The 115,343-nt window shown below is 60.5% G+C and carries 102 protein-coding genes and 1 pseudogene (2 of these 103 running past the window's edge); 52 read left to right on the top strand and 51 right to left on the bottom strand.

Annotated elements, in window-relative coordinates; genetic code table 11:
• From algG to yaaA, 7 genes are all read right to left on the bottom strand, one after another.
• On the bottom strand, nt 1-1,381 hold the 5' portion of the coding sequence (gene algG / locus AB9N64_RS23245) for a mannuronan 5-epimerase AlgG (protein ID WP_014717005.1). 188 nt of this gene lie to the left of the window's left edge; the window shows 1,381 of its 1,569 coding nt (coding positions 1-1,381); the start codon lies at nt 1,379-1,381; its stop codon lies beyond the left edge, outside the window.
• A complete protein-coding gene (locus tag AB9N64_RS23250) occupies nt 1,381-2,871 on the bottom strand; it encodes an alginate export family protein (RefSeq protein WP_038448984.1) in 1,491 nt (496 codons plus the stop codon). The genes algG and AB9N64_RS23250 overlap by 1 nt, the downstream gene beginning before the upstream one ends.
• Nucleotides 2,868-4,289, bottom strand: a complete 1,422-nt coding sequence (algK, locus tag AB9N64_RS23255) for an alginate biosynthesis TPR repeat lipoprotein AlgK (protein WP_371360397.1) — start codon at nt 4,287-4,289, stop codon at nt 2,868-2,870. The genes AB9N64_RS23250 and algK overlap by 4 nt, the downstream gene beginning before the upstream one ends.
• 110 nt (nt 4,290-4,399) lie before the next feature.
• Nucleotides 4,400-5,566, bottom strand: a complete 1,167-nt coding sequence (locus AB9N64_RS23260; RefSeq protein ID WP_014717008.1) for an alginate biosynthesis protein Alg44 — start codon at nt 5,564-5,566, stop codon at nt 4,400-4,402.
• Between the two features lie 37 nt (nt 5,567-5,603).
• Nucleotides 5,604-7,085 carry a mannuronan synthase gene (gene alg8 / locus AB9N64_RS23265; protein ID WP_003188740.1) on the bottom strand — a complete coding sequence of 494 codons (1,482 nt, stop codon included), beginning with the start codon at nt 7,083-7,085 and terminating at the stop codon, nt 5,604-5,606.
• A gap of 83 nt (nt 7,086-7,168) precedes the next feature.
• Nucleotides 7,169-8,485, bottom strand: coding sequence for a nucleotide sugar dehydrogenase (locus AB9N64_RS23270; RefSeq protein ID WP_014717010.1), 1,317 nt, complete (start codon nt 8,483-8,485; stop codon nt 7,169-7,171).
• A gap of 878 nt (nt 8,486-9,363) precedes the next feature.
• Entirely contained in the window at nt 9,364-10,143 is a 780-nt protein-coding gene (gene yaaA, locus AB9N64_RS23275; protein WP_019817626.1) for a peroxide stress protein YaaA, read from the bottom strand.
• Nucleotides 10,144-10,263: 120 nt separating this feature from the next.
• On the opposite strand from yaaA, the gene AB9N64_RS23280 reads away from it, so the two are divergent.
• The 6 genes from AB9N64_RS23280 (at nt 10,264) to moaE (ending at nt 18,421) form a co-directional block, all read left to right on the top strand.
• A complete protein-coding gene (locus AB9N64_RS23280) occupies nt 10,264-11,388 on the top strand; it encodes a polysaccharide deacetylase family protein (protein WP_014717012.1) in 1,125 nt (374 codons plus the stop codon).
• A gap of 340 nt (nt 11,389-11,728) precedes the next feature.
• Complete coding sequence (locus AB9N64_RS23285) at nt 11,729-13,123, top strand: PhoH family protein (protein ID WP_003188745.1); 1,395 nt, start codon at nt 11,729-11,731, stop codon at nt 13,121-13,123.
• Nucleotides 13,124-13,418: 295 nt separating this feature from the next.
• Complete coding sequence (locus AB9N64_RS23290) at nt 13,419-17,147, top strand: autotransporter domain-containing protein (protein WP_371359683.1); 3,729 nt, start codon at nt 13,419-13,421, stop codon at nt 17,145-17,147.
• A gap of 109 nt (nt 17,148-17,256) precedes the next feature.
• The gene (moaC, locus tag AB9N64_RS23295; protein WP_014717015.1) at nt 17,257-17,730 is read left to right on the top strand and encodes a cyclic pyranopterin monophosphate synthase MoaC; all 474 of its coding nucleotides are present in this window, start codon (nt 17,257-17,259) and stop codon (nt 17,728-17,730) included.
• Nucleotides 17,727-17,969: a molybdopterin converting factor subunit 1 gene (gene moaD / locus AB9N64_RS23300; protein WP_014717016.1), complete on the top strand. Its 243-nt coding sequence runs from the start codon at nt 17,727-17,729 to the stop codon at nt 17,967-17,969. The genes moaC and moaD overlap by 4 nt, the downstream gene beginning before the upstream one ends.
• Nucleotides 17,970-17,971: 2 nt before the next feature.
• On the top strand, nt 17,972-18,421 hold the full coding sequence (moaE, locus tag AB9N64_RS23305; protein ID WP_014717017.1) for a molybdopterin synthase catalytic subunit MoaE: 450 nt from the start codon (nt 17,972-17,974) through the stop codon (nt 18,419-18,421).
• A gap of 128 nt (nt 18,422-18,549) precedes the next feature.
• Here the strand turns inward: moaE and rhlB are convergent, their stop codons facing one another.
• Together rhlB and AB9N64_RS23315 are read right to left on the bottom strand one after the other, a co-directional pair.
• Nucleotides 18,550-20,016 (bottom strand): ATP-dependent RNA helicase RhlB, encoded by a 1,467-nt coding sequence (gene rhlB, locus AB9N64_RS23310; RefSeq protein ID WP_014717018.1) that lies wholly within the window; start codon nt 20,014-20,016, stop codon nt 18,550-18,552.
• A 95-nt stretch (nt 20,017-20,111) separates the two neighbouring features.
• A complete protein-coding gene (locus AB9N64_RS23315; protein WP_014717019.1) occupies nt 20,112-20,768 on the bottom strand; it encodes an alpha/beta hydrolase in 657 nt (218 codons plus the stop codon).
• Nucleotides 20,769-21,114: 346 nt separating this feature from the next.
• On the opposite strand from AB9N64_RS23315, the gene AB9N64_RS23320 reads away from it, so the two are divergent.
• The 4 genes from AB9N64_RS23320 to AB9N64_RS23335 all read left to right on the top strand — a co-directional run bounded on the left by AB9N64_RS23320 (nt 21,115) and on the right by AB9N64_RS23335 (nt 25,284).
• Nucleotides 21,115-22,146 (top strand): amino acid ABC transporter substrate-binding protein, encoded by a 1,032-nt coding sequence (locus tag AB9N64_RS23320; RefSeq protein WP_014717020.1) that lies wholly within the window; start codon nt 21,115-21,117, stop codon nt 22,144-22,146.
• A gap of 72 nt (nt 22,147-22,218) precedes the next feature.
• Nucleotides 22,219-23,400 carry an amino acid ABC transporter permease gene (locus AB9N64_RS23325; protein ID WP_106111012.1) on the top strand — a complete coding sequence of 394 codons (1,182 nt, stop codon included), beginning with the start codon at nt 22,219-22,221 and terminating at the stop codon, nt 23,398-23,400.
• Between the two features lie 10 nt (nt 23,401-23,410).
• Complete coding sequence (locus AB9N64_RS23330) at nt 23,411-24,508, top strand: amino acid ABC transporter permease (protein ID WP_191949116.1); 1,098 nt, start codon at nt 23,411-23,413, stop codon at nt 24,506-24,508.
• 11 nt (nt 24,509-24,519) lie between these two features.
• A complete protein-coding gene (locus AB9N64_RS23335; RefSeq protein WP_003188759.1) occupies nt 24,520-25,284 on the top strand; it encodes an amino acid ABC transporter ATP-binding protein in 765 nt (254 codons plus the stop codon).
• A gap of 53 nt (nt 25,285-25,337) precedes the next feature.
• Here AB9N64_RS23335 and AB9N64_RS23340 read toward each other — a convergent pair whose 3' ends face one another.
• Nucleotides 25,338-25,820 carry a type II toxin-antitoxin system MqsA family antitoxin gene (locus AB9N64_RS23340; protein WP_014717023.1) on the bottom strand — a complete coding sequence of 161 codons (483 nt, stop codon included), beginning with the start codon at nt 25,818-25,820 and terminating at the stop codon, nt 25,338-25,340.
• Nucleotides 25,817-26,128, bottom strand: a complete 312-nt coding sequence (locus AB9N64_RS23345; protein ID WP_019817631.1) for a type II toxin-antitoxin system MqsR family toxin — start codon at nt 26,126-26,128, stop codon at nt 25,817-25,819. The genes AB9N64_RS23340 and AB9N64_RS23345 overlap by 4 nt, the downstream gene beginning before the upstream one ends.
• A 159-nt stretch (nt 26,129-26,287) precedes the next feature.
• Between AB9N64_RS23345 and AB9N64_RS23350 the strand changes: the two genes are divergently transcribed.
• Both AB9N64_RS23350 and AB9N64_RS23355 read left to right on the top strand, forming a co-directional pair.
• Entirely contained in the window at nt 26,288-26,947 is a 660-nt protein-coding gene (locus AB9N64_RS23350) for a FadR/GntR family transcriptional regulator (protein WP_019817632.1), read from the top strand.
• Nucleotides 26,937-28,202, top strand: a complete 1,266-nt coding sequence (locus tag AB9N64_RS23355) for a CynX/NimT family MFS transporter (protein ID WP_014717026.1) — start codon at nt 26,937-26,939, stop codon at nt 28,200-28,202. Before AB9N64_RS23350 ends, AB9N64_RS23355 begins: the two co-directional genes overlap by 11 nt.
• Here the strand turns inward: AB9N64_RS23355 and AB9N64_RS23360 are convergent.
• The 9 genes and pseudogenes from AB9N64_RS23360 to AB9N64_RS23400 all read right to left on the bottom strand — a co-directional run bounded on the left by AB9N64_RS23360 (nt 28,199) and on the right by AB9N64_RS23400 (nt 36,027).
• A complete protein-coding gene (locus tag AB9N64_RS23360; protein WP_020301231.1) occupies nt 28,199-28,840 on the bottom strand; it encodes a DUF1120 domain-containing protein in 642 nt (213 codons plus the stop codon). The two genes, AB9N64_RS23355 and AB9N64_RS23360, sit on opposite strands and share 4 nt — an antisense overlap.
• An 11-nt stretch (nt 28,841-28,851) precedes the next feature.
• Nucleotides 28,852-29,991, bottom strand: a complete 1,140-nt coding sequence (locus AB9N64_RS23365; RefSeq protein WP_371359684.1) for a DUF1120 domain-containing protein — start codon at nt 29,989-29,991, stop codon at nt 28,852-28,854.
• Nucleotides 29,992-30,002: 11 nt separating this feature from the next.
• Nucleotides 30,003-32,427, bottom strand: a pseudogene (locus tag AB9N64_RS23370) (fimbria/pilus outer membrane usher protein).
• Between the two features lie 131 nt (nt 32,428-32,558).
• Complete coding sequence (locus AB9N64_RS23375; RefSeq protein WP_014717030.1) at nt 32,559-33,263, bottom strand: fimbria/pilus chaperone family protein; 705 nt, start codon at nt 33,261-33,263, stop codon at nt 32,559-32,561.
• A 28-nt stretch (nt 33,264-33,291) separates the two neighbouring features.
• Complete coding sequence (locus AB9N64_RS23380) at nt 33,292-33,975, bottom strand: DUF1120 domain-containing protein (RefSeq protein WP_032903334.1); 684 nt, start codon at nt 33,973-33,975, stop codon at nt 33,292-33,294.
• A gap of 3 nt (nt 33,976-33,978) precedes the next feature.
• On the bottom strand, nt 33,979-34,599 hold the full coding sequence (locus AB9N64_RS23385) for a DUF1120 domain-containing protein (protein ID WP_102666711.1): 621 nt from the start codon (nt 34,597-34,599) through the stop codon (nt 33,979-33,981).
• A gap of 12 nt (nt 34,600-34,611) precedes the next feature.
• Nucleotides 34,612-35,226, bottom strand: coding sequence for a DUF1120 domain-containing protein (locus AB9N64_RS23390; protein ID WP_032903332.1), 615 nt, complete (start codon nt 35,224-35,226; stop codon nt 34,612-34,614).
• Between the two features lie 45 nt (nt 35,227-35,271).
• Nucleotides 35,272-35,394 carry a hypothetical protein gene (locus AB9N64_RS23395; RefSeq protein ID WP_268938955.1) on the bottom strand — a complete coding sequence of 41 codons (123 nt, stop codon included), beginning with the start codon at nt 35,392-35,394 and terminating at the stop codon, nt 35,272-35,274.
• Nucleotides 35,395-35,406: 12 nt separating this feature from the next.
• Nucleotides 35,407-36,027 (bottom strand): DUF1120 domain-containing protein, encoded by a 621-nt coding sequence (locus AB9N64_RS23400; RefSeq protein ID WP_201915604.1) that lies wholly within the window; start codon nt 36,025-36,027, stop codon nt 35,407-35,409.
• Between the two features lie 389 nt (nt 36,028-36,416).
• Between AB9N64_RS23400 and AB9N64_RS23405 the strand changes: the two genes are divergently transcribed.
• The 7 genes from AB9N64_RS23405 (at nt 36,417) to dacB (ending at nt 44,006) form a co-directional block, all read left to right on the top strand.
• On the top strand, nt 36,417-37,235 hold the full coding sequence (locus AB9N64_RS23405; RefSeq protein ID WP_236466066.1) for a response regulator: 819 nt from the start codon (nt 36,417-36,419) through the stop codon (nt 37,233-37,235).
• A 199-nt stretch (nt 37,236-37,434) separates the two neighbouring features.
• Nucleotides 37,435-38,070 carry a response regulator transcription factor gene (locus AB9N64_RS23410; protein ID WP_014717036.1) on the top strand — a complete coding sequence of 212 codons (636 nt, stop codon included), beginning with the start codon at nt 37,435-37,437 and terminating at the stop codon, nt 38,068-38,070.
• Nucleotides 38,071-38,302: 232 nt separating this feature from the next.
• A complete protein-coding gene (locus AB9N64_RS23415) occupies nt 38,303-38,947 on the top strand; it encodes a DUF1120 domain-containing protein (protein ID WP_371359685.1) in 645 nt (214 codons plus the stop codon).
• Between the two features lie 99 nt (nt 38,948-39,046).
• Nucleotides 39,047-39,517: a nuclear transport factor 2 family protein gene (locus AB9N64_RS23420; RefSeq protein ID WP_020301224.1), complete on the top strand. Its 471-nt coding sequence runs from the start codon at nt 39,047-39,049 to the stop codon at nt 39,515-39,517.
• Between the two features lie 37 nt (nt 39,518-39,554).
• The gene (locus tag AB9N64_RS23425) at nt 39,555-39,836 is read left to right on the top strand and encodes a GIY-YIG nuclease family protein (RefSeq protein ID WP_102666713.1); all 282 of its coding nucleotides are present in this window, start codon (nt 39,555-39,557) and stop codon (nt 39,834-39,836) included.
• 128 nt (nt 39,837-39,964) lie between these two features.
• Complete coding sequence (locus AB9N64_RS23430; protein ID WP_371359686.1) at nt 39,965-42,379, top strand: TonB-dependent siderophore receptor; 2,415 nt, start codon at nt 39,965-39,967, stop codon at nt 42,377-42,379.
• A 169-nt stretch (nt 42,380-42,548) separates the two neighbouring features.
• Nucleotides 42,549-44,006 (top strand): D-alanyl-D-alanine carboxypeptidase/D-alanyl-D-alanine-endopeptidase, encoded by a 1,458-nt coding sequence (gene dacB / locus AB9N64_RS23435; protein ID WP_371359687.1) that lies wholly within the window; start codon nt 42,549-42,551, stop codon nt 44,004-44,006.
• A 1-nt stretch (nt 44,007) separates the two neighbouring features.
• On the opposite strand, the gene AB9N64_RS23440 is transcribed toward dacB, so the two are convergent.
• Nucleotides 44,008-44,787, bottom strand: coding sequence for an IclR family transcriptional regulator (locus AB9N64_RS23440; protein WP_014717042.1), 780 nt, complete (start codon nt 44,785-44,787; stop codon nt 44,008-44,010).
• 120 nt (nt 44,788-44,907) lie between these two features.
• Between AB9N64_RS23440 and hmgA the strand changes: the two genes are divergently transcribed.
• The 4 genes from hmgA (at nt 44,908) to AB9N64_RS23460 (ending at nt 49,714) form a co-directional block, all read left to right on the top strand.
• Nucleotides 44,908-46,191 carry a homogentisate 1,2-dioxygenase gene (hmgA, locus tag AB9N64_RS23445; protein ID WP_020301221.1) on the top strand — a complete coding sequence of 428 codons (1,284 nt, stop codon included), beginning with the start codon at nt 44,908-44,910 and terminating at the stop codon, nt 46,189-46,191.
• Between the two features lie 3 nt (nt 46,192-46,194).
• Nucleotides 46,195-47,481 carry a fumarylacetoacetase gene (fahA, locus tag AB9N64_RS23450; protein WP_019817645.1) on the top strand — a complete coding sequence of 429 codons (1,287 nt, stop codon included), beginning with the start codon at nt 46,195-46,197 and terminating at the stop codon, nt 47,479-47,481.
• A gap of 12 nt (nt 47,482-47,493) precedes the next feature.
• A complete protein-coding gene (maiA, locus tag AB9N64_RS23455) occupies nt 47,494-48,129 on the top strand; it encodes a maleylacetoacetate isomerase (protein ID WP_032903326.1) in 636 nt (211 codons plus the stop codon).
• A gap of 253 nt (nt 48,130-48,382) precedes the next feature.
• A complete protein-coding gene (locus AB9N64_RS23460) occupies nt 48,383-49,714 on the top strand; it encodes an aromatic acid/H+ symport family MFS transporter (protein ID WP_236466062.1) in 1,332 nt (443 codons plus the stop codon).
• Here the strand turns inward: AB9N64_RS23460 and AB9N64_RS23465 are convergent.
• Nucleotides 49,700-50,503, bottom strand: a complete 804-nt coding sequence (locus AB9N64_RS23465) for a SirB1 family protein (RefSeq protein ID WP_020301219.1) — start codon at nt 50,501-50,503, stop codon at nt 49,700-49,702. The two genes, AB9N64_RS23460 and AB9N64_RS23465, sit on opposite strands and share 15 nt — an antisense overlap.
• 187 nt (nt 50,504-50,690) lie before the next feature.
• Here AB9N64_RS23465 and AB9N64_RS23470 point away from each other — a divergent pair, with 187 nt between their 5' ends.
• Nucleotides 50,691-51,710, top strand: coding sequence for a Glu/Leu/Phe/Val dehydrogenase dimerization domain-containing protein (locus AB9N64_RS23470; RefSeq protein ID WP_014717048.1), 1,020 nt, complete (start codon nt 50,691-50,693; stop codon nt 51,708-51,710).
• Nucleotides 51,711-51,765: 55 nt separating this feature from the next.
• On the opposite strand, the gene AB9N64_RS23475 is transcribed toward AB9N64_RS23470, so the two are convergent.
• On the bottom strand, nt 51,766-52,026 hold the full coding sequence (locus tag AB9N64_RS23475; protein WP_003188807.1) for a YebG family protein: 261 nt from the start codon (nt 52,024-52,026) through the stop codon (nt 51,766-51,768).
• 420 nt (nt 52,027-52,446) lie between these two features.
• Here AB9N64_RS23475 and AB9N64_RS23480 point away from each other — a divergent pair, with 420 nt between their 5' ends.
• From AB9N64_RS23480 to AB9N64_RS23495, 4 genes are all read left to right on the top strand, one after another.
• Nucleotides 52,447-52,692 carry a DUF6124 family protein gene (locus AB9N64_RS23480; protein WP_014717049.1) on the top strand — a complete coding sequence of 82 codons (246 nt, stop codon included), beginning with the start codon at nt 52,447-52,449 and terminating at the stop codon, nt 52,690-52,692.
• 151 nt (nt 52,693-52,843) lie between these two features.
• Nucleotides 52,844-53,032 (top strand): hypothetical protein, encoded by a 189-nt coding sequence (locus AB9N64_RS23485; protein WP_014717050.1) that lies wholly within the window; start codon nt 52,844-52,846, stop codon nt 53,030-53,032.
• Nucleotides 53,022-53,291, top strand: a complete 270-nt coding sequence (locus AB9N64_RS23490; protein WP_014717051.1) for a type II toxin-antitoxin system RelE/ParE family toxin — start codon at nt 53,022-53,024, stop codon at nt 53,289-53,291. Before AB9N64_RS23485 ends, AB9N64_RS23490 begins: the two co-directional genes overlap by 11 nt.
• 169 nt (nt 53,292-53,460) lie before the next feature.
• A complete protein-coding gene (locus AB9N64_RS23495) occupies nt 53,461-53,949 on the top strand; it encodes a phosphate-starvation-inducible protein PsiE (protein ID WP_014717052.1) in 489 nt (162 codons plus the stop codon).
• On the opposite strand, the gene AB9N64_RS23500 is transcribed toward AB9N64_RS23495, so the two are convergent.
• The 3 genes from AB9N64_RS23500 to AB9N64_RS23510 all read right to left on the bottom strand — a co-directional run bounded on the left by AB9N64_RS23500 (nt 53,946) and on the right by AB9N64_RS23510 (nt 57,256).
• The gene (locus tag AB9N64_RS23500; protein ID WP_014717053.1) at nt 53,946-54,263 is read right to left on the bottom strand and encodes a DUF3509 domain-containing protein; all 318 of its coding nucleotides are present in this window, start codon (nt 54,261-54,263) and stop codon (nt 53,946-53,948) included. The two genes, AB9N64_RS23495 and AB9N64_RS23500, sit on opposite strands and share 4 nt — an antisense overlap.
• Before the next feature lie 265 nt (nt 54,264-54,528).
• Nucleotides 54,529-55,818 (bottom strand): serine/threonine transporter, encoded by a 1,290-nt coding sequence (locus AB9N64_RS23505; protein ID WP_014717054.1) that lies wholly within the window; start codon nt 55,816-55,818, stop codon nt 54,529-54,531.
• Nucleotides 55,819-55,879: 61 nt separating this feature from the next.
• Complete coding sequence (locus AB9N64_RS23510; RefSeq protein ID WP_019817648.1) at nt 55,880-57,256, bottom strand: L-serine ammonia-lyase; 1,377 nt, start codon at nt 57,254-57,256, stop codon at nt 55,880-55,882.
• Nucleotides 57,257-57,393: 137 nt separating this feature from the next.
• Between AB9N64_RS23510 and AB9N64_RS23515 the strand changes: the two genes are divergently transcribed.
• Nucleotides 57,394-58,341 (top strand): LysR substrate-binding domain-containing protein, encoded by a 948-nt coding sequence (locus AB9N64_RS23515; RefSeq protein WP_014717056.1) that lies wholly within the window; start codon nt 57,394-57,396, stop codon nt 58,339-58,341.
• Nucleotides 58,342-58,554: 213 nt separating this feature from the next.
• Complete coding sequence (locus AB9N64_RS23520) at nt 58,555-58,965, top strand: HPF/RaiA family ribosome-associated protein (protein ID WP_003188815.1); 411 nt, start codon at nt 58,555-58,557, stop codon at nt 58,963-58,965.
• Nucleotides 58,966-59,022: 57 nt separating this feature from the next.
• On the opposite strand, the gene AB9N64_RS23525 is transcribed toward AB9N64_RS23520, so the two are convergent.
• The gene (locus tag AB9N64_RS23525; RefSeq protein WP_371359688.1) at nt 59,023-60,534 is read right to left on the bottom strand and encodes an MFS transporter; all 1,512 of its coding nucleotides are present in this window, start codon (nt 60,532-60,534) and stop codon (nt 59,023-59,025) included.
• 104 nt (nt 60,535-60,638) lie between these two features.
• Between AB9N64_RS23525 and AB9N64_RS23530 the strand changes: the two genes are divergently transcribed.
• Nucleotides 60,639-61,511 carry a LysR family transcriptional regulator gene (locus tag AB9N64_RS23530; protein WP_371359689.1) on the top strand — a complete coding sequence of 291 codons (873 nt, stop codon included), beginning with the start codon at nt 60,639-60,641 and terminating at the stop codon, nt 61,509-61,511.
• A gap of 64 nt (nt 61,512-61,575) precedes the next feature.
• On the opposite strand, the gene fecA is transcribed toward AB9N64_RS23530, so the two are convergent.
• From fecA to AB9N64_RS23545, 3 genes are all read right to left on the bottom strand, one after another.
• Nucleotides 61,576-63,912: a TonB-dependent Fe(3+) dicitrate receptor FecA gene (gene fecA / locus AB9N64_RS23535; protein ID WP_371359690.1), complete on the bottom strand. Its 2,337-nt coding sequence runs from the start codon at nt 63,910-63,912 to the stop codon at nt 61,576-61,578.
• A 91-nt stretch (nt 63,913-64,003) separates the two neighbouring features.
• A complete protein-coding gene (locus AB9N64_RS23540; protein ID WP_371359691.1) occupies nt 64,004-64,945 on the bottom strand; it encodes a FecR domain-containing protein in 942 nt (313 codons plus the stop codon).
• Entirely contained in the window at nt 64,942-65,430 is a 489-nt protein-coding gene (locus AB9N64_RS23545) for a sigma-70 family RNA polymerase sigma factor (protein ID WP_014717061.1), read from the bottom strand. Before AB9N64_RS23545 ends, AB9N64_RS23540 begins: the two co-directional genes overlap by 4 nt.
• Nucleotides 65,431-65,601: 171 nt before the next feature.
• Here AB9N64_RS23545 and AB9N64_RS23550 point away from each other — a divergent pair, with 171 nt between their 5' ends.
• From AB9N64_RS23550 to AB9N64_RS23575, 6 genes are all read left to right on the top strand, one after another.
• The gene (locus AB9N64_RS23550) at nt 65,602-65,904 is read left to right on the top strand and encodes a DUF3649 domain-containing protein (protein WP_014717062.1); all 303 of its coding nucleotides are present in this window, start codon (nt 65,602-65,604) and stop codon (nt 65,902-65,904) included.
• Entirely contained in the window at nt 65,901-67,475 is a 1,575-nt protein-coding gene (locus tag AB9N64_RS23555) for a PepSY domain-containing protein (protein WP_014717063.1), read from the top strand. The genes AB9N64_RS23550 and AB9N64_RS23555 overlap by 4 nt, the downstream gene beginning before the upstream one ends.
• Nucleotides 67,475-67,801: a DUF3325 domain-containing protein gene (locus AB9N64_RS23560; protein ID WP_019817655.1), complete on the top strand. Its 327-nt coding sequence runs from the start codon at nt 67,475-67,477 to the stop codon at nt 67,799-67,801. The genes AB9N64_RS23555 and AB9N64_RS23560 overlap by 1 nt, the downstream gene beginning before the upstream one ends.
• A 7-nt stretch (nt 67,802-67,808) precedes the next feature.
• Nucleotides 67,809-68,387 (top strand): RNA polymerase sigma factor, encoded by a 579-nt coding sequence (locus tag AB9N64_RS23565; RefSeq protein WP_014717065.1) that lies wholly within the window; start codon nt 67,809-67,811, stop codon nt 68,385-68,387.
• On the top strand, nt 68,384-69,361 hold the full coding sequence (locus AB9N64_RS23570; protein WP_014717066.1) for a FecR family protein: 978 nt from the start codon (nt 68,384-68,386) through the stop codon (nt 69,359-69,361). The genes AB9N64_RS23565 and AB9N64_RS23570 overlap by 4 nt, the downstream gene beginning before the upstream one ends.
• Nucleotides 69,362-69,516: 155 nt before the next feature.
• The gene (locus tag AB9N64_RS23575; RefSeq protein WP_343077561.1) at nt 69,517-71,757 is read left to right on the top strand and encodes a TonB-dependent receptor; all 2,241 of its coding nucleotides are present in this window, start codon (nt 69,517-69,519) and stop codon (nt 71,755-71,757) included.
• 136 nt (nt 71,758-71,893) lie between these two features.
• Here AB9N64_RS23575 and AB9N64_RS23580 read toward each other — a convergent pair whose 3' ends face one another.
• On the bottom strand, nt 71,894-72,244 hold the full coding sequence (locus AB9N64_RS23580; RefSeq protein WP_014717068.1) for a glutaredoxin family protein: 351 nt from the start codon (nt 72,242-72,244) through the stop codon (nt 71,894-71,896).
• On the bottom strand, nt 72,244-73,248 hold the full coding sequence (gene yejK / locus AB9N64_RS23585) for a nucleoid-associated protein YejK (protein WP_014717069.1): 1,005 nt from the start codon (nt 73,246-73,248) through the stop codon (nt 72,244-72,246). The genes AB9N64_RS23580 and yejK overlap by 1 nt, the downstream gene beginning before the upstream one ends.
• A gap of 397 nt (nt 73,249-73,645) precedes the next feature.
• Here yejK and AB9N64_RS23590 point away from each other — a divergent pair, with 397 nt between their 5' ends.
• On the top strand, nt 73,646-73,927 hold the full coding sequence (locus AB9N64_RS23590) for an HU family DNA-binding protein (protein ID WP_003188840.1): 282 nt from the start codon (nt 73,646-73,648) through the stop codon (nt 73,925-73,927).
• A gap of 77 nt (nt 73,928-74,004) precedes the next feature.
• Here the strand turns inward: AB9N64_RS23590 and rlmF are convergent, their stop codons facing one another.
• The 7 genes from rlmF to AB9N64_RS23625 form a co-directional block, all read right to left on the bottom strand.
• The gene (gene rlmF / locus AB9N64_RS23595; protein ID WP_047712663.1) at nt 74,005-75,021 is read right to left on the bottom strand and encodes a 23S rRNA (adenine(1618)-N(6))-methyltransferase RlmF; all 1,017 of its coding nucleotides are present in this window, start codon (nt 75,019-75,021) and stop codon (nt 74,005-74,007) included.
• A 178-nt stretch (nt 75,022-75,199) separates the two neighbouring features.
• Entirely contained in the window at nt 75,200-76,036 is an 837-nt protein-coding gene (locus tag AB9N64_RS23600; protein WP_044483177.1) for an IS3 family transposase, read from the bottom strand.
• Complete coding sequence (locus AB9N64_RS23605; RefSeq protein ID WP_014717988.1) at nt 76,033-76,335, bottom strand: transposase; 303 nt, start codon at nt 76,333-76,335, stop codon at nt 76,033-76,035. The genes AB9N64_RS23600 and AB9N64_RS23605 overlap by 4 nt, the downstream gene beginning before the upstream one ends.
• A 170-nt stretch (nt 76,336-76,505) precedes the next feature.
• Nucleotides 76,506-79,352, bottom strand: coding sequence for a valine--tRNA ligase (locus AB9N64_RS23610; protein ID WP_005785134.1), 2,847 nt, complete (start codon nt 79,350-79,352; stop codon nt 76,506-76,508).
• A 210-nt stretch (nt 79,353-79,562) separates the two neighbouring features.
• Nucleotides 79,563-79,937 (bottom strand): hypothetical protein, encoded by a 375-nt coding sequence (locus tag AB9N64_RS23615; protein ID WP_003188844.1) that lies wholly within the window; start codon nt 79,935-79,937, stop codon nt 79,563-79,565.
• A gap of 7 nt (nt 79,938-79,944) precedes the next feature.
• Nucleotides 79,945-80,373 carry a DNA polymerase III subunit chi gene (locus tag AB9N64_RS23620; protein WP_014717072.1) on the bottom strand — a complete coding sequence of 143 codons (429 nt, stop codon included), beginning with the start codon at nt 80,371-80,373 and terminating at the stop codon, nt 79,945-79,947.
• Nucleotides 80,374-80,447: 74 nt separating this feature from the next.
• The gene (locus AB9N64_RS23625) at nt 80,448-81,938 is read right to left on the bottom strand and encodes a leucyl aminopeptidase (RefSeq protein ID WP_014717073.1); all 1,491 of its coding nucleotides are present in this window, start codon (nt 81,936-81,938) and stop codon (nt 80,448-80,450) included.
• 284 nt (nt 81,939-82,222) lie between these two features.
• Between AB9N64_RS23625 and lptF the strand changes: the two genes are divergently transcribed.
• The 10 genes from lptF (at nt 82,223) to tadA (ending at nt 92,765) form a co-directional block, all read left to right on the top strand.
• Entirely contained in the window at nt 82,223-83,341 is a 1,119-nt protein-coding gene (gene lptF, locus AB9N64_RS23630; protein WP_003188848.1) for an LPS export ABC transporter permease LptF, read from the top strand.
• Nucleotides 83,334-84,413 (top strand): LPS export ABC transporter permease LptG, encoded by a 1,080-nt coding sequence (gene lptG, locus AB9N64_RS23635; RefSeq protein ID WP_003188851.1) that lies wholly within the window; start codon nt 83,334-83,336, stop codon nt 84,411-84,413. The genes lptF and lptG overlap by 8 nt, the downstream gene beginning before the upstream one ends.
• A 222-nt stretch (nt 84,414-84,635) precedes the next feature.
• On the top strand, nt 84,636-86,435 hold the full coding sequence (gene lepA / locus AB9N64_RS23640; RefSeq protein WP_003188853.1) for a translation elongation factor 4: 1,800 nt from the start codon (nt 84,636-84,638) through the stop codon (nt 86,433-86,435).
• Between the two features lie 5 nt (nt 86,436-86,440).
• On the top strand, nt 86,441-87,295 hold the full coding sequence (gene lepB / locus AB9N64_RS23645; RefSeq protein ID WP_003188855.1) for a signal peptidase I: 855 nt from the start codon (nt 86,441-86,443) through the stop codon (nt 87,293-87,295).
• A 144-nt stretch (nt 87,296-87,439) separates the two neighbouring features.
• Nucleotides 87,440-88,129 (top strand): ribonuclease III, encoded by a 690-nt coding sequence (rnc, locus tag AB9N64_RS23650; protein WP_003188856.1) that lies wholly within the window; start codon nt 87,440-87,442, stop codon nt 88,127-88,129.
• Nucleotides 88,122-89,024, top strand: coding sequence for a GTPase Era (era, locus tag AB9N64_RS23655; protein ID WP_005785147.1), 903 nt, complete (start codon nt 88,122-88,124; stop codon nt 89,022-89,024). Before rnc ends, era begins: the two co-directional genes overlap by 8 nt.
• 154 nt (nt 89,025-89,178) lie before the next feature.
• On the top strand, nt 89,179-89,865 hold the full coding sequence (recO, locus tag AB9N64_RS23660) for a DNA repair protein RecO (RefSeq protein ID WP_019817662.1): 687 nt from the start codon (nt 89,179-89,181) through the stop codon (nt 89,863-89,865).
• A gap of 51 nt (nt 89,866-89,916) precedes the next feature.
• Nucleotides 89,917-90,660: a pyridoxine 5'-phosphate synthase gene (gene pdxJ / locus AB9N64_RS23665; protein WP_003188860.1), complete on the top strand. Its 744-nt coding sequence runs from the start codon at nt 89,917-89,919 to the stop codon at nt 90,658-90,660.
• Nucleotides 90,661-90,885: 225 nt separating this feature from the next.
• Complete coding sequence (locus AB9N64_RS23670) at nt 90,886-92,268, top strand: multicopper oxidase family protein (protein WP_060766954.1); 1,383 nt, start codon at nt 90,886-90,888, stop codon at nt 92,266-92,268.
• Entirely contained in the window at nt 92,268-92,765 is a 498-nt protein-coding gene (tadA, locus tag AB9N64_RS23675) for a tRNA adenosine(34) deaminase TadA (protein WP_019817664.1), read from the top strand. Before AB9N64_RS23670 ends, tadA begins: the two co-directional genes overlap by 1 nt.
• A gap of 141 nt (nt 92,766-92,906) precedes the next feature.
• Here the strand turns inward: tadA and cmoB are convergent, their stop codons facing one another.
• From cmoB to AB9N64_RS23705, 6 genes are all read right to left on the bottom strand, one after another.
• A complete protein-coding gene (gene cmoB / locus AB9N64_RS23680) occupies nt 92,907-93,863 on the bottom strand; it encodes a tRNA 5-methoxyuridine(34)/uridine 5-oxyacetic acid(34) synthase CmoB (RefSeq protein WP_020301206.1) in 957 nt (318 codons plus the stop codon).
• Nucleotides 93,860-94,603 carry a carboxy-S-adenosyl-L-methionine synthase CmoA gene (gene cmoA, locus AB9N64_RS23685; protein ID WP_014717080.1) on the bottom strand — a complete coding sequence of 248 codons (744 nt, stop codon included), beginning with the start codon at nt 94,601-94,603 and terminating at the stop codon, nt 93,860-93,862. Before cmoA ends, cmoB begins: the two co-directional genes overlap by 4 nt.
• 36 nt (nt 94,604-94,639) lie before the next feature.
• Nucleotides 94,640-95,296 carry a lysoplasmalogenase gene (locus tag AB9N64_RS23690; RefSeq protein ID WP_014717081.1) on the bottom strand — a complete coding sequence of 219 codons (657 nt, stop codon included), beginning with the start codon at nt 95,294-95,296 and terminating at the stop codon, nt 94,640-94,642.
• A 1-nt stretch (nt 95,297) separates the two neighbouring features.
• Nucleotides 95,298-95,687, bottom strand: a complete 390-nt coding sequence (locus tag AB9N64_RS23695; RefSeq protein WP_371359692.1) for a protease inhibitor I42 family protein — start codon at nt 95,685-95,687, stop codon at nt 95,298-95,300.
• A 199-nt stretch (nt 95,688-95,886) separates the two neighbouring features.
• Nucleotides 95,887-98,307, bottom strand: coding sequence for an endopeptidase La (gene lon, locus AB9N64_RS23700; RefSeq protein ID WP_014717083.1), 2,421 nt, complete (start codon nt 98,305-98,307; stop codon nt 95,887-95,889).
• Between the two features lie 173 nt (nt 98,308-98,480).
• Nucleotides 98,481-102,023 (bottom strand): YncE family protein, encoded by a 3,543-nt coding sequence (locus AB9N64_RS23705; protein ID WP_106111028.1) that lies wholly within the window; start codon nt 102,021-102,023, stop codon nt 98,481-98,483.
• A gap of 350 nt (nt 102,024-102,373) precedes the next feature.
• On the opposite strand from AB9N64_RS23705, the gene AB9N64_RS23710 reads away from it, so the two are divergent.
• The gene (locus tag AB9N64_RS23710) at nt 102,374-104,710 is read left to right on the top strand and encodes a putative bifunctional diguanylate cyclase/phosphodiesterase (protein ID WP_371359693.1); all 2,337 of its coding nucleotides are present in this window, start codon (nt 102,374-102,376) and stop codon (nt 104,708-104,710) included.
• A 124-nt stretch (nt 104,711-104,834) separates the two neighbouring features.
• On the opposite strand, the gene AB9N64_RS23715 is transcribed toward AB9N64_RS23710, so the two are convergent.
• The 4 genes from AB9N64_RS23715 to AB9N64_RS23730 all read right to left on the bottom strand — a co-directional run bounded on the left by AB9N64_RS23715 (nt 104,835) and on the right by AB9N64_RS23730 (nt 112,209).
• Complete coding sequence (locus AB9N64_RS23715; RefSeq protein ID WP_371359694.1) at nt 104,835-106,244, bottom strand: aspartate aminotransferase family protein; 1,410 nt, start codon at nt 106,242-106,244, stop codon at nt 104,835-104,837.
• 34 nt (nt 106,245-106,278) lie between these two features.
• The gene (locus AB9N64_RS23720) at nt 106,279-107,124 is read right to left on the bottom strand and encodes a 2OG-Fe(II) oxygenase (protein ID WP_038449041.1); all 846 of its coding nucleotides are present in this window, start codon (nt 107,122-107,124) and stop codon (nt 106,279-106,281) included.
• 167 nt (nt 107,125-107,291) lie between these two features.
• Nucleotides 107,292-109,709 (bottom strand): glucose/quinate/shikimate family membrane-bound PQQ-dependent dehydrogenase, encoded by a 2,418-nt coding sequence (locus tag AB9N64_RS23725; RefSeq protein ID WP_371359695.1) that lies wholly within the window; start codon nt 109,707-109,709, stop codon nt 107,292-107,294.
• A gap of 481 nt (nt 109,710-110,190) precedes the next feature.
• Complete coding sequence (locus tag AB9N64_RS23730) at nt 110,191-112,209, bottom strand: TonB-dependent receptor (RefSeq protein ID WP_137270382.1); 2,019 nt, start codon at nt 112,207-112,209, stop codon at nt 110,191-110,193.
• A 170-nt stretch (nt 112,210-112,379) separates the two neighbouring features.
• Here AB9N64_RS23730 and AB9N64_RS23735 point away from each other — a divergent pair, with 170 nt between their 5' ends.
• A complete protein-coding gene (locus AB9N64_RS23735; protein ID WP_003188882.1) occupies nt 112,380-112,613 on the top strand; it encodes a VF530 family DNA-binding protein in 234 nt (77 codons plus the stop codon).
• Nucleotides 112,614-112,617: 4 nt separating this feature from the next.
• Nucleotides 112,618-113,244, top strand: coding sequence for a Pr6Pr family membrane protein (locus tag AB9N64_RS23740; RefSeq protein WP_014717090.1), 627 nt, complete (start codon nt 112,618-112,620; stop codon nt 113,242-113,244).
• 106 nt (nt 113,245-113,350) lie between these two features.
• Here the strand turns inward: AB9N64_RS23740 and AB9N64_RS23745 are convergent, their stop codons facing one another.
• Complete coding sequence (locus AB9N64_RS23745; RefSeq protein WP_371359696.1) at nt 113,351-114,118, bottom strand: siderophore-interacting protein; 768 nt, start codon at nt 114,116-114,118, stop codon at nt 113,351-113,353.
• A complete protein-coding gene (locus tag AB9N64_RS23750) occupies nt 114,115-114,624 on the bottom strand; it encodes a PadR family transcriptional regulator (protein WP_014717092.1) in 510 nt (169 codons plus the stop codon). Before AB9N64_RS23750 ends, AB9N64_RS23745 begins: the two co-directional genes overlap by 4 nt.
• Nucleotides 114,625-115,115: 491 nt before the next feature.
• On the opposite strand from AB9N64_RS23750, the gene AB9N64_RS23755 reads away from it, so the two are divergent.
• Nucleotides 115,116-115,343, top strand: the 5' portion of a protein-coding gene (locus AB9N64_RS23755) for a CS1 type fimbrial major subunit (protein WP_172832672.1). Its footprint extends 270 nt past the window's final position; the window shows 228 of its 498 coding nt (coding positions 1-228); the start codon lies at nt 115,116-115,118; its stop codon lies beyond the right edge, outside the window.

The following is a 115,343-nucleotide window of genomic DNA, read 5'->3' on the forward strand; positions in this document are numbered from 1 at the left end:
GCGGCCCGCTGCCGTTACCCGCCAGTTCACCGCCGACCACGATCAGCGAGACCTTGGCGTCGAACGGGTCGAGGGCGATGTCGCGGTCGGTGTCGGTCAAGTCCTTGATGTGGCCGTACACGCCGGTCAGCCCGTTGGCCATCGAGGTGTTTTCGTAGAGCTTGATGTTCACGCTGTTACGCACGCGGATCCCGTGGCGACGGTTGCTGATCACCTTGTTGCCCCACAGCAGGTTGTCGCCGCTCTCATAGAGGGTGATGCCGTCGGTGTGGTTGCGGTAGATCTCGTTGTCGGCGATCAGGTTGTTCACGCTGTTACGGTCGATCACCAGGCCCGAAAGCTTGTTGTCATAGCTGCGGTTGTTGAAGATAAAGCTGTCGTTCACTTCCCGGGAAATGATGATGCCGTGCTTCTTCTTGGTGCCGTACACGGTGTTGTCCGCGATGATCAGGCCGTGAGAACGGTCATGGGGGTCAATGCCGTAGACGATGTTGTCTTTGTAGGTATTGCCCTTGATCACAAAGCCCGTGGTCTCATAGCAGTAGAAGCCGTACCACATGTCCGAGAACTCGGAGTCGATGATCCAACCGGTCGGCTCGGGGCGCTTGAGCACCTTGGCCATGTTCGGCGTGTACTGGGAAATACTCACCCCGTATGACTTACTGTTGGCATAGCCGAAGCTGGCCATCTTGGTTTTGGAGATGTAGGTCTCGGTGCCGCCCCAGGCCAGCAGGAACGGGCGGAATTCCTTGGCCGACTTGAACAGCGCCGGGCCGTTGGTTTTTTCATCCCAGCCGGTGACCTTGGTGTCACGCACGAACAGCTGGCCGTCGTTGATCAAAAACGCGCCGGCTTGTTGGGACAGGCGCAGTTCCTGGGTGTTCTTGTCGATATCGAGGATGCCTTTACGGCCCACCACGATCGGCAACTTGGCCAGGAACACACCCGGCGACGTTTCGCTGAAGTACTGCTTAGGCACCTTGCCCAGCAGGTCCTTGAGGTTCATGTAGCCGTCATCGACGAAGATCGCCTGGGGAATGCCATGCTGGCGCACCACCCATTCGGCCATCTTGTTATCGCCGCCGATAAAGTCCTTGAGCGCGTCTTCCTGCATCATGCGGCGGATGCTGATTTTGCCCGCCTTGGTCTTGACGATTTTCTTTTCCATCGCCTGCGCGGTGTAGCCCGACAGGTCGGGCAGCGCCGGCTTGGCCATTTCCAGCGGCGCGGTGGGCGGGCTGGAGATGGTGTAGGTTTTGGCCTGTTGCAGTTCCTTGGCGATGATCGGCGCCTTGGCCGCCGTATCGGCAAACGCTGTGGCGCTGGCCATCAGCATTGCCGCGACGAGTAGGCTTTGAGCATTCATGGCGCAGGCTCCCATCAGAATTTCCAGACCACGTCGACAAACGCGCGGTGCATGTAGGAGTCGACCTGGCTGCCATAGGCATCGCCGGGCTTGAACACGCCGGCACGCAAACGCACCAGGGCTGAAGGCTCGTCGATCGACTGGCTCAGCGCCGCTGGCAGCAAGCCTTTCTTGAAGTACTTGGTGACCACCAGGTCCATTTCTTGGCCGAGGTCTTTCTTGCCGTCTTCCAACGGCAGGGAGGTGCTGGAGAGGATCGCGCCGGTGACGTCATCGGTGTTGTTCTGCACCGCGTCGATGCCGTTGCTGCCCACCGGCTTGTTGCCGTCCACGCGCCAGAACTTGTGGTACACCAGGCTGGCGTCATAGTCCTCGCGCAGCTGCCAGGAACCGAACAGGCTCATGGACTGCATGTTGTTCATTTCGCCGCGAAACGCTTCACCAAAGCGATGCACACGGGACTGGGTGCCGGTCCAATTCGAACGGTTGCTTTGCAGGCCGTTCTGTTCGTACTCGGCACTGGCGCGCGAGTACGCGGCACCCACTTGCCACTGCGGATCCAGGCGCAGGCGTACGCCGATATCGGTGGCCCAGCCGCTGGCGTCATCGCTGCGTTTGGCGGAGGTGGGGCGGCTGCCGTCGGCGTTCAAGGCGTTGACCTTGTCGCGGTCGCCTTTCATGCCGGTGATGCTCGCCCAGTAGTTGACGGTGTTGGTGTTGCGCCAGTTGTAGGCGTCGCTATTGGCTTCGATGCCCAGCCAGGTGAGGTCGCCGTTTTCGCGCTTGTCCAGCGGGTCGCTGGCCACACCCGGTTCGGCGTAGTCGAGCTTGCCGTCGTCGTGGGTGTGGTGGCCGCGCAGGCCGATCCACTGGCCCGGTGTCCACTGGTAGGCGGCGTCGGCGTAGAAGTGCTGGCGGTCCTTGTCGACCGGCGACAATTCCTTAAGGTCGGTGCGGTATTCGCTGAAGCGTTCGGCGGCGCCGACATTGGCCTTGAGCAAGGTGGTGTCGAAGGTCCAGTTCAACGCTTCGATGTTGGTGTCGCGCCACTGGCCGTCGTCATTGCGCAGGCGCTGGCGGCCGAACTTGAGGATCTCGCCGGGGTAGGGCGTGAAGCCGCTGTAGCCGACCCAGAACTCACGCAGGGCCAGGTAGTTTTTCTTGGCCTTGCGGTCGTCGTTGCTCGACTGCTGCTCGGTGGTGTCATCGGCCGACTGTTGCAGGGTGTCGGTCTCGATGATGTCGCTGGACACCACTGCCTGGCCCATGGCGTAGGCGCTCCACGCGCCGCTTTCGCCGTAGATCCAGGGGCGCAGGTCGAGGCCGATGCCGTTGACGTCGCCGCCTTTCTGGGTGCCCAGGTCGCGGTCGTCTTCAGACTGCGCGGTGGCTTTGACTTCCAGGCCGAAGTTCTTCGCTTCGGTGAGCGCGGCCAGGGTCGGGCACGACCACAGCAGGGCGAAGGACAGGCCGATACCGGCCTTGACGAATGGGTTGAGCTTCATAGGGATTCCTCGCCGTCTTCTTCTTGCAGGGCGTGCAGTTGCAGCGTGCTTTGGGCCAGGGTGCCGCGGGCGGCCAGTTCCTGTTGCACCAGGCGTTGGCCTTCGGCGCGTTGCGCAGGCGTCAGCGGCGCTTCGAGCTGGGTGGCCAGGTCATTGGCTTCTGGCGTGTCCTGGGCCTTGGCCAACTGGCTGAAGACATAGGCGTTCAATGGGTCGGGCTTGGTGCCCTTGCCTTGGGAAAACAGTTGGGCAATGGCGAAGTCGGCGCTGTTCTGGCCGTTGCGCGCTGCGGTCAGCAGGTGGTCCAAGGCTTTTTGCGGGTATACCTTGCCCAGGTAGCCACGGCGGTAGATCTGGCCGAGGTAGTAATCTGCGGCCACTTCACGGCCCACGGCTTTTTCGAAATGCGCCTCGGCGGCCTTGGCATCGGCGGGCACCCACTTACCTTCGTAGTAGAGCTTGCCCAGCAGCAATTCGGCGCGTGGCTGGTCGGCGGCGCGGCCGTTGTCCAAGTACTTCATCATCTGCTCGACATCGCCCAGTTCGGGGAAGTCGTAGAGCAGTTGCGCCAGGCTGACCCAGGACGCCGGGTAGCCGGGGGCGATTTTTTCCAGCAACGCCTGGGCGGTTTTCTCGTCCGGGGTACCGAGGGTGGCATCGCCGAGTACGCGGGCGACGCTGTCGACGCGCTGGGCGGTGACGGTGCCACGGCTTACGCCTGCTTCCATTTGCTTGAGCAGTTCGGCCTGTTGTTCCGGCTGCTGTTTTTTCTGATAGACCGTGGCCAGTTCGACGTAGCAGATATCGGTGGTGTTCAGCGCGGCTTTGCAGATGCGCTCCACATCATCCAGATGCTGGTCGTAGGTACCCTGGGTGCGATACAGCAGCACCTGGGCCAGGCCGGCCTCCGGGTAACCCGCCGCCTGCCATTGGCTGATCTGCTGTTGGGCATTCACATTGGGGAAGCTGTGGGGGTATTGCAGGTACAGCATCGCCAGCGGGATCAAGGTGTTGCCTTCGCCATTGGCAAAGGCTTTTTTCAGCAGGCTTTCGGCTTCATGGTGCTCGGCCTCAGTGGCGCCCGGCTTGGCCGCCAACAGGCGACCCAGGCGTGCCTGGGCGCGGGGCGAGGTGTCTGCCGCCGCACGGTAGGTGGCTTCGGCCTGCTTGATTTGCGCTGGGTCGCGGGTGCCGACCTGGATATCGGCCAGGCCCACCTGGGCGTCGCTGTAGCCCAGTTCCGCCAGTTGCTGGTAATTCTGCTGGGCGGTGACGGTGTCGCCGCGCTTGAGGGCTTCGTTGGCCAGGCGCTGGTCGGGCAGGCCGGCGCAACCGGCCAGGCTTACGGCCAGTGCCAGCGCGCAGTACGCAGAGGCCAGGTGAAATTTGCTCTGTGTGGGAGCTGGCTTGCCTGCGATGGCATCGCTGCGGTGCAACTGATGCACCGAGTCGCCTGCATCGCGGGCAAGCCCGGCTCCCACAGAGGTCAGCGGTGTTGTTGGAATAGAGTTCACAGGCATGTCCTCGCTTACAGACCGTGAGCCATGGCTTTGTCGATCAGCCAGTTCAGCGATGGGCCACGGTCACTGGTGACTTCCACCGGGCGGCCGGCGTAGGTGCTGTCCAGCGGTGCGTCGGGCTTGATCTGCACACGGATGTCAGAGGACAGGTCGGCGCTGTTCAGGCTGGTGCTGCTGACGATGGTGCCGGTGCGAACCTGTTCTTCGTCGGCGACCTGGAAGCTCACCGGGGTACCTGGGCGCACATCACCGAACTGGCGATAGCTGAAGCGCGCTTCCACATTGGCCTGGCTGCCGCGTGGCACCAGTTGGAAGATCACATCGCCCTTGCTGGCGTACTGGCCGTCGGCGACCAGTTGCTGGGCGACCACGCAGTCGCACGGCGAAGTCAGGGTGCCGGTCATTTGCTTGCCGAACAGCTCTTCAACCTTGGCCGGTTGCAGTTGGTCTTCGTCCAGGTGGCCCTTGAGTACGTCGAGCATACTGGTGCTGAACGTCGCCAGTGGCGCGCCCTTGGCCGCAACCGAATCACCTTTGAGCAGGCTCTGCACGGTGCCGTCACGGGGCATGGTCACGTTCATGCCCGGTACGCTGACGAGGCCGGCCTGGGCGTGGCTGACGAAGTACATGCCGTAGAGCGACTTGACCACAAAGCCGAAGGCTGCCAGGCCGACCAAAAAGATCGCCAGGCTGAATGTCACGGCGCGCAGGCGACCGAACGCAGTCATGCCGCTGCCGCCGTCCTTGACCTTGCGTGCCTTGGTGAAGTTGTCGCGTTGCAGGGTCGCGAGTACGTCGCCCATGGTCACGATGTCGCCGGACAGGTGCGAAGTGATCAGGTGACGCAGGGTAGAAATATCCTGGGCATCGAGGTTCTGGAACTGGCAGCCGGTGCGGCCGGTCTGGCGGTCGTAGGAGCGGATCTGCAGCTCCACGTCCATGGCCAGGCCGAGGTTGTCGATCACGAACTGCAGGCGGCCCTTGTGCACTTGGCCGATGGTGAGCGGCTGGGTGGCGGTGAAGGCCAGGCCGCCGGCGGACAGGTCGATAACCTTTGCTTCGGTCGGCGTGCGGTCACTGTTGAAGAAGCGCAGCTTGGCCGGGATTTTCACCCGGGCGTGTTGGCGCTGGGCTTCGGATTCGTGGACAACGTTGGCGTTTACTTGGCTGTTCATAGTATTCGATTTCCTAGTTAATTCAGGCTTGGCAGGGTCAGACCATCATCAGCAACACGGCAACGAAGATGCTGCCGGCGGAGAAGGTCATGGTCCGAGACGACCAGGTGTTGAACCAACGTTGAAAGCTGGCCAAATCGCGGGTCAGTTTGGTGTCCTGGCGGGTCCAGGACTGTTGATCAAGGCGGAAGAACACGTAGATCTTCACCAACGCGCCCATGATCTGGTTGTAATAGAGAATCAGCGGGTAGGCCGGGCCGATCTTGTGGCCGGAGCACGACAGCAGCAGGGTGAGGATCAGGCGGGTGATGCCGATCCACAGCAGGTAGGCGAGGATGAAGGCGCCGCCGTACTTGAAAGTGGCAATCATCGCTACGGTCAGGCCGAGCAGGGAGGTCCACATCGACACGCGCTGGTCGAACAGCACCACGCTGGTGAACAGGCCCAGGCGACGCACGCCCAGGCCGAGGGCACGGGAGTTCTGGCGCAAGTTGTTGCCGTACCAGCGGAACATCAGTTTGCGGCTGGCCTTGATAAAGCTCTTTTCCGGCGGGTGTTCCACGGTGTTGATGGCGGCGTCCGGCACGTAGAAGGTGTCGTAGCCCAGGCGCATCAGGCTGAACCAGCTGGACTTGTCATCGCCGGTGAGGAACTTGAAGCGGCCCAGGCGCCAGTGTTGCAGCGAGTCGCTTTCCACGTCGGCGATAAAGCCCGGGTCAGTCACTACGCTGGCGCGGAATACCGACATGCGCCCGGTCATGGTCAGCACGCGCTTGGACAGGGCCATGGAGCACATGTTGATGTGGCGTTGGGCAAAGCGCAGCTTGTGCCACTCGCTCATGATGTAGCCGCCGCGCACTTCGCAGAATTCGTTGGTGGTCAGGCCACCGACATTGCCGAACAGCTGGAACCACGGCACGGTCTTGCGCACTACGCCTTCGGCGAGCACGGTGTCGCCATCGATCACGGCCACCACGGCGCGATCGTCCGGCAGGTGGCGGGAGATGGCGCGGAAACCAAACGCCAGGCCGTCGCGTTTGCCGGTACCGGCGATGCGCACGAAGTCGAGCTTGACGTGAGCCGGCGGGTTGAGCTTTTCCCAGAGGCTCTTGACCAGCAGCTCATCGGACATTTCCACCAGCGAGCACACCACGGTGGTGGGAAAGCCGCAGTCGATGGCTTCACGAATCACCGAGCTGTAGACCTGGGCGGTGGTCAGCGCGTCGATACGGAAACTGGTGACCATCAGGAACACATGGGACGGGTCGGCGGCCTTGCCCAGCTTGCGCACTTTGCGGCGCAGGTGCGGGTACACCACGTACAGGAACAGCATGCCGCGAAAGAAATGCGTCGCACCCATCGAGTAGCGCCAGATACCCACAGCGCCAATCAGGAAAATAAAATTCTTCGATTGCGAATCGAAGGTACTCGCCGGCAACAGCAGGGCGAGACCCATCAGCAGGCTGAGAAAGAACAGCCAGCCGGCCGATTGCAGAAATACATGTTTTAACTTGGACATAAGCGTCATCCGCAAGGTGAGGAGGCTTCAGGCTGCAAGCGCTGGGGATAAAGCCACTGGCAGCCTGAAACTTGCCGTTGCTGTTACCAGCAAATACCTTCGGTACGGCCGCTCACGCTGGTGGCCTTGGACATGAAGCCCACCAGGTCGACCACTTGCTTGCCTTCCGGAGCGTTATGCGCCAGGGCACGGAACTTCTCGTCACGGTTACCGAGGATGATCACGTCGGAGTTGTTGATCACATCATCGAAATCCGAGTTGAGCAGGGACGACACGTGCGGGATCTTGCCTTCGATGTAGTCCTTGTTCGCGCCGTGCACGCGGGCGTATTCGACGTTGCTGTCGTAGATGCTCAGGTCGTAGCCCTTGCCGATCAGCATTTCCGCCAGTTCTACCAATGGGCTTTCACGCAGGTCATCGGTGCCGGCCTTGAAGCTCAGGCCCAGCAGCGCAACTTTGCGTTTGTCGTGGCTGGAGACGATGTCGAAGGCGTTCTGTACCTGGGACTCGTTGCTGCGCATCAGCGAGTTGAGCAGCGGTGCTTCCACGTCCAGGGAGCCGGCGCGGTAGGTGAGGGCACGCACGTCTTTGGGCAGGCACGAACCGCCGAAAGCGAAACCTGGGCGCATGTAGTACTGGGACAGGTTGAGGGTCTTGTCCTGGCAGACCACTTCCATCACTTCACGACCGTCAACGCCGACGGCCTTGGCGATGTTGCCGATCTCGTTGGCGAAGGTGACTTTGGTGGCGTGCCATACGTTGCAGGTGTACTTGATCATTTCGGCAACGGCGATGTCCTTGCGGATGATCGGCGCGTCGAGTTCTTCGTACAGCGATTGCAGCACATCGCCGGAGGCTTTATCAAACTCGCCGATAACGGTCATCGGTGGCAGGTCGTAGTCGGCGATGGCAGTGGATTCACGCAGGAATTCGGGGTTGACCGCAACGCCGAAGTCGACGCCGGCTTTCTTGCCGGAGCAGTCTTCCAGGATCGGGATTACCACGTTGGCGACAGTGCCCGGCAGTACGGTGCTGCGCACCACGATGGTGTGGCGGGTGGTCTTGTCACGCAGCACAAAACCGATCTCGCGGCATACCGACTCGATGTAGTTCAGTTCCAGGTCACCGTTCTTCTTGCTTGGCGTGCCGACGCAAATCATCGACAGGTCGGTATCGCGAATCGCCTCGGCGAAGTTGGTAGTGCCACGCAGTCGGCCCGTCTGGATACCCTGGCTCAACAGCTCGCCCAGACCCGGTTCAACAATCGGCGACTTACCGGCATTGATCAGGTCGATCTTTTCCTTGGAAATGTCTACGCCGACCACTTCGTGGCCACGGGCAGACAGGCAACCGGCACACACTGCGCCAACGTAACCCAAACCAAATATGCTGATGCGCATCGCAATTACCTCTTTGTTTAATTCATGCCATTAAATGGCCGGAGTTCATGTTTGCAAGCGTCACTGATGCCGCGAAAGTTAGGCGAATAGACGCCGACTTACCGCGTGCAGGCATGTTGAATAACGAGTGACTAACTATTGCACTCAAGTTGTGCGCAACGAGGCCTTATTATTGGGGCTTGCCCTGAAATGCAGCCGTGCTTCCTTGGAGGAAGGCTCCGGCGCCGGTGCGGCAAGGTTTTGATGCAGGCAAAATGCCTTTTTTATCAATGCCTTGTGTGTTTGCACGGGCTCATTTAGGTCAGCGCTGCCTTGGCCTGCAGGGGATAGCAATGCGTACTTATCGCCACCCTTAACTCGATCAGTTGATGTTATGACCATAGAACCAAAGTGCTTTATGACAACTTGGCTACTTCCGTTGGTCGCTATGTAAGTCATCTCTTACGTAAGCAGAGAATTTCGTTACCGGTGGTATGAGCGGTGCTTCAGGACGAAGTTCCGGGCCACTCATCCCCTTTCCCGAAATTTTTTGAAATATTAGAAAAGATGGCACTGGTACTATATTGATAGCACTTGCTATTTAGGCCAGTAGTTATGGGGAGTTGGTGCGAGGGGATAGTTTTGTGCCACTACCGTTTAAAAAAAGTGGTGCCACTACGAAAAAAACCGACGGGTGTCGAGTGAAGAAATCGTTAGGGTTGTGTCTGGATGTTTTTCTGGCGCCAAATAAATGACGATTGATGGGGTGGAATGCAGGCAAAAAATGTGGGAGCTGGCTTGCCTGCGATAGCGGTGTATCAGCGACATGTGAGTCGGCTGACCCTCCGCTATAGCAGGCAAGCCAGCTCCCCCAGTTGATGTTGGTGGCTGTACAGGCCTTATTCCGGTGCGTGATCGCGCAAAAACACTAGGTTATCCGGCTTGGATTGCTCCGCATTGAAGCGATAACCCTGCACATCGAACTGCTTGAGCTTGGCCGGGTCGTTGATGCGTTCTTCAATCACAAAACGGCTCATCATGCCTCGGGCCTTTTTGGCGTAGAAGCTGATGATCTTGTACTGACCGTTCTTCAGGTCCTTGAACTCGGTATTGATGATCCGCGCGTTCAAGGCCGTGCGCTTGACTGCCGAGAAGTACTCATTGGAGGCCAGGTTAAGCAGCACATCGTCGCCTTGTTCGGCCAGGGCCTCATTCAACCATTCGCTGATGCGTGTGCCCCAGAACGCGTAAAGGTCCTTGCCGCGGGCGTTGGCCAGCTTGGTGCCCATCTCCAGGCGATACGGCATCATCAGGTCCAGCGGACGCAGCAGGCCGTACAGGCCCGAGAGCATACGCAGATGGTCCTGGGCATAGCTGAAATCGGCCTCGCTGAAAGTCTCGGCATTCAGGCCGGTATACACATCGCCCTTGAACGCCAGCAGCGCCTGCTTGGCGTTGGCCGGAGTGAAGGCCGGCGTCCAGCTGCCGAAGCGCGCGGCGTTGAGGCCACCGATCTTGTCGGAGACGTGCATCAGCTCACTGATTTGCGCCGGGCTCAGTTCGCGCAGTTGCTCGATCAGTTCCTGGGAGTGGTCCAGGTACTGCGGCTGGGTGAAGCGCGCAGTGACCGGCTTGGACTCGAAGTCGAGGGTTTTGGCGGGGGAAATCACCATCAGCATGAAGTTGGCTCCTGGAATCGTGGGCGAGATTCTAGGGGTTGGGGCGTTTTGACTCCACCTATGATGGCGATAGATGCGATCCGCTATGATGGGCGGTAACTCTGTAGAGGGAGACCCCGTGTGCGATTAGCGCTTTTATTGTCCGCTTGCCTGCTGTGCCTGAATGCCCAGGCCGCGCCGGTGGATGTCGCCAGCCTGGACCGTGGTACCTGGCCGGAAAAACTCGCCAGCCCGGCGCTGTTCGATGTGGCTTCGCGGGCGGAGATCCTGATGTTCGCCCACGGCCTGCTCGCCAGCGAAGCCCTGGACGACGCGGCGCTCAAGCAACGGCTGGGTCTGAAGATCATCAACCTGGCCGCCATCGATGACCTGCGTCGCCAGCTCTGGCAACGGCTGTTGGAGAACTACACATTCGCCCAGCAGAGCTGCGAAGCAGATGCCTCGTTCTGCTACCTGGTGGAAAACATGGACGATCTGCGCGAGCAGGCCGGCAAGTTCGAGGTCAGTGACAACTCTTTCTATATAGGCTGGGCTGCCCCCAGTCGGCACTTTCATGAGCGCTATCTGGATGAGCTGCTGCGCAAGGCTGCGCTGTTTCCGCAGATCAGCAGTGAAGTGGCGCGCTTTGGCGATCATGAGCGCAATGGCGACGAGCTCAACGATCGCATGTTCCTGCTGACCTTCGACGGTGGCCCGGCGTTGATGGGCGGTAATACCGATTGGCTGACCGACTACCTGCGCAAGCAAAAGATGAACGCCGCGTTCTTCGCCCTTGGCAGCAGTTTGCAAAGCCGTGTGGAGCGCAGTTCTGTCTCGGATGTGCAGGCGCTGTATCAGGGGCAGTGCGTGGGTATCCAGGGGTGGCAATACCGTTCCCATAGCCATTGGGTTGACTGGCAAAGCTCCATCACCCGCAGCGCAGCGCTGGTGCAGAATCTGCTGCCGGAAAACTATGTGCCGCTGTTCCGTCCGCCCTATGGGCAGCGCCGTGCGGACAGCCAGGGCTTCTTCCAGCAACAGGGTTTGCAGGTGGCGTTATGGGACATCGATTCCCAGGACGAGCCGGGCAAGCTCAAGGCCGATGAGTCGGCGCAACGGGTGCTGACGTTGATGCTGCTATGGCGCAAAGGCGTGATCGTGTTTCATGACACCCAGGACAAGGCGCGGGTGGCATTGCCGATGGTATTGCAGGCAACGACGCAGAGTGGCTTGGGTTGGCAGGAGTGTCGCGAGGCATTTCGATGAAGTGCCCGGCTTTGCTGGCGATGGGGTCTTTTCGGGGTGATTTGCTACGACATTTCGATGCAGGCGGACTTCCGACTTTAACGGGGTACATGGCACTCGGCTAGTGCTATTCGTCATCCTGAAAAATAAACTTCAAAAAAACGTCAAAGTGCTTTTTCCTGTCATGGGTTTTGCGGTATTACGAAGTCAGATCGCCGAAACCTGCAGCACAGGTGGCGTCTTCCAAGACTCCTCCTGTGGGCACTGCACTTGACCTTGTTCAAGGTGCAATCGGTGGTCGAATCGAGGCGCAGCACCGCCCAGGTATTGCGTCGAATGGCTCCCACAAAGGTGACCGAGTATGGATGATCATGGACGTAACCCTTCTTCCGACCAGCCAATCCTTTATGTGCTTGATACCAACGTATTGATCCACGATCCAAACGCACTGCTGAACTTCGAAGAACACCACGTCGCCATCCCGATGATCGTGCTTGAGGAACTCGACAAACTCAAAAGCGGCCACCACAGCGTTGCCGCCGAATGCCGCCAGGCCATCCGCCTGATCGACAAGACCCTGGGTGAAGCCTCGCCCGAGGACGTTGAAGTCGGCGTACCGATCCAGCGTGGCAAGGGCGGCCCGAAGGGCTTGCTGTCGATCCTGATGAGCAAGCGCAGCGAGCCCAACAGCCTGCTGCCGGAAAACCTGAACGACAACAAAATCATCAACCAATTGATCGACCTGCACGCCCGCGACAAGGATCTGCGCGTGGTGCTGGTGACCAAAGACATCAATATGCGCCTCAAGGCACGAGCGTGTGGGATCGCTGCCGAGGACTACAGTACCGACCAACTGGTCGACGATGTGTCGATGCTCTCGCGTGGTTATCACATGATGACCGGCTCGTTCTGGGACCGTGTCAGCAAGGTCGAAACCCGTCAGGACCACGGCCGCACCTGGCATCAGGTACAGCTGATCGACAACCTGCCGGCCGTGCATATCAATGAGTTTATCGTCGATGAACAGGGCTTCGTGGGCTGGATCAAAGAGATCCAGGTCGACAAGCTGCTGATCCTCGACCTGCATCAGGAACCCCTGTTGCACCAGGAAGCCTGGGGCCTGAAACCGCGTGATATCTACCAGAGCCTGGCGCTGTATGCGCTGCTCGATCCAGACATTCACCTGGTCAACCTGACCGGCGCCGCAGGTTCGGGCAAAACCATCCTGGCCCTGGCCGCCGCCATCGAACAGACCATGGTCACCAAACGCTATCGCCGCATCATCGCCACCCGCAGCGTGCAGGGCCTGGACCAGGAAATCGGCTTTCTGCCCGGTACCGAGGCGGAAAAAATGGAGCCGTGGCTGGGGGCGATTACCGACAACCTCGAAGCCTTGCACATGGATGACGAAAACACCCATGGCAGCGTCGACTACATCCTCAGCAAAGTGCCGTTGCAGTTCAAATCCCTCAACTACATCCGAGGTCGCAGCTTCCAGCAGAGCCTGATTCTGATCGATGAATGCCAGAACCTCACACCGCACCAGATGAAAACCATCATCACCCGTGCCGGCGCCGGTTCCAAAGTGGTGTGCCTGGGCAACCTGGCGCAGATCGACACCCCTTACCTGTCCGCGACCAGCTCCGGGCTGACTTACCTGACGGAACGCTTCAAGGACTTCCCGAACGGCGTGCACATTGCGCTGCAAGGGGTACCGCGTTCGATCCTGGCTGAATACGCCGAGTCCCATCTATAACTACGCTGAACCCGCTGCGAAAAGCCCTGGATTTTTCACGAAATCCGGGGTTTTTGTTATGTGCGACATTTGCCTGCGTTAACGCGTCCTGGGTGCTTGTGGTTTCTGTAATTATTTTGTTACATTTTTTCTGCGGTAAAAACAATAAGAACACTGCTTGACCCCGTCGGAACGCCACCTCCTTGATTCGACGAACGCTTGGAAAACCTGTCCAGGGTTTTCACCGTGACCCTGCCTATTACAAAAGCCCGAAACACCGCTCATTGATGACGCACATATCCAAAGGGAAAGGAAAATGGACGTAGCAGGTAATGGCTTCACTGTGTCGCAACGCAATCGTACCCCCCGTTTCAAGACCATCCCCCTCACACCCATAGCACTCGGCCTGGCGTTATGGCTGGGCCACGGTTCCATGGCCAGGGCAGACGATAACCCTTACACCCCGCAGGTATTGGAGTCGGCGTTCAGGACAGCCGTCGCCTCATTCGGCCCTGAGACTGCCGTGTACAAAAACCTCAGGTTTGCCTACGCGGATATCGTCGATCTCGCGGCCAAGGATTTCGCCGCCCAGTCCGGTAAGTTCGATTCGGCCCTCAAGCAAAACTACGAGCTACAACCCGAAAACTTGACCATCGGCGCCATGCTCGGCGACACCCGGCGGCCACTGGACTATGCCTCGCGCCTGGATTACTACCGCAGCCGGCTGTTCAGCAACAGCGGCCGTTACACCACTAATATCCTCGACTTTTCCAAAGCCATTATCGCCAACCTGCCGGCCGCCAAGCCTTACACTTACGTCGAGCCGGGCGTTAGCAGCAACCTCAGCGGGCAGTTGAACGCAGGCCAGTCCTGGGCTGGGGCAACCCGTGACTGGAGCGCCAACGCGCAAACCTGGAAGACCCCGGAAGCCCAGGTCAACTCCGGCCTGGACCGCACCAACGCGTATTACGCCTATGCCCTGGGCATCACTGGCAAGGGGGTCAATGTTGGCGTGCTGGACTCGGGCATCCTCACCGAACACTCCGAGTTCCAGGGCAAGAACGCTCAGGGCCAGGACCGGGTGCAGGCGGTGACCTCCACGGGCGAGTACTACGCCACCCACCCGCGCTACCGCCTTGAAGTGCCCAGCGGCGAGTTCAAGCAGGGCGAACATTTCAGCATCCCAGGGGAATACGACCCCGCGTTCAACGACGGGCATGGCACAGAAATGTCCGGGGTGCTGGCCGCCAACCGCGACGGCACCGGTATGCACGGCATTGCCTTCGACGCCAATCTGTTTGTCGCTAACACCGGCGGCAGCGACAACGACCGCTACCAAGGCTCCAACGACCTCGACTACAACGCATTCATGGCCAGCTACAACGCCCTGGCGGCGAAGAACGTGGCGATCGTCAACCAGAGCTGGGGGCAGAGCTCGCGTAATGACGTGGAGAACCACTTCGGCAACGTCGGCGACAGCGCCGCGCAGAACCTGCGCGACATGACCGCCGCCTATCGCCCGTTCTGGGACAAAGCCCACGCCGGGCAGAAAACCTGGATGGACGCCATGGCCGATGCGGCCCGGCAAAACACGTTCATCCAGATCATCTCTGCGGGCAACGACAGCCACGGTGCCAACCCGGACACCAATGCGAACCTGCCGTTTTTCAAGCCGGATATCGAAGCTAAGTTCCTCTCCATCACCGGCTACGACGAGACCAGCGCCCAGGTCTACAACCGTTGCGGTACCTCCAAGTGGTGGTGCGTGATGGGCGTGTCGGGCGTCCCGTCCGCCGGCCCCGAGGGCGAAATTATCCCGAATGCCAACGGCACCTCGGCCGCCGCGCCGAGCGTTTCCGGAGCCCTGGCGTTGGTGATGCAGCGCTTCCCCTATATGACGTCCAGCCAGGCGCGGGACGTGTTGCTGACCACCTCCAGCCTGCAGGCGCCGGATGGCCCGGACACGCCGGTTGGCGAGCTGACCGGAGGCCGCACCTATGACAACCTGCAACCGGTGCATGATGCCGCGCCGGGTGTCCCACAAGTACCAGGTGTGGTCAGTGGCTGGGGCTTGCCCAACCTGCAAAAAGCTATGCAAGGGCCGGGGCAGTTCCTCGGTGCGGTAGCAGTGGCGTTGCCCAGCGGTACCCGCGATATCTGGGCCAACCCGATTTCCGATGAGGCCATTCGCGCCCGTCGCGTAGAAGACGCTGCCGAACAGGCGACCTGGGCCGCCACCAAGCAGCAAAAAGGCTGGCTCGATGGCCTGCCCGCCAATGCCTCGGCCGACGATCAGTTTGAATACGACATTGGTCATGCCCGGGAGCAGGCAACACTCACCCGCGGCCAGGACGTGCTCACCGGCAGCACCTACGTCGGTAGCCTGGTCAAGTCCGGGGATGGCGAGTTGGTGCTGGAAGGCCAGAACAGCTATTCGGGCAGTACTTGGGTGCGCGGAGGCAAATTGTCGGTGGACGGCGCATTGACCTCTGCCGTGACGGTAGATAGCAGCGCCGTAGGCACGCGCAATGCCGATAACGGCGTGATGACCACACTGGGCGGCACCCTGGCCGGCAACGGCACGGTGGGCGCCTTGACCGTCAACAACGGTGGGCGAGTGGCCCCGGGGCATTCGATTGGCACACTGCGCACCGGCGATGTCACGTTCAACCCGGGTTCGGTGTATGCCGTCGAAGTCGGGGCCGATGGCCGCAGCGACCAGTTGCAGAGCAGCGGGGTGGCGACCCTCAATGGCGGTGTGGTGAACGTGTCCCTGGAGAACAGCCCCAACCTGTTGACCGCCACCGAGGCGCGCAGCTTGCTGGGCCAGCAGTTCAATATCCTCAGTGCCAGCCAAGGTATCCAAGGGCAGTTTGCAGCGTTTGCCCCCAACTACCTGTTCATTGGCACTGCGCTCAACTATCAACCGAACCAATTGACCCTGGCGATAGCCCGCAACCAGACCACCTTCGCCAGTGTCGCGCAAACCCGCAATGAGCGAGCGGTGGCGACGGTGGCCGAGACATTGGGCGCTGGCAGCCCGGTCTACGAAAGCCTGTTGGCGTCGGATTCCGCCGCCCAGGCGCGGCAGGGCTTCAAGCAACTTTCAGGGCAATTGCATTCGGACGTGGCCGCAGCGCAAATGGCTGACAGCCGCTACCTGCGTGAAGCGGTCAACGCTCGCCTGCAACAGGCGCAGGCACTGCACTCCAGCGCGCAGATCGACAGCCGTGACAACGGCGGTTGGGTACAGCTACTCGGTGGACGCAACAACGTCAGTGGTGACAACAACGCCAGCGGCTACTCCTCGTCCACCAGCGGCGTACTGCTGGGCCTGGACACCGAGGTGAACGACGGCTGGCGTCTGGGGGCGGCGACCGGTTACACCCAAAGCCACCTTAACGGCCAGTCGGCGTCGGCCGACAGCGACAACTATCACCTGTCGGTCTACGGCGGCAAACGCTTCGAGGCGATTGCCCTGCGCCTGGGCGGTGCCAGCACCTGGCACCGTCTGGACACTTCGCGTCGGGTGGCCTATGCCAATCAGTCAGACCATGCCAAAGCCGACTACAACGCGCGCACCGACCAAGTGTTTGCCGAGATCGGCTACACCCAATGGCGCGTGCTTGAACCCTTCGCCAACCTCACGTATCTGAACTATCAAAGCGACTCGTTCAAGGAAAAAGGCGGTGCTGCAGCCTTGCATGCCAGCCAGCAAAGCCAGGACGCGACGCTCTCCACCCTGGGCGTGCGTGGCCATACTCAGTTGCCACTCACGTCCACCTCGGCGGTGACCCTGCGCGGTGAGCTGGGGTGGGAGCACCAGTTTGGTGACACCGATCGTGAAGCTTCTCTGAAGTTTGCCGGTAGTGACACGGCCTTCACCGTCAACAGCGTGCCTGTGGCGAGGGATGGCGCGGTGATCAAAGCCAGTGCGGAAATGGCCCTGACCCAGGACACCTTGGTGTCGTTGAACTACAGCGGCTTGCTCTCCAACCGAGGGAACAATAACGGAATCAATGCCGGGTTTACTTTCCGGTTCTAACCTTGAATGTAGGAGCGAGCAAGCTCGCTCCTACAGGATGGGATAAACAGCCCTGCGCAAATTTTGACCCACAGGTTTACAATCGCTGCTCCTGATCAGGAGTATTGCTGTGCTGACTCATCTCGATTCCCAAGGTCGCGCCCACATGGTCGACGTCACCGACAAAGCCGTGACGTTCCGTGAGGCCGTGGCGCAAGCGCGGGTGCGCATGCTGCCCGCCACCCTGCAAATGATTGTCGACGGCGCCCATCCCAAAGGCGACGTGTTTGCCGTGGCCCGCATTGCCGGGATCCAGGCAGCGAAAAAAACCAGTGACTTGATCCCTCTGTGCCACCCGTTGATGCTCACCGGCGTCAAGGTGGAGCTGAGTGCCGACGGTACAGACGCGGTTCGTATCGTGGCGCGCTGCAAACTCTCCGGGCAGACCGGCGTTGAGATGGAAGCCCTGACCGCCGCCAGCGTCGCCGCACTGACGATTTACGACATGTGCAAGGCGGTGGATCGCGGCATGACCATTGAGAGTATTCGCCTGCTGGAAAAGCTGGGCGGTAAGAGCGGGCATTTCAAGGCGGATGAGCAATGAGTATCAACGTACTGTTTTTTGCGCGCTACGCCGAAGCGGTGGGCTTCGATTCGCTGGAGATGGAAGGTGAGTTTGCCACTGTTGACGCCGTGCGCCTCGCGCTGGCTGCTGATCCGGAATTCGCCGTGCTCAACGAAGCGAGCCTGATGTGTGCGCGCAACGAGGAGTTGTGCAGCCTGGACGAGCCGGTGCAAGCCGGCGATGAAGTCGCCTTCTTCCCACCCGTGACCGGAGGCTGATCATGGCCATTCGTGTGCAGGTCGAAGCCTTTGATCCAGGTGCCGAAGTCAACGCCATGCACGCGGCCAACGTGGGCGTGGGCGCGGTGGTGAGCTTTGTCGGCTATGTACGCGACTTCAATGACGGGCGCGAGGTGTCGGGGATGTTTCTTGAACACTACCCCGGCATGACCGAAAAAGCCCTGGCCAAGATCGCCGTGGAAGCCGAACAGCGCTGGCCGTTGCTCAAGCTGGAGGTGCTGCACCGTATCGGCACGCTGGAACCGGGCGAGCCGATTGTGTTTGTCGGCGCGGCCAGTGCGCACCGGCAGGCGGCGTTTGATGCTTGTGCCTTTGTAATGGACTACTTGAAGACGCGGGCGCCGTTCTGGAAGAAGGAAAACACCAGCGAGGGGCCGCGTTGGGTAGAAGGGCGCAGCAGTGACCACGCCGCAGCGGATCGCTGGAAGTAGCCAGCCAGACGTAGAAACCAATGTGGGAGCTGGCTTGCCTGCGATAGCATCACTCGGAGTGACTGAAAAACCGAGGTGTCTGCATCGCAGGCAAGCCAGCTCCCACATTTTTTTATCGCATTCCTGTATCAGGGGCGTTTGCGTTCTACAGCCCGCAGCAAGTGCGTCGGCGGCGTCTCACAGCTGATCTTGCGCCCCAGCAACGCCTCGATGGACGGCAGCTGGTACGAGTCATCTTCCCCTGCAAAGCTGATCGACACACCCGCTGCCCCGGCACGTCCGGTACGGCCAATGCGGTGCACATAGTCGTCCGGCACTTCCGGCAGGGTGAAGTTGATCACGTGGCTGATGCCGTCGATATGAATACCGCGACCGGCTACATCGGTAGCCACCAGCACGCGGATCTTGCCTTCACGGAAGCCTTCCAGGGTCTTGATGCGCTTGTGCTGCGGCACATCACCCGACAGTTGCGCAGCGTTGACGCCGTCGCGCACCAGGCGCTCTTCAATGCGGCGCACTTCGTCCTTGCGGTTGGCGAAGACCATCACGCGTTCCCAACCGTTGTCGTTGACCAGGTTGTAGAGCAGCTTGTACTTGTCGGCACCGGCGACGGCGTAGATATGCTGCTCGACGTTTTCGCTGGCAACGTTGAGTGCTTCGATCTCGACGATGGATGGGTCGGTGGTCCACTGCTTGGCGAGGTTCATCACGTCTTCGGTGAAAGTCGCGGAGAACAGCAAAGTCTGACGCTCGGCTTTCGGCGGCGTCTGACGAATGATCTGGCGTACTTGCGGGATAAAGCCCATGTCGAGCATGCGGTCGGCTTCGTCCAGTACCATCACTTCGACCATGTCCAGGTGCACGTCGCCACGCTGGTTGAAGTCGAGCAGGCGGCCCGGGGTGGCGACGAGGATGTCGCAATGACGGGCCTCAAGGTGCTTGAGCTGCTTGTCGAAGTCCATGCCGCCCACGAACGTCATGACGTTGAGGCCGGTGTACTTGGTCAGGTCGGCGGCGTCCTTGGCGATCTGCACCACCAGCTCCCGGGTCGGGGCGATGATCAGCGCACGCGGTTCACCCATGTAGCGCTCTTTGGGCGGCGGCGTTTGCAGCAATTGGGTGATGATCGAGATCAGGAACGCGGCGGTCTTGCCGGTGCCGGTCTGGGCGCGGCCGATGGCGTCTTTGCCCGCGAGGGTGAAGCCCAGCACTTGCGCCTGGATGGGCGTGCAGTACGGGAAACCCAGGTCCTGGATGGCGTGCATCAGTTCCGGGGCCAGTTTGAAATCGTGGAAGCGGGTCTTGCCTTCCTGGGGTTCGACGACGAAGTCTTCGAGTTTCCAGGGGGTCACGGGCGGCTTGGGCGCACGTTCGCGACGGGGCTTGGCCACAGGCGTCGGGGCGGGCTCGGCAGGCTTTACCTGTTCAGGCGGCGTCACCGTGGTTTTGCTAGGTGAGGCGGCGGGTGCGTTCCGGCCGGGCTGTTGACCGTCATTGCGGTTGCCGGGCTTGGGGGCAGGAGCACTGGGAACAGGCGCGAGCGGCTCAGCCTCGCTTTTGCCGAACATCTTCTTGAGTGCTTTGAGCACGGTCATCTCATTAATTGGTTAAGGAATGTACGCCGGCCAGTGTAATGCAAGAATCGAGCGCGGCGTAGTGCGTCTGTCATACGGCTACATAAACACGGGGTTCAGCGCAGGCGTTCAGTCAGCCAGGTGCCAATATCGTGTATCTCTTGGGGTAACACTTCGTGGCCCATTGGGTATTCCTGCCATGTCACGGTGACACCACGGCCCTTCAAATGCTCGTAGGCGCTGCGGCCCATGGCGTTTTGTACCACTTCGTCGTACTGGCCGTGCAGGCACAGCGTGGGGATGCGTTGCTGGCTGGCGGATAATTCCAGCTCATTATCGAAGGTGGGCGCATAGGTGGAGAGGGCGATCACACCGCCCAAGGGGCCCTCCCATTTCTTAAACGCGGTGTGGAAGACCACCGCGCCACCTTGAGAAAAACCGGCGAGGAAAATTCGCGAGGTGTCTATTCCGGTTCTCTGTTGCGCCTCGATCAGGTCGGTGACCATTTTTGCCGACGCTTCCAGTTCTTCCAGGCTGATCGAACGGGCCGGGCTCATGGCCTTGATGTCGTACCAGCTAGGCATCTCGTAGCCACCATTAATGGTCACCGGACGCGTAGGTGCCTGGGGCAAAACGAAGCGGGTGGTCAGCAGGGTTTCCTGCAGGGCTTCGGCCACCGGCAAGAAGTCGTAGCGATCGGCGCCCAGGCCATGCAACCAGATAACGCAGGCGTCTGCGGGCTTGGCGGGCTGAAGAATCAAGGGTTCGGTCATGTCTGCTCCATAGATGTGCGGGCGCTCCGATGAGGTGCGTCGGAACGGTGCGCAACAGGTTGATCTGTTAAGAGAATGTCGCAAGGCTGAATCTTTTGCCATGTAACCGCAGTTGCAGCCACTCGACCAAGACTCTGGTACGCGCCTTGCTATGTGTAGCTCGATGTCAGAACTCTCCTAGGACGGTAACACTATCAGTGACTGCCGCCTGTGGGAAAGCAACTGGAATTACCGCAAAAACCTCATGCTGCTTGGCCCCAAAAAAAACCAACACGGGTCGATATCGCCTCATAAGGGTGCGCTGAGGTTGGAGCTCCGACACAACAAGAGCAATTGGAGGTTTGTAATGAAGGTATTGAAATCCACCCTGGCCATCGTCTCTGCGGCGGCTGTACTGGGTGTCAGTGGTTTTGCCCACGCGGGCGCCACCCTGGACGCCGTGCAGAAGAAAGGCTTTGTGCAGTGCGGTGTGAGTGACGGCCTGCCGGGTTTCTCGGTGCCGGATGCCAGCGGCAAGATCCTCGGGATCGACGCTGACTATTGCCGCGCGGTGGCGGCTGCCGTATTTGGCGATGCCACCAAGGTCAAGTTCAGCCAGTTGAACGCCAAGGAGCGTTTCACCGCGCTTCAATCCGGCGAAGTCGACATCCTGTCGCGCAACACCACCATGACCAGCTCGCGCGACGCGGGCATGGGCCTGAAATTCCCGGGCTTCATTACCTACTACGACGGCATCGGCTTTCTGGTGAACAACAAGCTGGGCGTGAAAAGTGCCAAGGAACTGGATGGTGCAACCATCTGCATCCAGGCCGGTACCACCACCGAGCTGAACGTTTCCGACTATTTCCGCGCCAACAACCTCAAATACACCCCGATCACCTTCGACACCTCCGATGAAAGCGCCAAGTCGCTGGAATCCGGGCGTTGCGACGTACTGACTTCCGACAAGTCCCAGCTGTTCGCCCAGCGCAGCAAGCTGGCCTCGCCGAAAGACTACGTGGTGCTGCCGGAAACCATTTCCAAGGAGCCCCTGGGCCCGGTCGTGCGTAACGGCGATGACGAGTGGCTGGCCATCGTGCGCTGGGTGGGCTACGCCATGCTCAACGCGGAAGAGGCCGGTGTGACCTCCAAGAACGTCGAGGCTGAAGCCAAGGCCACCAAGAACCCGGACGTTGCGCGTCTGCTCGGTGCCGACGGCGAATACGGCAAAGATCTGAAAGTGAAGAAGGACTGGGTGGTACAGATCGTCAAGCAAGTGGGTAACTACGGCGAGATGTTCGAGCGCAACCTGGGCAAGAGCACGCCGCTGGAAATCGACCGTGGCCTGAACGCCCTGTGGAACAACGGCGGCATTCAATACGCACCCCCTGTGCGCTGATCGCTGATGGTTCTGTCACCCGGTAGGCCAACTGCCGGGTGATGTTCTGTTCCATTATTTTCGGGGCACTTCATGCAAAATAAAATCGGCGCACCCAAGCAGAAGCTCAGCTTCAGCGACCCCAAAGTGCGTGCGTGGCTGTTCCAGATCATCACGATCGTGGCGGTGGTCTCGCTGGGCTGGTACCTGTTCCATAACACCCAGACCAACCTGCAACACCGGGGCATCACCTCGGGTTTCGACTTTCTTGAGCGCAGTGCCGGCTTCGGCATCGCGCAGCACTTGATCGACTACACCGAATCGGACAGCTATGCCCGGGTGTTTGTCATCGGCCTGCTCAACACTTTGCTGGTGACCGTCATCGGTGTGGTGCTGGCAACCCTGCTCGGCTTCATCATCGGCGTGGCGCGCTTGTCGCCTAACTGGATGATCAACAAGCTGGCGACGGTGTACGTGGAGGTGTTCCGCAATATTCCGCCGCTGTTGCAGATCCTGTTCTGGTACTTCGCGGTGTTCCTGACCATGCCAGGGCCGCGCAACAGCCATAACTTCGGTGACACCTTCTTTGTCAGCAGCCGTGGCCTGAACATGCCGGCAGCGCTGGCCTCCGACGGGTTCTGGCCGTTTGTCGCCAGCCTGGTGGTCGCCATCGTTGCCATCGTGCTGATGACCCGCTGGGCCAACAAGCGCTTTGAGGCGACGGGGGTTCCCTTCCATAAATTCTGGGCGGGCCTGGCGCTGCTGGTGGTGATCCCGGCGTTGTGCGTGTTGATCTTCGGTACGCCATTGCATTGGGAAATGCCCAAGCTTGCGGGCTTCAACTTCGTCGGTGGCTGGGTGCTGATCCCTGAGTTGTTGGCGTTGACCCTGGCGTTGACTGTGTACACGGCGGCGTTTATTGCGGAGATCGTGCGCTCGGGCATCAAGTCCGTCAGCCATGGCCAGACCGAAGCGGCACGTTCACTAGGCCTGCGCCCGGGGCCGACGCTGCGCAAGGTCATCATCCCGCAAGCGCTGCGCGTGATCATTCCGCCGCTGACCAGCCAATACCTGAACCTGGCGAAAAACTCGTCGTTGGCCGCCGGTATCGGTTATCCGGAAATGGTTTCGCTGTTTGCCGGCACGGTGCTCAACCAGACCGGCCAGGCCATTGAAGTCATTGCCATCACCATGAGCGTGTACCTGGCGATCAGCATCAGCATTTCCCTGCTGATGAACTGGTACAACAAGCGCATTGCGCTGATCGAGCGGTGAGGACACACCCATGACTACGCATACGTTCAAACCTGACATGCCACCGCCGAGCAAAGTCTTCGGGCCGGTGGCCTGGATGCGCGCCAACTTGTTCTCGAGCTGGCTCAATTCACTGCTGACCTTGCTGGCGATCTACCTGGTGTACCTGGTGGTGCCACCGATCCTGCACTGGGCCATCCTCGATGCCAACTGGGTGGGCACCACCCGCGCCGACTGCACCAAGGAGGGCGCCTGCTGGGTGTTTATCCAACAGCGCTTCGGGCAGTTCATGTATGGCTACTACCCCGTCGACCTGCGCTGGCGCGTGGACATGACGGTGTGGCTGGCCATCGTGGGCGTGGCGCCGTTGTTCATCTCGCGTTTCCCTCGCAAGGCGATCTACGGCCTGGGCTTTCTGGTGTTGTACCCGATCATCGCCTACTGCTTGCTGCACGGCGGCGTGTTCGGCCTGAGTAATGTGGCGACCAGCCAATGGGGCGGCCTGATGCTGACCCTGGTGATCGCCACCGTGGGCATTGCCGGCGCCTTGCCGCTGGGCATTGTGCTGGCGCTGGGACGGCGTTCGAACATGCCCGCCATTCGGGTGGTCTGCGTGACCTTCATCGAGTTCTGGCGCGGCGTGCCGTTGATCACCGTGCTGTTCATGTCGTCGGTGATGCTGCCGCTGTTCCTGCCTGAAGGCATGAACTTCGACAAGCTGCTGCGGGCGCTGATCGGTGTGATCCTGTTCCAGTCGGCCTATGTGGCCGAAGTGGTGCGCGGTGGTTTGCAGGCGATTCCCAAGGGCCAATACGAAGCCGCTGCGGCGATGGGACTGGGCTACTGGCGCAGCATGGGCCTGGTGATCTTGCCGCAGGCCTTGAAGATGGTGATCCCAGGGATCGTCAACACCTTCATCGCCCTGTTCAAGGACACCAGCCTTGTGATCATCATCGGCCTGTTCGACCTGCTCAACAGCGTCAAGCAAGCCGCCGCCGACCCCAAATGGCTGGGCATGGCCACTGAAGGCTACGTGTTCGCCGCCCTGGTGTTCTGGATTTTCTGTTTTGGTATGTCGCGCTATTCCATGCATCTGGAACGCAAGCTCGACACAGGCCACAAGCGTTAGGAGTTCTTTTTATGAGCGAAGCAATCAAACAGCCTGTGAGCCCTGAAGGCATTATCCAGATGCAGGGCGTCAACAAATGGTACGGCCAGTTCCATGTGTTGAAAGACATCAACCTCAACGTCAAGCAGGGCGAGCGTATTGTGCTGTGCGGCCCTTCGGGGTCGGGCAAGTCCACCACCATCCGCTGCCTCAACCGCCTGGAAGAGCACCAGCAGGGCCGCATTGTGGTCGATGGCGTGGAGCTGACCAACGACCTCAAGCAGATCGAAGCGATCCGCCGTGAAGTCGGCATGGTGTTCCAGCACTTCAACCTGTTCCCGCATTTGACCATCCTGCAAAACTGCACGCTGGCGCCGATGTGGGTGCGCAAGATGCCCAAGCGCAAGGCCGAGGAAATCGCCATGCACTACCTGGAGCGTGTGCGCATTCCGGAGCAGGCCCACAAGTTTCCCGGGCAGCTTTCAGGTGGCCAGCAACAGCGCGTGGCGATTGCCCGCGCGCTGTGCATGAAGCCCAAAATCATGTTGTTCGATGAGCCGACGTCGGCGCTGGATCCTGAGATGGTGAAAGAGGTGCTGGACACCATGATCGGCCTGGCTGAAGACGGCATGACCATGTTGTGCGTGACCCACGAAATGGGCTTTGCCCGCACCGTGGCCAACCGCGTGATCTTCATGGACAAGGGCGAGATCGTGGAACAGGCGGCACCGAATGACTTCTTTGATAACCCGCAGAATGAGCGGACCCGGTTGTTCTTGAGCCAGATACTGCATTGATGGAGTGTTAAAAATAAACCCGGCCTGGTGCCGGGTTTGTTTTTTGCCCTCAGTCAGGGCGTCGTCGCGATCTCGTGTTCTTTGTGGGTTGTATGCGTGGTGTTACGCATATCAGCACCCTCACTCAAGGTTTTTGCATCAACGAGCAGATGCGGGTGGCGATCAAGCAAGCGCATAAGCACGACGAGGGATTTTGGCGCCAGCAGCTCACCGCGTTCGTAACGTGAAAGTGCGTTATGTCCGCCGCCGGAAAGCAGTTGCACAGTGTCCTTTTGTGAAAGATGCAATTTGCGACGAATGCGCTTTATCTCGTTACCGATCATTCGTCTGAAGCTGTAGACCATCTCATCACAGTGATCTGAATAGCGGTCCGCGTCTTCAGGGTCAAAGATCACCTCACCACAACTTTGGCACTCCCAGCCTGAAAGGTTGTCGATTCGGCGGTGCAAGCCTTTGACTTCCGATGTTTCGCTGCGACCCGAAAAATGCCGCATTCCGTCATGCTGGCCGCAGCTGAAGCACTGTTCTGTTTTCATAGGTTACTCTCCTTGAAGGAGATCACCGGAGGTTTACCGTCCGTGCGGTACGTCACCTTGATGTAGATCTCCAGGCCATGTGAGTGAATGTGATAAACGTCTTGCCAGACGCAATGGTCGCCATAACTTGTCATGGATTTAAACAGCATCTTGCCCGTTAGCTTGTAAACAACCTCCTGCATTTGCGTGATGCTCAGATCGAGCTTTTCCCCGCAGTTGCGTGCTGTTTTGGTAAAAGCTTGTTTTCCAAGCCGCCTGACATCCGCCTTGATCAGGGCCAAATCGTAATGAGGTGTGTACTTTTCCATAAGACACCTGAGTCCAATAATTACCCTCTAAGGGTAATTTTACCAATCGAAAATACTGCTCCTTTTCCTGCCTAAGAACCCTAGTGCGTTGCCTTTGTAGGCAACTCCGAATAGCCTGTAGGAAAATTCATCCTATGATTGGACGAAAGCGCTAAACCCATGACAGACATCGCCCCGCTGATCAAACGCTCCCTGGTCGACCAGGCCCTGGAGCAACTGCGCCTGCGCATCTCCCAAGGCGTATGGGCCATCGGCGAGCGCCTGCCCACCGAGCCCGAGTTGTCCGCCGAGCTGGGGATCAGCCGTAACACCGTGCGCGAGGCCATGCGGGTATTGGCCTTCTCTGGCTTGATCGACATTCGCCAGGGCGATGGTAGTTACCTGCGCTCGATGACCGACCCGCTGGGCACAATGCGGGCGCTGTCTCATTGCACGCTGGAGCAGGCGCAGGAGACGCGTCAGATTCTGGAAGTGGAGGCCATCGGCCTGGCTGCGTTGCGTCGTACCGAAGCGGACCTTACGGCGTTGCGCAAGGCGCTCGACCTCAGCGCCGAGCGTTATCACGGTGACCTGGAGGCCTATATCAGTGCCGACCTGATCTTCCACCAGCACTTGGTGGATGCGGCGCACAACCCAGCCTTGAGCGAGCTGTACCACTACTTCTCCGCCATTGTCGGCGCGCAGCTGCGCCAGACCCTGAACCGCTCACCGCGACGCCAGGCGGTGTTCGACCTGCATGGAGCGCTACTCGATGCGGTGGAACAACAAGACCCGGACCGCGCCAAATCCCTCTGCCGGCAGTTGATCAATGAACCCTGAAGCCCCACGCAAGACCGAACTCGAAGAACTGTTGATCGACGCCGAAGCTGACGACGACAGCGTGCAGCAGGCGCAGCCGAGCGTGGTTCGGCCATGGCTGCTGTTGCTGGGCCTGGTGTTGGTGGCCTTGAACCTGCGCCCGGCCTTGTCGAGCCTGTCGCCGTTGCTGGCAGAGGTTTCGAGCAGTTTAGGCCTGTCCGCCGCCAAGGCCGGTTTACTAACCACCTTGCCGGTGCTGTGCCTGGGCCTGTTTGCACCTACCGCGCCGATGCTGGCCCGGCGTTTCGGCGCCGAGCGCGTGGTGCTCGGCATCCTGCTGACCCTGGCCGCGGGGATCATCCTGCGCAGTTCGTTCGGTGAGGTGGGGTTGTTCCTCGGTAGCCTGGTTGCAGGTGCCAGCATTGGCATCATCGGCGTGTTGCTGCCGGGTATCGTCAAGCGCGATTTCGCCAGCCAGGCCGGCGCCATGACCGGTGTCTACACCATGGCGTTGTGCTTGGGCGCCGCCATGGCGGCCGGTGCCTCGGTGCCACTGAGCCACGCCTTTGGCGACAGTTGGAAGATCGGCCTGGGCTTCTGGATCCTGCCGGCCCTGGTGGCGGCCCTGGTCTGGTTGCCCCAGGTTGGGCAGAAGCACGGAGCCCATCGTGTGGCCTATCGTGTGAAGGGTTTATTGCGCGATCCGCTGGCCTGGCAGGTCACCCTGTACATGGGCCTGCAGTCGTCACTGGCCTACATCGTGTTCGGCTGGTTGCCGTCGATCCTGATCGGCCGCGGCCTGAGCGCGACCGAAGCCGGGTTGGCGCTGTCGGGCTCGATTATCGTGCAATTGCTCAGCTCCCTGGCCGCGCCGTGGCTGGCGACGCGGGGCAAGGACCAGCGCCTAGCGATCGTGGTGGTGATGCTGCTGACGCTCGGCGGCTTGTTCGGGTGCCTGTACGCGCCGCTGGATGGCCTGTGGGGTTGGGCGATTGTGCTGGGCCTGGGGCAGGGCGGGACTTTCAGCCTGGCGCTGACCCTGATCGTGTTGCGTTCACGCGATTCCCATGTGGCGGCCAACCTGTCGAGCATGGCCCAAGGCATTGGCTACACCCTGGCCTCCCTCGGCCCTTTCGCGGTCGGCCTGGTACATGACTGGACCGGCGGCTGGACGGCTATCGGCTGGATCTTCGCCGTGATCGGCCTGGGCGCTATCGTCGCGGGCCTCGGCGCCGGCCGTGCGCGCTATGTGCAAGTCACCAGCGAGAAAGTCTAGAGATACACCACTTCCAGCGTGGCCGAGCCATCGAGCGGTGTTTCTACGCTCAAGTCCAGATTCTTGCGCGCATTGATCACGGTCTGCACCGTCACCATGCCTCCCAGGATACCGATCGCCGTGGGCCCGCTGACGCTGCCCTCGACGTCCGTGAAGCCCAGGTAGCTCCTGGAGCCGATGTCGATGGGGTTGAGGTTGGAGGTTCGCCACGCCAGGCCACCGGTGGTGGATTCAGTGCCGTAGATCTGTGCGGTGTTGCTGGCCTGCGTCTGCCGAGGGTCGAAGGTCATGGAGTAGACTCCCAGGCGGTTACCGCTGTTATCGAACCCCAACCCGTAGTAAATCTCGCTGTTGACCATGGCCGAGCCGTCGCGGTTGTCAGCCATGCGCAAGGCATAGCGCACGGGGCCGTTGCAGGCAATGCCGATGTGCAGGTTCTTGACAGGCAGGCGCGTGGCGGTCTCCAGGTTCAGATCTTGTTGGGCAATCTTGCCGTAGTCGATCAGGCCGCCGCTGGAGAGTTGTGGCAAGCAGGCGGCGGGAATGATCAGGCCCTGGACGCTCAGGTCAACCGTGGAGGCCGCCAGTGCCTGGGCGCTGCCGCATAAAAGCAGGCTGCAAAGAAGGTGTCTTTTCATGATGCGAACTCCTACAAGTAGACAATTTCGAGAGTGCCGGACCCATTGATGCGCACGACATCACGCAGATCCAGGCTTTGCATGGGCGCCAGATACGTCTTGATGCGCATCGTGCCGGTCAGTGTCTGCATGGACACCGGCCCGGTGGTGACACCTGTCTTGTCGGTAAAACCCAGCAGGCTGTTGGCCGCCATGGGGATCTGCCGGGCGGTGGAACTGCTCCACGCCACGCCATTGCTGGTGGAGTCGGTGCGGTACAAGGTGGGAAAGCTATCGGCGCTGAATTCCCCCGGGTCGATGGTCAAATAAAAACGCCCGATTTTGTTACGGCTGGCGTCCAAGTCCAGTCCATAGGCCGTTTCATCAGTGCCGCCGGTGGCCGAACCGTCGCGGTTGTCTTTCATGCGCAGGCCAAAGCGGATCGGCGCGTCGCAGCTCACGTTCAGGCGCAGCGTACGAGTGGGCAGGGGTGTTTCGTTGGTGGCGCTGAGGTCCTTGGCGTACAACGTGCCATAGTCGACCACGCCGTGGTCCGACAGTGTCGGCAGGCAAGCAACGGGCGCAAAGTGCGCGCGCAGCGTCAGTTCCCGGTAGCGGCCGTGGCTTGCGCCGTACAGCATTCCAGAGACTTCCCAGGTAGTTGCGTCTCTGGCTTGTATTGCCGCCACACCGGCCCAGGCGCGTAGCGTCAGTTGCAACGAAAGGGTTTTGCCCATGAGCACGGCACCTTGTTCAATCGGTGCGATGCCGTGCCCGGGGCGCCACTCCAGTACCGTTGCACTCATCACGGGGGGCTGGCCGGCAGCGGTCAGCAAGCCCAATTCAACGGCGCGACCGTCGAGCACGGCATTGCCGACCTCGATGGCATAGCTGCCGTGTTCGGTAAATTGCAGGCGCTGCGGGGTGGCAGCCAGCGCCCGATAGAAGAGGCTGAGGTCTTCGGCCTGGGGGCAGTTGACGTTCACGCTCAGGCGGCGCTCACCGAGCAAGCGTTCCGGCACGCCGTCGTGTTGCGCAAGACGGTTCATCAGACCGAAATCAACCTGAGCTTCGCTGACGTTCAGTTGGCATTCTTCCAAGGCTTGGGCCGTGCCGGCGATGCCGAGCAGTAGCCACATACAGAGTGAGCGCATACAGGTTGCAAGGGGCATGACAGAAATCCTCAAGGTACGCGGCAACGTGCGGGAGCCGATTCGAAGTACACCGACGGGTCGGCTTTGGCTGCCAGTTGGTAGTGCAACTGGCAACGGCCTCCCTGGGGTGTGGTTATCCACAGCGTCGTTTGATCCAGTACGTTGGGCAGAAAGACCTGGCTGCCGTCCTGCACCAAGGTCACAAACTCACCACTGGCACTGCTGACGGAGGCGCCCGCAGGCAGCGGCGAGCCGTCGTCGTGACTGACGGTGAGCAACACACGGCGGGTCAAACCGACGCCGAACTCGACCCTGTCCACCGCGCCGCGTCCGGCCGAGATCATTGCCAGGCCGTTGTTGATATCGGCATTGCGCGGCAGCGAGCGGGTCTGGACTTCCACCGGGCTGCGCCCGTACGCGGCCACTTGCGGCACCACGGCCTGGCCTTGCCAATCGGTCCAGACCGGCCCGCTGGGGGTACTGAGCTTGATGCCGCTCATGTCGCCGACGGACACCAGGGCAAAGGTGTCGCGCACCGGGTAGGGGGAAAGGGTCACGCCGCCACCGTGCATCACCACTGCGCCGCGGGCCCCCCCCTTGATAACTGGAGCGCTCGGCATCGGAGCGGCTGTAGCTGAAGTCGAGCTGGCTGTAGCGTGGCAACGCCGAGACGCCGACGGTGGTTTCCACCTGATGATCGCTGCTGTCATGTTCGGCGCTGACCCGGTAGCTGAGCTGGTCGTCGATCTGTTCGGTCACGCCCATGCCGGTGCGGTTTTCGCCGCCGGAGTTGCGTACCCAACTGCGCAGTCGGCGACTCTCGCCCAGCGGCACACTGATGTTGAGGTAAACCGCGTTATCTTGTTGCTGGCTGCCGCCCATTTGCCATTCGGCGCTGGCTGACAAAGACACCGCGCCAATACTGGTGCCCCAGGATGCCAATGCGCGGCTGCTGCTGTCGCCGGCGAAGTTGGATGAGCGCGAAACCCCGGCGCTGAATGCACCCAGTATTGGGTGCGACCACCCCAGGTTGAGGCTTTGCTGGTCGCGGTAGCGTGAAGCGCGATTGCGGTCGTCGCGCTCGTAGGTGCTCTCTTCGAGTTCGCGGTAGCCGGGGCTGCGCCAGGAATTGGCGGCGCTGAATGACCACTGTTCGTTGAGGCGCTGGGACCAGGAAAGATCGGTTTGCACACCGGAGACTTTTTCACGCGCCTGGGTGTTGGACACTTGCGTGGACAGTTGGACCTGACTGTCCAGCCAGGGCATCCAGCCCAGGCTGGCGCCCACCGAGCGGTATTCGCTGGCCGCCAGCACGCCGCTGCCCAGGGTCACTTGAGGATGCAGGGCGCCTGTCCAGCCGGCACTGACCACCCAAGGATCATCCCCTTTGGCGTCGCCGACATTACGTACCCGGCCCGCCGCCACGGAGTAACCTGGCGCTGGCAACCCGAGACCCAGCATGGCCGCCGGCACAGTGAAGCGTCGCTCACCGCCGACACTTTCCTTGACCGTCACCTCCACATCCGAGCGCGTGTTCAACCGGCGCACATCGGTCAGGGCAAAGGGGCCGGCAGGCACCACGGTGGAGTGAATCAACGCACCGTTCTGCCGCACTTCGACCTGTGCGGGACTGTTGGCGATACCTTGGATCAGCGCACCCTGGCCCTGCTCCTGAAGGGCGTGTTCGGTGAGCACTTGCACCCCGGTGATCTGTGCGCCGGACAGCACCGGGTTATACAGATTGATCTGCCCGGCCTGAAGCACTGCCTGATGGCTGGCGAAGGTGCGTTGAGCATAGGCTTCCAAGTGGGTGCTGCGTGACAGGCCATCCTGCCAGGTCTGCACCTGGCGACTGCGCACGATCCAGTCGCCGGCATTGAAACCCACCTCGGTATTGGCCGAGCCGAACCGGCTGGCGTCATCGCCGAAGCGGTTGTAGAAGCCGCTGAGGTCGTAATTGAGTAGCCCGGCAAATCCGCCGGTTTCGTAGCCGGAAATATCCTGCCGCACCGGGCGCAGCGCTTCGGTGGGCACCACCAGGGATACCGTCAGTGTCGCCGGATCCGGCTCCACCAGGCTTTGCGGATATTGCCCAAGGAAGTCCTGGCAACCTTCGGTTTCACTGGGCAACTGCAGGTTGGCGGCGTCCAGCAAGGCCCGGTCAAAGCACAGGTTGCCCTGCTGATCAAAACTGACATCATGCCGGCCGCGTCGCTCGCCGTTGACCCGCAGGTGGACGGTATGTCGCCCGGCGGCGAAGCGCGGTGCGGCCAGCAACAGGCTGGCCAGCTGTGGGTCAATGCCACGTTGATGCAAGGTCTGGGTGTCGAAGCCGGCCGGGCTCGAATCATCGGCCCAGGCCTTGGTCGACAGCACTGCGCACAGCAGCAGCGCCAACGGCAACGGCGGTCGGGCAAGGATGGCGGGCACGGCTTCGCCGTCACGGTAACTCAATACTGTTATCACGCAAGGTACTCTTGTAGTGAACACTCAGGCCGTGTGCGCCCGGCGTTCTGGTGACGGTCGATATGCCGTCACTTCGTTATCCAGGCGTCGGTCGATGGTGCGACGCCTGTGGTTTTCCGTCAGAGGGTGATCGGTGCGTCGTAGGCCTTGACCGCAAAGCCATACACCGTGGCCGGCTGCAGCCTGACTGTGCTGGCCTGACCACCGCTGGCCGGTACGCTGATGGCTTCGCCCGGCAGCACGTAGGTGCGCGGCAGCATGGCTTTGCCGTTACCTGGCAACAGCAGCAGCTCCTGCGCCAGGCGCACCACATAAGGCGTGTCATTGCGCACCTGCAACTGGCCGTCGCGCAGGGTCCAGGTCAGGTCGGTCCACGGTGTGCGGTTCGGCGCCAGGCCCTTGGGGTGCACGATTACCGGCAGGTTCTGGCGCACAGTCACGCCCACGCGGGCATGCCCGGCGGCAGTGGCGGCGCGACCTTGCGGCATGCCTTCGAACACGGCGCGTTTGAGTCGCTGAGTGAGCAGCGGCTGCTGGTTCTGCAGGATGAACCGCACCAGCTGGGATTTGGACGCCTCAACCCGTGACAACGGCGGTGTCACCACCAGCAGCGGCTCGGTGTCTTCTGGAATATCCAGCAAGGTCACATGCAGCAGCGCGAGCTGGCTGTCGGTGTTGGTCACCGACACGGCGGCTTCGCCCTCGGCTTCGTGCACGATCACCACGGAGGTGTCGGGTACCATGCCATCGGCTTTTACTGGATTACCCAGCACCAGTAGCAGGGCCAGGGCGCCGACGGCGGTGTTTGAGCGTGTCATGGTCATGACGGTTTTCCATTAGGCGATAGTTGGGTCAGAGGTAGCGCAAATCCAGGACGATGGAGCCGTCCAGAGGGACTTCCTGGTCCAGTGTCAGGTACTGCGAAAAGTTGATGGCCGTGTCCACCTGCAGCCTGACCAGCAACTGGCTGATGAACTCGGGCTGACGGTCACCGGGCGGCGCGAAGGCCATGTAGGAGCGTGGATAGGCATTGGGGTCTTGTGACCAGGTCTCGCCGCTGTTGATGGAGGCCAGTACCTGCAGCGGCTGTGAGTCGCCCAGGGCGTCGCGATAGGACAACGCTACGGAACCGAGACGCTCCTCAGGGGCGTGTATGTTTCTTCCCAGCCCATAGAAGTAGTCGGGCGCCAGTGACGACTCGGCACGATTGTCGATGCCCACCAGTGCAAACAGCATGGGCCGGGCGCACAGCACGTGCAGATCAAGCATCTGGCTGGGCAGCACGGTGAACTCGTCGACGTTGAGGCTGTGGGACGGGATCTTGCCGTGATCGACAATGCCCTCGTCCGTCAGCTCGATATGACAGGCGTCCGGTGTGACCCGGCCGGTTACCGTGAGGTCGACGAACGAGCCCGCGTGTGCCTGGAACGCGATGAGCAGGCACAGTACGGCGGCACAGAGACGGGCGGGTGCAGCCAACACAGGCATCGGCAGGCGCAGCCCATGCCTGTCAATGTTCAAGGGATGGGCCGCCATGGGTTAAAGGTACTTCACTTCAAGGGTGGCGGAGCCGTCGATGGTGACCTCATTGCTCAGGTCCAGGCCATCGGCGCGATTAATGATGGTTTGCACTTCCAGGTCGAGGCTCAGGTCCTTGACCGCCATTGGCTGGGTGTCGTCATCCATCGCGGCGACTGACATGTACAGGCCTGGGTCCCAGAACTTTTCCCTGTACCAGGTATTACCTTGGTCGCCCGACGCAATCGGCTGCACCACGACGCCACCTTCGGCAACCGGGTTGGCGAACGTCAGGATGTACCCGCCAAGCACCTGGGTCTCATTGATAAATCCAAGACCGTAACGTATCGAGCTGCCGGACGCTGCGCGATTATCGATCGAGTGCAGAGCAAACTGGATCGGCGCGTCGCAATTGACCGCCATGCTCAGTGTGTTGTTGCCGATGACCGTATTTTTGTCCGGGTTCAGGTCCTTGGCGGAAATCTTGCCGTGGTCGATCACGCCACCACCGGACAGGCTCGGTGTACAGGCACTGGGCACGATCAGGCCTTTGACGGTCAGGTCAACGGTGGACGCGGCGAAGGTGGCGGCCGAGTTGAGCAGCAACAGGCTGGCGGCCAGGGTGGTCAAGCGGGTTTTCATGGTGCGGGCTCCTTAGAGGTAATTGACTTGCACAGTGGCGTGACCGTCGATGGGGACTTCGTCGGTAAGCGTCAGGTCGTTGGCGGGTGCAATGTGGGTGATCAGGCGTATCTCGGCGTCCAGTTCCTGGATCGCAATGGGGGTCACGTCGTCGTTGTTGGCGACCGCCGTCAGCAAGGTGTGACTGAGCATCACGGAGGGCATCCAGGTCGTGCCGCCATCCCTTGAAGTGATGGTGCGCACCGATACGTTGTCGGCCACCGGGTTATAGAGGCCAAGCCCGGCGTCGCCGACTTTTTCATCGTTGGCCGTGGTGCCCAGGCCGTGCCAGCTGAAGTGGCTGGCAGCCGTACCCGGGCGGTTATCGATGGTGTTGAGGGTAAAAAAAGTCGGCCCGTCGCAACGCACGCTCAAGAGCATGGTTTCCCTGGGCAAATCGGTATAGGTGTGGGTATTGAGGTCTTTGACCGACACCTTGCCGAAGTCGACAATGCCACCGCCGGAGACCACCGGGGCGCAGGCGCTGGGGGTGATGACGCCTTGGACCAGCAACTCGGTGTTGCTGTTGGCGAATGCTGGCGGGCAGAGCAGCAACACGCCTGTCAGGCTGAACGTGAGTACCTTCATGGTCGAATGGATCTCCTGGGGGTGGTTTGAATCTTCTAGAGGGAGTTACAGATACAAGCGTTCTACAGTGCCCGGGCCTGGACGCTTATCCACAGTGCTGGCGGCCAATAGGCGGGCGCTCGCCGCCAGCGACAGGACGCTGCCGAGTAGGGCTAGGCAGAGCTTCATCGAAGAAGCCCCTTACAGATAGTTGACTTCGAAGGTCGCGGAACCGTCCATTGCCACCTCGCTGTCCAGTGTCAGGGTATTGGTAGGTGCAATGGCGCCACGTACGGAGATGTCCATGACCACGTCCTGAAGTGGCTGCGGGGCCCAACCGCTATCACTGCGACCGCCAAAACCTACCAATGTGTTGGGGGTGACCCCGTCATCCGGGTAAAGCACAGTCCATGTCGGGCTCCAGGGGTACTGGATCAATGCTGTGGAGGGCGTTTCAGAGGTATGACTGAGCAGCGACAGCTCAAACCCACCGAGCTTCTCGTTTTCATCGGTCAAGCCCAGGCCAAAGGTGCCGATGGTTGACGAGCCGACCCGATTGTCGACGGTGCGGATGGCGAACAGCGTCGCCGCATCGCAGTTGACGCTCAGTTTCAGTGTCCGATGCTCAAGCCAGGTATGGCTGTCGGGGCTCAGATCCTTCGCTGCGATTTTTCCGTAATCAATGTCGCCTGGCAGGTTGGGGGTGCAGGCGCTGGGAGTGATCACCCCTTTGACGGTCAGGTCCACGCTGCTGGCGGCGAACGCAGACGAAGTCATTGCCAGCAGCAGGGCGCTGCTCAGCAGAGATATACGGATCTTCATTTCAATTTTTTCCATTGCAGGCTGGCAGATGGAGGCGCGTGCAGGGCAGCGTCCGACCCGACATGGACGGGCGGTTTGCCGAGTGGCGCTCTCGATTTTTTCGCGGCTGCCGAGTGGCAAACCGTCCCTCTTTTGGGGTGGGCCCAATTTAGCCAGGGGGTGGCACGTTGGAAATACAACTAATACGACATTGGCCTGATGCGCGGCGGCCATGAGCCAGTGGATTTTTTCGTAGTTGTTGTATCGGCTTTTAATTGCTCAAAAGGTTATTTGTTTCAGGTCGATAACATTCAAATGGATGTGGCGATCGTTGCTGCCGAATAGGCCTTTTTGGCTATTGCACCAGTGCTGCGGATTGCCGCCGGATTAATAGTCACGAAGAGGTACTGATGGGTTCGCTTTCAGGTTCAACCGCAGGAGCGAGCCAGACACTCAAGCCGCCTGTTGCCGTACCGCGTCATTGGCAACAGTTGAATATCCTGGTCGTAGAGGATCACTCCGCCTACCGCCTGTTGTTGGGATGGCTGTTACAGAAGCTGGGGCTGGGGCACGAGTTGGTCGCCGACGGGTTCATGGGCCTGGTCGCGTTCACCAGCCGGCCCTTTGACTTGGTGATCAGCGATTGCCAGATGCCGTTCATGGATGGCTACAGTATGGTCCGTGCCATTCGCCAGCATGAGCGCGACCACGGTTTGAAACGGGTACCGATCATTGCCTTGACCGCCAACCTGCAGAACGACAGCCCTCAGCGATGTCTTGACGCCGGAATGGATGCCTGGCTGCTCAAACCGCTGACCCTGGAACAACTGCATGCCCTGTTGGTGCGCTGGTTGCCAGGCGGTGATGCTGGCCAACCCGACCGGCAGGACACATTGCCGTGCGCCGTTTGGCCAACACGTGCCACGCTGGTTGCGACGTTTGGCAGCGACCTGATTGTTGACTCGCTGCTCGAAAGCCTGTTGATCGAAGCATGGGAGGACCACCGTGTCTTGCGTCATGCCTGCGCGACACTGAATGCGCCACTGGCTGCGGAGCGCCTCCATCGCTTGGTTGGCAGCCTGGTGTTTTTGGGGAGTTGCGACCTTGAAATCACCGCTACACAGTTGATCAAGCAAGTGCAGACCGATGGAGTTGCAGCACACAGCAGGGATTTGGACGTGTTCCAGACACGCTTGTGTGTCTGTCTTGAGTACCTGTCCAGCATTTGAAGCAAGAACCCGCCGGGGTTGTAAGTGCTGCTGACTGCCTAGTTTTGGTTGTAGGTACTTTCCTATTGTGTTGTAGTCCAAAAAATACCCACTACTGAATATTGGGCGCGGCTGCAAGCAGCTCTTTGTTAGCAGTTGTTGATGGGCGCTGGCGGAGGTATTTTGCGCGGGTCCAAGTTGCCATCATGCGTGGGTATCTATGCTTCGAGTAATTATTGCTGACGATCATCCTATTGTCCGAGTCGGGCAGAAAGTCGTGATTGAGGCGAATGGCAAGTGCAAAGTGGTGGGTGAGGCCGACGGTCCTGATCAGTTGCTTGGGGTATTGAGCACCACCCCGTGCGATGTGCTCGTCACGGACTTCGCCATGCCGGGCGGCCAGCACGCTGACGGTTATGGTTTGTTGGGGCTGCTGCATCGCCAGTATCCGAAGTTGCCGGTGATTCTGGTGACCATGTTCGCCAACGTCGCCACCTTGCGCGCGTCTTTCGCTCATGGTGCCAAGGCGGTTGTCGCCAAAAGCGCTTCGGCCAGGGAGTTGCCCCTGGCCATAAAGGCGGTGTGCGCCGGGCAGACCTTTGCCAGCGAATGCCTGCGAGTGCAACTGGTTGAGGCGGGAACGGGCGATCAATCCCAAGAGCCGCAGTTGTCGGGCAAGGAACGCGAGGTGGTGCGGATGCTGGCCAGCGGCATGACCGTCAGCCAGATCGCAGCACAGGTCAATCGCAGTATTTCAACTATCAGCAAGCAGAAAAGCACCGCCATGCAACGGTTGAGTATTTCTACCGACGTTGACTTGTTTGCTTACGCCCGAGATGCGGGAATGGTGCCTTAGAAAGTTACAGTTTTATGACGAGGCTGAAACTAACCGGTGTTTTTTTCAATTCGTATTAGTTGTATGGGGTTTGAAAGAGGCGGTCTTTAAAGTAGCCACGGTGCCTTTGCAATATGTGCGATGGCCGTCCCCAAATCCCTAGTCTATTAGATGAGTCGAACATGCAGGTTGATGGCGCACGTGCAGGTGCCTTTTGTCCTGTGTAGTTGAACGACCGCAAGTGAGCGCTTATATGCATCCCTCTCGTGTACTTATTACCGCCGCGTTTGTGCTGGCCGGTGTTTCCAATGCAATGGCCGCCTCCAGTGTGGACCTCAGTGTCGTCGGTGTGATCACGCCCTCCGCCTGTACACCCACATTGTCCGGTGATGGGGTAGTGGACCATAACAAAATCTCGATTCAGGACTTCCCGGAGTTTGGCTATAAAGTACTTCCAAAGGCCACGCTGCAGCTCGAGGTGGCCTGTGATGCGCCGGTGCTGATGGCCGTCAAGAGCACGGATAATCGCCCGGGCACTGCAATTCCCACGTATCCAACTCAGCCGCAAGACCTTTCACGTTTTGGTCTGGGCCTGACCAGCGCCGGGAAGAAAATCGGTTGGTACGAACTGTCAACGTCTAACGCTACCGCCGACGATAACCCTGTTGGTTTAATCGAGTCCCCGACTGGTAATACCTGGGTGAATGCACCCGACCGTTCGACGTGGCAGCCAGGCTGGATGCGTACCGCCCACGACAGCAGTAGTGCGCCTTTTCCAATGACCAGATTCAGTGCGCAAGTGGGCGTTGCCACGACCCTGACGGGCAAGAGGGATTTGCCGATTGCCGAGGAAGTTTACATAGACGGTAGCGCTACGCTCGACGTCGTCTACCTTTAACGCTGTGGGGCATCACGCATTCCTTACGGGTAAAGCCATAGCTTTCTGCTGTAACGCGGACTATTGTTCAGCCCCCTGTTCATTGTGCGGAACCTGCCCATGAGTGATGCCCACAACGCCCTGATCACCCAGTTCTATAGCGCTTTCCAGCGGCTGGATGCCGAAGCCATGGCGGCCTGCTACACCGACGATGTGCTGTTCAGCGACCCGGCATTTGGCGAATTGCGCGGTCGGGATGCCGGCGACATGTGGCGCATGCTCACCACGCGAGCCAAGGACTTTTCCCTGGTGTTCGATCAAGTGCGCAGCGATGACACGGGTGGCAGTGCCCACTGGGTGGCGACGTATCTGTTCAGTGCGACGGGCAATACGGTGGTCAACGATATCCAGGCGCGGTTCGTGTTTCGCGACGGCAAGATCTGCGAGCATCACGACCATTTTGACCTGTGGCGTTGGTCGCGCCAGGCCTTGGGTGCCAAGGGCCTGTTGCTGGGGTGGACGCCGCTGGTGAAAAACGCCGTGCGCGCGCAGGCCAATAAAGGCCTGAAGGTATTTCAGAGCGGGCGTTGATAGACTGGGCGCTCCCTTGCGTTAACCGAATCAACTTGTGAATACTCTTGAGCCAAAACCCTGGTTTGTCTATCTGGTGCGCGCCGCCAATGGTTCGTTGTATTGCGGCATCAGCAACGATCCTTTGCGCCGGTTTGCCAAGCACCAGAGCGGTAAGGGGGCGCGTTTTTTCCTCTCCAGCCCTGCGGTGGCGCTGGTGTATACCGAGCAATGCGCGAGCAAAGGCGAAGCGTTGCGTCAGGAACGCTTGATCAAGAAGTTGAAAAAGAGCGCCAAGGAGTGCCTGGCGGCAAGTGGCTCCCCCACCAACGCCTCCTGAGTACGCGAGGGCGGCTAAAAAAAGTTATTTGCATAAAAAAGGTGAGGTAAACCCTCGGCCCATCCGTGTAATGCTTGAAACTGCGATCAATTCGCATTAACAGCGTTTTTTACACGGATTCTCACAGCATGAAGTCGACGGCGGGCGGTTGGATCAAACAGTGGCTGGGAGCCTCGGCATTAGCGGTATCGGGGCTGGCGTTGTTGCCGCTTGGCATTGCCCAGGCGCAGGAGCAGCAAAGCACTCAATTCAAGTTTGCCCTGGCGGCCAAGCCATTGCCTCAGGCGCTGAGCGAGTTCAGCCGGATCACCGGTATCAGCGTGATCTACACCGATGAAGCGCCCTACGGCCTCAATGCCCCGGCGGTCAGCGGGCCGATGACTGCAAGCCAGGCGCTGCAACGTCTGTTGAGCCAGTCCGGCTTCACCTTCCGCCAGATCGACGCCCGAACCCTGGCGCTGGAGCCGGTGCCTACCGATGGCGCGGTCAACCTCGGCGCTACTACCATCAGCGGCACCAACCTCGCTCAGGACAGCACCAGCTACCAACCGCCGCCGACCAGTTCGGTGATGCGCTCCCATGGGTTGCTGCTGGAAGCCCCGCAGACCGTCAACGTAGTCCCGGCTCAAGTGCTGCGCGACCAACAACCGCGCAACCTGGATGATGCGCTGGGCAATATCAGCGGCATCACTCAGTCCAATACCCTGGGCAGCACCCAGGATGCGGTGATGTTGCGCGGCTTCGGCGACAACCGTAATGGCTCGATCATGAAGGACGGTATGCCAGTGGTGCAGGGCCGGGCGTTGAACGCTACCGCCGAGCGTGTCGAAGTGCTCAAGGGCCCGTCATCGCTGTTGTATGGCATCCAGGACCCGGGCGGTGTGGTCAATATCGTCAGCAAAAAGCCTGAACGGGTGCAGTCCACCTCCCTGACAGCGCGCGGCTCTACCTTCGGCAGCGGCAAGAATGGCAGCGGCGGCAACCTCGATACCACCGGCCCCTTCGGTGACAGTGGCTTGGCCTATCGCCTGATCGTCGACCATGAAGACGAAGACTACTGGCGCAACTACGGCACCCACCGCGAGACCCTGGTGGCGCCGTCCCTGGCCTGGTACGGCGACACCACCCAAGTGGTGCTAGCCTATGAGCATCGCGCATTTCTCGCGCCGTTCGACCGGGGCACCGCCATCGATCCCAAGACCAACCATCCGTTGAACATCCCCGCCACCCGCCGTCTGGATGAGCCTTTCAACAACATGGAAGGCCGCTCCGATCTGTACCGCTTGACTGTCGATCATGATCTCAACGACGACTGGAAAGCCCACTTCGGCTACAGCTGGAACCGCGAAACCTACGACGCCAGCCAGGTGCGCGTGGTCAAGGTCAACCCCAACGGCACCCTGACCCGCAGCATGGACGGCACTCAGGGCGCGCTGACCACCGACCGCTTCGCCACCGCCAGCCTCGAAGGCAAGGTCGATGTTGCGGGTATGCAGCACGACCTGGTGTTCGGCCTGGACGATGAGTACCGCAAGATCTACCGCGCCGACCTGATCCGCCAGGCACCGCGAGGCAGCTTCGATTACAACAACCCGGTGTACGGCAACGAAGTCGCCGGTTCCAAAGTCAGCGCGCCGGACAGCAACCAGACCGATCTGCTGCGCAGCGATTCGTTGTTCTTCCAGGATGCCATCCATCTCAACGAGCAATGGATTCTGGTCGGCGGTGCGCGTTACCAGATGTACGACCAATACGCCGGCAAAGGCGTGCCGTTCACCGCCAACACCGACGGCAATGGCCAGAAGTGGGTGCCGCGGGCTGGGCTGGTGTATCGCTATAGCGATGAACTGTCGTTTTATGGCAGCTATACCGAGTCGTTCAAGCCCAACTCCACCATCGCGCCACTGGCCAATAAAACCGTGTTGAACGGCAGTTTGCAGCCGGAAGAATCCAAGGCCTGGGAATTGGGTACCAAGTTCGACCTGCCGGGGCGCATCACTGCCAGTGCGGCGCTGTTCACCATCGATAAACGCAACGTGTTGGTGCAGGTAGGCGAGGGCCTGACCTCGGAGTACAGCGTGGCCGGCAAAGTGCGCTCTCGCGGCCTGGAGTTGGATGCCAGCGGCCAGCTGACGGATAAGTGGAGCCTGATCGGCAGCTATGCCTACACCGATGCCGAGGTCACCGAAGACCCCAAGCTCAAAGGCAATCGCCTGCAGAATGTGGCAAAAAGCACCGGCTCGTTGTCGGCGGTGTATGACTTCGGCAGCATCCTGGGCGGTGATCAACTGCGCGTCGGCGCCGGGGCGCGTTATGTCGGCGAGCGGGCAGGGGACGCGGCCAACAGTTTCGAGCTGCCCAGCTACACCGTGGCTGATGTGTTCGCCAGCTACGACACCAAGCTTGAGGGGCAGAAGGTCAAGTTCCAGCTCAACGTGAAAAACCTGTTCGACCGTACCTACTACACGTCCTCGGTGAATACGCAGTTTGTGTCCATGGGCGATGCGCGGCAGGTGTCGGTGTCCAGCACCTTGACCTTCTGATTCATTTATCTGTGGGAGCTGGCTTGCCTGCGATGGCATCGACCGGGTTTGCCTGATACACCGAGTTGTCTGCATCGCAGGCAAGCCAGCTCCCACAGGAAAGCGGTCGCCACATTGATAGCGAGCTGTTAGCGTTGCCGCCATTGCATGCTTATGGAAAACGCTACTGATGTACTTTGGAAAATGGTTACGCACCGGCACCCTGCTGGTCGGTTTGAGTTTTTTACTGGGCGGCTGCGCCAGCGTCTCCCAAACTTCCACGCCGGCAACCCTGGATAAACTGCTGAGCGATCCGGCGCTGCAAGGTGCTACGGTCTCGCTGATGGTACGTGACGCCCGCACGGGCTCCACGCTGTATCAGCACAACCCACGCACCCGGTTGGTGCCCGCGTCCAACCTCAAGTTGTTGACCACGGCGGCGGCCATGGATGTGCTGGGGCCGCAATACCGCTTCGCCACCCAACTGCTGAGCAACGGCATACGCCAGGGCGACCGCCTGACCGGCAACCTGTACCTGCGTGGCCTGGGCGACCCGAGCATTCAGTTTGCCGACTACCAGGCGCTGGCCGCGCAGTTGGCCAGCCAGGGCGTACGCCAGGTACAGGGCGATCTGGTGTTCGACGACACCTGGTTCGATGCTGAGCGATTGGGGGTGGATTGGTCCCATGACGATGAAACCACCTACTACGGCGCGCAGATTTCGGCGCTGACTGTGGCACCCAATGCGGACTTTGATGCAGGCAGTGTGCTGGTCACGGCCAAGGCGCCGTTACGGGCCGGCACCCCGGTGAGTGTCGATATTTTCCCGCCTACTGATTACCTGCAACTGAGCAACCGTGCCATCAGTGGGCCGGGCAACAGTTATGGGATCAACCGTCGCCATGGCACCAACCTGTTGCAACTCAGTGGCGCAGTGGCGCCGGGAAAGCAGAGCCAGCAATTGGTCAGCGTCTGGGAGCCAACGCAACTGGTCGCGAATCTGTTTGAACAAGCCTTGGCGCAACAGGGCATCACCGTACAGGGGCGTCGGGTGATGGGCGGGGCAAGCCCGACGGCGGTAACGGTGCTGGCCGAGCACCAATCGGCGCCGTTACAGGATTTGATCACGCCGTTGCTCAAGCTTTCGAACAACAACATGTCCGAAGCCTTGCTCAAGGCCATGGGGCGCCAGACCGCCAATAGCGGCACGGCAGCGGCGGGCGCTGTGGCGGTGGCCGGGTTCCTTAAGCGTCAGGGGCTGGACACCGCCACGTTCAACCAGGTCGACGGCTCCGGCCTGTCACGGCGCAACCTGGTGTCGTCGCAAACCCTCACCGACCTGTTGCTGGCCGCCAGCAAACAGCCGTGGTTCGACGCCTGGTACAACGCGCTGCCGATTGCCGGCAACACCGACCGCATGACCGGCGGCAGCCTGCGCTATCGTCTGCGCGACACGCAGGCGCAAAACAACCTGCACGCCAAGACCGGCTCCATGGGCGGCGTGTCGTCATTGAGTGGTTACATCACCGACGCCGGCGGGCGCAAGCTGGTGTTTTCGATGCTGACCAACAACTACGTGGTGGCCGGCGCCCAGGTCAAGGCGCTCGAGGATCACGTGGCAGTGGCGCTGGCGCGCAGCGACGAGTGATTCAGGGCTGATAGCCCATGCGCCAACTCACGGCCCGGGTCGCCGCCAGCAAGTGCTGCGCCGCCGGGCCATCTTCATCGGCATGGAACAGCGAGGTTGGGCCGACCACGGTCATCACCGCCGCCACGTGCCCGACCGCATTGAACACCGGCGCCGACAATGCATCCACGCCGGGCATCAGCAAGCCATGCACAAAGTGCAGGCCACGGCGGCGGATTTGCTCGCACACGCTGGCATAGGCCTGATCGTCCGCCAAGCTGTGGGCGGTGCCGGCCTGAACCTCGCGTTCGCGCAGTTCTACAGTTTCCCGTGACGGCAGATAAGCGCTGAACACCAGCCCGGTGGAAGAGCTGAGCAGCGGCAACACTGAGCCCAGTTGCGTCACCACGGTAACGGCGCGCACTGCCGGCTCGATCTGCACCACGGTCGCGCCCTGGTTGCCCCACACCGCCAGAAAGCAGGTTTCATTCAATTCATCGCGCAGCTCTGCCAGGGGCATGGCGCCGACTTTCAACACATCCATGCTGCCCAGCGCCGCCAGCCCCACTCGCAATGCCTCCCGGCCCAGGCCGTAATGGTTGGTGGCTGCGTTCTGTTCGGCAAAACCCGACGCGATCAGGGCCTGCAAATAGCGGTGCACCTTGCTCGCCGGCATCTGCACATGTTCGGCCAGGCGTGACAACGAGGTGGCCGGGGACAGTTCGGCCAGGGCCTTGAGGATATCGGTGCCGACTTCCGCCGAGCGGACTTTCTGTTTACCGGTGTCGCGAGGCTTTTCCATGGAAGGGCGAGAATCCGAGAGATGAATGGGCGTCTTTATAGCTTGACGGTCGATAGTGATCAAATTACGTTATGCGTAACTGGATTACGATAAATACAACTGACCCTCAGAGGACGATCCATGAACCTCGAATACCTGTCGGGCTTCGGCAATGAATTCGCCAGCGAAGCCTTGCCCGGCGCGCTGCCGGTTGGCCAGAACTCGCCGCAGAAAGCCCCTTACGGCCTCTACACCGAACTGTTTTCCGGCACCGCCTTCACCATGGCCCGCAGCGAAGCCCGTCGCACCTGGCTTTACCGCATCCAGCCGTCGGCCAACCACCCGGCATTCGTCAAGCTTGCGCGGCAATTGGCCGGTGGCCCGTTGGGCGCGGTCACGCCGAATCGCTTGCGTTGGAACCCGTTGGATATCCCGAGTGAGCCGACGGACTTTATCGACGGCCTGGTGGGCATGGTCGCCAATTCGGGGGCGGAAAAACCAGCGGGCATCAGCATCTATAATTACCGCGCCAACCGCTCCATGGAGCGCGTGTTCTTCAATGCCGACGGTGAACTGCTGATCGTCCCCGAGCAGGGCCGCCTGCGCATCGCCACCGAACTGGGCGTGCTGGATGTCGAGCCGCTGGAAATTGTCGTGCTGCCCCGTGGTCTCAAGTTCCGTATCGAGCTGCTGGATGCGCAAGCACGCGGTTACGTCGCCGAGAACCACGGCGCCCCGCTGCGTCTGCCTGACCTGGGGCCGATTGGCAGCAACGGCCTGGCCAACCCCCGCGACTTTCTTACGCCGGTGGCCCGCTACGAAGACCTCAAGCAACCGACTACGCTGGTACAGAAGTTCCTCGGCGAACTGTGGGCCTGCGAGCTGGACCATTCACCGCTCAACGTGGTCGCCTGGCACGGCAACAATGTGCCGTACAAATACGACCTGCGTCGCTTCAACACCATTGGCACGGTGAGTTTCGATCATCCGGACCCGTCGATCTTCACCGTGCTGACCTCGCCCACCAGCGTGCATGGCCTGGCCAACCTCGACTTCGTGATCTTCCCGCCGCGCTGGATGGTGGCCGAGAACACCTTCCGGCCGCCGTGGTTCCATCGCAACCTGATGAACGAATACATGGGCCTGATCCAGGGCGCCTACGACGCCAAGGCCGAAGGCTTCCTGCCGGGCGGCGCATCGCTGCACAGTTGCATGAGCGCCCACGGCCCGGATGGCGAGACCTGCACCAAGGCCATCAACGCGGACCTTGCGCCGCACAAGATCGATAACACCATGGCGTTCATGTTCGAGACCAGCCAAGTGCTGCGCCCGACACAGTTCGCCCTGGAGTGCCCACAACTGCAACCTGCTTACGACGCGTGCTGGGCTGCGCTGCCCGCCACCTTCAACCCGAATCGGAGATAACCCATGACTCAACCAACGCAGACCCGCAGCTGGGTATCCTCGGCCAACGGCCACGCCGATTTCCCCCTGCAGAACTTGCCCCTGGGCGTGTTCAGTATCAATGGCTCGGCACCGCGCAGTGGCGTGGCGATTGGCGATGCGATTCTCGACCTGCATGCCGCACTGGACGCGTTTGAGGGCGAAGCCCGACGCGCCGTCGAAGCCACTGCGGGCGGGCAGTTGAACGCGTTTTTCGAACTGGGCCGTGGCCCTCGCGTTGCGCTGCGCGAGCGCCTGCTGGAACTGCTGGCCGAAGGCAGCGAGCTGCAAAACCGCGAAGCGCACGTGCTGCACCGTGCCGCCGATTGCCAGATGCACCTGCCGGCCAAGATCAATGACTACACCGACTTCTACGTCGGCATCGAGCACGCGCAAAACGTCGGCAAGTTGTTCCGCCCCGATAACCCGCTGTTGCCGAACTACAAATACGTGCCGATTGGTTACCATGGCCGTGCCTCGACCATTCGTCCCTCGGGTACAGAGGTGCGACGCCCTAAAGGCCAGACCCTGCCGGCCGGCCAGTCCGAACCGACCTTTGGCCCCTGCGCGCGCCTGGACTATGAGTTGGAGCTGGGCATCTGGATCGGCCAGGGCAATGCCATGGGCGATGCGATTGCCATTGGTGATGCCGCCGAGCATATCGCCGGTTTCTGCCTGCTCAACGACTGGTCGGCGCGGGATATCCAGGCCTGGGAGTACCAGCCGCTGGGGCCGTTCTTGTCGAAAAGCTTTATCACCAGCATCTCGCCGTGGGTGGTGACTGCCGAAGCCCTGGAGCCCTTCCGCAAAGCCCAGCCGCCGCGCCCTGAAGGTGATCCGCAACCGCTGCCATACCTGCTGGATAAGCGCGATCAGAACGCGGGCGCCTTTGATATCGAACTGGAAGTGCTGCTCACCACGGCCTCGATGCGTGAGCAAAACCTGCCCGCTCATCGCCTGACCTTGAGCAACACCGAACATATGTACTGGACCGTGGCACAAATGGTGGCGCACCACAGCGTCAATGGCTGCCAGTTGCAGGCCGGCGACCTGTTTGGTTCGGGCACGTTGTCTGGCCCGCAGCCGGGGCAGTTTGGCAGCCTGTTGGAGATTACCGAAGGCGGTAAAAAGCCGATTGAACTGGCTTCCGGCGAGGTGCGCAAATTCCTCGAGGATGGCGACGAAATCATCCTGCGTGCCCGTTGCAGCCGCGAGGGCTTTGCCTCCATCGGCTTCGGCGAATGCCGCGGTACCGTGGTCGCGGCGCGCTGAGAGGGCAGGGCCATGGAACTCTATACTTACTACCGTTCTACCGCGTCGTATCGAGTACGTATTGCCCTGGCCCTCAAAGGCCTGGATTTCACCGCGCTGCCGGTCAACCTGCTGGTGCCGGCCGGCGGCGCCAACCGCCAGCCTGAATACCTGGCGATCAACCCTCAAGGGCGCGTGCCGGCATTGCGTACTGATGAAGGGGCGTTGCTGATCCAGTCACAGGCGATCATTGAGTACCTGGAGGAGCGTTATCCCCAGGTGCCGTTGCTCTCCAAAGACCTGGTAGCGCGCGCTCATGAGCGGGCGGTGGCGTCGATCATCGCCTGTGATATCCACCCGTTGCATAACTCCAGCACCCAGAACTTGCTGCGCAAGTGGGGGCACGATGAGGCGCAATTGCTGGAGTGGATCGGACACTGGATCAGCCAGGGCCTGGGCGCGGTGGAGCAGTTGATTGGCGACACCGGGTTTTGCTTTGGCGAGCAGCCGGGCTTGGCCGATGCGTTTCTAATTCCACAGCTGTACGCGGCCGAGCGTTTCAAGGTGCCCTTGGCGGCGTACCCACGCATTGGGCGGGTGGCGGCATTGGCGGCCCAACATCCGGCCTTCGTGCAGGCCCACCCCGCCAGTCAGCCTGACACACCCTAGGCCCCCTGTGGGAGGGGGGGAAGCCCCAATGCCGTTCAGTTAAGCGAGCGCAATGCTCACAGCCATGAAGATCAAATGTGGGAGCTGGCTTGCCTGCGAAAGCGTTAGTGCAGTGGCAGATGCGGTGACTGTCACACCGCCTTCGCGGGCAAGCCCGCTCCCACAGGGGATTCGCGCTTAACTGACTGGCATTGGGGTAAACCCCTCCCACATTTGATCGCACCAACCTAATAAAAAATAAAGGTACCTTGCGATGCACAATCAGATAGCCAGCTTTCGTGCGGCACTCGACGCCCGTCCGGTGTCGCGCTACCAATGGTTGATTCTCCTGCTGCTGGCACTGCTACTGGTCACCGATGGCTACGACGCCCAGGTGTTGGGCTATGTAGTGCCGGCGCTGGCTCAGGACTGGGGCCTGGAAAAATCCGCGTTTGGCCCCGTGTTCAGCGCCAACCTGCTGGGCCTCACCCTCGGCTCGCTGTTGGTGACGCCGCTGGCGGATCGGTTTGGCGTGCGACGTATCCTGCTGGCATGCGTGCTGATCTACGCCAGCCTCACGGTATTGATGGTGTTCGCCAACTCCCTGACCACGTTGATGGCGGCGCGTTTTATCTGCGGCATCGGCATGGGCGGTGCGATGCCCAGTGCCATGGCGTTGATGTCAGAGTATTCGCCGCCACGCCTGCGCACCTTGATGGTGACCCTGGCCGCCTGTGGCTTTTCGTTCGGCGGCGCGGCGGGTGGCTTCGTGGCGGCGGGGTTTATCGACAGCTTTGGCTGGCAGGCGGTGTTCCTGGCCGGCGGTGTGACGCCGTTGCTGCTGTTCCCGTTCCTGGTGTGGCTGTTGCCCGAATCCTTGCCGCGCCTGTTGCGCGATGCGCCGCCCTATCTGCGTTTGCGCAGAGTCACGGCGCGGATGCTGCCCGACTGGCAGCCACCGCCCGCGACCGAAGCGGAAAACTTGAAGGAGCAAGGCAGCAAACTGACGGTAGTGGAGCTGTTTCGCAACGGCTACGCGCGCCCGACGCTGCTGATCTGGGCGACTTTTTTCGTCAGCCTGATCCTGCTGTATTTCATGATCAGTTGGTTGCCGTCGCTATTGCTCGAAAGCGGCCTGGCGTTGAACGAAGCCAACCTGGTCACCTCCATGTTCCTGTTCGCCGGCACCTTGGGCGCCATTCTCATGGCCTGGTTTGCCGACCGCCTGAAAAGCAAAGTAAGGTTGCTGTCCAGCGTGCTGGCGGCGGCAGCGTTGTGCACCGTCCTGCTGGGCTTGAACCATGACAACCCACGCTACCTGGTGGCCTGCGTGTTCGCTGCCGGGTTCTGCATCATCGGCGGGCAACTGACCCTCAATGCCTTCGCGAGCAACTTCTACCCGGCGTACGTGCGCGCCACCGGCACAGGCTGGGCGTTGGGTGTGGGGCGATTCGGGTCGATTCTAGGGCCGCTGTTTGGCAGCCTGTTGTTGGCGATGCATATACCGGTCGAGCAGATTTTCTTTTTTTGCGCGATTCCGGCGGTGATTGCAGCGTTGCTGATTATTCAAGTGCGGGCTCCTACAGTGGGGTCAGTGCACCACTGAGTTGGGCGGCAGATGCCCCAGCCGCTCGGTCAGGCGCAAGCGCTGGATCGGGTCGTCGCTGAGCAGCAGCGCGTGTTCCAGGTCGAAGCGTTCGGCGCTGGGGCAGTCCAGGCGTTGATACAGGCTGGCCCGCGCCAGGTAGTCGGAGGCGCTGGCGTTGCCCAGTTCCAGTACGCGCTCGGCGTCCACCAGGGCGGCCAGTGGCTCGTCGTTGGCAAGGTAGAGTTGGCGCAGGTTGCGCGACAGCCGTTGCAGGATGGCCCGTGGCTCGGCGGTCAGCAGGTGGTCGGCCTGCAATTTCAGCTTCGACCCATATTGGCGCGCCAGCAACTCGCGACAGTCGTTGGGGTACAGGCGCCGGCCGCCGCAAGGGTCCAACAGGTGATCGGCTCCCGGTACCCGCAGCAGGAAGTGCCCTGGGAAGTTCACGCCGACCATGGGGATATCCAGGCGCCGTGCCATCTCCAGTGCGATCAGGCCCATGGCCAAGGGTTGCCCGCGTTTGCGTTGCAGCACTTTGTCCAGCAGCGCGGCGGCGGGGCGCAACGGCGTATGGTCATCCTGGGCAAACCCCAGGTCATTCATGCGCCGCAGTAGCGGCTGGCCGAGTTCATCCGCCGGTAGCAAGGGCATGCCCAGGCTCACCTGTTGTTGTAGCGCACCAAGGTCGTGCAGGATCAACGCGGGCTGCACGCTGGCGTCATGCTCGGCAGCAATCCACAACGCGGCTTCAAACAGCGCGGGGGGTGAACGGTCCAGGCAGGCGAAAAAGGCTGTGCGGGGATTCATTGAGTTCTCCGGCGTATGCCCCCGTTTTAGCCTTGCTGCGAATTTTCGTCCAGCATCTTGAGAGATATCCCAAACTCTTATGTCGTAGATCCCACGAAAACGCGCGGCTTATTCCAGCGCAATCCAGCAGTTTTCTGCCGCAAGCCTATACTTGGCCCACTACCAGAAGTGATTCGGGAGCTCATTGATGTTTGCGCTCATGCACAGCACCCGCCTTGAATCGCTGCACCTGAGCGTTGATCCGGTGACCGGCTTGAAGGCGATCATCGCCATCCACAACAGTCGCCTGGGCCCAGCGTTGGGTGGCTGTCGTTACCTGGCTTACCCTAATGATGAAACCGCCGTGGCCGATGCCGCGCGCCTGGCGCAAGGCATGAGCTACAAAGCGGCACTGGCCGGGCTGCCGGTGGGCGGCGGCACGGCGGTGATCATCCGCCCCGTGCACGTGGAAAGCCGTGCGGCGCTGTTCGAGGCGTTTGGCCGTTGTGTGGAAAAACTCGACGGCCGCTTCATCACCTCGATCGACAGCGGTACCTCGGTTGCCGACATGGACTGCATCGCCCAGAACACTCGCTTTGTCACCAGCACCACCGCCGCCGGAGACCCCGCCCCTCATGCTGCCATGGGGGTGTTTGCCGGTATCCGCACTACCGCCATGGCGCGCCTGGGCAGCGACAACCTCGAGGGCCTGCGCGTCGCGGTGCAAGGCCTGGGGAATGTCGGTTATGCCCTGGCCGAACAATTGCACGCCGCCGGTGCCGAACTGCTGGTCAGCGATATCGACCACGGCAAGGTGCAACTGGCCATGGAGCAACTGGGCGCCCACCCGATTGCCAACGACGCCTTGCTCAGCACCCCCTGCGATATCCTCGCACCGTGCGGCGTCGGCGCCGTGTTCAACCGTAACAGCGTCGGCCAGTTGCGTTGCGCCGCCGTGGCGGGTGCCGCCAGCGCACAACTGACCAACCTGGACATCGCCGACCAATTGGAAGGCCGCGGCATCCTCTACGCGCCAGACTACGTGATCAACTCTGGCGGGCTGATCTACGTCGCCCTCAAACACGCCGGCACCGACCTGCCTGGCATCACCGCACACCTGTCGAACATCGGCAGCCGCCTGACCGAAATCTTTGCCCACGCCCAAGCCGAAAAACGCTCCCCCGCGCGGGTGGCCGATGAACTGGCCGAACGCTTGCTGTACAAATAGGCCAGGCATTAAAAAGGCCCTGAATCCATGATTCAGGGCCTGTTCAATTCGGGCTTTACTCTGCTGCCGGGTTCAGCAACTCGGACAGCGCGTCCGGTTGGCTCTTGAACGCCTTGGCAAATACATCACGGTTCTTCGCCATGTAAATCCCGGCTTCCTCCACCTGCTGCTCGCTCAACGACGGCACGGCTTTTTGCAACACCTCTGCCAGCAACTCAGCGAGTTCAAGCATCTTGTCATGACGGTCAGCTTCGGCTTTATCCATGAACAAACGCTCCAGATCTCGGCTGCTGCGGTATACCACTTCGACGGCCATTCACCACCTCACATGCCTTCACGATAGTTGTCTTTTGCGACTACTGTATTTATATACAGCGAAAAGGATAAGCCAAACGTCGGGGTTTGGGTAGTAGGTTTTTAATGTAGTTGGGAAATGGGGGTTTGCTACACCGGAAATTTCTGACAACTTGCCGGGGTTGCGCTGGAATTGTCCGGTGGCTTACCTTCTTCGGGCGCTGCATTTGCAGCGAGCGGGCTTGGCGGCCCACCAAGGAAGCGCAACGACCCCCTATGAGATTGCTGGGTTTTTACACGGCACTCTTGTTTTTATGGCGGGTTGCGCATGGACCCTTCGGGGTGCCGGGTTGTTCCTTACCGGTCCGCCAACCTTGTGCAATCCGTCACCCAATCTGCTTGGCGGCAGACGGTGATGGTTTCTTAACTAAGGAACTAGTCGATGAAGAAACACACACCCACCCCCCCGTCTACCGAGTCAGTGCTTTTCAGTGTCACTCCTGAAGCTGATACAGAAACCTTGCTGGCAAACGCCAGCGAAACCTTGAACAGCGCCCGTGAGATGGCCAGTACCCTGGCATTCGACCTTGATGGTCCACAGCGAAGCTTGGTCCTGGCGATTCATCAACTGATTGAAATGGGCGGTCTGCTGGTCGATCGAGCGCTGGAGCAAATTGCACCAGCTTGATGCCATGATCTGATCGTTCCCACGCCTGTGGGGACGGTCTAAAAAGTGATTGGTGAACACGGATTTTTTCTGTTACTCACTTCATCGCCGGGAGCACGACAGCGAAAACGCTAGCGACTAGACTCCTTTTACATCAACAACGGAGGCTTTTATGGACACTTCCTTTTCCTCAGGTATCCAAGCAGATATCGAAGAGCAGGCTGACAGCTACGACCGCTGGTTTCGCGCGAGAGTGCAGGCCGCTCTTGATGACCCAAGCCCTGGCATTCCTCACGACGAGGTGATGGCCGAGATGCAAGCGCTGATCGAATCTAAACTCAAGAAAGGCGATGCTGATTGAATGGCTGCCCGCAGCGCGGGTAGAACTCCGGCAAATTATTGAGTACCTCAGTCATCGTAATCCTGTAGCAGCGCTTGAGCTTAAGCGATCAATCGAAGCTTCAGTGCTTGCCCTCTCGCGCAGACCCCATCTTTACCGCCCCGGCAGAATCGGCGGAACACGAGAGATGGTGGTACATCCGAATTATCTGGTTGTATACAAAGTGACAGACAATATTCGGATTCTCTCGGTTTTACACGCACGCCAGCGATATCCTTGAAGTTTTCGTTTTTCGGATGAGCAAAAGATCTACTCTGCTCATCCTCCTGCGTGCCTCATGCTAGCCAGTCATCATCTCATGCCTGCCCTCTGGCCTTGTTTCTGCATACAGAACAACCGTCACGTCCAACCGGCATTATCCGGTCGAATCGACCTAAGGAAGCATCATCGTGAAAATCAACTGGGCCGAAAGGCTGCGCCAGCAAGTGCACGGGCTAGCCGAGTCCCTGGGCAATCTGTTTGTCGAGTCGTTCCATTACCTGGCGCTGTTCGCCATTGGTGCGGTGACCGCATGGGCGGCGGTGATGGAATTTCTGGGGATGCTGGAGAACGGGCACATCAAGATCGATGACATCTTGCTGCTGTTCATCTACCTGGAACTGGGTGCCATGGTCGGGATTTACTTCAAGACCAACCACATGCCGGTGCGCTTCCTGATCTACGTGGCGATTACCGCGCTCACGCGTTTGCTGATCTCCAACGTGTCTCATCACAACCCGCCGGATCTGGGCATCATCTACCTGTGCGGCGGGATTCTGCTGTTGGCGTTTGCGATCCTGGTGGTGCGCTACGCGTCGTCTGCCTTTCCTTCGGTGAAGGTCGAAAGCCCGCGTCGCAAGGGCGAGGCGAGCCTTGAGACCGAGAAAGGCGAGCTTTAAAGCCCCACGCTGAAGGGCAGGGTGCGGGCGGGCGGTCGCTGCAGGAGTTTGTGGCTGTCGCCGTCCGTCATCAGCTCCAGGATTTCCACGGCGCTGTGGCCCTGTTCGATGGCGATGCCGAACTGGATGCTTTGCACCAGGCGCCTGAGGCGCTGCGGGTCGTTGCGTTGTTCGGCGCTGATCATGCGCTTGGCCACTACGCCGGTCTCGTTCGAGAGGGTGAGCATGATGCTGCCGTCCAGCCGTTGAATGCTCAGGTTGACGCGGTATTGGGGGCTGAACGTGTCGGTGATGATCTGAAAAGGATTGTCCATGGTGCGTTACCGCCTGATAAGAACATGCAGTCATTGACGGCCGGTGTCGGGATTAGTTCGCATTGCCTGACCACTGGCCAAATTCCGTTTTCCTCAAAAGCTCTACAGCAAAGGCCGTGCCGTACAGCGATTTACCCGGCACAGAAATCCAAATGTGGGAGCGGGCTTGCCTGCGATTGCGGTGTATCAGCCAATCAATAGTTGGCTGAATGATCGCTATCGCGGGCAAGCCCGCTCCCACATTGGATGTATGTCGTGAGCTAATTCAGGGCATTACGGAAAAAACGATCGCAGACAGCGCAATCAGGCCGATGACCACCACAAACACATTCGATACCTGACCTGAATACTGGCGCAAAGATGGCACGCGGCGAATCGCGTACATCGGCATCAGGAACAGCAGGCACGCGATGATCGGTCCGCCCATGGTTTCGATCATGCCCAGGATGCTCGGGTTGAAGGTGGCCACGGCCCAGCACGTCAGCACCATGAACAACGCGGTGCAGCGTTCCAGCCATTTCGCCGACATCGAACGGTTGCGCCCGCGCAGGGATTTGACGATCAAGCCTTGGAAGCCTTCGCTGGCACCAATGTAGTGGCCCAGGAAGGATTTGGTGATCGCCACCAGCGCGATCAACGGTGCGGCGTAGGCGATTACCGGCGTCTGGAAGTGGTTGGCCAGGTACGACAGGATCGAAATGTTCTGCGCCTTGGCAGCGGCCAGGTCAGCCGGTGACAGCGCCAGCACGCAGCTGAAGCAGAAGAACATCACGGTCAGCACCATCATGCCGTGGGCGGTGGCCAGGATGCCGCTGCTTTTGCGCTCGGCCTGGGCGCCATAGACGCGTTTCTGGTCCACGGCAAAGGCGGAGATGATCGGCGAATGGTTGAACGAGAACACCATTACCGGGATCGCCAGCCACAACGTCTTGAAGAACAGCGGCAACGGCATGCCTTCGCTGGCGGAGGCGAAGAACGCGCCGTTCCAGTTGGGAATCAGGCTGAACGCCAGCAGCAGCAAGGCGGCCACGAAGGGGTACACCAGCACGCTCATGGCCTTGACGATCACGCCCTGGCCGCAACGCACGATGGCCATCAGGCCGAGGATCAGCACCAGCGACAGAATCGCCCGGGGCGGCGGCGCCATGTGTAATTGGTGCTCCATGAAACTGCCGAGGGTGTTGGTCAGCGCCACGCTGTACACTAGCAGGATCGGGAAGATCGCAAAGAAATACAGCAGGGTGATCAGCTTGCCGGCGCCGACACCAAAGTGTTCCTCGACCACTTCGGTGATGTCGCCGGATTTGCCCGACAGCACAAAGCGCGTCAGCCCACGGTGGGCGAAGAAGGTCATCGGAAATGCCAGCAGCGCCAGCACGATCAGCGGCCAGAAGCCGCCGACGCCGGCATTGATTGGCAGGAACAGGGTGCCCGCGCCGATGGCGGTGCCATAGAGGCCGAGCATCCAGGTGGTGTCGTGTTTGGTCCAGCCGGTGGTTACTGTGCTTTCTCTGACATCGGGATTTTCGGCAGCAGGTGTACGTACATCAGTCATCGGTATTGCCTCGTTATTATTTTTGCGCGGGCTCACGTTGGGGCGGGTAGCAGTGCTCCGATCAGCACTCCACCCAGCTGACCGCCAGGCCGCCCCGTGAAGTTTCTTTGTATTTGTCATGCATATCGGCGCCGGTATCGCGCATGGTGCGGATGACCCGGTCGAGGGAGATGAAGTGTTTGCCGTCGCCGCGCAGGGCCATCTGCGTGGCGTTGATCGCCTTGACCGCCGCAATGGCATTGCGCTCGATGCAGGGCACCTGTACCAGGCCACCGACCGGGTCGCAGGTCAGGCCGAGGTTGTGTTCCAGGCCGATTTCGGCGGCGTTTTCCAGTTGCTCCGGGGTGGCACCGAGGATATCGGCCAGGCCGGCAGCGGCCATGGCACAGGCCGAACCCACTTCGCCCTGGCAGCCGACTTCGGCGCCGGAGATGGAAGCGTTTTTCTTGCAGAGGATGCCGACGGCAGCGGCGGCCAGGAAGAAATTGACCACGTCGTCGTCAGACGCGTCGGCGTTGAATTTCATGTAGTAATGCAGCACTGCCGGGATAATTCCGGCCGCGCCATTGGTCGGGGCGGTGACCATGCGTCCGCCGGCGGCGTTTTCTTCGTTGACGGCGAGGGCGAACAGGTTAACCCATTCCATCGCCGACAAGGTCGAGGTGATCACGTTGGGCTTGCCGATTTCCAACAGGCTGCGGTGCAGCTTCGCGGCGCGACGGGGTACATCCAGGCCACCGGGCAGGATGCCTTCATCGCGCAGGCCCTGTTCCACGCACTCGCGCATCACCGACCAGATATGCAGCAGGCCGCTGCGGATTTCTTCGTCGCTGCGCCACGCCCGTTCGTTGGCCATCATCAGTTCGGATACCCGCAGGCCGTGCTTGTTGCACAAGGCCAGCAGTTCCACCGCACTGGAAAAATCATAGGGCAATTGCACATCGCTGGTGGGCGCAATGCCTGATGCAGCTTCGGCGGCTTCGATGATGAAACCACCGCCCACCGAGTAATAGGTTTGTTCGCTCAGCAGGCCGCTGTCGCCATAGGCGTGCAAGGACATGGCGTTGGGGTGGTACGGCAGGCTTTCGTCCAGCAGCAGCAAGTCGGTGTGCCAGTTGAAAGCAATTGCCTGAGAGCCCGCCAGCAGCAATTGGCCGGACTCGCGCAGTTGCTGGATACGCGCATTGATCGAGGTGGGGTCGACGCGGTCTGGCCATTCACCCATCAAGCCCATGACACAGGCGCGGTCGGTGGCATGGCCGACGCCGGTGGCGGACAGCGAGCCATACAGGCGCACTTCGACGCGACGGGTTTGGCTGAGCACATGCTGGTCGGTCAGGGCTTGGGCGAACGTCGCGGCAGCGCGCATCGGGCCGACGGTGTGGGAACTGGATGGGCCGATGCCCACCTTGAATAGATCGAAAACACTGATAGCCATGCTAAAGCCTTACAAGCAATGGAGTAGAAATCGCTGCCATGTTTTGTAGAGCAGGCGGAATTGGCGCGATACTGAGCCTCTGGCTCGGCACTGACCAACGAATTATCCTAAGACACCCTTTAGCAGGACTAAACGCTATGACTCGCCCCCTCCACGGCCAGACCTATGTCTGGTTGCATGTGTTTTCCTGCGCCGCACGGCATCTGTCGTTCACCCGCTGCGCCGAAGAACTGCACATCACGCCCGGAGCGGTGAGCCAGCAAATTCGCCAACTGGAGGAGCGCCTGGGCTTTCGACTGTTTCATCGGCGTGCGCGAGGCGTTGAACTCAGCGCCGAGGGGCAGCGCCTGGCGGCCGTGGTGGGGGAGGCTTATGGCAGCATTGATGCCGAACTGCAGCGCCTGGACGCCGGGATGATCAGCGGCACCTTGCGCCTGCGTTCGATCCCCTCGTTTCTGGGCAAGTGGCTGACCCCGCGTCTGCCACGTTTTCAGCAGCGTTTTCCGGACATTCAACTGCGCATGGTCGCCGAAGACAGCAGCATCGCCCTGCATGAAGGCGACTTCGACCTGGCCATCGACCTGAACGACGGCAGCTACCCTGGCTTGTTATCCACAGCCCTGTTGGATGAACAGATATTCCCGGTGTGCGCCCCCAGCCTGTTGCGTGGCCGCCCGCCCTTGCATGGCCCGGCGGATTTGGCGCATTTCCCGCTGCTGCACGACATCACGGCCTGGCGTGGGAGTTATGAATATGCCGAGTGGGAGTTTTACCTCAATGCCATCGGCTACCACGGTGCCGACGTACGGCGCGGGCACACCTTCAACCGCAACCACTTGACCATCGAAGCCGCCATTGCCGGCATGGGCGTAGCGATTGCGCGGCGCACCTTGCTGAACGATGAGCTGGAGCGCGGCACCCTGATCGTGCCGTTCGGCCTGGCGGTGCCCAACCATAAACGCTATGTACTGCTGTATGCGCCGGGCGCGTTGAACCATCCGGGCGTGCGTGCGGTGCATGATTGGCTGGTGGAGGAAGCGGGGATTTTTCGCAGCTTGCACCCGTTGGGAGAGGAGCAATTGTGAGGAAAACAGGACGTAAGAAGTTGTAACTAACTCCCCACCCTACCAGCGTTTTTGCTCGTCGTCAGGGTTAATTTGTAATGTAGGATTTATCTTTGCAAAGGGGTTGAAATGTTTCAGCAGGTGCTCAATTGTGTAATCAAGAGGTCATGGTTTCACCACCCCGGTGTTGCAGTTTGTGACCTCTGGCGAGCTAGCTGAAATAAGGGAAGAACTATGCAAATCCAAGTCAATAGCGATAACCATATTGAAAGCAGCATCCGACTGGAGGAGTGGGTACGTACTACCATTGAGAGCACGCTCGAACGCTACGAAGAAGACCTGACCCGTGTAGAGGTCTACCTGCGAGACGAGAACGGCGACAAGCCCGGCCCTCACGATTTGAGTTGCCGTCTGGAAGCACGGCCAAAGGGCCATCAACCAGTTTCCGTGTGCCATAAAGCCGATACGCTGGAGCAAGCGATCGATGGCGCCGCAGTCAAGCTCGACCACGCACTGGAACATCTGTTTGGCAAACTGCAAGGCAAGCCGCGCGCTGCCGGTAAAAACCAGCCAATCAACAAAGTGAACGAAGACGCTTTGGAAGAGGAATTCCTGGAAAACGAAAACGCTGCTATTAACGGCTGATTGTTTTTTTATTCCCCCCACTGAAAACGGGCCTGCACATGCAGGCCCGTTTTTCGTTCAGCGCTCACGCCGGAAGAAATGCCGGCTCAGCATCGCCAGCCCGCAGGCGCCCAACCCCGCAAACAACATGGCCCAGCCGGCGCCGCTGCGCAGCGCTGTTTGCGCATCCTGAACGGTCAGCCCCGGCGCATCCAGCTTGCCGGCGGCAATATGCTGGCTGAGTCTTGTCCACTCCAGTGTTGTGCTGTCAGGCAGCACGTGGGCCAGGTTGTGGCTGATCCCCAATAACAGCACCAGGCCCATCAGCGCGATATTGAGCGCGAGGGTGATCAGCCGTGCGCTGAAGTCGATGCCCGAGGCCATGCCTGCGCGGTCATTCGAGACGGAGCCGGTGGTGGTGTTGGTGGTCGGCGAATTGGTCAACGCCAGCCCGATACCGGCGATCACGCAACTGAGCAGCACCAGCGCGGTGCTGGGTTGTCCGGCGTAATTAACGGCGGCCATCCCCATGAATCCTGCGCCCATTGTCCCCAGGCCCAGGGGAATGATGCGTTCGGCGCCAAAGCGCAGGGCCAGGCGTTCGGCCAGCGGCGGCACCAGCAAAGTGGGCAAGGTGTAGGCGAGCAAGGCGGCGCCGGTGGTCAGCGTGTCGTAACCCAGGCCTGCCTGGAAGTACAACGGCAGGTAAATCATGAACGGCCAGAAGCTGAAGTTCATGCCGATCGAGCCCATCAACGCGCCATTGAAGCGTTGGATGCGGAACACCGAGAAGTCGAACATCGGATGGGCGCTGCGCCGCTCAATCAAGATAAACAGCAGCAGCCCGAAGACCGCCAGGCCGGCCCAGCCGAGCATCGCCGGCGCGCCAAAGCCGATTTCGCTGCCCTGGGTGATGAAATAAACCAGCGCAAACACCGTGAGTGTCATGGTCAGCATGCCGGCGATGTCGAGGCGATGGTTGGCCGGGTCGCGGGATTCCTGCACGCTGATGTGCAACAACGCCAAGGTGAACAGGGTCAGCGGTACATGCACCAGGAACACCCAGCGCCAGTCCGCCACGGCCAGGATCAAGGCTCCCACCATCGGTCCGAAACCCAGGCCCACGCCAGCGATCACGCCCCATATCGCAAAGGCCCGCGCACGCGTTGCCGGTTCGCGGAACTGATGGGACAAGATCGCGAACTGGCAAATCATCATAGCCCCGGCCCCAATGCCCTGGACGAACCGCACCGCGATCAGTGTCGGCGCATCGTTGGCCAAGCCACAGGCCAGTGAGGCCAGGGCGAATACCCACAGACACACCACCAGCACACGCCGACGACCGAAGCGATCCGCCAGGGTCCCCGCCGCCATCAGCACGCTGGTGCAGGCCAGTGTGTAGGCATTCATGATCCATTGGGCGTCTTGAAAGCCCGTGCCCAGTTCCTGTTCCAGCGTCGGCAGGATGACCGGCACGCTGGAGATTTCCAGGCCGAACATCAGGGCCACCAGGCAGACGGCGGTGAGGGCCAGGCCGTTCCTGGCGGTGCGCCGGGGAGTGAGGGCCGAGAGTGCGGCGGCGCGGGACATACGACATTCCTTTCGAAAGCGGGAGGGGCTATTCTCTCGGGAATCAGGTTCTTTATTGGCGATAACTTTTCCTTAGACAAGGGAATACAAGGCGACAATTAAGCATGGCTACCCCACGTTTTGATGGTGTCGAACTCTTTCTGCAGATTGTTGAAAGCGGCAACCTCACCGAAGCCGCCGAGCGCCTGAACCTCACGCGTTCAGCGGTGGGCAAGGGCCTGGCGCGTCTGGAAGCGCGTTTGGGCACTTGCCTGTTACAGCGTTCCACCCGGCGCCAGCGGTTGACTGAGGATGGCCAGGCGTACTACGAGCATTGCTTGCGCGCATTGGCGGAGCTGGAGGCCGCCGAGTCCGTGCTGGAAAGCGGCCGTCAGCAACCCCGCGGGCGTTTGCGAGTGAGCGTGCCCCTGGCGTTTGGTCATCACTATGCCGCGCCGGCGTTATGGGCTTTGCTGGATCGTTATCCGGAACTGGAAATCGACATTTGTTTTTCCGACCGCATGATCGACTTGGTGCAGGAAGGCTTCGATATGGCCGTGCGCATCGGCCCGTTGCCGGACACCGACCGCCTGAGTGCCCGCCGCTTGGGTCAGCAGGCCATGGGGCTGGCGGCGTCACCGGGGTATTTGCAGCGCAAGGGTGCTATTGGCAGTATCGACGACCTGGCCGCTCATCGTGGCATTGCCTACCGCAGCAACACCGCGCAGCGCTCGCGTCTGGCTTCGCCCTTGATCGTGGACGACCTCCAGGCGGTAGCCGATGCCGCTATCGCGGGCGTAGGCCTGGCCTGGTTGCCGAGTTGGTTGATTGCCCACTATGCGCTGCGCGGACAGTTGCAGGCCGTGCTGCCCAGCTACCGTGAGCAACCTGCGCCGATCCATGTGATCTGGCCTACGGCGGCGCATATGCCGGCCAAGACGCGGTGTGCCATTGACGCGTTGGTGGCAGCCACCCCGAGTTGCCTGGCGGGTAGCTAGCCCCATTCAACCCTAAACACACCGACAATCAACTGTGGGAGGTGTTGCAGTCTGCAGATTGCAGTCAGAACGCGATAGAGGTTTGCACATACACCGTGCGCGGCTCACCCACGTACTTGCCCTTGTTGTTGTCGTCGAACGAGCGGGTGTAGTACTGCTTGTTGAAGATGTTCTTCACCCCCACCGCCACATTCAGATCCGACAACTGCGGGCCGAAGTCATAGGCTGCGCGGCTGCTGAACAGCATGTAGCCGGGGATGCGTCCATTGGCACCGTCGGCGCTTTCGGCCTGGGTGTTGGCGTTGTCGGCGAACTGGCTGCTCTGGTAGCTGCTGTCCACATTCAGCTTCCACGGGCCTTCGGTGTAACCCACGCCCAGGGTGCCTTTGTGCTTGGACGAGAAGGGCACGCGGTTGCCTTTGTTCGGCCCGTCTTCGCGGATGGTCGCGTCCACATAGGCGTAAGTGGCGTACACATTGAAACCGGCCAGCGCCGGGCTAAGGCCGTCGAGCGCATAGTTGATGCTCGACTCGATGCCCTGGTGACGGGTTTCACCGCGGGCGATCACCGTGTCGTTGGTCTGGTTGCTGTCGTACTGGTTGTCGAAGTTAATCAGGAACGCGCCGATTTCTGCACGCAGATTGCCGTTGTCATAGCGCGTGCCGAGTTCCCACGTGCGGGCTTTTTCCGGTTTCACTTCGCCGCTGTTCACGCGGTTGGGCATCTGGCTGTACTGCACGCTGCCGAACGAGCCTTCGGTGTTGGCGTAGAGATTCCAGTCATCGGTGAGGTGATAGAGCACGTTCAGCGCCGGCAGTGCGGTGTTGTAGTCGCCCTTGTATTTGACGTTGCTCAGGTTGTTGGTCTGCTGGGACTCGATCATCTCGTAGCGTACGCCCGGAGTGATGGTCCACTTGCCGATATCAATGCGGTCGTCGATAAAGAACGCGTTGGCCTCGGTGCCGCCACGGGTATCGCGGTCGTTGCGGCTGTTAGTGGTGGGGATTTGCTGGTTGGCGGCAATCGGAGTGCGGTAGCGCAGTTCGTGGCCGGCTTCATTGATGTAGCGGTAGCCCACACCCACTTCATGGCTGGTGGGGCCGAGGTCGAAGCCCTGGGCGAAGCGCGTCTCCAGGCCGCGCACCCAATATTCCCGTGGCGACAGCGACAGGAAACTGCCCTGGTCCAGGTAACCGCTGCGCAGGGTCTTGGTGAAGAAACTGTTGACCGTGAATTCGCGGCGGTCCTGCTCGTAGCGGTAGCCGACGTTGAACATCGTGCGGCGGCCCCAGAACTTGTCGTAGGGCCGAGTGGACTGATACGGGTCGGCCTTGTAGTCCTTGACGTTCAAACCACCGGGCATGTCGGCCTGGCCTTCGTAGTACTGTGCCATGGCGTTGAAGCTGTTGGCGTCGTCCAGTTGGTATTTGCCCTTGAGGATCAGGTCATCGATGCGCGTGTTGCTGTTTTCGCGCCAGTCGCCGCCGCGGGTGCCGGAGTACAGCAGCGCACCCCCCAAGCCATTGTCGGCAGTGCCGCCGGCCAGCAAGTTGCCGGTGGTCTTGAAGCCGTCGTGGCTGGAGGAGGGGCTGGTCTCGGTCTGCAAACCGCCCTTGACCGTCGGCGCATCCGGGATGGCACGGGTGACGAAGTTGACGATGCCACCGACGTTTTGCGGGCCATAGCGCACCGCACCGCCGCCGCGTACCACATCCACCGCGTCCATATTGCCCATGCTGATCGGCGCAAAGGAGAGTTGCGGCTGGCCGTAAGGCGCGAAGGGCACCGGGATGCCATCCATCAGCACGGTGGAGCGCGACGCCAGGCGCGGGTTGAGCCCGCGAATGCCGAAGTTCAGCGCCATGTCGTGGCTACCGGTGCCGTTGTTGTCCGGGGCGTTGACGCCAGGGATGCGGTTGAGCACATCGCGAGCCTGAGTGGCGCCCTGGCGTTCGAATTCTTCGCGGCGGATCACATCACGGGCGCCGGGGTGCTCGAACACGTTGGTTTGCGCCGCGTCACCGAGCCAGTCGCCGACCACGTTGGAGGTCTGCAGCTCCAGGGTCGCAGGGGCGCCAGCCGGTTGCAGGCTGTAAGCGTTGTCACCCTCGGCGCGGGCTTGCAGGCCGGTGCCTTCCAGTAGTTTTTGCAAGCCCTCGGCAGCGCTGTAGCTGCCCGATAACCCAGGGCTTTGCATCCCTGCCGTCACGGCGGAGCCGAAGGACACCAATACGCCGGCTTCACGACCGAATTGATTCAGGGCCGCTTCCAGGGTGGTCGGGGCGATATGGTACGCCTTGGCGTCGGCTGCCATCACCGCCGGCAGTGTGGTCAGGCTGAGGCTGGCACCGAGCAGGAGTTGGCGCAGTGTACGGGCGAGAAGCGTCGGGTGCTGGGGCATGAAGGGCGGTCCTGAGAAGGAAGGATCAAGGTGGCTTTCCTTCTCTGTCACGCCAGGTGCGGAAAACGGCTCACACAAAAGTAAAATAAATTCAGACCCGTGCCTGCACGGTCACCCAATAACGCGTAAAGCGCCGCACTTTCACCGGCAGGCTGATTTCCAGTAGGTCGAGGATGCGTTCGCTGTCGTCCAGCGGGTAGCTGCCGGACAGCAGCAGGTTGGCGACGTGTGGATCGCACTGGAGCTGGCCGCGACGGTAGCGTCCCAGTTCATTGAGGAAGTCTTCGAGGCGCATGTGTGCGGCCACCAGCATGCCGTCGGCCCAGGCGCCGCTGTTGGCGTCGGTGGGGCGTGGGGTGTCCCAGCCTTTGCGGGTGAAATTGACCTGGTGCGCGGCATCGACCCTCAGCGCCAAGCCGTTGTAGCGGTTGGGCATCACCTCGACTTGGCCGGCCAGTACCGCCAGTTGGGTGTGGTCGTTGAACTGGCGCACAGTCAAGCGCGCAGCCTGGCTGCTGAGCAGGCCCTGGCCGGTCAGCACGTGCAACGGCGTCTGGCCTGCACGGGCGGTGAGCAGGATTTCACCTTCAAGCAAGCGCACCAGGCGCTGCTGGCCATCGAAATGCACATCCACCGCGCTGCCGGTGTTGAGCTGCAACTGGCTGCCGTCGGCCAGTTGTACTGTGCGGCGCTGGCCCACCGGGCTGCGATAGTCAGCCGTCAGCGGCGGCAGGATATGTTGCTGGCGCAGGCTCCAGGCGGCGGCCGAACCGGCACCCACAATCAACAGTAATTTAAGCGCCTGACGCCGGCTGCGGGAGGTAGGCGCGTTCAACGCCGCGTGGGCCAGGGGGGGGGGCACGCCGCGCAGGCGTTGGTTGACGCTCTGGATCTGCTCCCACGCGCGTTGGTGTTCGCTGTGGGCATTCAACCATTGCTGCCAGGCCGCCTGCTGGCGTGGGTTGAGCGTGCCTTGCTGCATTTCCAGCAACCAGTGCACGGCTTGTTCGGCGACTTGGCTGGAGACATTCATAGGGCGAAGTAGCAGCGCATGGCCGCTTTGGTCAGGTGGCGTTTGACGGTGGCGATGGAGATGCCCAGTTGCGCGCCGATTTGCGCGTAGGTCAGGCCGTCGAGTTGGGCCAGCAGGAAAGCGCGTTTGACCTGCTTGGGCAAGCCGTCGAGCAGTTGGTCCAGTTCCAGCAGGGTTTGCAGGATGATTGCGCGGTCTTCTTCCGACGGTGCCACGTGTTCGGGCATCTGAGCCAAGGCCTCGAGGTAGGCGCGCTCCAGGTCCTGGCGGCGGTAGAAGTTGAACAGCACGCGCTTGGCCACGGTGGTGAGGAAGGCGCGCGGCTCGATCAGCGTTGGCGCTTCCCGGGCACTGAGCACGCGGATAAAGGTGTCCTGAGCCAGGTCGGCGGCGTTTTCCGGGCAGCCGAGCTTGCGTCGCAACCAGCCGGTGAGCCAGTGGTGATGGTCGTTGTACAACACTTCGACGGGGTTGGACGGCTGCAACGCGATCACTCCGCAAGCATTCGACATGCTTTAGAGAACAAGAATTGTTCGCATTGTAGGGCGCATGACAAGGTTCGGCAATCGGCCAAGGCAGGTGATTCATCCGTTCTCTTTTGCTTATGAGAATATTTATCATTAATATTGCGCGCTGATGAACCAGGCGCCTGCCGCATGAAAAGCAAAACCTCATTGCCCGTTTCCTACCGCCTCGCCGTCACCTCGCGCGTGCTGGCGGCGGTGATTGGCGGTTATCTGATGGCCTCCCTGGCCGCCATCTGCCTGGCGCTCTGGCTGCCCACCTCCCGTGCCGATGCGGTGGTCACCGGCATGATGAGTTCCTTTGTGTTCTACCTGCTGGCGGTGCTCTGGTGTTTTGCCTGCCGCACGGCATGGCGCGCCTGGGCAGGGGTGATGGTGCCGAGCGCACTCTTGGCCACCCTGGCCGGCATTGGTTTCTGGATGGCTCGCACATGAAAGAGGGCTTTCGCCAGGCCATGGCCTGGCTGCACACCTGGGCAGGCTTGATCTTCGGCTGGCTGCTGTTCGCGATTTTCCTGACCGGCACCCTGGCCTATTTCAAAGATGAAATAACCCATTGGATGCAGCCAGAAGTGCAGGCCCATCCCCTGGACGATGGGCGCAGCCTCGCCGTCGCGCAAAACTACCTGCAACAGCAGGCGCCTACCGCCGCACGCTGGTTCATTACCTTGCCGAACCGCCGCGACCCCGGTTTGTCGGTGATGTGGCAAGACAAGCTCGAACCCGGCAAGCGCGGTACCTTCATCCAGAAAGTCCTCGACCCCGTCACCGGCCAACCGGTGCAGGCCCGCGAAAGCAAGGGCGGCGAGTTCTTCTATCGTTTCCACTTCCAACTGCAAATGCCTTACCCGTGGGGCCGCTGGCTGTCGACCATCGCCGCCATGGTGATGTTCGTCGCGCTGATCACCGGCATCATCACCCACAAGAAAATCTTCAAGGACTTCTTCACCTTCCGCCCGCGCAAAGGCCAGCGCTCCTGGCTGGACGGGCACAACGCGGTGGGTGTGTTGGTGCTGCCGTTTCACCTGATGATCACCTACAGCAGCCTGGTGATTTTCATGAGCATGGTCATGCCTGCGCCCATCGTGGCGTCCTACGGCGACGACAGCCGGGCGTTTTTCAGTGAGCTGTTCCCCGCTACCGACAATGCGCCGGCCCTCGGCCAGCCGGGCAAACTGCTGCCGTTGATGCCGATGTACCAGCAGGCGCGGGAACAGTGGGCGGGCGGGCATGTGGGGCGTGTGGCGGTCAACAACCCCGGCGATGTCAGCGCGTCGGTCAACGTGTCGCGCGCTGGCTCCGACAGCGTGGTGCATGCCTCCGGCAGTACGTTGTCGTTCAACGGCACCACCGGCGAGCTGTTGCGAGGCAGTGCCGAGCCGTCATTGGCGACGGCCATCGGTGGCAGTTTCTATGGTTTGCACATGGGCCATTTCGCCGGCCCGGTGCTGCGCTGGCTTTACTTTATCTGCGGCTTGGCGGGTACGGCGATGATCGGCACAGGCTTGGTGATCTGGCTGGGCAAGCGCCAGCTCAAGCATGCCAAGGCCTCGGTGATGCCCTTTGAACTGCGGTTGGTGGAAGTGCTGAATATTGCCAGCATGTCTGGCTTGATGATCGCCATCGCGGCGTTTTTCTGGGCTAACCGCCTGCTGCCGGTGAGCTTCACCGCGCGTTCCGACTGGGAAGTGCAGGCGTTCTTTATCGCCTGGGCCCTGAGCCTGTTGCACGCCTTGCTGCGGCGCGGTCGCCAGGGCTGGGTCGAGCAACTGAGCTTCGGCGCGCTGTTGTTTGCCGCCATTCCATTGCTCAACGCCATCACCACCTCGCATCACTTGGGTGTCTCTGTGCCAAGCGGCGACTGGGCGATGGCCGGCTTCGACCTCACCTGCCTGGCCAGTGGCGCGTTCCTCGCCTGGGCAGCCTGGAAGATGCACCACCGCAGCGCGCCGCTACCCAAGGCTGAGCGTGCCCGCGGGTTAACACTCAAGCAGCAGGCCAACTGATGCTTCTGGCGCTTTTGATGTGCTACGCCGGGTTCATGGCACTGTGCTTGTCCACCGACCGTCACCACGGCGAATTGCTGCACAGCAAACCCACAGCCATTCGGCGCCTGGGGTTGCGGGTGGGCGGTTGGTTGTTGCTGGGCGTGTCGATCTGGCCGTCGGTGCTGGGCGCCGGTTGGAGTCAGGGCCTGGTGGAGTGGTGCGCAGTGTTGATGCTCAGCGCCTTGCTGCTGGTGTTGCTGTTGCCGTATCGGCCAAGGCTGGCCTTGATCCTGGCGGGGCTCGCCCTGTTGGCCAGCCCTGTTGCGGCGTTCGCCCTCTCTTGAGCCGGCCATGAGGAGCCATCGACCGCAATCTCCTCAGGACACTCCGCACGCGGATGCAGCGGGGGGACGCGCGCATTTCCTGCAGGTGTTTTTGTCCCAGCGCTCGCAAATGGAGGCGTTGGTCAGCCGCCGTGTGGGTTGCCGCGCCACGGCAGCCGACCTGGTGCAGGATTTGTTCCTGCGCTTCTGGCGTCGCCCGCTGGTGCAGGTCGAAGAATTGAGCACCTACCTGCTGCGCTGCGCCGGCAACATCGCCATCGACCACCTGCGCAGCGAAGGCGCGCGAGCACGCAGCAGCGAAGGCTGGCTGCCGGAACAATCTGACCACCAAGGCTGCGAACCCCAGGCAGCGTTGGAGGCGGGCAATGATCTGCGCCATGTGGAAGCCGCCTTGCGCAGCTTGCCCGAGCGCACCCGCCAGATTTTCCTGCTTAACCGCATCCACGGCCGCAAGTACGCCGAAATCGCCAAGGCCATGGGCCTGTCCCAAAGCGCCGTGGAAAAACATATGATGCGCGCCCTCGAAGCCTGCAAGGCCAGCCTTCGCGAACCACCGCCTCCACGCATGCCAGGGAAAGCCCCGTGAACGTCACGCCCACGCCCGCCCAGGAACAGGCCGCACTCGATTGGTTGTGCCTGCTGCATGACCAGCCCAGCAGCGGCGACCAGGCCACGTTCAGCCGCTGGTTACGTGCAGATCCCGCACACGTCGAGGCCTACTCCCAAGCCCAGGTGCTCTGGGAATTAAGCGAAGTACCGGCGCGCCAACTGGCCGATGAGGACGCGCTCGCCTTGCAGCGCTACCTCAATACGATCAACGCCTCCAAACGCTCCCGGGTAGCGCGTTGGTCTGGTGCCTTGGCCGTCGCCGCCTGCCTGCTGCTGATGGTGTCGATGGGCGCCGGTTGGCAGCCGTCACGCTGGGTCGATGAGTGGGGCGCCGATTATGTGACGGCGCCGGGTGAGGTAAAGACCTTCACCCTGGCCGATCAATCCAAGGTCACCCTCGACGCCGACAGCGCCATCTCTGTAGATTTCAGCCAGGGCGAACGGCACATCCAACTGCGCCGTGGTGCAGGTTTTTTCAATGTGACCCACACCGGCCAACCCTTCGTGGTGGAGGCGAACGGCGGTGAAACGCGAGTACTGGGAACGCAGTTTGAAGTGCGCCTGCAACCTGACGGCGCCGAGGTCACTGTGCTGTCCGGCCGTGTGGGCGTGACGCCCTCCAAACAGGGCCAGCAACAGGTGCTGACAGCGGGCCAGCAAGTGGCCTATGCCGACGGTATTGCCGACCCTTTGCATGGGGTCGACAGCGCCTCACGCCTGGCCTGGCGCGAAGGTTGGCTCAACTACTACAGGGCACCCCTGGCCGATGTGGTCCAGGACCTGAGGCGTTATTACCCCGGCCGAATTCTTCTGCTTAACGAAAACATGGCCGCCAAACGCGTCAGCGGCAGCTTTCCGAGCCAGGACCCTGTAGCGGTCTTGAACGCCTTGCAAGCGGTGTTGGGCTTTGAACAGCACACCTTGTTGGGCCGAATGATTGTGTTGCGCTAGGCCCGCAGCGCCTTCATCGAACCTTCATCGCAATCGCCACAACCTGTCACCAAACGGTTACACGTGCCGTGGATCATCCCTGGGTTCCTGAACAAGTGGTCAGGAAGCTCGCATCTGCCCCATACAACACAACAATGTCAGTAAGGGATCTACACGTGAACCACAACACTCTTTATGCCCTGCTCCTCGCATCGGGCCTGGGCGGCTTTGCGCCGCTGGTTTTGGCCGATGATGCCCAGGATGTAGGCTCGGTGAACATCGCCGGCAAGCAAACCCTTGGCAGCGGTCACATGATTCTCGAAGAAAGTGCCAAGGCACGCTCGACGGTGACCAAGCAAGCCATGGACGAAATGTCGGCCACCGCCAACGCCATCGACAAGCTCAAGTACACGCCGGGCATCAACGTTTCCAGTGATGACGCCAGCGGCACCAGTGGCACCAGTTTTACCATGCGGGGCATGAGTTCCGACCAGGTCGGCGTCTCGGTGGACGGCGTGCCGATCAACGATTCGGGCAACTACAGTGTGTACTCCAATCAGTTAGGCGACCCGGAAAACCTGGCCGAAGTGTTCGCCACCCAAGGTTCCTCCGAGGCCGACGGCCCGCACATCGGCTCCAGCGGCGGCAACATTGGCATGATCACCATCCGCCCGACCAAGGACGCCGGAGTTTTCGCCAAACAGATCGTCGGTGCCAACGCCCTGCGCAAGACCTTCGTGCGAGCGAACACCGGGGATGTGGGGGGCCTGAAAACCTGGGTGTCGGCATCCCACCTGGAAGGTGACAAATGGCGCGGCAAGGGCACTCTGCGCAGCGACAAGATCGAGTGGAGCAGCCTGTTCGAAGGGGATAACGGCAACTCCACATTGGCCACGATCAAGTACAACAAGCAGGAAAACTACAACTACAACAGCCTTAGCAAGGCGCAGTTCGACACCGAAGGACGGCGTAAGGATTACGCGCAAAGCCCGGTGTACAAGGCTGGTTTGCTGTCGGCGTCCTACAAGCTCAACCGCAACCCGTTCGAAAGCGTCAACGCCACGCTGACCCAGCGCTGGCAACTGCAGGACAATTTGTCGCTGACGCTCACGCCGTATTACTACTGGGCCAACGGTGGCAGCTTCAGCGGCCAGACGGCTTCCAACCTGGGGCCAAAGTCCGACAAGGCCGGCAACTACGACCTGAGTAACCTGCAATCGGCCAACTATTACCGCCCTTCGTGGACCGAAACCTGGCGCCCTGGCTTCACGGCGAAAATGAAGTGGGACATCAACGAAGAACACAGCCTGGACTATGGCTACTGGTACGAACGCGCACGCCAGCGCCAGACCCAGCCCTTTATCGGTATTAACAACGAAGGTGCCCCCGACGATGTGTGGGGCGACTACAACAGCGGCGGCCAGGTGGTCGACAAAAACGGCGCTACGGTCCAGGGCCGCCACTACTACACCGTCACTCCCGCGCAGAAGCTCTGGGTACAGGACAACTGGCAAGCCACACCGGACCTGAGTTTTGTTGGCGGTGTGGCCTACCAATATGTCGAGCGTGACGGCAACAACCTCGGCAGCCTGTACGACACGCCGGAAAAGCGTAACACCCGCTACCACCAGTTCCTGCCCAACTTCAGCGCCAAGTACCAGGTCGATGAAAGCAACCAGGCGTTCTACAACGTCACCCGCAATATGCGCACGCCGCCCAACTACGTGCTGTACAACAAGGGCGACTCCGTCAGCCTCAAGTCCGAATTGAGCTGGAACCAGGAACTGGGCTGGCGCTACACCGAAGACGACATGGCCTTGAGTGCGACCCTGTTCTACATCAGCTTCAAGGATCGCCAGGTCTCGACCACCGACGCCAGCGGTGACTACATGGTGCTCAACGTCGGCACTGTCGATAACAAAGGCCTGGAGCTGGAATGGAGCGGCCTGTTGCCGCACAACTTCAATTACTACGCGTCCTATACCTACACCCAGTCTGAGCAGAAGGACGACCTGCTCAGCAAGAACGTGCTGCTACCAACCTCGGGCAAGCAATTGGCCAACGTGCCGGAAAACATGTTCAACCTGGTGTTCGGGTATGACGATTCGCAGTTCTACGGCAACATTGCAGGCAAATATGTCGGCAGTTTCTATGGCGATTTGACCAACAAGGAGAAGATTGAAGGCCGTACGGTGTTTGACCTGAACGCGGGTATTTATTTGCCGGTGGATAAGAAGGTCATCAAGTCGGCGGCACTGCGGTTTTCGATGCTCAACGTGTTCGACAAGGAGTACTTGAGTTCGGCGCGTACGGTGGCGTTCAACTCGGCGCCGGTGAACGGGTTGGGGGCGAGCACGGCGTATTACAACGTGGGTGAGGAGCGCACGGCGATGGTGTCGCTGGAAGCCAACTTCTAAGGTCACCACACAACCCAATGTGCAGAGCTGACGTGTGTGGGAGCTGGCTTGCCTGCGATAGCGGTGTGTCAGTCACAGGTATTGAACCTGTTACACCGCCATCGCAGGCAAGCCAGCTCCCACATTTGATTGGGTGTTACTTCAGGGCGGCCATGATCGCTTCAGGGTTGTAGTCGCGAATCAAGGTCCCATTTACATCCACAAACGGAATCCCGCCACCGCCCAGCGCCTCATACGCCTTGCGCGCCTGGGCGTCCTGCTCGATATCGACGGCCCGGTACGGGATACCCTTCTGGTCGAGAAAACGCCGGATCTGCTTGCAGTACCCACACCACTCGGTGGCATAGAGCACCACCCGCGCCGAGGCGCGTACGTGCTCGGGCGCCACCTGGGACGGGTTGAACAGCCGTTCCACCTTGCCCCAGTTCTGGATCGCAACCACCACCAGCAACACCAGCAGGACTTTCTTGAGTACCCCGCCCAGCATCAGTTACGGCGCTTGAGCTGGTCGGTCAGTTGGGTCGGCAGGCCCTTGATGATCAAGGTGCCGGCGGCTTCGTCGTACTCGATCTTGTCGCCCAGCAGGTGCGCTTCAAAGCTGATGGACAGGCCCTCGGCGCGCCCGGTGAAGCGGCGGAACTGGTTGAGGGTGCGTTTGTCGGCCGGAATTTCCGGCGACAGGCCGTAATCCTTGTTGCGGATGTGGTCGTAGAAGGCTTTTGGCCGGTCTTCATCGATCAGGCCCGAGAGCTCTTCCAGGCCCATGGGTTCGCCGAGCTTCGCCTGGCTGCTGGCGTAGTCCACCAGGGTCTTGGTTTTCTCGCGGGCGGACTCGTCGGGCAAGTCTTCGCTTTCGACGAAGTCACTGAACGCCTTGAGCAGGGTGCGGGTTTCGCCCGGGCCATCCACGCCTTCCTGGCAGCCGATAAAGTCGCGGAAGTACTCCGAGACCTTCTTGCCGTTCTTGCCTTTGATGAACGAGATGTACTGCTTGGACTGCTTGTTGTTCTGCCACTCAGAGACGTTGATACGCGCCGCCAGGTGCAACTGGCCCAGGTCCAGGTGGCGCGAGGGCGTCACGTCCAGCTCATCGGTCACCGCCACGCCTTCGCTGTGGTGCAGCAGGGCGATGGCCAGGTAGTCGGTCATGCCTTGCTGGTAATGGGCAAACAGCACATGGCCGCCGGTGGAGAGGTTGGATTCCTCCATCAGCTTCTGCAGGTGCTCTACCGCCGTGCGGCTGAAGCTGGTGAAGTCCTGGCCACCGTCAAAGTACTCCTTCAACCAACCGCTGAACGGGTGCGCGCCGGACTCGGCATGGAAGAAACCCCAGGCCTTGCCTTGTTTGGCGTTGTAGCTCTCGTTGAGGTCGGCAAGCATGTTCTCGATGGCGGCGGACTCGGCCAGTTCCGTGTCGCGGGCGTGAAGAACTGCGGGTGTGCCGTCGGGTTTTTTGTCGATCAGGTGGACGATGCAATGACGGATCGGCATAGGCTTCTCGGCTGGTTGAAGGGGGAGCGGTTGGCCTCCCCGAAAAGTCGCCCAGTGTACCGCACCCATTGGTCAAGACGTGCCCCGAACGGCATTTTGCACGCCCTGTGACTGGCCATATGCCTTTTTTTCACGGTTTAGAGCGATAAAGCTGACCAAATGGGTATGTTGAGGCGGATATTTCCCCGTCTCTGTGCTAGTTTTGCCCCGTCTTACGCCAAGTCTCGGCGTTAAGCGTGCATTCAGCATTTGTCAGGTCGAACCAATCCCCGTTTCAAGCATCTATAACCCCGATCTCCGTGGTTATGGCCGGGGATGCCAGGCCATGACGGTCGGGCTCGACGGCTGACACTGCACTCTGCAATCCATATGAATTTGATAGGGAAGGAACACCACAATGGCTATTACTAAAGACCAACTGATCGCTGACCTGGCTGAAGCAGTAGACGCACCGAAAACTACCGTGCGTGCTCTGCTGGACCAACTGAGCCAAGTTGTTGCTGATCAGCTGGAAAATGGCGGCGAAATCACTCTGCCAGGCGTTGGCAAACTGAAAGTGACCGAGCGTCCTGCCCGTACTGGCCGTAACCCTTCGACTGGCGCTGCCATCGAAATCGCTGCCAAGAAAGTTATCAAGCTGGTTGTGGCTAAAGGCCTGACCGACGCTGTTAACAAGTAAGACGCAGCAAAAAAACCGTGCTTCGGAGTGATCCGGGCACGGTTTTTTATTGCCTGCGTTTTTATTGTGTGGCGGGCTTATCGAACCCAGCGCTGGCGCCAGATCTGCTGCTCGTTCTTGGTCTGGAATGTCCAGGCCACAAAGCGGCTCTGCTTCTGCCCCTGGGACATCTCCACTACCTGGCTTTCCAGCACGCCGGCTTTTTTCAGCGCCGTTTCGATCGCCGGCAAGTTGGAGGCTTTGGACACCAGGGTGCTGAACCACAGCACTTTATGCGCAAAGTGCGCGCTTTCGGCGATCAACTGCGTCACAAACCGCGCTTCGCCACCTTCACACCACAGTTCGGCCGATTGACCACCGAAGTTAAGCACCGGCAACTTGCGTTTCGGGTCGGCCTTGCCCAAGGCGCGCCATTTACGCTCGCTGCCTTTGGTGGCTTCGTCCATGGATGCATGGAAGGGCGGATTGCACATCGTAAGGTCAAAGCGCTCACCTGGCTCCAGCAGGCCCAACAGGATCTGCTTGGGGTTGGGTTGCTGGCGCAGCTGGATGACCTTGCTCAGGTCGTTGGACTGCACGATGGCCTTGGCGGCGGACACGGCGATCGGGTCGACCTCCGAGCCCAGGAAGTTCCAGCGGTACTCCATATAGCCAATCAGCGGGTACACGCAGTTGGCGCCCATACCGATGTCCAGCACCTTGACGATCGAGCCCCGCGGGATCTTGCCGTCGTTGACGCTGGCCAGCAGGTCGGCGAGGAAATGCACATAGTCAGCACGCCCCGGCACTGGCGGGCACAGGTAGTCCGCCGGGATATCCCAATGCTGGATGCCATAGAACGACTTGAGCAGCGCCCGGTTGAACACCCGCACTGCATCCGGGCTGGCGAAGTCGATGCTCTCTTTGCCGTAGGGGTTGATGATCACGAATTTGGCCAGTTCAGGCGTGGTCTTGATCAGCGCCGGGAAGTCGTAACGGCCCGTGTGGCGGTTGCGCGGGTGCAGGGTGGCCTCTTTGCGTGGCGCGACGGGTTTGGCCGTGGCGGCGGTTTTAGGCTTCTTGCGCGGAGGTTTGGGCGTAGTGGGGGCGGTCATGATGATTCTGGGTTTGGCTCAAAGTGGTGGGCATTGTCACACATTCCTGAACACAACTCGGTCAAATGTGGGAGCTGGCTTGCCTGCGATAGCATCACCTCGGTCTGCCTGATACACCGAGTCGTCAGTATCGCAGGCAAGCTGAACTGGTCAAGTAATCTTGGACACCGATTAAGGTTCACGCCACCAACCTTTCCTTCGCGACCGGCGACCGGTAGTCGTTGTAGCTGTGAGGCCTGCTGATGTTGTAGCGCGAGACATAGCGCTGCACGTCTGCCCGGGCCTCATGTTCCAGTTTGTAGCCCGTTTCAGGAACCCACTCTGATTTCAAACTACCAAAGAAACGCTCCATGGGGGCGTTGTCCCAGCACTCGCCTTTACGGCTCATACTTTGTCTAAATCCGTGTTTCACAAGCTCGTTTCGGAATTTATGACTGGTGTACTGACAACCTTGGTCTGAATGAAACAACACATCCTGGGGGCGGCCGCGTAGCTCAACCGCCATGCGTAGCGCTTCGCAGGTCAGATTGGCATCAGAAATCATCGAGAACGACCAACCCACGATCCTCCGAGCGTACAAATCCAGAACGGCGGCGAAGTACATCCATCGCTTGCCGACCTTGATGTAAGTTACGTCGCCACACCACACCTGGTTAACCGCCGTTACATCAAATTTTCGCTTGAGCACGTGCGGCGCAACCAATGCCTCAACGCCCGGCGACTTGTACTTATGGCGCCTGCGCTGACGACTAGCGATGCCAGCTTCGCGCATCAAACTGCGAGCCATATAACGTCCGATACGATGCCCTTTGGCTTTTAGCTCCTTGGACAAAGTACGTGCGCCGGCCGACTCTCTGGACGCCCTGTGGTGCTTGACCAGCGCGGCTTTGAGCTTGTCCCGTTCAGGATTTGCTCTGCCCTGGCGCTGGCGCCAGGCGTAGAAACTACTACGGTTGATCCCAAACGCCCGGCAACACCTTTTAACGCCGTATTGCTCGTCCAGCTCATCGATCAGCGTGAATGATCTTTGGCGTCCAAAAGCAGGAGAGCACTGGCCTTTTTTAGGATTTCAATGTCCAGGTCTTTCTCCCTGAGTAGGGCTTTGAGCCTCTGGATTTCTCGCTGATCAGCGGTAATTGCCTTGGCCCCTACCGGGGTCGAACCCAGGCGTTCTTTCTGCACTTGATCGACCCAGCGGCGTAGAGCAGTGGGGCCGATATCTAGGCTGGCACAGACCTCAGTAACCGGCTGGCCTTCATCCAGCACCATGCTGGCAGCCTTGAGCTTGAACTCACTCGAATAAGATTTACGCATATCCAAACACCTCAGATTTGGGCGCTATCATAACGCCCGATTGAAGTGTCCAAAATCATTAGGCCAGTTCAAGCCAGCTCCCACAGGGATAGGGTTTTGATTGGGAAATGGTGTCGTTTGCCTGGACAAAAAAAGAGGCCCGAAGGCCTCTTTCTCTACATGGTTTCCCCTTACAGGCTGGAAATCCGCGCGTGTTGCTCCGCCAGCTTGCCCAAGGCCTGTTCAGCCTCGGCCAACTTGGCGCGTTCTTTCTCGATCACTTCAGCTGGCGCTTTGTCGACGAACGCCGCGTTGGACAGCTTGCCGCCCACTCGCTGCACTTCGCCTTGCAGGCGCGCAATTTCCTTGTCGAGGCGGGCAAGTTCCGCGCCCTTGTCGATCAGGCCGGCCATCGGTACCAGCACTTCCATATCACCCACCAACGCGGTGGCAGACAACGGTGCTTCGGCATCGGCAGCCAATACGGTGATCGACTCCAGCTTGGCCAGTTTCTTGAGCAGCGCATCGTTCTCGCTGAGGCGACGCTGGTCTTCGGCACTGGCGTTCTTGACGAACACGGCCAGCGGCTTGCCCGGCCCGATGTTCATCTCGGCGCGGATGTTGCGTGTGCCGAGCATCAGGGTCTTGAGCCATTCGATATCGCTTTCGGCGGCCTCATCGATGCGCGCTTCGTTGGCCACCGGCCAAGGTTGCAGCATGATGGTCTTGCCTTCGATACCGGCCAGCGGCGCCAGGCGCTGCCAGATTTCTTCGGTGATGAACGGCATGAACGGATGCGCCAGGCGCAGCGCCACTTCGAGCACGCGCACCAGGGTGCGACGGGTGCCGCGCTGGCGTTCGACCGGGGCGTTCTCGTCCCACAGCACCGGCTTGGACAGTTCCAGGTACCAGTCGCAATACTGGTTCCAGATGAACTCGTACAGGGCCTGTGCGGCCAGGTCGAAACGGAACTGGTCGAGCTGGCGGGTCACTTCGGCTTCGGTGCGCTGCAGCTGCGAGATGATCCAGCGATCCGCCAGGCTCAGCTCATAGGCTTCGCCGTTCTGGCCGCAGTCTTCGCCTTTGTCCAGCACGTAGCGCGCCGCGTTCCAGATCTTGTTGCAGAAGTTGCGATAGCCTTCGACGCGGCCCATGTCGAACTTGATGTCGCGACCGGTGGATGCCAGCGAGCAGAAGGTGAAGCGCAGAGCGTCGGTGCCGTAGCTGGCGATGCCGTCGGCGAATTCGTCGCGGGTCTGCTTCTCGATCTTTTTCGCCAGTTTCGGCTGCATCAGGCCCGAGGTGCGTTTCTGCACCAGGGTTTCCAGGTCGATGCCGTCGATGATGTCCAGCGGGTCCAGGACGTTACCCTTGGACTTGGACATCTTCTGGCCCTGGCCGTCGCGTACCAGGCCGTGTACGTACACGGTCTTGAACGGTACCTGCGGGGTGCCGTCTTCGTTCTTCACCAGGTGCATGGTGAGCATGATCATCCGGGCAACCCAGAAGAAAATGATGTCGAAGCCGGTGACCAGCACGTCGGTGGAGTGGAATTTCTTCAGGAACTCGGTCTGCTGCGGCCAGCCCAGGGTAGAGAAGGTCCACAGGCCCGAACTGAACCAGGTGTCCAGTACGTCGTTGTCCTGTTGCAGCGCGATGTCGGCGCCGAGGTTGTGCTTGGCACGCACTTCGGCTTCGTCGCGGCCTACATAAACCTTGCCCGATTCGTCATACCAGGCCGGAATACGGTGGCCCCACCACAGCTGACGGCTGATGCACCAGTCCTGGATGTCGCGCATCCACGAGAAGTACATGTTTTCGTACTGTTTGGGCACGAACTGGATGCGGCCATCTTCCACGGCGGCAATCGCAGGTTCTGCCAGCGGCTTGGTGGACACGTACCACTGGTCGGTCAGCCACGGCTCGATCACGGTGCCGGAGCGGTCGCCCTTCGGCACTTTCAGGCCGTGGTCGTCGACGCTGACCAGCAAACCGGCGGCGTCGAAGGCAGCTACGATCTGCTTGCGCGCTTCAAAACGGTCCAGACCTGCGTATTCGGCGGGGATCTTGCCGTCGATGCTGTCGTTCAGCGAGCCGTCCAGGTTGAACACCTGGCAGGCCGGCAATACGGCGGCATTTTTGTCGAAGATGTTCAGCAGCGGCAGGTTGTGGCGCTTGCCGACTTCGTAGTCGTTGAAATCGTGGGCCGGGGTGATTTTCACGCAGCCGGTGCCGAACTCAGGGTCGCAATAGTCATCCGCGATGATCGGGATGCGGCGGCCAACCAGCGGCAGTTCGACAAACTTGCCGATCAGCGCCTGGTAGCGCTCGTCGTTCGGGTTAACAGCGACGGCGGCATCGCCGAGCATGGTTTCCGGACGGGTAGTGGCGACGATCAGGTAATCATTGCCTTCAGCGGTCTTGGCGCCGTCGGCCAGCGGGTACTTGAGGTTCCACAGGAAGCCTTTCTCGTCGTGGTTTTCCACTTCAAGGTCGGAAATGGCCGTGTGCAACTTGGTGTCCCAGTTGACCAGGCGCTTGCCGCGGTAGATCAGGCCGTCTTCGTGCAGGCGCACGAAGGCTTCCTTTACGGCTTCGGACAGGCCGTCGTCCATGGTGAAGCGCTCGCGGCTCCAGTCTACGGACGAACCCAGGCGACGGATCTGACGGCTGATATTGCCGCCGGACTGGTCTTTCCATTCCCAGACTTTCTCCAGGAATTTCTCGCGACCCAGGTCGTGACGGTTCTGGCCGGTGGCTTCCAGTTGGCGTTCCACCAGCATCTGGGTGGCGATGCCGGCGTGGTCGGTGCCCGGTTGCCACAGGGTGTCGCGACCCTGCATGCGGCGGAAGCGGATCAACGCATCCATGATCGCATTGTTGAAGCCATGGCCCATGTGCAGGCTGCCAGTGACGTTCGGTGGCGGAATCATGATGGTGTACGAGTCGCCCGCACCTTGTGGGGCGAAATAGTTCTCGGACTCCCAGGTGTTGTACCAGGAAGTTTCGATAGCGTGGGGCTGGTAGGTCTTATCCATGCGCGGCGGGACCCTAGTTGGCATTTATTCAGGAAAGCCGGCAAGTATAACGGGGGATAGGGGCGAGGGCGAGGCGAAGACGGTTAAGACCGATGCAGAATTAATGTGGGAGCTGGCTTGCCTGCGATGGCGGTGTTTCAGTCAGCATCTTCGGCGACTGATGCGCCGCCATCGCAGGCAAGCCAGCTCCCACAAGGATGGGGGGGACTTTCAGTTCTGGTATTGGCTGAGCAACCGCTCCATCCGCGCATCCATCCGACGCTTGATCTCGGCTTCGATATGCGGCGCAAAGTCGTCGATCACATCCTGCATGATCAATTGCGCGGCGGCGCGCAGTTCGTTGTCCAGGTGCAGCAGCAGGGCATCGGGGGCTTTTTCGGCGGCTGGGGCGGGTTCAGCAACCACAGGTGCCGGCGCGGCAGGCTTGCCGCCGACCATGTCGAACAGCAGCGGGATCTGTACCTCGCCATCGGCCGTCTCGGTCAGCAGCGGCGGTTGCAGGTTGTCATCACCCAGCAACTGACGGATCGACTCCAGGTCATCCAGCAGGTGGTCGTCTTTTTTCAGCGGGTTTGGAGTGTCCATCATGTACTCAAAGTCGTTGTAGCCGGTGATCTTGCAGAGGATAGCCCTGTTCGCGGTAGAAACGGAAACTCTCCCGCGCGGCCTGACGAATAGCCGGGTCTTCCACCACCACTTCCGCCACACGGGCGAACGCTTGGGCAAAGGCCGGTACTTTCAGGTCGAGGTTGACCAGCAAGTCATGGTGATCGCCGCAGTTGTCTCCCAAGCCCAGCACAACCAGGCTTTCAGGTTCGGATTCGGCGTGGCCGTGGGGCACGAAGCTTTCGCCCTTGAAGCGCCACAGACGGGCATCAAGTTCGTCACGTTGGGCGGCATCGCTGCAGTGCAGGTAGATGCGATGGCCCATACGCCAGGCTTTTTCGGTGAGTTTGCAGGCAAAGTCCAGGCGCGCGAGGGGATCGGCGCTGGGCAATATATAGAAGTCGACTTGGGGCATTGAAAATCCTGGGGTTGGCCTGATGGCCCCTCTGTAGGAGCAAGCTCGCTCCTACAAAGAGGCGCAGGGGCCGCTTAAGCCTTGGCGCGATCCAGCAGGTATTGGGTCAACAGGGGCACCGGACGGCCAGTGGCGCCCTTGTCCTTGCCGCCGCTGGTCCAGGCCGTGCCGGCGATGTCCAGGTGAGCCCAGTTGAAGTTCTTGGCAAAGCGCGACAGGAAGCAGGCCGCCGTGATGGTGCCGGCTTTCGGGCCACCGATGTTGGCGATGTCGGCGAACGGGCTGTCGAGCTGTTCCTGGTACTCATCGAATAGCGGCAGTTGCCAGGCGCGGTCGTCGGCGGCCTTGCCGGCGCTGAGCAGTTGCTCGATCAGTTCGTCGTTGTTGCCCAGCAGGCCCGAAGTGTGGGCGCCCAGGGCAACTACGCAGGCACCGGTCAAGGTAGCGATGTCGATCACGGCCTGGGGCTTGAAGCGCTCGGCGTAGGTCAGGGCGTCGCACAGCACCAGACGGCCTTCGGCGTCGGTGTTGAGGATCTCCACGGTCTGGCCGCTCATGGTGGTGACGATATCGCCCGGGCGAGCCGCGCCGCCGCTCGGCATGTTCTCGGCGCAGGCCAGGATGCACACCAGGTTGATCGGCAGCTTGAGTTCCAGCACGGCACGCAGGGTGCCGAACACGCTGGCGGCGCCGCCCATGTCGTACTTCATCTCGTCCATGCCGGCGCCCGGCTTGAGGCTGATGCCGCCGGTATCGAAGGTGATGCCTTTACCTACCAGGGCGTAAGGCTTCTCGGACTTCTTGCCGCCGTTGTATTGCATCACGATCAGGCGTGGCGGCTGGTCGCTGCCCTGGCCCACGGCATAGAACGAGCCCATGCCCAGGTCCTTGATCTTCTTCTCGTCCAGCACTTCAACCTTCAGGCCCTTGAACTCTTTGCCCAATGCCTTGGCCTGTTCGCCCAGGAACGTCGGGTGGCAGATGTTCGGCGGCAGGTTGCCCAGGTCGCGAGTGAACGACATGCCGTTGGCGATGGCCTGGGCGTGGGTGACGGCGCGCTGGACTTCAGCCTGGGCAGCCTTGATGGTCAGCAGGGTGATTTTCTTCAGGGCGCGGGGTTCGGCTTTCTGGCTCTTGAACTGGTCGAAAATATAGCCGCCGTCCACCAGCGACTCAGCCAGCAGTCGGGTCTTGCCGTAGCTGTCGCGGCCCTTGACCACGATTTCATCGAGTGCCAGCACCGCATCGCTGCCGCCCAGGCCCTTGAGGGTGGTGAGGAGGCCGCTGACGATCTTGCGAAACGGACGGTCGCCCAGTTCGGCATCCTTGCCCACGCCCACCAGCAAAACGCGCTCGGCTTTAAGGTTGGGCAGGCTCTGCAGCAGCAGGCTCTGGCCGACCTTGCCGGCCAGATCACCGCGCTTGAGCACTGCGCTGATAGCGCCGCCGCTCAGTTCGTCCAGTTGCTTGGCGGCGACGCCGAGTGTGCGGCCTTCGCCGACAGCGACCACGAGGGTGGCGGTTTTCAACGTTTCGGGGCTAACGCTTTTTACAACCAATTCCATTTTCGGGTCCCTTATCAAGGTCTGTGAGCCGGGAGCTTGTACTCCGGCTTTAAAGCTCGGCAGCGTTGTAAACCGCCAGCGACAAAGGCCGCAGTTTGAACCTCGCCAGCGGAGCCTGACAACCCTTGGCGCACGCTTTGTGCGTGCGCATGAGTAAGCTCCGTGACAGGCGCGGTCAATCACAGGATAATGCGCCATCTTTTTAGCCGGCCCGTGGTAAACGGGTCGACTCGGTATGCTTGCTTGTTTGGCCGCCTTAGCCTGACAACCCTGGAGTGTCTGGTTTGATTGTCTTCCGTTATCTGTCCCGCGAAGTCCTGTTGACCCTGAGTGCCGTGAGTGCGGTGTTGCTGGTCATCATCATGAGTGGTCGTTTCGTCAAGTTCCTGGCCCAAGCCGCCGCTGGCGCCCTGGATCCGGGCTCACTGTTCCTGATCATGGGCTACCGGATGCCCGGCATGCTGCAGTTGATCCTGCCGCTTGGCCTGTTTCTCGGCATATTGCTGGCCTATGGCCGGCTGTACCTGGAAAGCGAGATGACCGTGCTGTCGGCCACCGGCATGAGCCAGCAGCGCCTGCTGGCCATGACCATGGTGCCTGCCGCCGGTGTTGCCCTGGTGGTGGCCTGGTTGAGCATGAGCCTGGCGCCCCAGGGGGCCATGCAATTCCAGCTGCTGCTGAACAAGCAGGATGCGATGACGGAGTTCGACACCCTCGAGCCCGGTCGCTTCCAGGCGCTCAGCGACGGCTCGCGGGTGACCTACACCGAAACCATGACCGACGACCGTTCCAACCTCGGCGGCGTGTTCATTTCCCAGAAGAACCTCGGCCAGAACCAGAAAGACCGTGGCATTACCATCCTGGTGGCCGACAGCGGTCGCCAGGAAATCCGCCCCGATGGCAACCGCTACCTGATCCTGGAAAACGGCTACCGCTACGACGGCAGCCCTGGCCTGGCGGATTATCGGGCGATCAAGTACGACACCTACGGCGTCATGCTGCCCAAGGCCGAGATCAGTGACGAGGTCACCGACCGCGACGCACTGCCCACCTCATCGCTGTTCGGCAGCCCGGAGTTGCGCTCCATCGCCGAGTTGCAATGGCGCCTGTCCCTGCCGCTGTTGGTGTTTATCGTGACCTTGATGGCCGTGCCGCTGTCGCGCGTCAACCCGCGCCAAGGGCGTTTCCTCAAGTTGCTGCCGGCGATCCTGCTGTACATGGCCTACCTGACCATCCTAATTTCTGCCCGTGGTTCCCTGGAAAAGGGCAAGTTGCCGCCAGCGCTGGGCCTGTGGTGGGTGCACGGGGTTTTCCTGATGATCGGCCTGGGGCTGCTCTACTGGGAACCTATCCGTTTGAAAATGAAGAGCCGTCGTGGCCTGAAGGAGTTGGCCCGTGGCTAAGCTTGATCGCTACATCGGCATTAGCGTACTGATCGCCATCCTCGCGGTACTGGGCATCATCCTCGGCCTGGCCTTGTTGTTCGCCTTCATTGATGAAGTGGGCAACGTTACTGACACTTACACAGTCACGGACGTGCTGAGCTACGTCGCACTGACCGCGCCGCGTCGTCTCTACGACATGATGCCAATGGCCGCGCTGATTGGTTGCCTGATCGGCCTGGGTACCCTGGCCAGCAACAGCGAGCTGACCATCATGCGCGCCGCCGGGGTGTCTATCGGCCGTATCGTCTGGGCGGTGATGAAGCCGATGCTGCTGCTGATGGCGTGCAGCGTGCTGATCGGTGAGTACGTCGCGCCACCGGCCGAAGCCACCGCCCAGGCCAATCGCGCCCTGGCCCAGGGTTCGGGCGATGCGCAAAGCGCCAAGCATGGCCTGTGGCATCGCCAAGGTGACGAGTTCATCCACATCAATGCCGTGCAGCCGGGTGGCCTGTTGATCGGGGTGACCCGCTACACCTTCGACAAAGAACGGCACATGCTGTCGTCCAGCTTCGCCAAGCGCGCGCAGTACAGTGGCGAGCAATGGCAACTGAGCGACGTCACCACCACGCACTTCCGTAACGTGGGCCAGGGCACCCAGTCCAGCACCGAAGTGGTCAACGTGCCGACCGAACAGTGGGATATCGCCCTCAAGCCGGAATTGCTCAATACCGTGGTCATGGTGCCGGAAGCCCTGCCGATCTCCGGTTTGTGGAGCTATATCCACTACCTCAAGGAACAGGGTTTGAACAATGGCCGCTACTGGCTGGCGTTCTGGGTAAAAGTCTTGCAGCCGGTGGTTACCGCCGCCTTGGTGTTGATGGCGATTTCCTTCATTTTCGGGCCATTACGCTCCGTGACCCTGGGCCAACGGGTATTTACCGGCGTGCTGGTGGGCTTCACTTTCCGCATCGCCCAGGATTTGCTTGGGCCGTCGAGCCTGGTATTCGGCTTCTCGCCGCTGTTTGCGGTGCTGGTGCCTACGGCCATCTGTGCCGTGGCTGGGTTCTGGCTGCTGCGCCGGGCGGGTTGAAGCCGCGCTCGCAAAAGTCTGCGAAACGCCGCGTTTATCCAGAATAAGCGCGTTATCGTTGGCGATTTTCGCGAGCAAGCTCGCTCCTACAGTTTTAAGCCCCATTAAAGTGGGGCTTTTTTGTATTGGTCAGCAAAGATGACGTCTGGCCTGAGCATCAGGTACAATTCCCGGCTATTTTTCAGCGGGCAATCTGCCTGCAGCCTTTTTGAGTGTTGATCCGTGAGTGATTTGAGTCATATCCGCAATTTCTCCATCATCGCCCACATTGACCATGGCAAGTCGACGCTGGCCGATCGATTTATCCAGATGTGCGGCGGCCTTGCCGAGCGTGAAATGGAAGCCCAGGTACTGGACTCCATGGACCTCGAACGCGAGCGCGGGATCACCATCAAGGCCCACAGCGTCACGCTGTACTACAAGGCCAAAGACGGCATCACTTACCAACTGAACTTCATTGACACCCCTGGCCACGTTGACTTCACCTACGAAGTCAGCCGTTCGCTGGCGGCCTGTGAAGGTGCGTTGCTGGTGGTCGATGCCGGCCAGGGCGTCGAGGCGCAGTCGGTTGCCAACTGCTACACCGCGATCGAGCAGGGCCTGGAAGTCATGCCCGTGCTCAACAAGATCGACCTGCCCCAGGCCGAGCCTGAGCGCGTCAAGGAAGAGATCGAGAAGATCATCGGCATCGATGCCACCGACGCCGTCACCTGCAGCGCCAAGACCGGCCTGGGTGTCGACGAAGTGCTCGAACGCCTGGTGCACACCATTCCCGCGCCGACCGGCAACTACGAAGATCCGCTGCAAGCGTTGATCATCGACTCCTGGTTCGACAACTACCTGGGCGTTGTGTCCCTGGTGCGCGTGCGCCATGGCCGTGTGAAGAAGGGCGACAAGATCCTGGTCAAGTCCACCGGCAAGATCCACCTGGTGGACAGCGTCGGTGTATTCAACCCCAAGCACACCGCTACCGTTGATCTGAAAGCCGGTGAAGTAGGCTTCATCATCGCAGGCATCAAGGACATTCATGGTGCGCCAGTGGGTGACACCCTGACCTTGAGCTCCACGCCAGACGTCGACGTGCTGCCCGGCTTCAAGCGCATCCAGCCACAGGTCTACGCCGGCCTGTTCCCGGTCAGCTCCGATGACTTCGAAGATTTCCGCGAAGCCCTGCAAAAACTGACCCTCAACGACTCGTCGTTGCAGTACACCCCGGAAAGCTCCGACGCGCTGGGCTTCGGCTTCCGTTGCGGGTTCCTGGGCATGCTGCACATGGAGATCATCCAGGAGCGCCTTGAGCGCGAATACGACCTGGACCTGATCACCACCGCGCCAACCGTTATTTTTGAGTTGCTGCTCAAAACCGGTGAAACGATTTACGTCGACAACCCCTCCAAGCTTCCGGACCTGTCGGCCATCGAAGACATGCGCGAGCCGATCGTGCGGGCCAATATCCTGGTACCGCAGGAACACTTGGGCAACGTCATTACACTGTGTATCGAAAAGCGTGGCGTGCAGCGCGACATGCTGTTCCTCGGTACTCAGGTACAAGTGACCTACGATATGCCGATGAACGAAGTGGTCCTGGACTTCTTCGACCGTCTCAAGTCCACCAGTCGCGGCTATGCTTCGCTGGACTACCATTTCGATCGTTACCAATCGGCTAATCTGGTGAAACTGGATGTGCTGATCAACGGCGACAAGGTAGATGCCCTGGCACTGATCGTGCACAAGGACAACGCGCATTACAAAGGTCGCCAACTGACCGAGAAGATGAAAGAACTGATTCCGCGCCAGATGTTCGACGTCGCGATCCAGGCCGCCATCGGCGGGCAGATCATTGCACGGACTTCCGTCAAGGCTCTCAGAAAGAACGTACTGGCCAAATGCTACGGCGGTGACGTAAGCCGTAAGCGCAAACTGCTTGAGAAGCAAAAGGCCGGTAAAAAACGCATGAAGCAAGTAGGCAACGTGGAAGTTCCACAAGAAGCCTTCCTTGCGGTGCTCAGGTTGGATAGTTAGGTCCTATGTCACTAAATTTCCCGCTGTTGCTGGTCATTGCCGTTGCCGTCTGTGGTCTCCTGGCGTTGCTCGATCTGGTGTTCTTCGCCCCGCGTCGTCGGGCGGCCATTGCTTCCTATCAGGGCAGCGTCAGCCAGCCCGATGCGGTGGTGGTCGAGAAGCTGAACAAAGAGCCCTTGCTGGTTGAGTACGGCAAGTCGTTCTTCCCGGTGTTGTTCATCGTGCTGGTGTTGCGCTCGTTTCTGGTAGAGCCGTTCCAGATCCCTTCGGGGTCGATGAAACCGACCCTGGATGTGGGCGACTTCATCCTGGTGAACAAGTTTTCCTACGGCATTCGCCTACCGGTGATCGACAAAAAAGTCATCCCCGTGGGTGACCCGCAGCGCGGCGATGTGATGGTGTTCCGCTACCCAAGCGACCCGAACGTCAACTACATCAAACGTGTGGTCGGCCTGCCGGGCGACGTGGTGCGCTACACCAGCGACAAGCGCCTGTTCATCAACGGTGAGTCGGTGGCCGAGAAGCTGCTGGGCGCCGAGCCGAATACCCTGGGCAGCGCCGAGCTGTACCAGGAAAAACTCGGCGCGGTGGAGCACCAAATCCGCAAGGAAATGAGCCGCTACCGCGCGATGCCGGATGGCCAGTGGAAAGTGCCTGCCGGGCATTACTTCATGATGGGCGACAACCGCGATAACTCCAACGACAGCCGCTACTGGGATGACCCCAACATTCCCAAGGACCTGCTGGGCATGGTGCCCGACGAGAACATTGTCGGCAAAGCCTTCGCGGTCTGGATGAGTTGGCCGGAACCCAAGCTCAGCCACCTGCCGAACTTCTCGCGGGTCGGGCTGATCAAGTAATACAAGCGGCGCTGTGAACACAGCGCCGAATGCTTTTCTGGGGCTTGGACATTTTCCGATGCCCGGTACCCATCAGGATTTGAATTTGAACACTGCGTCAATCGTCGATGGCCGCCGGTGCCATCAACTAGATATGGATAAACCGTGACCGTTTCTCTAAGTCGTCTCGAGCGTCAGCTCGGCTACACCTTCAAGGACCAGGAATTGATGGTCCTTGCCCTCACACACCGCAGCTTTGCAGGGCGCAATAACGAGCGCCTGGAATTCCTCGGTGACGCTATCCTCAATTTCGCCGCCGGCGAGGCGCTGTTCGAGCGCTTCCCCCAAGCGCGAGAAGGCCAGCTGTCGCGCCTGCGCGCACGCCTTGTGAAAGGCGAGACCCTGGCCGTGCTGGCCCGAGGCTTTGGCCTGGGCGAGTACCTGCGGCTGGGTTCCGGTGAGTTGAAAAGCGGCGGTTTCCGTCGCGAGTCAATCCTGGCTGATGCCCTGGAAGCCTTGATCGGTGCGATCTACCTCGATGCCGGGATGGAGACGGCCAAGGAACGCGTTGTCGCCTGGCTGGCCTCGGAAATCGAAAGCCTGACGCTGGTAGACACCAACAAGGATCCCAAGACCCGCCTGCAAGAGTACCTGCAGTCCCGCGGTTGCGAACTGCCACGCTACGAAGTGGTGGATATCCAGGGCGAGCCCCATTGCCGGGTGTTCTTCGTGGAATGTGAAATCACTTTATTGAACGAAAAAAGCCGAGGTCAGGGTGTGAGCCGTCGTATTGCCGAACAGGTAGCGGCCGCTGCAGCACTGATTGCCCTGGGCGTGGAGAATGGCCATGACTGATTCAACCGCAACACGCTGTGGCTATGTTGCCATCGTCGGCCGCCCGAACGTGGGCAAGTCCACGCTGCTCAACCACATCCTCGGCCAGAAGCTCGCGATCACTTCGCGCAAGCCCCAGACCACCCGCCACAACATGCTGGGCATCAAGACCGAAGGCAACGTGCAAGCGGTGTATGTCGATACCCCTGGCATGCACAAAGGCGGCGAGAAAGCCCTGAACCGCTACATGAACAAGACCGCCTCGGCCGCGTTGAAAGACGTCGACGTGGTGATCTTCGTGGTTGACCGCACCAAGTGGACCGACGAAGACCAGATGGTCCTCGAGCGTGTGCAATACGTGACCGGCCCGTTGATCGTCGCGCTGAACAAGACCGACCGTATCGAAGACAAAGCCGAGCTGATGCCGCACCTGACCTGGTTGCAGGAGCAACTGCCGAACGCCCAGATCATGCCGATCTCGGCCCAGCACGGCCACAACCTCGAAGCCCTGGAGCGCGTGATCGCCGGTTACCTGCCAGAAAACGAGCACTTCTTCCCGGAAGACCAGATCACCGACCGCAGCAGCCGCTTCCTTGCCGCCGAACTGGTCCGCGAGAAAATCATGCGCCAGATGGGCGCCGAGCTGCCGTACCAGATCACCGTCGAAATCGAAGAGTTCAAGCAGCAGGGCAAGACCTTGCATATCCATGCGTTGATCCTCGTCGAACGTGACGGCCAGAAGAAAATCATCATTGGCGACAAGGGCGAGCGCATCAAGCGCATCGGCACCGAAGCGCGCAAGGATATGGAGTTGCTGTTCGACTCCAAGATCATGCTCAACCTGTGGGTGAAGGTGAAGGGTGGCTGGTCCGATGATGAGCGTGCGTTGCGCTCCCTGGGCTACGGCGACCTGTAACGGGCCTCGAACACACTGCAAAACTTTGTGGGAGCGGGCTTGCCCGCGATGAGGATGTAACATTCGGCAGAGATGTTGACTGTGACGCCGCCATCGCGGGCAAGCCCGCTCCCACATTGGATCGGCGCTGTTTCACGTTCTGCGAGAGAGCCTCATGTCCGCCTCCCCCCCCAGCCAACTTGCCTATGTCCTGCACAGCCGCGCCTACCGCGAAACCAGTGCGCTGGTGGACTTCCTCACGCCCCAAGGCCGCCTGCGCGCGGTATTGCGCAGCGCGCGGGGCAAGGCGGGCACCTTGGCGCGGCCGTTCGTGGCGCTGGACGTGGAGTTTCGCGGCAAGGGCGAGCTGAAAAACGTCGGCCGCCTGGAAAGCGTTGGCACCTCGGCCTGGCTGAATGGCGATGCGTTATTCAGCGGCCTTTACCTCAATGAGCTGCTGATCCGCCTGCTACCCGCCGAAGACCCGCACCCGGCAGTCTTTGATCACTACGCTGCCACCTTGCTGGCCCTCGCTGAAGGCCGTCCGCTGGAACCGCTGCTGCGCGCTTTCGAATGGCGTTTGCTCGACGACCTTGGCTACGGCTTCGAACTGGCCAACGACTTGCACGGAGAGCCCATCGCCGCCGATGGCATGTATCGCCTGCAAGTCGATGCGGGGCTTGAGCGCGTGTACCTGCTGCAGCCCGGCCTGTTTCAGGGCACCGAACTGCTGGCCATGAGTGAAGCCGACTGGCACGCTCCCGGTGCGCTGTCCGCCGCCAAGCGCCTGATGCGCCAGGCCCTGGCCGTGCACCTGGGCGGGCGGCCGCTGGTCAGTCGCGAGTTGTTTCGAAAGCCCTGACATCCCCGTGTATGCTGTGCACCGATTCTTTCCCTTTTCAGGAGCGCTTCCGTGACCACCAGCAATCGCATTCTTCTTGGCGTCAACATCGACCATGTCGCCACCCTGCGCCAGGCCCGGGGCACCCGTTACCCTGACCCGGTCAAGGCCGCGCTGGACGCCGAAGAAGCGGGCGCCGACGGCATCACCGTGCACCTGCGCGAAGACCGCCGTCACATCCAGGAGCGCGATGTGCTGCTGCTCAAGGACGTGCTGCAAACCCGCATGAACTTCGAAATGGGCGTCACCGAAGAAATGATGGCGTTCGCCGAGCGCATTCGCCCGGCGCATATCTGCCTGGTACCGGAAACTCGCCAGGAGCTGACCACCGAAGGCGGCCTCGACGTCGCCGGCCAGGAAGCGCGGATCAAGGCTGCGGTGGAGCGCCTGTCGCGGATCGGCAGCGAAGTCTCGCTGTTTATCGACGCCGACGAACGCCAGATCGAAGCCTCCCGCCGCGTCGGCGCCCCGGCGATCGAGCTGCACACTGGCCGTTATGCCGATGCCACCACGCCGACCGAAGTGGCCGACGAACTGCAACGCATCATCGACGGCGTGAACTGCGGGCTCAACGAAGGCTTGATCGTCAATGCCGGCCATGGCTTGCATTACCACAACGTCGAAGCCGTGGCTGCGATCAAGGGCATCAACGAACTGAACATCGGACATGCGCTGGTCGCGCACGCGCTTTTCGTCGGTTTCAAAGGCGCCGTGGCCGAGATGAAAGCCCTGATTCTGGCCGCTGCCAAGCACTGATAAACAATGAAGATCATTGTGGGAGCTGGCTTGCCTGCGATAGCGGAGTGTCAGTTGACGCATTCGTAGCTGGCCCACTGCAATCGCAGGCAAGCCAGCTCCCACATGATGAGTCGTCGGCGTTTTTGGCATGCGGCAATGCGAAGCCTTACTGTTTAGCCGACGCAGGTGTATCGTATCAGCCCTTTGCGGGCCCTTGGCCTGCGGCAGATACGCGAGGTTGTTGTGTCCCGATCCTTTTCCCGTCGACAAATCCTGGGTAGTCTTGCTGGCCTGGCCGTAGTAGGCGTCGGTGCCGGCGGTGGCTACCGCTACTGGCTGGGGAAAGTCGCTGAGTCCGAGGCGGGGCACGATTACGAGCTGATCGCCGCGCCCCTGGACGTAGAGTTGGTGCCGGGGCATAAGACCCAGGCCTGGGCGTTCGGCCCATCGGCGCCGGGCACCGAGTTGCGGGTGCGCCAAGGCGAATGGCTGCGGGTGCGCTTTATCAACCATCTGCCAGTCGCCACTACCATCCACTGGCACGGCATCCGCCTGCCGCTGGAAATGGACGGCGTGCCCTACGTCTCGCAATTGCCGGTGCTGCCTGGCGAATACTTCGACTATAAATTCCGCGTACCCGATGCCGGCAGCTACTGGTATCACCCTCACGTAAGCAGCAGCGAAGAACTCGGCCGTGGCCTGGTCGGCCCGTTGATCGTGGAAGAGCGCGAACCCACCGGTTTCAAGTACGAACGCACTTTGAGCCTGAAGAACTGGCACATCGACGAAGAGGGCGCGTTTGTCGAGTTCAGCATCCCCCGTGAAGCGGCGCGTGGCGGCACGGCCGGGCGCCTGTCGACCATCAATGGGGTGCCCCAGGCGGTCATCGACCTGCCGGCTGGGCAAATCACCCGCGTGCGCCTGCTCAACCTCGATAACACTGTGACCTATCGCCTCAATATTCCCGGGGTCGAAGCGCAGATCTACGCGTTGGACGGCAACCCCATCGAGCCGCGCCCGTTGGGCAAGGAATATTGGCTGGGCCCGGGCATGCGTATTTGCCTGGCGATCAAGGCGCCACCGGCGGGCGAAGAACTGTCGTTGCGCAACGGCCCGGTGCGCCTTGGCACCTTCCGCTCGGTGGCCAATACCGACGCGCCTACCCTGTGGCCACCGGCATTGCCGGCCAACCCGGTTGCCGAGCCAGACCTGGCCAATGCCGAGAAACTCAACTTCAATTTCGAATGGGTCGGTTCAGTGTCGGTCAATGTCGAAAACGGCAAGCCGCCGAGCCTGTGGCAGATCAACGGCCAGGCCTGGGACATCACCGACAAGACCTGTGCCGACCGCCCGATTGCCAAGCTGGAGAAGGGCAAGAGCTACATTTTCGAATTGAAGAACATGACCCAATACCAGCACCCGATCCACCTGCACGGGATGAGCTTCAAGGTGCTTGCGTCCAACCGCCACAAGGTGATCCCGTATTTCACCGACACCTATCTGCTGGGCAAGAACGAACGCGCCCGCGTGGCCTTGGTGGCGGATAACCCAGGGGTGTGGATGTTCCATTGCCATGTGATCGACCACATGGAAACCGGCCTGATGGCCGCCATCGAGGTGGCGTGATGCGCCAGATTCGCCCCGCCGCGATTATCGACCGCAGCCGCGACCAGGACTTTATGCGCGAAGCCCTGGCGCTCGCCGCCCAAGGTGCTGCATTGGGCGAAGTGCCGGTGGGTGCGGTGCTGGTGCAGGGCGGTGAAATCATCGGCCGCGGCTTCAACTGCCCCATCAGCGGCAACGACCCCAGCGCCCATGCCGAAATGGTCGCGATCCGCGCTGCTGCACAAGCGATCAGCAACTATCGGCTGGTGGGCAGCACGCTGTACGTGACGCTGGAACCATGCAGCATGTGTGCCGGGCTGATCGTGCATTCGCGGGTGGCGCGGGTGGTGTATGGCGCGTTGGAGCCGAAGGCGGGCATCGTGCAAAGCCAGGGGCAGTTTTTTACCCAGGGTTTTCTAAACCATCGGGTGTTGTTTGAGGGCGGGGTATTGGCCGAGGAGTGTGGGGCTGTCCTGAGCGAGTTCTTCAAGGCTCGCCGGGCCAAGCCACCACTCTAAAGAACACTGAAATATCAATGTGGGAGCTGGCTTGCCTGCGATAGCCATCTGTCAGTCAGCCCTATATTGACTGACCCACCGCTATCGCAGGCAAGCCAGCTCCCACCGTTGATCTCCATTTTTTTCAGAACGAGCGTGGTGTCATTTGCGCGCGATGATCACCGCCCGCATCGGTGCCGGCAGCCCTTCAATGGTCTTGCTGTGATCCTCAGGGTCCAGGAAATCACTCAGCGACTGATACTTCATCCACTGCGTTCCACGCTGCTCCTCAACCGTGGTCACGCTCACATCCACGCACCGCACGTCACTGAACCCGGCCCGGCGCAGCCACAGCATCAACGCCGGCACCGACGGCAGGAACCACACGTTGCGCATCTGGGCGTAACGGTCTTCTGGCACCAGCACTTGTTGTTGGTCGCCTTCCACCACCAATGTTTCCAACACCAACTCGCCGCCCTTGACCAGGGTGTCCTTCAACGCCAGTAAATGTTCGATGGGCGAGCGGCGGTGGTAGAACACGCCCATGGAAAATACCGTGTCAAAGCCTTCCAGGTTCGCCGGCAAGTCTTCGAACGGGAACGGCAGGTGCCAGGCCTTGGGCTCGGACAAGTAGCGCTGCACTGCCTGGAACTGGCAGAAGAACAGCCAGTTGGGGTCCACGCCAATCACGCTGTCGGCCCCGGCGCCGAGCATGCGCCACATGTAGTAGCCGTTGCCGCAGCCCACGTCGAGGATGCGCTTGCCTTTGAGGTTCAGGTGCGGCGCGACCCGCGACCACTTCCAGTCCGAACGCCACTCGGTGTCCACATGCACGCCGAACAGATGGAACGGGCCTTTGCGCCAGGGGCTCAGGCCCATCAGCGCCGTGTGCATCTGTTCGCGGGTGGCGTCGTCGCAATCGGTGTCCAGCACCAGGCCGTTGAGCAAATCTACGCTGTTGGGCTGGATCTTCGGCAGTGCATCCAAGGCGCTCTGCCAGCGCTCCAGGTCGCCATGGCCTTTTTCCATCTTGCTATCGAGCTGCGCTTGCAGGCCCTGGGCCCACACGGCCAGGGGAGTGCCGACCAGATGGCGGGCGAGGGGGGACAAATCAATCATGGCAAGGCAATCAACGAGGCAAAGTTAAGACACTGGAACCACGGCACGACTTTCGAGAACCCGGCCGCCAGCAGGCGTTCGCGGTGTTCTTCGAGGCTGTCGGGCTTCATGACGTTTTCGATGGCGCTGCGCTTCTGGGCGATTTCCAGTTCGCTGTAGCCGTTGGCGCGTTTGAAGGCGATATGCAGGTCGGTCAGCAGCGCGTGCTCTTCAACATCGTTAAAGCGCAGCTTTTCCGAGAGGATCAACGCCCCGCCCGGCAGCAGCGCCTGGCGAATGCGCCCCAGCAACGCCAGGCGCTCCTGGGGGGCGATAAATTGCAGGGTGAAGTTCAGGGCCACCACCGAGGCGGGCTTGAATTGCAGGGCGAGGATGTCGCCCTCGATCACCTCCACCGGCAGCAACTCCTGGAACATCGAGTCCTGGCCATTGAGGTATTCGCGGCAGCGCTCGACCATCGCGGCGGAGTTATCCACGGCGATCACCCGGCAACCCTCGGTGCGTACATGGCGACGCAGGGCTTGGGTCACGGCGCCCAGGGAAGAGCCCAGGTCATACAGCACGCTACCCGGTTGGGCAAATTGCGCGGCCAGCACGCCGAGGTTTTCGACGATGGTGGGGTAGCCCGGCACCGAGCGCTTGATCATGTCCGGGAACACCCGCACCACATCCTCGTTAAAGGCGAAGTCCGGCACCTGGGGCAGGGGCTGGGCGAATAGGCGATCGGGTTCTTTGCTCACGGCTGTTCCGGCGACGATGGGGGAAAGGCCGGCATTTTAGCCAAGTTGCTCCTCGGATGCGCGGGTTGTCTGATGGAAAGCCGAGGCGGTGATGCCCCACTGCCCGAGCCAGTAGGTGGTGATCAGCAAATACGGCGCTGCCTCGAACGCCAGCACAAACCGGTTGATGCCGATCAGCGCGTCGGAAACCACAAACGACACCGCACCCACCGCCGCCAGCCACGCTGAACGTTTGGGCACCTCGCTGCCCAGTCGTGCCAACGCACGCCAGAGCATGGCGCTGATCACCAGCGCGTAAACCACCACCGGTATCAGCAGTTCACCGAGGCCGTGGGAGATCAGGATGCTCAGCAAGATTGCGCCTACGCCGAGGGCCAGCACCAGCGGCAGCAGCGCCAAGCGCCGACAGTCACTGAAATAAGCTTTGAGATAAGCCAAATGCGCGAACAGAAACGCGCCCAGGCCAAAGATAAACAGGTCGCCTGGCCAGGCAAGTAACACGTCGCCCACCACGGAAAAAATCAACCCCAGGCTGATCCAGCGTCGATACTCGGTGGGCGGCGCGTCATGCAGCCAACCCAGCAGCGCCAGCACCGGCAGTGGCTTGACCAGCAGGCACAGCAGCGTCGCATGGGTGGCCAGGCCGTAGACAAAGGTGCCGGCGCCCATCAAGGCAAGGATCAGCCAGGGCATATCAGTTCACCGTAATGGCGCAGTCAAAGGTTTCGACAGGTTCGGCCTCTGGCTCCCAGGGTTGCTGGGATGTCAGGCGCAAACGCCCTTGCCCTGCGGCAAACGCCTGGAAGCGCCAGGTGGACTGGCCGCCCCCGCCGATCACGCCGGACTCGGTGCTGCTGTAGACCTCGGGGCTCAAGGCGCGCAACACGCCGCCGGCGGAGTCCTGGATGGCCCAGCGGTAACCGGTGGTGGGGTTGCTGGGCAGGGCGAGGATCAGGTTTTGCCCGTTTTTAAGCTGGAGCGGGCAGGCGCTCTGGTTGTCCACGCTGACGTTTTGCTTGGGGGCACTGGCGCATGCGGCCAGCAAGACAAGGCTCAAGGGGAGAAGCAGGCGGGCAGCGGTCATGAAGGCTCCGTTAATACACGACGAAGGGGGAGCATAACCGAAGATGAGACAAGGTGTGACAAGAGGGCATGCGGTGTGGCGGCTGGCGCCATCGCGGGCAAGCCCGCTCCCACACTTGACCGCGTTGTCATTAACAACACCGATCCCTGTGGGAGCCGGGCTTGCCCGCGATAGGGCCAGTCCAGGCGCTAGAGATCTATCAGAAGAGCACCTTCGCCACATCCGCAAACCGCTTGGCAAAGTGCACCGTCATCCCTTCCTTCAAATAGTCCGGCAACTCTTCAAAGCTGCCACGGTTGGGCTCCGGCAAGATCAACTCGTGAATCTTCTGGCGCCGCGCCGCAATCACCTTCTCGCGCACCCCGCCAATCGGCAGTACATGCCCGGTCAAGGTCAGTTCGCCGGTCATCGCCACACCTTTTTTCGGCGGTTGGTTGCGGGCCAGGGACAGCAACGCACTGGCCATGGTCACGCCGGCACTCGGGCCGTCTTTCGGCGTGGCGCCTTCCGGCACGTGCAAGTGCACGAAGGCCTCGTCGAAGAATTTCGCATCGCCGCCAAACGACTTCAGGTTGGAACTGATGTAGCTGTAGGCGATTTCGGCGGACTCTTTCATCACTTCACCCAACTGCCCGGTGAGCTTGAAGCCGCGATTGAGCGTGTGGATGCGCGTCGCTTCGATCGGCAAGGTGGCGCCGCCCATGCTGGTCCAGGCCAGGCCGGTAATCACGCCGGTGCCGGACAGCACTTGCTCATTACGGAACACGGGCATGCCCAGGGAGCTTTCCAGGTCCTTGTTGCCGATCTTGATCACCGACTCCGGTTCATCCAGCAGCTTGACCACCGCCTTGCGCACCAGCTTGCCCAGTTGCTTCTCCAGTTGGCGCACGCCGGCTTCCCGAGCATAACCATCGATCAATGCGCGCAAGGCACCGTCGGTGATGGTCAGGCTGTTTTTGGCCACGCCGGCTTTTTCCAACTGCTTGGGCCACAAGTGGCGCTTGGCGATGGCGACTTTTTCTTCGGTGATATAGCCCGACAGGCGAATCACTTCCATGCGGTCCAGCAACGGACCGGGGATTGAGTCCAGGGTGTTGGCGGTGCACACGAACAGCACTTTGGACAGGTCCAGGCGCAGGTCCAGGTAGTGGTCGAGGAATTCGACGTTCTGCTCCGGGTCCAGGGTTTCCAGCAGCGCCGACGCCGGGTCGCCCTGGAAGCTCTGGCCCATCTTGTCGATCTCGTCGAGCATAATCACCGGGTTCATCACTTCCACGTCTTTCAGCGCCTGCACCAGCTTGCCGGGCAGGGCGCCGATGTAGGTGCGCCGGTGGCCCTTGATCTCGGCCTCGTCGCGCATGCCGCCAACACTGAAGCGATAGAACGGCCGCCCCAGGGATTCGGCGATGGACTTGCCCACACTCGTCTTGCCCACGCCGGGCGGGCCCACCAGCAACACAATGGAACCGGCGACTTCGCCTTTGTAGGCGCCCACGGCGAGGAATTCGAGGATGCGGCTCTTGATGTCATCCAGGCCCGCATGGTGCTTGTCGAGCACTTTGCGCGCGTGCTTGAGGTCGAGTTTGTCTTCACCGTACACGCCCCACGGCACCGAGGTGGCCCAGTCCAGGTAGTTGCGCGTGACGGCGTATTCCGGCGAACCGGTTTCCAGGATCGACAGTTTGTTCAGTTCTTCATCAATGCGTTTTTTCGCTTGCGCCGGCAGCACTTTGCCTTGCAGGCGCTGTTCGAACTGTTCGACGTCGGCGCTGCGATCGTCCTTGGTCAGGCCCAGCTCCTGCTGGATGACCTTGAGTTGTTCCTTGAGGAAGAACTCACGCTGGTGCTCGCCGATCTTGCGGTTTACCTCGGCGGAGAGCTCTTTTTGCAGACGCGCGACTTCTACCTCTTTGCGCAGCATCGGCAGCACTTTTTCCATGCGTTTGAGCATGGGCACGCAGTCCAGCACTTCCTGCAGTTCATTACCTGTCGCCGAGGTGAGGGCGGCGGCAAAGTCGGTGAGCGGCGACGGGTCGTTGGGGCTGAAGCGGTTGAGGTAGTTCTTCAACTCTTCGCTGTACAGCGGGTTGAGGGGCAGCAGTTCCTTGATCGCATTGATCAGCGCCATGCCGTAGGCCTTGACCTCATCGGTCGGCTCGCTGGGCTGGTGCGGGTATTCGACTTCCACCAGGTACGGTGGGCGGTGGTGCTTGAGCCAGGTCTTGATGCGCACGCGGGTCAGGCCCTGGGCGACGAACTGCAGCTTGCCGTTCTCGCGGCTGGCGTGGTGCACCTTCACCAGGGTGCCGTACAGCGGCAGGGCGGAGGTGTCGAAGTGGCGTGGGTCTTCGGGCGGCGTGTCCATGAAAAACAGCGCAAGGGAGTGGTGGTCGGATTTGCTCACCAACTCCAGGGTTTCGGCCCAGGGCTCTTCATTGACGATCACCGGCAACACTTGGGCCGGGAAAAACGGCCGGTTGTGGATCGGGATGATGTAAACCTTGTCCGGCAGGTTTTGCCCAGGCAGGGCCAGGCCAGTATTGGACGAGGAGGCTTCAGCGTTTTCGGGGTCGGCGTAATCGTTGAGGTCGTAATCTGGAAATTCTTGCTGGTCGCTCATGGGGCACCTGCATCAGTAAGTATGCAGGTTAGATGGGGCGGGGTTGCGGTGGTTTCAATGGGGCGGCGTCGTTAGCAACAATTTGCATGAAATAACGGGGGAAGCGCGGAGTGGGGGGGCATGCAAGGGGTGAATGCCCCGTCTCGCGGGAGACGGGGCATCTTGGCAAGTGTTTAGACGCTTACTACGGCTACGGTATTGTTGCCGAAATTGCAGACGAACAAGTACCTGCCATCCTCGCTGCAAGCCAGGCCGGTGGGTTGGTTGAAACCAGGGATACTGCCAACCAGTTCCTCGGTGGTGGTGTCGATGATGCGGACGGTGTTACTGGCGTACTCCGTCACGTAGGCCAGCGGTTTGACTGGGTGGAAGGCGACGCCTCGTGGGGTTGCCAGCCCGGTCAGGGATTTGACGTAGGTAAGGCCATCGTTGTAGGTGTTGTAGATATCAACTTTTCCTAAGTTGGGAACACAGACAAATAGCCGTTCGAGGGTGGCGAACAGTGGGGAGTGGGCGAGGGCACTTGCGATTCCATTATTAGCGACCACGTGAGTGCGAGTGCGAGTGGTGATATTATATCGATGTGTTTGTTCAGTAACTGAATATAACGCAGTGCCTTGTGGGTTGGTTATTATAGCTCTGGAGCTATTTTGTGCGTGGAGATAAGTTTCGCTTCGTTCTGTTTGTGTATTCCAATAGTAAATGGTAGTGGCGCCTAAATGCCCCATAAAGAGTCGCAATCCCCCTGGGTTTAAGCATATTGCTTGGGTAGAACCGCCAAGCCAATAAGGGTAGCGAAAAGTGAAATTACTAGTGTTTAGTATGGGAGTAGTTTGGGTATAGTGCGAGCCTTCAACCGAAAAATACAGGTTCGAGTTCGAAGGATGTAACGCCAAACCATGAATAACACTCCCAACCGTATTCACCGTCCGGGCCGTATTGTTCTCTAGATCAATCACCGAAATCGACGGCGTCCGTCCATTCGCCACACAAACCTTTTTACCGTCCCGACTGGCCACGATATACGTCGGCCCATTCCCCACTTCAATCTCTCGCACAATCTCCCCCGGTGCCTTGCGCGTGCGGTAAGTAGCCTCATTAAAATATATGGCAGTGTCCAGGCAGTTGGTCCCATCCAACGATATCCAGCCCCGGATTCTGACCTGGCTGCTATCCGGCAACTCCCTCAAATAATCGGCCGGTATCAAGTCCAGAGTACGCCCGGCACTGGCTTCTGCCGGGGTTATATCAATGGCACGCCGCAGCGGCAAGTCGGTGGTACTGAACAGGTCAATGCCGACCGCAAGCCCGGCCCGGAAAAACGGCAAGGCGCGAATCTGTACCGAGTTCGCCTTGTTGGTATCGATCACCCCACCCGCGGCCGCAGGCACGCTCAGCAGGTTAAGTGTCTGGTCAGAGAACTTATCCACTTCAACCGTGAGTCGTCTAGAGTCCGTCCTGACGTTGTCGCGCAGTACCTCGAAATAAACTTCAAACGACTCCCCGACGTAAGCGCCAACAAAGTTACTCAGGTAAGAGAACGAAATGTAATCATGGCCAGCTTCTGGCTTGCCGGGTTTGCTGGGAATGGCGGGTGTACCCACCCCGTGTTTTCCGACTACACGCAGAGTGACAAGATCACTCTCCAGCATGGGGTACTTGACCCGGAACGTCGTGATGCGAGGAGAGGGCGTCCAGACATTCAGCGGGTCAAGCCGCATGATGCAAGACGACACCGGGGTGGCCTCCAGCAAGGTCGGACATTCGCTGAGCTGTAGCGCCGCCCCCACTTTGACCACCAACGGCAGGGACTTTAGCGGGATATCCGTAGGCAGTGTGCGGACCTCCCAGTGCAGCGCCATGCTTGCATCTTTGTTAGCCAGGACGATCGCGCGGGCAATGGTAAAGGGCAAGGCCGAGCCATACCACACGCTGGTCACCTTCAGCCATGCTGAGGTAATGCTGCCCCCCGGCTTACTGCCTGTCGCAACCATCCGTACCTCATCATTCAACCAGATGCTCGGGTGGGGATCCACGAACGCTTTGAGGTTGCCTTTGTTGATAAGCTCGTCAAATTGGTGGTCAGGCGGTGGAGCTTCAGGTGATCGTGGTGGAGGGAGTGAGATTGAAATATCACCGACCGGTACAGTCACCGATTGCGAGGGGTTTGCCGCATCGTTGTTGACTAGATAGTAGGCGGTGAAGGTGGAGCCCTCCAATGGCTCAAATGTGCGGTAGTCCAATAAGTAGTCAATATCGCCACCGCTGGCGATTTCGGTGAAGCGCTCGTACACGATGTTGCCGTTGGCTGCTCTGCCTTCAATGATTAGGTCAACTTTGTCACTCAGAGGCAGTTCCGCGCCGGGTACGGTGATATGCACTGGGTTGATATCGGGCAGCGTCCCCCCCACCAGGCCGTGTACCACTGGCGCCGGGCGACGGTTATCGACCGGCGTGCCACGCACGCTGTAAATGGCAGCGTTAGAAGGTGTATTGGGCTGCCCTGCGCGAATCCGCTCGTAGAAAGCCATTAAACGGCCTTCCGCCAGTTGTTTTACAAAGGGCAATGGCAACGGAATGGATACGCGAACCAGGTTTGGCTGCAGCACTTCATAAGATTCAGTGTGCTTAAGGCTTCCCGTATGAGTCAGCCCTAAATAGGTGACATGTATTTCATCGTTGACCTGCCACCCATGATTTCTTAACGGTACCTCGAAGTTAAGGTCATTGGAGTGCGCGTCCTTATCGATGTATTCCTCGTCTGAAACAGGGTCGTATTCGGACTCGGTAACGTGACCCTCTATCAGTTGCGGGTTGGTGCCCCCGCTCACCCTATTTTGTATGACCCTTGGGATGGAAAAACCGATGGATTGGTTTCCGGCCTTGTCTCTTACATACCACTCAAGAATATTCGGCCCCGGTGTCACTTTCTGCCAGTCGCCGAAATTGATGGTCATAATGATGGGGGCGTTCCCGGAGGCTTCAAAATGGGTCACCGTGTGAGTAACAAGCCAACCGCCAATACTCATATAGATCACATCACCTTCTTTGCGGTGGTGAACCTGATCCACTAACGGGTTCAGCGGGTAATTATCAACGAGGACCCTGACGCCTTTTTGCGCATCCGCGGGATTCACGATGCCAAAGGCCTCAATGGTTGGATCTTCGAACGTAACGCGTGCCAGGTTTTCGTTGATAATCGGCGTACTGGCCTGAGGGTCCAGCCCCCCGGGGGCTTTGGTATCCACCCAGATACTGAACGTTTTGGTCCTGTCAGTGGTTCCGCTTAGGCGTCTGACGAAAGCTTGTAGTGTGTTATGGGCCTGGTCGATAAACCTGACGCTCTCTATGGCCAACTTAACGTGTTTGTTTTGCTTTTCATCATCTTCTGTGAGGGTGTAGTGGGCCACTCGTATGCCGTTGAGCTCCAGATAGACGAAATCCCCCTCATCTTGTTGGGCCCACGCAAGGAGGATGCAAATCACCCCGAGGGCGTTGACCGTCAATGCGGCGTTGTTCAGTGCGCCGTCAGTGTTTGGGATGGAAGTAAGGTTGGGGATGATCAGCTCCAGATCGGAGAAGGGTATTTGGGTGCAGCCATTGGGAACAAGTGCATCGGGCAAGCGCCCGATGGAGTCCTGGCTACGTTTTTTGCGCGCTACCGCAGGCAGGCAGGCGAGGGGCGGGGGTAGGATAGGCAGTTGATCGTAGGTCACGGTTGAACACCTCAATAAATGTAAGCAAGACGCGACCCAGGATCCTCCTTAGGTCGAGTGGCTCCTTATTCAGGGCGCTTACGACGCAGGTTGCCTAGCTGTGAGAAATGACAGTGCCGACGAGCGGCGAGGCATGGCTATGCTTATATTTATGTTGTTTTCGTCAAAAATATGACTACGAAATCCTTGTGTTTATTGGGTTTACTTATCCTCAGTCCCAGCTAACCTGCCTAAATAAAATAATCCATTAAAAAGGATGTTTTTTTGACGCCGGTTAGCAGTCGGCAGGGACGCGTATGACACAAGGAAAGCACGGCCAAGAGCGACGAGCACGGCCCGAGGGCGCGGCCATGCACTGGCGCCACACGTTTCAGACCCGCATAGCCGGGGTGCTGGCGCTGTTGTTACTGGTGGTCGTGGCCGCCACCTATTTTGCCGTGAACGCTGCCACCACTCGGGCGGTGGAGAACCAGGCCGACGTACAGCTGAACACGGGGCGGCAGGTGTTCGAGCGCCTGCTGGACCTGCGCGGGCGGCGCTTGCAGTACGGGTTGGACTGGCTCACCGCCGATGGGCCGTTCAAGCAGGCGGTGGCCGGCGGCCGGACGCTGCCGATCCTGGAGGCCCTGGGCACCCATGGCACCGGGGTCAGTTCCAGCGAAGTGATGGTGCTGGGCCTGGATGACAGGGTCATGGTAAGCACCCTGCTGATGCAGACGCGCGGCCAGCTGTTCCCGTATGCCGATGCCTTGCGCAAGGCGCGGCGCAGCGGCCAGCAAATGTTGATCGTCGCCATGGCCGGGCGCCCCTATTTGCTGGTGCAAAAAGATGTGCTCGGGCCTGCGCCGATCGCACGCGTGGTCATGGGCTTTCCCATGGACACGCAATTCGCCCATGAACTGCGCTCCATGAGCAACCTGGAGGTGTCGTTCCTCAGTGTGCAGGACGGCCATCTCGGTCAGCTGTTCACCACCCACCCTGGCAATTGGCGCCCAAGCATCATCAGCCTCTTGCATGGCACGCAGGTCGATCCTGAGGCGAAGATCCAGCTGTTCCATGGCCAGCGTGTGCTCAGCCAAGTGTTGCCCTTGGCCAACAGCGGCGAAGGCGATGAAGTGCGCGTGTTGCTGCAAAGCCCGCTGGACCATGCGCTGGAATCCTTCGCGCCGCTGGACCGGCAGTTCATGGGGATTGCCCTGGCGGTGCTGCTGGTCTCGCTGGCGGTGGCATTATTCCTGGCGCGGCGAGTGTCACGCCCGCTCAATGCGCTGGTGCAAGCCGCTGAACGGATCGGGGCCGGTGACTACCGCACCCCGGTGCGGGTGCGCAGCCACGACGAGTTCGGCCTGCTGGCGCGTGCGTTCAATGCCATGCAAAGCGGCATCGCCCTGCGCGAGCGGCAACTGGCCCACAATGCCTTGCATGACCCGCTCACCGGCCTGCCCAACCGCGCCCTGGCCATGGAGCGCCTGGGCAGCGCGATCAGCGCACGGCGGCCGGTGGTGTTGCTGTACGTGGGGATTGAAAACTACCGGGTCATCAACGAAGGGTTTGGCCCCGAAGGTGTCGAGCACATGTTGTGCGAGGCCAGCCGCTGCTTGTCCAGCAGCCTGTTGGCCAGCGACACCGCAGCACGCATCGCCGGCAGTGAGTTTCTGTTGTTGCTGGAAAACACCGAGATCGACTCAGCCGTGGCCCGCGCCGACCAGTTGCATGGGGCGTTGACCGAACCCCTGCGCATCGGCAATGACGAAGTGCGCCATGAAGTGAGCATCGGCATCGCCGCGTACCCTGCTGATGGGCAGCAGGTGGAAGAGTTGATCAACCGCGCGGCCATCGCCCGGCACGACGCGGCTAACCTGCCGGGGCATTTGCAGATCTACCAACCGGACCGCGACCTCGCCCACCAACGCCAGATCACCCTGATTCGCGACTTGCGCCGCGCCGTGATCGAAGGCGAGTTGTTCCTGTGCTACCAACCCAAGCTCGACCTGCGGCACGGGCACGTGGGCCAGGCCGAAGCCTTGCTGCGCTGGCAACACGCGACGCTGGGGCAAGTGTCTCCGGGGGAGTTCATTCCGTTGGCCGAACGCACTGGCAGCATGGGTGCCCTGACCCTGTGGGTGATCGAGGAAGCCATCCGCCAGATTGCCGAATGGGCGCAGCGTGGGCTGGTTATCCAACTGTCGGTGAATATCTCCGTGAACGACTTGGCGGATGATGACTTGGCGATTCGCGTCACTGCGCTATTGGCCCAATACCACGTGGACGCCGAGCATTTGATTTTTGAAATCACCGAGAGCGCCATCATGCACAACCCGCAGCAGGCCCTCAGCGTGCTGGAGCAGCTGCGCAATTGCGGAATCAGCCTGTCGGTGGATGATTTCGGCACCGGCTACTCGTCCCTCGCCCAATTGCAGCGCCTACCGGTGCAAGAGCTGAAGATCGACCAGTCCTTTGTGCGCAACCTCGACAGCACCAGTGGCGACGGCGTGATCGTGCGTTCCACCATCGAGATGAGTCATAGCCTGGGGCTCAAGGTGGTGGCCGAGGGCGTGGAGTTCGAGCACAGCCTCACCTTGCTCAAACGCTGGAACTGCGACACGGCCCAGGGCTACCTGATCAGCCGGCCGCTCAACGCCATGGCGTTCGAGCGGTGGTTGCGCCGTGAGCAGGTGCCAACCTAGACAGTTTGACTGTGGCGAGGGAGCTTGCTCCCGCTGGAGTGCGAAGCGCTCCCAGGATTTTCGGGCCGCTGCGCAGCCCAGCGGGAGCAAGCTCCCTCGCCACAGGGGGCTACTTTGGCAGCGTTCAAGCGACCAGGGTTTGCAATCGCACCCACAACCTCTGGACATGCTGATGCTCGGTGCCCAGCGCGCCGATGGACACCCTCACCATCCAGCGCTCATCGAGGAGGGCGGGGGTGACGTAGGCATCGCCTGACTGGTTGAGTTTTTCTGCCCAGGCTCGGGTGTGATGGTCCAGTGCCTGGCCTTGCAAACCCGGCGGCTCATGGCGAATGCACAAGGTTTGCAAGGCGGGCTTGGCCACCAGCGTCCAGTATTCGCTGGCTTCGATCTGCTCTGCCAGCCAGCGCGCATTGGCCAGGTCTCGCCGCAACCGCGCTTGCAGGCCGCTGACGCCTTGCTCGCGTATCAGGAACCACAACTTCAATGCGCGGAAACGGCTGCCCAGAGAGATCCGCCAGTCACGGTAGTTTCGCACTTGGCCGTCTGCGCTGGACTGCAGGTAACTCGGGTTGGTGGTCATGATGCGAATCAAATGCTCGGGGTCGCGCACGAAATACACCGAGCAATCGAAGGCCGCGCCCAGCCATTTGTGCGGGTTGAGCACTAGGGAGTCAGCCTTTTCGATGCCATCCCACAAGGCCCGGCATTCTGGCAGGATCATCGCGGCGCCAGCCATGGCCGAGTCTACATGCAGCCACAGGCCGTGGCGTTGGGTCAGGTCGCCAATGGCCGCCAGAGGGTCGATCGCCATGGCGGCCGTGGTGCCGGTGGTGGCAATCACCACGCAGGGCGTGTTGCCGGCGGCCAGGTCCTGTGCGATGGCGTGCGCCAGTGCCTGGGGCGACATTGCATTGTGTGCATCGGTGGCGATGGTGCGGATATGGTTCTGGCCGAATCCGGCCAGGATCGCCGCCTTGTTGACCGAGCTGTGGGCATGGGCTGAGGTGTAGACGATCAGGGGCGCGCCGCTGTTTTGCAGGCCGTTGTGCATCAGCGCGTAATCGGAGCTGCGTTCCCGGGCGCTGATAAGCGCCACCAGCGTGGACGTGGACGCAGAGTCCTGGATCACACCGCTCCACGTGCTGCCCAGGCCGAGCATGTCGCGCAGCCAATCGGTGGTGACTTCCTCGATTTCGGTGAGGGCCGGGCTGGATTGCCAGGACAACCCAATCACACCCAGGCCGGTGCTCAGGCAATCGCCCAGCACTGAGGACAGTTCCACATTGGAAGGGAAGAACCCGAAGAAACTGGGATGCTGCCAATGCAGCAAGCCGGGCATGATCAGTTTTTCGACATCGCCCATGATCTGTTCGAACGGTTCGGCGGTTTCAGGCGGGCTGACCGGCAGGGCGGCTTTGATCTCGCCAGGTTGGGTGGTGGGCTGCACGCCGCGTTGTTCGATGTTCTGTCGGTAGTCTGCAATCAGGTCGATCATGGCATAGCCATGTTGGCGGAATTCTTCGGGGGTCATAGATAAACGTCCATGTGCACGAGCAATAAAAGTATTAGCACCAGAAGTAAAACGGTTCGCCGGCGTTATAGCCAATAAACGACTGCATGCTGACGCGTTTTCCCGAATCGAACCCACAGATGGCGTGGGGGCGGCGGGTATTGATGAGCACCAGTTCGTTCTGGCGTGGGCGGATGCGCAGCGGTTTTTGTAAACACTGTTCGGGCAGTTGGGCCCCCTCGAAGCGCTTGACCTCCTCATAGCCAAAGGCTTGGGTATCCCAGATGACCAACTCGCCCCCCGAAGGCGGTGTTTGCAGGTAGATATTGGCGCTGAATTGATGCTGCAGTTCAGCGACTGTGCGGGGCAGGCAATCCACATGGGGCACCGTTTCCGAGAGGTGCGCCGTCTCCGGGAACATGACGCGGATGATCCCGCAAAACATTGGGCGGCCCTGGAACGCAGCGGCTGTTGCACCTTGCGGCCAGAGCGCCTGGAACTGTTCCATCAGCTGTTGAATGGGCGGCGTTTGCGGCGCACAGAGGCTGTCGATAAGGCCGCGCATACGGGCCGCGTCTGCATAATATTTTTCTTGGGCGTCACCGCCGGCGGCCTTGCCGTACGTGGAGTTGAACGGCGTGCCCCAGCGATGCACACCGTAGAAGTGCTGAACGACGCGCCCCTCTTCGTAGGTTTCATGGCCGTAGTGTTCCAGGGTGGCGGTATCGTCGATGGCCTGAATCAACCGTGCGCTGGTGGTTGCGTTGGCAAACTCAGGTACCCGAATGGCAAGCACTTCGCCACTGATGAGTTTTTTCAAACTGGCAGTATTGAGGTGTTCAAGCTCCAGGATTTTTGTGGGGGTGGAAAGCATCGGTTTTGTAGCGACATGGTCCGTCATGCAGTGAAGCTCCCTTTAAAGTTTTATCCGTACGCCTTTTGTATTACGCAGGGCGTGCGCACTAAATTAGTTTTAAAGGGCTGAGGGGAAACGCTGGGGCATTTTCGGCAGGCAAAAAAAAGCGGCTGCCCATTCGGGCCGCCGCTTTTTTGTACCGCCAGCGTTGCTTAATCCGGCAGTTTGAACGCCATTACATAGTCACCCTGCTTGGTCCCCAGGGAACCGTGACCGCCCGCCATGACCAGCACGTATTGCTTGCCGTCCTTGCCGGTGTAGGTCATCGGGGTGGTTTGCGCGCCTGCAGGCAGGCGGCCTTCCCACAGTTGCTTGCCGTTCTTCACGTCATAGGCACGCAGGTACTGGTCCAGGGTACCGCTGAGGAACGCGACGCCACCGGCGGTGGTGAACGTACCGCCCAGGCTAGGCACGCCCATGGTCAGTGGGATTGGAACCGGCGAGCTATCACGCACGGTGCCGTTCTTGTGCATCCAGATGGTCTGGTGGGTGGTCAGGTCGACCGCCGCCACGTAGCCCCAGGCCGGTGCCTGGCACGGCAGGCCCATCGGCGACAGCAGCGCTTCAAGGATCACACCATACGGGGCGCCTTTGTTCGGCTGCACGCCTTCGGTTTCGCTGACGCGTGGGCCTTGCTTGGCAATGTCGGCAGCCGGGATCAGCTTCGATTTGAACGCCATGTAGCTTGGGTTCACGAAGGCGATCTGGCGCACCGGGTCAACCGAGATGCCGCCCCAGTCGAACACGCCGAAGTTGCCTGGGTACACGATCGAACCTTGCAGGGACGGCGGTGTGAACGGGCCGTCGTAGCGCATGGATTTGAAGTCGATCCGGCACAGCATCTGATCGAACGGGGTCACGCCCCACATGTCGCGTTCTTTCAACGGCGGCGGCATGAAGTTCAGGTCGGACTTGGGTTGGGTAGGGGAGGTGCGGTCGCCCGCCACTGCGCCTTGTGGCACCGGGATTTCATTGACGGGCACCACTGGCTGGCCAGTGGCGCGGTCCAGCACGTAGATGCTGCCTTGCTTGGTCGACGCCATCACTGCCTGCTTCACGCCCGCAGCGGTCTTGATGTCGATCAGCGAAGGCTGGCCGCCCACGTCCATGTCCCACAGGTCGTGGTGGGTGAACTGGAAGGTCCACTTCACGTGGCCGGTGTCGATGTCCAGGGCGGTCAGGCCAGCGGCGTACTTCTCGGACTCATCGGTACGGTCGCCGCCGTACTGGTCGGGCATCTGGTTGCCCATCGGCAGGTAGAGCATGCCGAGTTTTTCATCCACGGCGAACATGGACCACATGTTCGGCGAGTTGCGGGTGTAGGTCTTGCCCTCGGCCAACGGGGTGGTGTCGTCCGGGTTGCCGCTGTCCCAGTTCCACACCAGCTTGCCGGTGTGCACGTCGAACGCGCGGATCACGCCGCTTGGCTCGTCGATGGAAACGTTGTCGGTCACGTGACCGCCGATCACGACCAGGTTCTTGGTCACGGCCGGTGGCGACGTGGAGTAGTAACCGCCTGGGGCGAAGCTACCGATGTTGGCACGCAGGTCGACCTGACCTTTGTCACCGAAGTCTTCGCATATCTTGCCGGTGTCGGCGTTCAGGGCGATCAGACGGGTGTCGGCGGTCGGCACGAAGATGCGTTTCGGGCAGGCATTCGGAGCGGCGGCCGGGCTGGCAGTGCCAGTCGGGCTCTGCTCGGAAGCGTAGGCGGCGTCATCGTGGTACGACACGCCACGGCAGGTCATGTGCGCCCAACCTTTGAAGCTCTCAGCACCCTGGGTGGTGATCTTCGGGTCGAAACGCCAGATTTCCTTGCCGGTATCCGGGTCCAGGGCAATCACTTGGCTGTGCGGTGTGCACACGTAGAGCATGCCATTGACTTTCAGCGGGGTATTTTCCGCGGTGGTTTCACCGGGATCGCCTGGGCCAGGGATGTCGCCCGTGCGATAAGTCCATGCCGGCACCAGCTTATGGGCGTTCTCCGGGGTGATCTGTGCCAGTGGCGAGTAACGGTCACCGAAGGCCGAGCGGCCATAGGAGTTCCAGTCGCCATCGGCCTGGGTTGGCGCAGCGCTGGCCATACCCGGCACCGCGTCGCGGTCCAGTTGGCCGGTCTTGACCATTTCACCTGGGTTGGTGAATTGGCTGGCCAGGGCGGTCGCGCCCGCCAGCACCACGGCAACGCTCAGCGCGCCGGTACCCAGCGGGGCCGCTTGGCCACGCAGCAACGGACGACGAAACCACGGCAACAGCATGACGATGCCCAAGGCGAACAGCAGGGCCAGGCGCGGCACCAACTGCCACCAGTCCAGGCCGACTTCCCACAAGGCCCACACGGTGCTGGCGAACAACACCAGTGCGTACAAGCCCAGCGCGGCGCGGCGGGTGGCCAGCAGCAACACGCCGGTCAGGGTGATGCCGATACCGGCGAGCAGGTAGTACAGCGACCCGCCGAGCATGCTCAGCTTGACGCCGCCAGCCAGCAAGGCCAGCCCCATGATCAGCAGCAAGACGCCTAGCAGCCTGGGCAACAGGCGGCTTGGGCTTGAGGCACCATCAGTGCTCATAGTGTGTTTCTCCGTTACGTTGGAATTATGTAACCCCGTGCTTCACTCACTGTAGATGACGATTCGGCTCGGGCTTGGTTCATCGTTATTTTTGGTTTTTTCTGTGGGTAACCGGGTTATCCACAGGCAGGCAATAAACTCCCGAGCGCAGGTCGGATTAAGACAGCGCTGTCTTTGAGCAAAAAGAGATTCGGCAAAAGGAGTCGACCGGGAGCTGAAGCGTTTCAGATTGTTGCGAAGGATAATGCGGCGGGGCGTTTTGAGAAAGGGTGAATCGCAAGATGCATCATTTCAGTTTTGGTAACAGTGACAGATAGTCGCCCCGATCCCGATCAGTCAAGCGAACGCAATGCTCAACGCAACGACGTTCAAATGTGGGAGCTGGCTTGCCTGCGAAGACGTCGGCCCAGCAAACATTGATGTTGACTGACCCAACGCTTTCGCGAGCAAGCCCGCTCCCACAGGGGATTTTCGGTGATGATTAGAAGGTAGTGCGAACGCCGAACTGCACGCTTCTACCTGGCGCCGGCGCGATATCGCGCAGGATCGAGCTGGCATAGCGCACGGTCTGGTTGGTCAGGTTTTCTCCGTTGACGAAGGCCAGCCACTGGCTGCCACCCACATTGAAGCGATACCCCGCGCTGGCGCCGAGGGTGGTGTAGCCATCGGTGCCGCTTTCGTTATCCGGCACACGCCCTTGGCCCGCGGCATGTTCCACGTCGATACGCGCTTGCCAGCGATCCAGTTCCCACAGCAAGCCGCTGTTCAAACGCAATGGCGCAATGCGCGGCAAGGCTTCGCCGGTGTCCAGGTTGGTGGCGCGGGTGTAGTCGCCCGACAGTTCCAGCGCAAACTTGCCGTAGGCGCCTTCGCCGAGCTTCCAGTGATCCTGGGCTTCGAAGCCGGCGAAGCGTGCTCGTACGCCAGAATATTCGTACTCGGGAATACCGCCCGCGTCCTCTTCACCTTCGTCGTTTAGCGTACGGCCAGTGCCGAGCAAACCGATGTAATTGGAGAAGCGGCTATAGAACACGCCAAAGCTGCCCTTGTGGGTGCCGTTGTCAAAGCGCAGCGCCAGGTCGCTGGACACGGCTTTTTCTTTCTTCAGGTTGGCATCGCCCAACTCATAGGTGCCGGTGGCGACGTGGGCGCCGTTGGCATACAGCTCGTAGAAGGTCGGTGCGCGTTCGGTGTAGCCCAGGGTGGCGGCCAGGGACCAGACCGGCGTAAGGGTGTAGACAGCGCCAGACGACAAGCTGCCGGCGGTGAAGTTATTGCTCTTGTCGGCATTGGCAAAACGCTCGTTGCCTTTGGCGTTCGGGTCGACGCTGGTGTGTTCCACGCGTGCGCCGAGGCTGAGTTTCAGGCGTTCAGTGGCTTGCATTTCTTCGAGGATAAACAGCGCGCCGGCGTTGGTGTCGCTCTGTGGCACGAAAGCTTCTTCGCCCAGGGCCGAGAATTCGTTGCGCGTCACTTGGGCGCCGACCACGCCATCGAACGGGCCAATCGGCTGGTGTCGGGCTTCAACGCGGGCTTCATAGCCTTTGTTCTTGAAGGTGGTGCCGGTTTCGCCGCCTTCGATTTCCCGGTGTTCGTAGTCGGTGTAACCGGCGTCTATTTTCACCGAGGTAAACGGCCCTTGCAGGTTGCGGATCTCGGACGCAAAGGCGTAGTGGTCCTGTTTCATGCGGATGCGCACATCCTGCTCGGCGGGTGAGCCGTAGTTACTGTCGTAATTGCTGTAGGACAGCCCGGCATAACCATCGTCCCAGGTGTAGGAACCGCCCACCGCACCGCCGTCCTGGCGCCCATTGCTGTTGCCCAGGCGCCCGTTTTTGCCGGGGCCGTTCTCGCTCTCCGGTGCATGCCGGCTGCGGGCATAGCCTGGGATTTTCAAGTCATTGAACTCGCGCCCATTGGCATCCAGATGCAAAGCGAAGGTACCGTTACCGGCCTCCAACTTGCCCGCGCTGCTGCGGGTGGTGTCGGCACCGCCGTAGCGCAACTCGCCAGCGCCATGGATGCCTTCGATGGCCTCGGTGGGGATGCGATTGTCGAAGGTGTTGACCACCCCACCGATGGCGCTGCCGCCGTACAGCAGGGCGGCCGGGCCCCGCACGATTTCGATGCGGTCAATGTTGATCGGGTCCAGCGGTACCGCGTGGTCGTAGGACAGCGACGAGGCATCCAGCGCCCCCACACCGTTGCGCAGAATACGAATGCGGTCGCCGTCCTGGCCGCGAATGATCGGGCGGCTGGCCCCCGGGCCAAAGTACGAAGACGACACACCCGGCTGCTTGTTCAGGGTTTCACCGAGGCTGCCTTTTTGTTGCAGGGTCAGGTCATCGCCAGTCAGCACAGTGGTGGGCGAGGCCAGCTGTTCGCTGCCCAGCGGGTTGCCGGTGACCACTTGGGGTGGCAGTTCCAGGGCATGGGCCTGGGAGCCAATCAACAGGGCGGCGGCGAGGGGCGACAAGCGCCAGAGAGAAGGCAGCGACATCGGAGATTCCTGGGCAAAATGACTGATAATTTAAGTTACAATATAACATCTCTTTTTTGTGTAGAAGGGGAACTTTTCCTGGCGGGCTATATTCAATGCGATGCTTCCACCTGCACGCCCCGTCGGCTAAGGTGCGCGGCTGTGTTTCCTCTTTTTGCAAAAGGCCTGGCATGACCGCGACAAGCAACGACCCGCTCCACGGTGTGACCCTGCAACACGTGCTCACCACCCTGGTGGAGCATTACGAGTGGAGCGGCTTGGCCGAGCGCATTGATATCCGCTGCTTCAAGAGTGACCCGAGCATCAAGTCGAGCCTGACTTTCCTGCGCAAAACCCCGTGGGCGCGGGAAAAGGTCGAAGGTTTGTACGTCAAGCTGATGCGTACCAAGCGCCCCCTGGATTGAAAGCATGAAGCGCTTTGTCGCGACGGCAGCCTTGGCCGGTTGGGTGGGGTTGGCGATCCAGCAATACCTGATTCTCTATTCGCGCTGGACCAGTGGCGCGAGCTTGCTGGGCGGCCTGATCAGTTTCTTCAGCTTCTTCACCGTGCTGACCAATACCCTGGTGGTCGTGGTGCTCAGCTACGCGCTGGTCAAGCGCGACTCTGGCGCCAAGCGGTTTTTCCTCGCGCCTCGCATCAGTAGCGCGATTGCCGCGAGCATCGTGGTGGTAAGCCTGGCCTACAACCTGCTGCTGCGGCATCTGTGGAGCCCGCAAGGCTTTCAATTTATCGCCGATGAGTTGCTGCACGACGTCATGCCGTTGTTGTTTGTGGTGTATTGGTGGCGGTGTGTGCCCAAGGGTACGTTGCGGCTCAAACACATTGCCGGCTGGGTGATCTACCCATTGGTGTACTTCGGTTATGTGCTGCTGCGGGGGCATATGCTCGGGCAGTATCAGTACCCGTTCATGGATGTGGACAGCCTCGGTTATCCACAGGTGTTTGTGAATGCCGCAGGGATTTTGGCAGGGTTCATCGTCATCGCGTTGGCGATCATTGGCCTGGACAAGCGCCTCAAATCCCCCTCGATTTAAAGTGAGCACCATTAATGTGGGAGCTGGCTTGCCTGCGATAGCATCACCTCGGTGTACCTGATAAACCGAGGTGCTTGCATCGCAGGCAAGCCAGCTCCCACCTTAATCATTCTTCTTCGCTGCCCTCAGCACGCCAGTAACCCACGGCCTTGAGGTATTCCTCGTTGACCTTGTGCGTGTCCAGCAGTACCCGCCGTACCTGGCGCGACAGCTTGGTTTCGGTGGCGACGAAGCTGTACAACGCCCCGCTGGGCAGCGTCAGGTTGCGCACTACATCGAGCAGGTCATCGTGGCCGCGCAGAACCCAGATCACCTCGAGTTCGGCTGCGCTGCCGAGCACCTGTTGTTCCGCCGCATCGGCGATTTCAATCACCGCCAGCACCTTGCGCCCGGTCGGTAATTCTTCCAGGCGTCGACCGATGGCGGGCAGGGCGGTTTCATCACCGATCAGCAGGTAGCTGTCGAAGATGTCCGGCACGATCATCGAACCCCTTGGCCCACCGATATACAGATGCTGGCCGACCCGTGCCTGCTCGGCCCAGGTGGAGGCAGGGCCATCGCCGTGCAGCACGAAGTCGATGTCCAGCTCGCCGATGTCCAGGTCGTAACGCCGTGGCGTGTAGTCGCGCATGGCGGGTTGCGGGCCGTCGCCCTTGATGGCGAACGTCGGGCTTTCCAGCGCCGCTTGTTCGGCGGCGTTCTGCGGGAACAGCAGTTTGATGTGATCGTCGCTGCCCAGGCTGATGAAACCTGCCAGTTCCGGCCCACCCAAGGTGATACGGCGCATACGCGGGGTGATATCCACCACCCGCAGTACTTGCAGGCGGCGGCGTTTGATGTCGTGGGTCACGCGATGGATGGCTTGTGTGGTCATTGATCTCTCCCGTCGGCAATAGCTTGGGCGGTGCCGTTGAGCAGCGCCGCGACACGAACGATTTCTTCCGGGCTCCAGTGCCCGTGGTGTGAGTGCAAGGCATGGCGCAGGTTGTGCACCGCCTCGTGGATCTCGGGTGGGCGGTCGTGCCCGCGCAGCGAGCGCTTGCTGACATCGATACGCATGCGCACGCCGTCCAGGGCAACGGCTTGCTCGCTTAAGAAGAGACGACCGGCGTCGGTGATTGTGTAGCGCTTTTTTCCGCCATCGGCGTCGCCGCTGATCAACTCGCTCTCTTCAAGAAAGGTCAGGGTGGGGTAGATCACGCCGGGGCTGGGGCTGTAGGCGCCGTCGAACAAGCCTTCGATGCGGCGGATCAGGTCGTAGCCGTGGCAGGGCTGTTCAGCGATGAGGGCTAATAGCAGCAGCTTGAGGTCGCCTGGGGCGAACACCCGGGGGCCACGGCCACCCCGTTTTTCAAATTCGCCGCGATGATCATGCTTCATGTAGGGCTTCTCTGCTCAGGTTTAGATATAACGTAAGATATATCTTATGTCGTTGGTAGCCTATGGCGACCAACGGTCGTGGCAGCGTGAGACGCAGCCGGAAATCGGAATATGTGAATAGACGAATAGCGTCTTTAGAGTTATAACTTTAATTAGAGTTGGCGCTCCAATTCAAGCTAAGTGTCGTGAGTTTTTTATCGAGTGTATGTATGGTGTAGTCCAGTTCTTACAGTGGTTTTCAGGTTATGCTTTTACTGTCGTGTAGCCTGTTTCTTACAGCGGATTTTAAAGTTTGGTCAAAGTGCCATGTTTTTCCCGCGCGCCCTGATTACAAGGGCTACGAGCGTGTGAGAAGAAGACTGCATACCTGCTTTTAATTTTATTGAATGATTGTTTGGCGTTGTGTGGTTCAACTAACCAGCGGCGTAATTCGTTGTTGAGGTGGTACTTGGCAACGAACCAATCAATGTTAATAAATGCAGGTACTGATCATGTTCAAGAAGTTTGCTGTTGCTGTTCCCCTGGCTGTTTTGGCTTTGTCTTCCTCGGTAACAGCTATCGCTGCAGGTGAAGCCAGTCACACCGTCAACCTCAAGGCAAACATCCCGACCACCGTGTTCCACGCACAACCGCGTGACCCGAACTGGGGCCGTGACGAAACCATGAGCTACAACCTGGTCAGCGGCGAGTTGGCTCCGTTGAGCGCCATCTACGATCTC

Source organism: Pseudomonas sp. KT_2_4 (genome assembly GCF_041410225.1).
Taxonomy (GTDB): domain Bacteria; phylum Pseudomonadota; class Gammaproteobacteria; order Pseudomonadales; family Pseudomonadaceae; genus Aquipseudomonas; species Aquipseudomonas paracarnis.

Coding starts and splice junctions, on each gene's coding strand:
- lepB (WP_003188855.1), top strand. CDS start 86,441: ATGTCACTAAATTTCCCGCTGTTGCTGGTCATTGCCGTTGCCGTCTGT.
- fecA (WP_371359690.1), bottom strand. CDS start 63,912: ATGCCCCAGCACCCGACGCTTCTCGCCCGTACACTGCGCCAACTCCTG.
- alg8 (WP_003188740.1), bottom strand. CDS start 7,085: ATGTCCAAGTTAAAACATGTATTTCTGCAATCGGCCGGCTGGCTGTTC.
- AB9N64_RS23745 (WP_371359696.1), bottom strand. CDS start 114,118: ATGACCACACAAGCCATCCATCGCGTGACCCACGACATCAAACGCCGC.
- AB9N64_RS23520 (WP_003188815.1), top strand. CDS start 58,555: ATGCAAATCCAAGTCAATAGCGATAACCATATTGAAAGCAGCATCCGA.
- AB9N64_RS23415 (WP_371359685.1), top strand. CDS start 38,303: ATGCATCCCTCTCGTGTACTTATTACCGCCGCGTTTGTGCTGGCCGGT.
- AB9N64_RS23540 (WP_371359691.1), bottom strand. CDS start 64,945: ATGAATGTCTCCAGCCAAGTCGCCGAACAAGCCGTGCACTGGTTGCTG.
- AB9N64_RS23560 (WP_019817655.1), top strand. CDS start 67,475: ATGCTTCTGGCGCTTTTGATGTGCTACGCCGGGTTCATGGCACTGTGC.
- AB9N64_RS23580 (WP_014717068.1), bottom strand. CDS start 72,244: ATGCTGGGCGGGGTACTCAAGAAAGTCCTGCTGGTGTTGCTGGTGGTG.
- AB9N64_RS23620 (WP_014717072.1), bottom strand. CDS start 80,373: ATGCCCCAAGTCGACTTCTATATATTGCCCAGCGCCGATCCCCTCGCG.
- AB9N64_RS23740 (WP_014717090.1), top strand. CDS start 112,618: ATGAAGCGCTTTGTCGCGACGGCAGCCTTGGCCGGTTGGGTGGGGTTG.
- AB9N64_RS23725 (WP_371359695.1), bottom strand. CDS start 109,709: ATGAGCACTGATGGTGCCTCAAGCCCAAGCCGCCTGTTGCCCAGGCTG.
- recO (WP_019817662.1), top strand. CDS start 89,179: ATGTCCGCCTCCCCCCCCAGCCAACTTGCCTATGTCCTGCACAGCCGC.
- AB9N64_RS23460 (WP_236466062.1), top strand. CDS start 48,383: ATGCACAATCAGATAGCCAGCTTTCGTGCGGCACTCGACGCCCGTCCG.
- AB9N64_RS23735 (WP_003188882.1), top strand. CDS start 112,380: ATGACCGCGACAAGCAACGACCCGCTCCACGGTGTGACCCTGCAACAC.
- AB9N64_RS23480 (WP_014717049.1), top strand. CDS start 52,447: ATGAAGAAACACACACCCACCCCCCCGTCTACCGAGTCAGTGCTTTTC.
- AB9N64_RS23375 (WP_014717030.1), bottom strand. CDS start 33,263: ATGACCATGACACGCTCAAACACCGCCGTCGGCGCCCTGGCCCTGCTA.
- AB9N64_RS23290 (WP_371359683.1), top strand. CDS start 13,419: ATGGACGTAGCAGGTAATGGCTTCACTGTGTCGCAACGCAATCGTACC.
- moaE (WP_014717017.1), top strand. CDS start 17,972: ATGGCCATTCGTGTGCAGGTCGAAGCCTTTGATCCAGGTGCCGAAGTC.
- yejK (WP_014717069.1), bottom strand. CDS start 73,248: ATGCCGATCCGTCATTGCATCGTCCACCTGATCGACAAAAAACCCGAC.
- tadA (WP_019817664.1), top strand. CDS start 92,268: ATGCGCCAGATTCGCCCCGCCGCGATTATCGACCGCAGCCGCGACCAG.
- AB9N64_RS23750 (WP_014717092.1), bottom strand. CDS start 114,624: ATGAAGCATGATCATCGCGGCGAATTTGAAAAACGGGGTGGCCGTGGC.
- AB9N64_RS23410 (WP_014717036.1), top strand. CDS start 37,435: ATGCTTCGAGTAATTATTGCTGACGATCATCCTATTGTCCGAGTCGGG.
- AB9N64_RS23345 (WP_019817631.1), bottom strand. CDS start 26,128: ATGGAAAAGTACACACCTCATTACGATTTGGCCCTGATCAAGGCGGAT.
- AB9N64_RS23510 (WP_019817648.1), bottom strand. CDS start 57,256: ATGGCTATCAGTGTTTTCGATCTATTCAAGGTGGGCATCGGCCCATCC.
- AB9N64_RS23400 (WP_201915604.1), bottom strand. CDS start 36,027: ATGAAGATCCGTATATCTCTGCTGAGCAGCGCCCTGCTGCTGGCAATG.
- AB9N64_RS23515 (WP_014717056.1), top strand. CDS start 57,394: ATGACTCGCCCCCTCCACGGCCAGACCTATGTCTGGTTGCATGTGTTT.
- AB9N64_RS23525 (WP_371359688.1), bottom strand. CDS start 60,534: ATGTCCCGCGCCGCCGCACTCTCGGCCCTCACTCCCCGGCGCACCGCC.
- era (WP_005785147.1), top strand. CDS start 88,122: ATGACTGATTCAACCGCAACACGCTGTGGCTATGTTGCCATCGTCGGC.
- moaD (WP_014717016.1), top strand. CDS start 17,727: ATGAGTATCAACGTACTGTTTTTTGCGCGCTACGCCGAAGCGGTGGGC.
- AB9N64_RS23285 (WP_003188745.1), top strand. CDS start 11,729: ATGGATGATCATGGACGTAACCCTTCTTCCGACCAGCCAATCCTTTAT.
- AB9N64_RS23720 (WP_038449041.1), bottom strand. CDS start 107,124: ATGACGGACCATGTCGCTACAAAACCGATGCTTTCCACCCCCACAAAA.
- AB9N64_RS23730 (WP_137270382.1), bottom strand. CDS start 112,209: ATGTCGCTGCCTTCTCTCTGGCGCTTGTCGCCCCTCGCCGCCGCCCTG.
- dacB (WP_371359687.1), top strand. CDS start 42,549: ATGTACTTTGGAAAATGGTTACGCACCGGCACCCTGCTGGTCGGTTTG.
- AB9N64_RS23440 (WP_014717042.1), bottom strand. CDS start 44,787: ATGGAAAAGCCTCGCGACACCGGTAAACAGAAAGTCCGCTCGGCGGAA.
- AB9N64_RS23395 (WP_268938955.1), bottom strand. CDS start 35,394: ATGAAGCTCTGCCTAGCCCTACTCGGCAGCGTCCTGTCGCTGGCGGCG.
- AB9N64_RS23320 (WP_014717020.1), top strand. CDS start 21,115: ATGAAGGTATTGAAATCCACCCTGGCCATCGTCTCTGCGGCGGCTGTA.
- AB9N64_RS23470 (WP_014717048.1), top strand. CDS start 50,691: ATGTTTGCGCTCATGCACAGCACCCGCCTTGAATCGCTGCACCTGAGC.
- AB9N64_RS23475 (WP_003188807.1), bottom strand. CDS start 52,026: ATGGCCGTCGAAGTGGTATACCGCAGCAGCCGAGATCTGGAGCGTTTG.
- AB9N64_RS23325 (WP_106111012.1), top strand. CDS start 22,219: ATGCAAAATAAAATCGGCGCACCCAAGCAGAAGCTCAGCTTCAGCGAC.
- AB9N64_RS23350 (WP_019817632.1), top strand. CDS start 26,288: ATGACAGACATCGCCCCGCTGATCAAACGCTCCCTGGTCGACCAGGCC.
- rhlB (WP_014717018.1), bottom strand. CDS start 20,016: ATGACCGTGCTCAAAGCACTCAAGAAGATGTTCGGCAAAAGCGAGGCT.
- rlmF (WP_047712663.1), bottom strand. CDS start 75,021: ATGACCGCCCCCACTACGCCCAAACCTCCGCGCAAGAAGCCTAAAACC.
- AB9N64_RS23335 (WP_003188759.1), top strand. CDS start 24,520: ATGAGCGAAGCAATCAAACAGCCTGTGAGCCCTGAAGGCATTATCCAG.
- AB9N64_RS23485 (WP_014717050.1), top strand. CDS start 52,844: ATGGACACTTCCTTTTCCTCAGGTATCCAAGCAGATATCGAAGAGCAG.
- AB9N64_RS23365 (WP_371359684.1), bottom strand. CDS start 29,991: ATGCCCCTTGCAACCTGTATGCGCTCACTCTGTATGTGGCTACTGCTC.
- AB9N64_RS23340 (WP_014717023.1), bottom strand. CDS start 25,820: ATGAAAACAGAACAGTGCTTCAGCTGCGGCCAGCATGACGGAATGCGG.
- AB9N64_RS23530 (WP_371359689.1), top strand. CDS start 60,639: ATGGCTACCCCACGTTTTGATGGTGTCGAACTCTTTCTGCAGATTGTT.
- fahA (WP_019817645.1), top strand. CDS start 46,195: ATGACTCAACCAACGCAGACCCGCAGCTGGGTATCCTCGGCCAACGGC.
- AB9N64_RS23390 (WP_032903332.1), bottom strand. CDS start 35,226: ATGAAGGTACTCACGTTCAGCCTGACAGGCGTGTTGCTGCTCTGCCCG.
- AB9N64_RS23695 (WP_371359692.1), bottom strand. CDS start 95,687: ATGACCGCTGCCCGCCTGCTTCTCCCCTTGAGCCTTGTCTTGCTGGCC.
- AB9N64_RS23550 (WP_014717062.1), top strand. CDS start 65,602: ATGAAAAGCAAAACCTCATTGCCCGTTTCCTACCGCCTCGCCGTCACC.
- AB9N64_RS23360 (WP_020301231.1), bottom strand. CDS start 28,840: ATGAAAAGACACCTTCTTTGCAGCCTGCTTTTATGCGGCAGCGCCCAG.
- AB9N64_RS23430 (WP_371359686.1), top strand. CDS start 39,965: ATGAAGTCGACGGCGGGCGGTTGGATCAAACAGTGGCTGGGAGCCTCG.
- AB9N64_RS23315 (WP_014717019.1), bottom strand. CDS start 20,768: ATGACCGAACCCTTGATTCTTCAGCCCGCCAAGCCCGCAGACGCCTGC.
- AB9N64_RS23690 (WP_014717081.1), bottom strand. CDS start 95,296: ATGCCCTGGCTGATCCTTGCCTTGATGGGCGCCGGCACCTTTGTCTAC.
- AB9N64_RS23505 (WP_014717054.1), bottom strand. CDS start 55,818: ATGACTGATGTACGTACACCTGCTGCCGAAAATCCCGATGTCAGAGAA.
- yaaA (WP_019817626.1), bottom strand. CDS start 10,143: ATGCTGATGGTGATTTCCCCCGCCAAAACCCTCGACTTCGAGTCCAAG.
- AB9N64_RS23270 (WP_014717010.1), bottom strand. CDS start 8,485: ATGCGCATCAGCATATTTGGTTTGGGTTACGTTGGCGCAGTGTGTGCC.
- AB9N64_RS23380 (WP_032903334.1), bottom strand. CDS start 33,975: ATGGCGGCCCATCCCTTGAACATTGACAGGCATGGGCTGCGCCTGCCG.
- AB9N64_RS23490 (WP_014717051.1), top strand. CDS start 53,022: ATGCTGATTGAATGGCTGCCCGCAGCGCGGGTAGAACTCCGGCAAATT.
- AB9N64_RS23625 (WP_014717073.1), bottom strand. CDS start 81,938: ATGGAATTGGTTGTAAAAAGCGTTAGCCCCGAAACGTTGAAAACCGCC.
- lon (WP_014717083.1), bottom strand. CDS start 98,307: ATGAGCGACCAGCAAGAATTTCCAGATTACGACCTCAACGATTACGCC.
- AB9N64_RS23385 (WP_102666711.1), bottom strand. CDS start 34,599: ATGAAAACCCGCTTGACCACCCTGGCCGCCAGCCTGTTGCTGCTCAAC.
- AB9N64_RS23605 (WP_014717988.1), bottom strand. CDS start 76,335: ATGCGTAAATCTTATTCGAGTGAGTTCAAGCTCAAGGCTGCCAGCATG.
- maiA (WP_032903326.1), top strand. CDS start 47,494: ATGGAACTCTATACTTACTACCGTTCTACCGCGTCGTATCGAGTACGT.
- AB9N64_RS23715 (WP_371359694.1), bottom strand. CDS start 106,244: ATGACCCCCGAAGAATTCCGCCAACATGGCTATGCCATGATCGACCTG.
- hmgA (WP_020301221.1), top strand. CDS start 44,908: ATGAACCTCGAATACCTGTCGGGCTTCGGCAATGAATTCGCCAGCGAA.
- AB9N64_RS23355 (WP_014717026.1), top strand. CDS start 26,937: ATGAACCCTGAAGCCCCACGCAAGACCGAACTCGAAGAACTGTTGATC.
- cmoB (WP_020301206.1), bottom strand. CDS start 93,863: ATGATTGATTTGTCCCCCCTCGCCCGCCATCTGGTCGGCACTCCCCTG.
- AB9N64_RS23615 (WP_003188844.1), bottom strand. CDS start 79,937: ATGGACACTCCAAACCCGCTGAAAAAAGACGACCACCTGCTGGATGAC.
- AB9N64_RS23330 (WP_191949116.1), top strand. CDS start 23,411: ATGACTACGCATACGTTCAAACCTGACATGCCACCGCCGAGCAAAGTC.
- AB9N64_RS23465 (WP_020301219.1), bottom strand. CDS start 50,503: ATGAATCCCCGCACAGCCTTTTTCGCCTGCCTGGACCGTTCACCCCCC.
- AB9N64_RS23710 (WP_371359693.1), top strand. CDS start 102,374: ATGCACTGGCGCCACACGTTTCAGACCCGCATAGCCGGGGTGCTGGCG.
- AB9N64_RS23555 (WP_014717063.1), top strand. CDS start 65,901: ATGAAAGAGGGCTTTCGCCAGGCCATGGCCTGGCTGCACACCTGGGCA.
- AB9N64_RS23590 (WP_003188840.1), top strand. CDS start 73,646: ATGGCTATTACTAAAGACCAACTGATCGCTGACCTGGCTGAAGCAGTA.
- AB9N64_RS23405 (WP_236466066.1), top strand. CDS start 36,417: ATGGGTTCGCTTTCAGGTTCAACCGCAGGAGCGAGCCAGACACTCAAG.
- AB9N64_RS23260 (WP_014717008.1), bottom strand. CDS start 5,566: ATGAACAGCCAAGTAAACGCCAACGTTGTCCACGAATCCGAAGCCCAG.
- AB9N64_RS23500 (WP_014717053.1), bottom strand. CDS start 54,263: ATGGACAATCCTTTTCAGATCATCACCGACACGTTCAGCCCCCAATAC.
- AB9N64_RS23420 (WP_020301224.1), top strand. CDS start 39,047: ATGAGTGATGCCCACAACGCCCTGATCACCCAGTTCTATAGCGCTTTC.
- AB9N64_RS23250 (WP_038448984.1), bottom strand. CDS start 2,871: ATGAAGCTCAACCCATTCGTCAAGGCCGGTATCGGCCTGTCCTTCGCC.
- AB9N64_RS23610 (WP_005785134.1), bottom strand. CDS start 79,352: ATGGATAAGACCTACCAGCCCCACGCTATCGAAACTTCCTGGTACAAC.
- AB9N64_RS23565 (WP_014717065.1), top strand. CDS start 67,809: ATGAGGAGCCATCGACCGCAATCTCCTCAGGACACTCCGCACGCGGAT.